This is a genomic window from Pelagerythrobacter sp. (genome assembly GCF_041912895.1).
Taxonomy (GTDB): domain Bacteria; phylum Pseudomonadota; class Alphaproteobacteria; order Sphingomonadales; family Sphingomonadaceae; genus Pelagerythrobacter.
The window spans coordinates 110,171-223,245 of record NZ_JAYSGI010000003.1; the positions used below are offsets into that span (position 1 = coordinate 110,171).

At 66.0% G+C, this 113,075-nt stretch carries 98 protein-coding genes and 2 tRNA genes (2 of these 100 running past the window's edge); 54 read left to right on the forward strand and 46 right to left on the reverse strand.

Annotated features, from left to right (window positions below):
* Positions 1 to 1,007, forward strand: the 3' portion of a protein-coding gene (locus ACE3QC_RS11270; protein WP_374408271.1) for an energy transducer TonB. It extends 127 nt beyond the left edge of the window; the window shows 1,007 of its 1,134 coding nt (coding positions 128–1,134); its start codon lies beyond the left edge, outside the window; its stop codon occupies positions 1,005 to 1,007.
* On the opposite strand, the gene ACE3QC_RS11275 is transcribed toward ACE3QC_RS11270, so the two are convergent.
* The 4 genes from ACE3QC_RS11275 to ACE3QC_RS11290 form a co-directional block, all read right to left on the reverse strand.
* A complete protein-coding gene (locus ACE3QC_RS11275) occupies positions 1,001 to 1,903 on the reverse strand; it encodes a RimK family alpha-L-glutamate ligase (protein WP_374408272.1) in 903 nt (300 codons plus the stop codon). The two genes, ACE3QC_RS11270 and ACE3QC_RS11275, sit on opposite strands and share 7 nt — an antisense overlap.
* 5 nt (positions 1,904 to 1,908) lie before the next feature.
* Positions 1,909 to 3,228 carry a cystathionine gamma-synthase family protein gene (locus tag ACE3QC_RS11280; protein WP_374408274.1) on the reverse strand — a complete coding sequence of 440 codons (1,320 nt, stop codon included), beginning with the start codon at positions 3,226 to 3,228 and terminating at the stop codon, positions 1,909 to 1,911.
* Positions 3,229 to 3,382: 154 nt separating this feature from the next.
* Positions 3,383 to 4,867: an SLC13 family permease gene (locus ACE3QC_RS11285; RefSeq protein WP_374408276.1), complete on the reverse strand. Its 1,485-nt coding sequence runs from the start codon at positions 4,865 to 4,867 to the stop codon at positions 3,383 to 3,385.
* 94 nt (positions 4,868 to 4,961) lie between these two features.
* The gene (locus ACE3QC_RS11290) at positions 4,962 to 5,528 is read right to left on the reverse strand and encodes a hypothetical protein (RefSeq protein WP_374408277.1); all 567 of its coding nucleotides are present in this window, start codon (positions 5,526 to 5,528) and stop codon (positions 4,962 to 4,964) included.
* Positions 5,529 to 5,679: 151 nt separating this feature from the next.
* On the opposite strand from ACE3QC_RS11290, the gene ACE3QC_RS11295 reads away from it, so the two are divergent.
* Complete coding sequence (locus ACE3QC_RS11295; RefSeq protein WP_374408279.1) at positions 5,680 to 6,348, forward strand: hypothetical protein; 669 nt, start codon at positions 5,680 to 5,682, stop codon at positions 6,346 to 6,348.
* A 20-nt stretch (positions 6,349 to 6,368) separates the two neighbouring features.
* Here the strand turns inward: ACE3QC_RS11295 and infC are convergent, their stop codons facing one another.
* Together infC and pdeM are read right to left on the reverse strand one after the other, a co-directional pair.
* Positions 6,369 to 6,848 carry a translation initiation factor IF-3 gene (infC, locus tag ACE3QC_RS11300; protein WP_374408281.1) on the reverse strand — a complete coding sequence of 160 codons (480 nt, stop codon included), beginning with the start codon at positions 6,846 to 6,848 and terminating at the stop codon, positions 6,369 to 6,371.
* A 140-nt stretch (positions 6,849 to 6,988) separates the two neighbouring features.
* Positions 6,989 to 7,681: a ligase-associated DNA damage response endonuclease PdeM gene (gene pdeM / locus ACE3QC_RS11305; protein WP_374408283.1), complete on the reverse strand. Its 693-nt coding sequence runs from the start codon at positions 7,679 to 7,681 to the stop codon at positions 6,989 to 6,991.
* A 46-nt stretch (positions 7,682 to 7,727) separates the two neighbouring features.
* On the opposite strand from pdeM, the gene hemF reads away from it, so the two are divergent.
* Entirely contained in the window at positions 7,728 to 8,594 is an 867-nt protein-coding gene (hemF, locus tag ACE3QC_RS11310) for an oxygen-dependent coproporphyrinogen oxidase (RefSeq protein ID WP_374408285.1), read from the forward strand.
* Between the two features lie 94 nt (positions 8,595 to 8,688).
* Complete coding sequence (locus tag ACE3QC_RS11315) at positions 8,689 to 10,593, forward strand: M1 family metallopeptidase (RefSeq protein WP_374408287.1); 1,905 nt, start codon at positions 8,689 to 8,691, stop codon at positions 10,591 to 10,593.
* A 234-nt stretch (positions 10,594 to 10,827) separates the two neighbouring features.
* On the opposite strand, the gene ACE3QC_RS11320 is transcribed toward ACE3QC_RS11315, so the two are convergent.
* From ACE3QC_RS11320 to ACE3QC_RS11340, 5 genes are all read right to left on the reverse strand, one after another.
* Entirely contained in the window at positions 10,828 to 10,959 is a 132-nt protein-coding gene (locus tag ACE3QC_RS11320; RefSeq protein WP_374408289.1) for a DUF2474 domain-containing protein, read from the reverse strand.
* On the reverse strand, positions 10,959 to 11,960 hold the full coding sequence (cydB, locus tag ACE3QC_RS11325; protein WP_374408290.1) for a cytochrome d ubiquinol oxidase subunit II: 1,002 nt from the start codon (positions 11,958 to 11,960) through the stop codon (positions 10,959 to 10,961). Before cydB ends, ACE3QC_RS11320 begins: the two co-directional genes overlap by 1 nt.
* Positions 11,960 to 13,405 (reverse strand): cytochrome ubiquinol oxidase subunit I, encoded by a 1,446-nt coding sequence (locus ACE3QC_RS11330; RefSeq protein ID WP_374408292.1) that lies wholly within the window; start codon positions 13,403 to 13,405, stop codon positions 11,960 to 11,962. The genes cydB and ACE3QC_RS11330 overlap by 1 nt, the downstream gene beginning before the upstream one ends.
* 99 nt (positions 13,406 to 13,504) lie before the next feature.
* On the reverse strand, positions 13,505 to 13,897 hold the full coding sequence (locus ACE3QC_RS11335) for a type II toxin-antitoxin system death-on-curing family toxin (RefSeq protein WP_374408294.1): 393 nt from the start codon (positions 13,895 to 13,897) through the stop codon (positions 13,505 to 13,507).
* Positions 13,898 to 13,905: 8 nt separating this feature from the next.
* Positions 13,906 to 14,133: an AbrB/MazE/SpoVT family DNA-binding domain-containing protein gene (locus tag ACE3QC_RS11340; protein ID WP_374408295.1), complete on the reverse strand. Its 228-nt coding sequence runs from the start codon at positions 14,131 to 14,133 to the stop codon at positions 13,906 to 13,908.
* A gap of 98 nt (positions 14,134 to 14,231) precedes the next feature.
* Between ACE3QC_RS11340 and ACE3QC_RS11345 the strand changes: the two genes are divergently transcribed.
* The gene (locus ACE3QC_RS11345; protein WP_374408297.1) at positions 14,232 to 16,322 is read left to right on the forward strand and encodes a bifunctional (p)ppGpp synthetase/guanosine-3',5'-bis(diphosphate) 3'-pyrophosphohydrolase; all 2,091 of its coding nucleotides are present in this window, start codon (positions 14,232 to 14,234) and stop codon (positions 16,320 to 16,322) included.
* Complete coding sequence (locus tag ACE3QC_RS11350; protein ID WP_374408299.1) at positions 16,322 to 16,690, forward strand: VOC family protein; 369 nt, start codon at positions 16,322 to 16,324, stop codon at positions 16,688 to 16,690. Before ACE3QC_RS11345 ends, ACE3QC_RS11350 begins: the two co-directional genes overlap by 1 nt.
* Here the strand turns inward: ACE3QC_RS11350 and ACE3QC_RS11355 are convergent.
* Entirely contained in the window at positions 16,599 to 17,231 is a 633-nt protein-coding gene (locus ACE3QC_RS11355; protein WP_374408301.1) for a GNAT family N-acetyltransferase, read from the reverse strand. The genes ACE3QC_RS11350 and ACE3QC_RS11355 overlap by 92 nt on opposite strands.
* Entirely contained in the window at positions 17,228 to 18,208 is a 981-nt protein-coding gene (locus ACE3QC_RS11360; protein WP_374408303.1) for a peptidylprolyl isomerase, read from the reverse strand. The genes ACE3QC_RS11355 and ACE3QC_RS11360 overlap by 4 nt, the downstream gene beginning before the upstream one ends.
* 254 nt (positions 18,209 to 18,462) lie before the next feature.
* Here ACE3QC_RS11360 and ACE3QC_RS11365 point away from each other — a divergent pair.
* Positions 18,463 to 18,553 (forward strand) — tRNA-Ser (locus ACE3QC_RS11365).
* Between the two features lie 70 nt (positions 18,554 to 18,623).
* On the opposite strand, the gene ACE3QC_RS11370 is transcribed toward ACE3QC_RS11365, so the two are convergent.
* Entirely contained in the window at positions 18,624 to 20,099 is a 1,476-nt protein-coding gene (locus ACE3QC_RS11370) for a carboxylesterase/lipase family protein (RefSeq protein WP_374408305.1), read from the reverse strand.
* On the opposite strand from ACE3QC_RS11370, the gene ACE3QC_RS11375 reads away from it, so the two are divergent.
* From ACE3QC_RS11375 to ACE3QC_RS11410, 8 genes are all read left to right on the forward strand, one after another.
* Positions 20,098 to 21,129 carry a DUF5672 family protein gene (locus ACE3QC_RS11375; RefSeq protein ID WP_374408307.1) on the forward strand — a complete coding sequence of 344 codons (1,032 nt, stop codon included), beginning with the start codon at positions 20,098 to 20,100 and terminating at the stop codon, positions 21,127 to 21,129. The two genes, ACE3QC_RS11370 and ACE3QC_RS11375, sit on opposite strands and share 2 nt — an antisense overlap.
* A gap of 149 nt (positions 21,130 to 21,278) precedes the next feature.
* Complete coding sequence (locus tag ACE3QC_RS11380) at positions 21,279 to 22,442, forward strand: capsule biosynthesis protein (protein ID WP_374408309.1); 1,164 nt, start codon at positions 21,279 to 21,281, stop codon at positions 22,440 to 22,442.
* 4 nt (positions 22,443 to 22,446) lie between these two features.
* Positions 22,447 to 23,229 (forward strand): ABC transporter permease, encoded by a 783-nt coding sequence (locus tag ACE3QC_RS11385; protein ID WP_374408311.1) that lies wholly within the window; start codon positions 22,447 to 22,449, stop codon positions 23,227 to 23,229.
* Positions 23,226 to 23,873, forward strand: coding sequence for an ABC transporter ATP-binding protein (locus tag ACE3QC_RS11390; RefSeq protein WP_374408313.1), 648 nt, complete (start codon positions 23,226 to 23,228; stop codon positions 23,871 to 23,873). Before ACE3QC_RS11385 ends, ACE3QC_RS11390 begins: the two co-directional genes overlap by 4 nt.
* Positions 23,874 to 23,901: 28 nt before the next feature.
* Positions 23,902 to 24,438, forward strand: coding sequence for a hypothetical protein (locus ACE3QC_RS11395; protein ID WP_374408315.1), 537 nt, complete (start codon positions 23,902 to 23,904; stop codon positions 24,436 to 24,438).
* Positions 24,348 to 24,851: a phytanoyl-CoA dioxygenase family protein gene (locus ACE3QC_RS11400; RefSeq protein ID WP_374408317.1), complete on the forward strand. Its 504-nt coding sequence runs from the start codon at positions 24,348 to 24,350 to the stop codon at positions 24,849 to 24,851. The genes ACE3QC_RS11395 and ACE3QC_RS11400 overlap by 91 nt, the downstream gene beginning before the upstream one ends.
* Before the next feature lie 91 nt (positions 24,852 to 24,942).
* Entirely contained in the window at positions 24,943 to 25,359 is a 417-nt protein-coding gene (locus ACE3QC_RS11405; protein ID WP_374408319.1) for a hypothetical protein, read from the forward strand.
* A gap of 15 nt (positions 25,360 to 25,374) precedes the next feature.
* Positions 25,375 to 28,110: a glycosyltransferase gene (locus tag ACE3QC_RS11410; RefSeq protein ID WP_374408321.1), complete on the forward strand. Its 2,736-nt coding sequence runs from the start codon at positions 25,375 to 25,377 to the stop codon at positions 28,108 to 28,110.
* Positions 28,111 to 28,144: 34 nt separating this feature from the next.
* Here ACE3QC_RS11410 and ACE3QC_RS11415 read toward each other — a convergent pair whose 3' ends face one another.
* The 4 genes from ACE3QC_RS11415 to ACE3QC_RS11430 form a co-directional block, all read right to left on the reverse strand.
* A complete protein-coding gene (locus ACE3QC_RS11415) occupies positions 28,145 to 29,803 on the reverse strand; it encodes a hypothetical protein (RefSeq protein WP_374408323.1) in 1,659 nt (552 codons plus the stop codon).
* Positions 29,804 to 29,979: 176 nt separating this feature from the next.
* Complete coding sequence (locus tag ACE3QC_RS11420; protein WP_374408325.1) at positions 29,980 to 32,223, reverse strand: heparinase II/III family protein; 2,244 nt, start codon at positions 32,221 to 32,223, stop codon at positions 29,980 to 29,982.
* Positions 32,224 to 32,388: 165 nt separating this feature from the next.
* The gene (locus ACE3QC_RS11425) at positions 32,389 to 37,239 is read right to left on the reverse strand and encodes a glycosyltransferase (protein WP_374408327.1); all 4,851 of its coding nucleotides are present in this window, start codon (positions 37,237 to 37,239) and stop codon (positions 32,389 to 32,391) included.
* Between the two features lie 127 nt (positions 37,240 to 37,366).
* On the reverse strand, positions 37,367 to 38,980 hold the full coding sequence (locus tag ACE3QC_RS11430; protein WP_374408329.1) for a glycosyltransferase family 4 protein: 1,614 nt from the start codon (positions 38,978 to 38,980) through the stop codon (positions 37,367 to 37,369).
* Positions 38,981 to 39,188: 208 nt separating this feature from the next.
* On the opposite strand from ACE3QC_RS11430, the gene wecB reads away from it, so the two are divergent.
* Together wecB and wecC are read left to right on the forward strand one after the other, a co-directional pair.
* A complete protein-coding gene (wecB, locus tag ACE3QC_RS11435) occupies positions 39,189 to 40,334 on the forward strand; it encodes a non-hydrolyzing UDP-N-acetylglucosamine 2-epimerase (protein WP_374408331.1) in 1,146 nt (381 codons plus the stop codon).
* The gene (gene wecC / locus ACE3QC_RS11440) at positions 40,327 to 41,583 is read left to right on the forward strand and encodes a UDP-N-acetyl-D-mannosamine dehydrogenase (RefSeq protein ID WP_374408333.1); all 1,257 of its coding nucleotides are present in this window, start codon (positions 40,327 to 40,329) and stop codon (positions 41,581 to 41,583) included. Before wecB ends, wecC begins: the two co-directional genes overlap by 8 nt.
* Before the next feature lie 30 nt (positions 41,584 to 41,613).
* Here wecC and ACE3QC_RS11445 read toward each other — a convergent pair whose 3' ends face one another.
* Positions 41,614 to 43,425 carry a glycosyltransferase family 2 protein gene (locus tag ACE3QC_RS11445; protein ID WP_374408335.1) on the reverse strand — a complete coding sequence of 604 codons (1,812 nt, stop codon included), beginning with the start codon at positions 43,423 to 43,425 and terminating at the stop codon, positions 41,614 to 41,616.
* A gap of 165 nt (positions 43,426 to 43,590) precedes the next feature.
* On the opposite strand from ACE3QC_RS11445, the gene ACE3QC_RS11450 reads away from it, so the two are divergent.
* Genes ACE3QC_RS11450 through ACE3QC_RS11475 form a run of 6 tightly spaced genes read left to right on the forward strand, consistent with a single transcriptional unit; the run spans position 43,591 to position 48,533 of the window.
* Positions 43,591 to 44,709 (forward strand): polysaccharide biosynthesis/export family protein, encoded by a 1,119-nt coding sequence (locus ACE3QC_RS11450; RefSeq protein ID WP_374408337.1) that lies wholly within the window; start codon positions 43,591 to 43,593, stop codon positions 44,707 to 44,709.
* A 38-nt stretch (positions 44,710 to 44,747) separates the two neighbouring features.
* Positions 44,748 to 45,314 (forward strand): dTDP-4-dehydrorhamnose 3,5-epimerase, encoded by a 567-nt coding sequence (gene rfbC, locus ACE3QC_RS11455; RefSeq protein ID WP_374408338.1) that lies wholly within the window; start codon positions 44,748 to 44,750, stop codon positions 45,312 to 45,314.
* A 4-nt stretch (positions 45,315 to 45,318) separates the two neighbouring features.
* Positions 45,319 to 46,389, forward strand: a complete 1,071-nt coding sequence (rfbB, locus tag ACE3QC_RS11460) for a dTDP-glucose 4,6-dehydratase (RefSeq protein WP_374408340.1) — start codon at positions 45,319 to 45,321, stop codon at positions 46,387 to 46,389.
* Complete coding sequence (rfbD, locus tag ACE3QC_RS11465) at positions 46,386 to 47,276, forward strand: dTDP-4-dehydrorhamnose reductase (protein WP_374408342.1); 891 nt, start codon at positions 46,386 to 46,388, stop codon at positions 47,274 to 47,276. The genes rfbB and rfbD overlap by 4 nt, the downstream gene beginning before the upstream one ends.
* 36 nt (positions 47,277 to 47,312) lie before the next feature.
* The gene (rfbA, locus tag ACE3QC_RS11470; RefSeq protein WP_374408344.1) at positions 47,313 to 48,176 is read left to right on the forward strand and encodes a glucose-1-phosphate thymidylyltransferase RfbA; all 864 of its coding nucleotides are present in this window, start codon (positions 47,313 to 47,315) and stop codon (positions 48,174 to 48,176) included.
* Positions 48,177 to 48,230: 54 nt separating this feature from the next.
* The gene (locus ACE3QC_RS11475) at positions 48,231 to 48,533 is read left to right on the forward strand and encodes a hypothetical protein (RefSeq protein WP_374408346.1); all 303 of its coding nucleotides are present in this window, start codon (positions 48,231 to 48,233) and stop codon (positions 48,531 to 48,533) included.
* A 7-nt stretch (positions 48,534 to 48,540) separates the two neighbouring features.
* Here the strand turns inward: ACE3QC_RS11475 and ACE3QC_RS11480 are convergent, their stop codons facing one another.
* Together ACE3QC_RS11480 and kdsA are read right to left on the reverse strand one after the other, a co-directional pair.
* Positions 48,541 to 49,581, reverse strand: a complete 1,041-nt coding sequence (locus ACE3QC_RS11480; RefSeq protein WP_374408348.1) for a phytanoyl-CoA dioxygenase family protein — start codon at positions 49,579 to 49,581, stop codon at positions 48,541 to 48,543.
* Entirely contained in the window at positions 49,578 to 50,411 is an 834-nt protein-coding gene (gene kdsA / locus ACE3QC_RS11485; protein ID WP_374408350.1) for a 3-deoxy-8-phosphooctulonate synthase, read from the reverse strand. Before kdsA ends, ACE3QC_RS11480 begins: the two co-directional genes overlap by 4 nt.
* Before the next feature lie 194 nt (positions 50,412 to 50,605).
* Between kdsA and ACE3QC_RS11490 the strand changes: the two genes are divergently transcribed.
* The 5 genes from ACE3QC_RS11490 to ACE3QC_RS11510 all read left to right on the forward strand — a co-directional run bounded on the left by ACE3QC_RS11490 (position 50,606) and on the right by ACE3QC_RS11510 (position 55,955).
* Positions 50,606 to 51,592: an SIS domain-containing protein gene (locus tag ACE3QC_RS11490; protein WP_374408541.1), complete on the forward strand. Its 987-nt coding sequence runs from the start codon at positions 50,606 to 50,608 to the stop codon at positions 51,590 to 51,592.
* Positions 51,585 to 52,424, forward strand: a complete 840-nt coding sequence (locus ACE3QC_RS11495) for a manno-octulosonate cytidylyltransferase (protein WP_374408352.1) — start codon at positions 51,585 to 51,587, stop codon at positions 52,422 to 52,424. The genes ACE3QC_RS11490 and ACE3QC_RS11495 overlap by 8 nt, the downstream gene beginning before the upstream one ends.
* Positions 52,425 to 52,495: 71 nt before the next feature.
* A complete protein-coding gene (locus ACE3QC_RS11500; RefSeq protein WP_374408354.1) occupies positions 52,496 to 53,110 on the forward strand; it encodes a histidine phosphatase family protein in 615 nt (204 codons plus the stop codon).
* Between the two features lie 98 nt (positions 53,111 to 53,208).
* Positions 53,209 to 54,744, forward strand: coding sequence for a beta-3-deoxy-D-manno-oct-2-ulosonic acid transferase (locus ACE3QC_RS11505; RefSeq protein ID WP_374408543.1), 1,536 nt, complete (start codon positions 53,209 to 53,211; stop codon positions 54,742 to 54,744).
* Complete coding sequence (locus tag ACE3QC_RS11510) at positions 54,741 to 55,955, forward strand: glycosyltransferase family 4 protein (RefSeq protein WP_374408356.1); 1,215 nt, start codon at positions 54,741 to 54,743, stop codon at positions 55,953 to 55,955. The genes ACE3QC_RS11505 and ACE3QC_RS11510 overlap by 4 nt, the downstream gene beginning before the upstream one ends.
* Here ACE3QC_RS11510 and ACE3QC_RS11515 read toward each other — a convergent pair.
* Complete coding sequence (locus ACE3QC_RS11515) at positions 55,945 to 56,580, reverse strand: sterol desaturase family protein (RefSeq protein ID WP_374408358.1); 636 nt, start codon at positions 56,578 to 56,580, stop codon at positions 55,945 to 55,947. The genes ACE3QC_RS11510 and ACE3QC_RS11515 overlap by 11 nt on opposite strands.
* A gap of 92 nt (positions 56,581 to 56,672) precedes the next feature.
* On the opposite strand from ACE3QC_RS11515, the gene ACE3QC_RS11520 reads away from it, so the two are divergent.
* Positions 56,673 to 57,461, forward strand: a complete 789-nt coding sequence (locus ACE3QC_RS11520; RefSeq protein WP_374408545.1) for an SDR family NAD(P)-dependent oxidoreductase — start codon at positions 56,673 to 56,675, stop codon at positions 57,459 to 57,461.
* Here ACE3QC_RS11520 and ACE3QC_RS11525 read toward each other — a convergent pair.
* Positions 57,458 to 58,930, reverse strand: a complete 1,473-nt coding sequence (locus tag ACE3QC_RS11525; RefSeq protein WP_374408360.1) for an LTA synthase family protein — start codon at positions 58,928 to 58,930, stop codon at positions 57,458 to 57,460. The two genes, ACE3QC_RS11520 and ACE3QC_RS11525, sit on opposite strands and share 4 nt — an antisense overlap.
* Before the next feature lie 181 nt (positions 58,931 to 59,111).
* Between ACE3QC_RS11525 and ACE3QC_RS11530 the strand changes: the two genes are divergently transcribed.
* Together ACE3QC_RS11530 and ACE3QC_RS11535 are read left to right on the forward strand one after the other, a co-directional pair.
* The gene (locus tag ACE3QC_RS11530; RefSeq protein WP_374408362.1) at positions 59,112 to 60,422 is read left to right on the forward strand and encodes a capsule biosynthesis protein; all 1,311 of its coding nucleotides are present in this window, start codon (positions 59,112 to 59,114) and stop codon (positions 60,420 to 60,422) included.
* Positions 60,423 to 60,432: 10 nt separating this feature from the next.
* Positions 60,433 to 60,684 (forward strand): hypothetical protein, encoded by a 252-nt coding sequence (locus ACE3QC_RS11535; RefSeq protein WP_374408363.1) that lies wholly within the window; start codon positions 60,433 to 60,435, stop codon positions 60,682 to 60,684.
* A 6-nt stretch (positions 60,685 to 60,690) separates the two neighbouring features.
* Here the strand turns inward: ACE3QC_RS11535 and ACE3QC_RS11540 are convergent, their stop codons facing one another.
* Together ACE3QC_RS11540 and ACE3QC_RS11545 are read right to left on the reverse strand one after the other, a co-directional pair.
* Positions 60,691 to 61,236, reverse strand: coding sequence for a PilZ domain-containing protein (locus tag ACE3QC_RS11540; RefSeq protein ID WP_374408365.1), 546 nt, complete (start codon positions 61,234 to 61,236; stop codon positions 60,691 to 60,693).
* A 68-nt stretch (positions 61,237 to 61,304) separates the two neighbouring features.
* Positions 61,305 to 61,985 (reverse strand): queuosine precursor transporter, encoded by a 681-nt coding sequence (locus tag ACE3QC_RS11545; protein WP_374408367.1) that lies wholly within the window; start codon positions 61,983 to 61,985, stop codon positions 61,305 to 61,307.
* A 128-nt stretch (positions 61,986 to 62,113) separates the two neighbouring features.
* On the opposite strand from ACE3QC_RS11545, the gene ACE3QC_RS11550 reads away from it, so the two are divergent.
* From ACE3QC_RS11550 to ACE3QC_RS11575, 6 genes are all read left to right on the forward strand, one after another.
* Positions 62,114 to 63,424, forward strand: a complete 1,311-nt coding sequence (locus ACE3QC_RS11550) for a NupC/NupG family nucleoside CNT transporter (RefSeq protein WP_374408369.1) — start codon at positions 62,114 to 62,116, stop codon at positions 63,422 to 63,424.
* 25 nt (positions 63,425 to 63,449) lie between these two features.
* On the forward strand, positions 63,450 to 64,379 hold the full coding sequence (locus ACE3QC_RS11555; protein WP_374408371.1) for an isopenicillin N synthase family dioxygenase: 930 nt from the start codon (positions 63,450 to 63,452) through the stop codon (positions 64,377 to 64,379).
* Positions 64,380 to 64,613: 234 nt separating this feature from the next.
* Positions 64,614 to 67,091: a TonB-dependent receptor gene (locus ACE3QC_RS11560; RefSeq protein ID WP_374408372.1), complete on the forward strand. Its 2,478-nt coding sequence runs from the start codon at positions 64,614 to 64,616 to the stop codon at positions 67,089 to 67,091.
* 94 nt (positions 67,092 to 67,185) lie between these two features.
* On the forward strand, positions 67,186 to 67,914 hold the full coding sequence (locus tag ACE3QC_RS11565; RefSeq protein ID WP_374408374.1) for a TonB family protein: 729 nt from the start codon (positions 67,186 to 67,188) through the stop codon (positions 67,912 to 67,914).
* 38 nt (positions 67,915 to 67,952) lie between these two features.
* Positions 67,953 to 68,981, forward strand: coding sequence for a mannose-1-phosphate guanylyltransferase (locus ACE3QC_RS11570; RefSeq protein ID WP_374408376.1), 1,029 nt, complete (start codon positions 67,953 to 67,955; stop codon positions 68,979 to 68,981).
* On the forward strand, positions 68,978 to 69,778 hold the full coding sequence (locus tag ACE3QC_RS11575) for a class I mannose-6-phosphate isomerase (RefSeq protein ID WP_374408377.1): 801 nt from the start codon (positions 68,978 to 68,980) through the stop codon (positions 69,776 to 69,778). Before ACE3QC_RS11570 ends, ACE3QC_RS11575 begins: the two co-directional genes overlap by 4 nt.
* Here ACE3QC_RS11575 and ACE3QC_RS11580 read toward each other — a convergent pair.
* From ACE3QC_RS11580 to ACE3QC_RS11600, 5 genes are all read right to left on the reverse strand, one after another.
* Positions 69,775 to 72,336 (reverse strand): HWE histidine kinase domain-containing protein, encoded by a 2,562-nt coding sequence (locus ACE3QC_RS11580; RefSeq protein ID WP_374408379.1) that lies wholly within the window; start codon positions 72,334 to 72,336, stop codon positions 69,775 to 69,777. The two genes, ACE3QC_RS11575 and ACE3QC_RS11580, sit on opposite strands and share 4 nt — an antisense overlap.
* Positions 72,333 to 72,854, reverse strand: a complete 522-nt coding sequence (locus ACE3QC_RS11585; RefSeq protein WP_374408381.1) for a biliverdin-producing heme oxygenase — start codon at positions 72,852 to 72,854, stop codon at positions 72,333 to 72,335. The genes ACE3QC_RS11580 and ACE3QC_RS11585 overlap by 4 nt, the downstream gene beginning before the upstream one ends.
* Before the next feature lie 153 nt (positions 72,855 to 73,007).
* The gene (locus tag ACE3QC_RS11590) at positions 73,008 to 73,310 is read right to left on the reverse strand and encodes a polyhydroxyalkanoic acid system family protein (protein ID WP_374408383.1); all 303 of its coding nucleotides are present in this window, start codon (positions 73,308 to 73,310) and stop codon (positions 73,008 to 73,010) included.
* Positions 73,310 to 74,050, reverse strand: coding sequence for a hypothetical protein (locus tag ACE3QC_RS11595; RefSeq protein ID WP_374408384.1), 741 nt, complete (start codon positions 74,048 to 74,050; stop codon positions 73,310 to 73,312). Before ACE3QC_RS11595 ends, ACE3QC_RS11590 begins: the two co-directional genes overlap by 1 nt.
* Entirely contained in the window at positions 74,050 to 75,261 is a 1,212-nt protein-coding gene (locus tag ACE3QC_RS11600) for a toxic anion resistance protein (protein WP_374408386.1), read from the reverse strand. Before ACE3QC_RS11600 ends, ACE3QC_RS11595 begins: the two co-directional genes overlap by 1 nt.
* A 147-nt stretch (positions 75,262 to 75,408) precedes the next feature.
* Here ACE3QC_RS11600 and ACE3QC_RS11605 point away from each other — a divergent pair, with 147 nt between their 5' ends.
* Positions 75,409 to 76,932, forward strand: a complete 1,524-nt coding sequence (locus ACE3QC_RS11605; protein ID WP_374408388.1) for a TIGR00341 family protein — start codon at positions 75,409 to 75,411, stop codon at positions 76,930 to 76,932.
* A 3-nt stretch (positions 76,933 to 76,935) separates the two neighbouring features.
* Here ACE3QC_RS11605 and ACE3QC_RS11610 read toward each other — a convergent pair whose 3' ends face one another.
* Positions 76,936 to 78,693 carry a fatty acyl-AMP ligase gene (locus tag ACE3QC_RS11610; protein WP_374408390.1) on the reverse strand — a complete coding sequence of 586 codons (1,758 nt, stop codon included), beginning with the start codon at positions 78,691 to 78,693 and terminating at the stop codon, positions 76,936 to 76,938.
* A 129-nt stretch (positions 78,694 to 78,822) separates the two neighbouring features.
* Here ACE3QC_RS11610 and ACE3QC_RS11615 point away from each other — a divergent pair, with 129 nt between their 5' ends.
* Genes ACE3QC_RS11615 through ACE3QC_RS11630 form a run of 4 tightly spaced genes read left to right on the forward strand, consistent with a single transcriptional unit; the run spans position 78,823 to position 80,853 of the window.
* The gene (locus tag ACE3QC_RS11615; RefSeq protein WP_374408391.1) at positions 78,823 to 79,395 is read left to right on the forward strand and encodes a regulatory protein RecX; all 573 of its coding nucleotides are present in this window, start codon (positions 78,823 to 78,825) and stop codon (positions 79,393 to 79,395) included.
* Positions 79,396 to 79,887, forward strand: coding sequence for a DUF192 domain-containing protein (locus tag ACE3QC_RS11620; RefSeq protein ID WP_374408392.1), 492 nt, complete (start codon positions 79,396 to 79,398; stop codon positions 79,885 to 79,887).
* Between the two features lie 49 nt (positions 79,888 to 79,936).
* The gene (locus ACE3QC_RS11625) at positions 79,937 to 80,335 is read left to right on the forward strand and encodes an NADH:ubiquinone oxidoreductase subunit NDUFA12 (protein ID WP_374408393.1); all 399 of its coding nucleotides are present in this window, start codon (positions 79,937 to 79,939) and stop codon (positions 80,333 to 80,335) included.
* A 2-nt stretch (positions 80,336 to 80,337) separates the two neighbouring features.
* Positions 80,338 to 80,853, forward strand: a complete 516-nt coding sequence (locus tag ACE3QC_RS11630) for a DUF2155 domain-containing protein (protein ID WP_374408395.1) — start codon at positions 80,338 to 80,340, stop codon at positions 80,851 to 80,853.
* Here the strand turns inward: ACE3QC_RS11630 and aat are convergent.
* Entirely contained in the window at positions 80,769 to 81,467 is a 699-nt protein-coding gene (gene aat, locus ACE3QC_RS11635) for a leucyl/phenylalanyl-tRNA--protein transferase (protein ID WP_374408396.1), read from the reverse strand. The genes ACE3QC_RS11630 and aat overlap by 85 nt on opposite strands.
* Before the next feature lie 112 nt (positions 81,468 to 81,579).
* On the opposite strand from aat, the gene ACE3QC_RS11640 reads away from it, so the two are divergent.
* Together ACE3QC_RS11640 and ACE3QC_RS11645 are read left to right on the forward strand one after the other, a co-directional pair.
* A tRNA-Trp gene (locus ACE3QC_RS11640) sits at positions 81,580 to 81,655 on the forward strand.
* Positions 81,656 to 81,852: 197 nt separating this feature from the next.
* The gene (locus ACE3QC_RS11645; RefSeq protein ID WP_374408398.1) at positions 81,853 to 82,002 is read left to right on the forward strand and encodes a hypothetical protein; all 150 of its coding nucleotides are present in this window, start codon (positions 81,853 to 81,855) and stop codon (positions 82,000 to 82,002) included.
* 73 nt (positions 82,003 to 82,075) lie between these two features.
* On the opposite strand, the gene ACE3QC_RS11650 is transcribed toward ACE3QC_RS11645, so the two are convergent.
* A complete protein-coding gene (locus tag ACE3QC_RS11650; RefSeq protein ID WP_374408400.1) occupies positions 82,076 to 83,617 on the reverse strand; it encodes an alanine/glycine:cation symporter family protein in 1,542 nt (513 codons plus the stop codon).
* Between the two features lie 263 nt (positions 83,618 to 83,880).
* Between ACE3QC_RS11650 and secE the strand changes: the two genes are divergently transcribed.
* The 4 genes from secE to rplA all read left to right on the forward strand — a co-directional run bounded on the left by secE (position 83,881) and on the right by rplA (position 85,919).
* Positions 83,881 to 84,075 (forward strand): preprotein translocase subunit SecE, encoded by a 195-nt coding sequence (gene secE / locus ACE3QC_RS11655; RefSeq protein WP_374408402.1) that lies wholly within the window; start codon positions 83,881 to 83,883, stop codon positions 84,073 to 84,075.
* Positions 84,076 to 84,107: 32 nt separating this feature from the next.
* Complete coding sequence (nusG, locus tag ACE3QC_RS11660; protein WP_374408404.1) at positions 84,108 to 84,644, forward strand: transcription termination/antitermination protein NusG; 537 nt, start codon at positions 84,108 to 84,110, stop codon at positions 84,642 to 84,644.
* A 146-nt stretch (positions 84,645 to 84,790) separates the two neighbouring features.
* Positions 84,791 to 85,222, forward strand: a complete 432-nt coding sequence (gene rplK, locus ACE3QC_RS11665) for a 50S ribosomal protein L11 (RefSeq protein ID WP_374408406.1) — start codon at positions 84,791 to 84,793, stop codon at positions 85,220 to 85,222.
* Between the two features lie 4 nt (positions 85,223 to 85,226).
* Positions 85,227 to 85,919, forward strand: a complete 693-nt coding sequence (rplA, locus tag ACE3QC_RS11670; protein WP_374408407.1) for a 50S ribosomal protein L1 — start codon at positions 85,227 to 85,229, stop codon at positions 85,917 to 85,919.
* A gap of 75 nt (positions 85,920 to 85,994) precedes the next feature.
* On the opposite strand, the gene ACE3QC_RS11675 is transcribed toward rplA, so the two are convergent.
* From ACE3QC_RS11675 to ACE3QC_RS11690, 4 genes are read right to left on the reverse strand one after another with little or no spacing between them, the layout of a single operon-like run.
* Positions 85,995 to 86,906, reverse strand: coding sequence for a GNAT family N-acetyltransferase (locus ACE3QC_RS11675; protein ID WP_374408409.1), 912 nt, complete (start codon positions 86,904 to 86,906; stop codon positions 85,995 to 85,997).
* Positions 86,906 to 87,868, reverse strand: a complete 963-nt coding sequence (locus ACE3QC_RS11680) for a polysaccharide deacetylase family protein (RefSeq protein WP_374408411.1) — start codon at positions 87,866 to 87,868, stop codon at positions 86,906 to 86,908. Before ACE3QC_RS11680 ends, ACE3QC_RS11675 begins: the two co-directional genes overlap by 1 nt.
* Positions 87,869 to 87,903: 35 nt before the next feature.
* Entirely contained in the window at positions 87,904 to 88,659 is a 756-nt protein-coding gene (locus ACE3QC_RS11685) for a competence/damage-inducible protein A (protein ID WP_374408413.1), read from the reverse strand.
* Positions 88,660 to 88,699: 40 nt separating this feature from the next.
* Positions 88,700 to 90,202, reverse strand: coding sequence for a flavin-containing monooxygenase (locus tag ACE3QC_RS11690; protein WP_374408415.1), 1,503 nt, complete (start codon positions 90,200 to 90,202; stop codon positions 88,700 to 88,702).
* 106 nt (positions 90,203 to 90,308) lie between these two features.
* On the opposite strand from ACE3QC_RS11690, the gene ACE3QC_RS11695 reads away from it, so the two are divergent.
* Positions 90,309 to 92,318, forward strand: a complete 2,010-nt coding sequence (locus ACE3QC_RS11695) for a TonB-dependent receptor (protein ID WP_374408417.1) — start codon at positions 90,309 to 90,311, stop codon at positions 92,316 to 92,318.
* Here the strand turns inward: ACE3QC_RS11695 and ACE3QC_RS11700 are convergent.
* Positions 92,312 to 93,352, reverse strand: a complete 1,041-nt coding sequence (locus ACE3QC_RS11700; RefSeq protein WP_374408419.1) for an ACP S-malonyltransferase — start codon at positions 93,350 to 93,352, stop codon at positions 92,312 to 92,314. The genes ACE3QC_RS11695 and ACE3QC_RS11700 overlap by 7 nt on opposite strands.
* Positions 93,349 to 95,538 carry a thiamine pyrophosphate-dependent enzyme gene (locus ACE3QC_RS11705; RefSeq protein WP_374408421.1) on the reverse strand — a complete coding sequence of 730 codons (2,190 nt, stop codon included), beginning with the start codon at positions 95,536 to 95,538 and terminating at the stop codon, positions 93,349 to 93,351. The genes ACE3QC_RS11700 and ACE3QC_RS11705 overlap by 4 nt, the downstream gene beginning before the upstream one ends.
* A 110-nt stretch (positions 95,539 to 95,648) precedes the next feature.
* Here ACE3QC_RS11705 and ACE3QC_RS11710 point away from each other — a divergent pair, with 110 nt between their 5' ends.
* Complete coding sequence (locus tag ACE3QC_RS11710; RefSeq protein WP_374408423.1) at positions 95,649 to 98,978, forward strand: amidohydrolase family protein; 3,330 nt, start codon at positions 95,649 to 95,651, stop codon at positions 98,976 to 98,978.
* A 102-nt stretch (positions 98,979 to 99,080) separates the two neighbouring features.
* On the opposite strand, the gene ACE3QC_RS11715 is transcribed toward ACE3QC_RS11710, so the two are convergent.
* From ACE3QC_RS11715 to ACE3QC_RS11735, 5 genes are all read right to left on the reverse strand, one after another.
* The gene (locus tag ACE3QC_RS11715; RefSeq protein ID WP_374408425.1) at positions 99,081 to 102,326 is read right to left on the reverse strand and encodes an autotransporter domain-containing protein; all 3,246 of its coding nucleotides are present in this window, start codon (positions 102,324 to 102,326) and stop codon (positions 99,081 to 99,083) included.
* 75 nt (positions 102,327 to 102,401) lie between these two features.
* Positions 102,402 to 104,759 carry a TonB-dependent receptor gene (locus ACE3QC_RS11720; protein WP_374408427.1) on the reverse strand — a complete coding sequence of 786 codons (2,358 nt, stop codon included), beginning with the start codon at positions 104,757 to 104,759 and terminating at the stop codon, positions 102,402 to 102,404.
* A gap of 2 nt (positions 104,760 to 104,761) precedes the next feature.
* Positions 104,762 to 105,679, reverse strand: coding sequence for a FecR domain-containing protein (locus ACE3QC_RS11725; protein ID WP_374408429.1), 918 nt, complete (start codon positions 105,677 to 105,679; stop codon positions 104,762 to 104,764).
* 38 nt (positions 105,680 to 105,717) lie between these two features.
* A complete protein-coding gene (locus ACE3QC_RS11730; protein WP_374408431.1) occupies positions 105,718 to 106,245 on the reverse strand; it encodes an RNA polymerase sigma factor in 528 nt (175 codons plus the stop codon).
* A gap of 106 nt (positions 106,246 to 106,351) precedes the next feature.
* On the reverse strand, positions 106,352 to 106,579 hold the full coding sequence (locus tag ACE3QC_RS11735; RefSeq protein ID WP_374408432.1) for a response regulator transcription factor: 228 nt from the start codon (positions 106,577 to 106,579) through the stop codon (positions 106,352 to 106,354).
* A 344-nt stretch (positions 106,580 to 106,923) separates the two neighbouring features.
* Here ACE3QC_RS11735 and ACE3QC_RS11740 point away from each other — a divergent pair, with 344 nt between their 5' ends.
* The 4 genes from ACE3QC_RS11740 to ACE3QC_RS11755 all read left to right on the forward strand — a co-directional run bounded on the left by ACE3QC_RS11740 (position 106,924) and on the right by ACE3QC_RS11755 (position 111,880).
* The gene (locus tag ACE3QC_RS11740) at positions 106,924 to 107,451 is read left to right on the forward strand and encodes a hypothetical protein (protein ID WP_374408434.1); all 528 of its coding nucleotides are present in this window, start codon (positions 106,924 to 106,926) and stop codon (positions 107,449 to 107,451) included.
* A gap of 98 nt (positions 107,452 to 107,549) precedes the next feature.
* Positions 107,550 to 108,311 carry a molecular chaperone gene (locus ACE3QC_RS11745; protein WP_374408437.1) on the forward strand — a complete coding sequence of 254 codons (762 nt, stop codon included), beginning with the start codon at positions 107,550 to 107,552 and terminating at the stop codon, positions 108,309 to 108,311.
* A 48-nt stretch (positions 108,312 to 108,359) separates the two neighbouring features.
* On the forward strand, positions 108,360 to 110,945 hold the full coding sequence (locus ACE3QC_RS11750) for a hypothetical protein (RefSeq protein WP_374408439.1): 2,586 nt from the start codon (positions 108,360 to 108,362) through the stop codon (positions 110,943 to 110,945).
* Positions 110,945 to 111,880 (forward strand): hypothetical protein, encoded by a 936-nt coding sequence (locus ACE3QC_RS11755; RefSeq protein ID WP_374408442.1) that lies wholly within the window; start codon positions 110,945 to 110,947, stop codon positions 111,878 to 111,880. Before ACE3QC_RS11750 ends, ACE3QC_RS11755 begins: the two co-directional genes overlap by 1 nt.
* A gap of 117 nt (positions 111,881 to 111,997) precedes the next feature.
* On the opposite strand, the gene ACE3QC_RS11760 is transcribed toward ACE3QC_RS11755, so the two are convergent.
* Positions 111,998 to 112,408: a hypothetical protein gene (locus tag ACE3QC_RS11760; RefSeq protein ID WP_374408444.1), complete on the reverse strand. Its 411-nt coding sequence runs from the start codon at positions 112,406 to 112,408 to the stop codon at positions 111,998 to 112,000.
* A gap of 19 nt (positions 112,409 to 112,427) precedes the next feature.
* Positions 112,428 to 113,075: the 3' portion of a PP2C family serine/threonine-protein phosphatase gene (locus tag ACE3QC_RS11765; RefSeq protein ID WP_374408446.1), read on the reverse strand. The gene runs 123 nt beyond the window's last position; the window shows 648 of its 771 coding nt (coding positions 124–771); its start codon lies beyond the right edge, outside the window; its stop codon occupies positions 112,428 to 112,430.

The following is a 113,075-nucleotide window of genomic DNA, read 5'->3' on the forward strand; positions in this document are numbered from 1 at the left end:
CATGGCGCGCCGGCGAGGCCCGCTGCAACGACGGCGTCGCCCAACCCGAAGCGCTCCGTCGCCCGCTCAACCGACTGGTGCTGGAAGGGGGACTGAAGCCGGAGGCCGTCACCTACGGTTTCGAGATCGATTCGCGCGGCCGCACCCGGTCGATCGCGAAGATCGGTGAGGGCAATGATCGCATGGTCGATGATGTCGCGCCCGCGCTGGCGGCCAGCCGGTTTGCCCTCGGACGCGCGCGCGCCGGGTGCATCGTCACCTTCACGCCCGAAACCGCCAGTCTGTCCGCCGCGCCGGTGCCCGAACTCGTGTCCTACACCATGAACCCGGGCGCACAGCGGCTGCCGCGCGAAGCGTCCGAGCGGATCGGGGGCGACGGGAATTGCATCGAACGTCCATTCCCCGCGCCGCTGCTGCGGGCCTATCCCGATTTCGAGGCGATCCGCAGAACCCCGGGCGCGCGAGACTGGGCGATGGTGGGCTACGATCTCGACGCCGCGGGCGCGCCGATCGCCACGCGGATCGTCACCGGCACGGGCAACGCGGCGCTCGACCAAGCGGCGCTGGAGGCAGTCGGCGATTCCCGGTTCACGGAAGGTTCGCGCACCGGGTGCCGATACCCTTATTGGCTGGCCCCGGCCGTGCTGGAGGCGCCTGCGATGCCGTCGCGCGATGCGCCGGAGATGGCGGAAAGCGCAGCATGCTCCGATAGGGCGGGATTTACCCAACCGCCGAGGCTGATCCTTCCCGACGCCTATCGCCGCCGGGCGATCGAGGGCTGGGCGATCGTGCGCTACGACGTCGCCACGTGGGGCGACATCGGGAACGTGGAAGTGATCGACGCGCAACCGAGCGAAGACTTCGGCAAACAGGCGGTGCAGATGCTGGCGATGGCGAAGTTGCCGGCCTCGACCAGCGGCATGACGGGATGCGTCGACCGCGTCCTCTTCCAGATGCCCACGCGCGGGCGGAGCGCCGAGAACGAGGAAACGATCGCCGCCTACTGAAGGCGCGCCAGTTCCAACCGCTCCACCAGCGCTTCGGCCAGTCGTTCGCCCAGTTCGGGACCTTGGTCGGGATAGAGATACGGCTCGATCAGTTCGCATTCCATCACCGCCGGTTCGTCCGAGGGCAGGCGGGCCATGTCGACGCGGGCGTAGAGCAGGTCGGCGAAGGGGAGCGCAGCGATCACGGCTTGCGCGGTGGCGAGGTCTTGCTCGCTCGGGTAATGGGCCGCTTCGGCGCCGCCGAACAGCGACTGGACCCTGTATTCGCCGGTCGCCGGGCGCTTTTGGACCGCGTGCGAGAACTGCCCGCCGATGAAGACGAAGGTGAATTCGCCCTCGCTTTCGATCGCGGGCAGGAACGGCTGGATCATCGCCGCGCGGCCCATGCGCCAGCCTTCATCCGGCAAGGCGTCGCGCGTGAAGCTGTGCTGGCCGAGGCCACCCGCGCCGACCTGCCGCTTCACCACCACGCGGTCGACGGCGAACGCATCCATCGCGGCTACGATCTCGGCGCGGCCCGGATCATCGTGCCATTTCGTCGGGATCACGGTCACACCGGCATCGGCGAGCGCGCGCAGGTAGCGCTTGTCGAGGTTCCAGCGCACGACCTCGGGCGGGTTGCACGCCGCCACGCCGCGCGCCGCCAGCGCATCGAGCCGGGCGACGAATTCCGCCGCGCTATCCTGATAGTCCCACGCCGTGCCGAGCAGCACCGCGGCCAGCCCGTCGAAATCGGCCAGCGGCGCGCGCCAGTCGATCTCCACCAGGTCCATGCCCCGATCGGCGAAGGCGGGCCGCAGCGCGGCGACCTCGAGATCGTGCTCGAAAGCGTCGCCGCGCCGCGGGGCCGAACCGGGCAGCGTTTCCGCGCAGGCGAGGAAGCCGACCCGGCGCACGGCTGTCAGACCGCTTCCAGCGCCTGTTCGAAATCGGCGATCAGGTCGTCCGCGTCCTCGATCCCGATCGAGATGCGCACGAGGTTGTCCGAAATGCCCAGCTCCGCCCGGCGCCCCTGCGGCACCGAGAGATGCGTCATCGAGGCGGGGTGGCTGGCGAGCGTCTCCGTGCCGCCGAGGCTGACCGCGAGCTTGGCGACCTTCAGCGCGTCGAGGAAGCGGAAGCATTCGGCCTCGCCGCCGCGGATGAACAGCGAGAAGGTCGACCCCGCGCCCGAGCAGTGCCGCTCGTAGATGTCCTGCTGGCGCGCGTCCTTGATCGTGCCGAGGTAGCCGAGCCCTTCGACCTTGGCGTGCCCGGCGAGGTATTCGCAGACCTTCGCCGCATTCTCGCCCGCGCGCTGCATCCTGAGTTCGACCGTCTCGAGCGAACGCAGCAGCATCCACGCGGTGTTGGGATCGGCGATGCCGCCCATCGTGTTGCGCAGCGCGCGCACCGGGTCCATCCATGTCTTTGCGCCCGCGACGCTGCCCGCGACGAGATCGGAATGGCCGCCGACGTACTTGGTCAGCGAATAGCAGACGATGTCCGCCCCGTTGTCGAGCGGGCGCTGCCACAGCGGGCCGAGGAAGGTGTTGTCGATCGCGATCGGGGTTATCGCCGGGTCGAGCGCCGCGTCGCGGGCGTCGCGCACGGCCTCCACGTCGACCAGCGCATTGGTCGGGTTGCCGGGGCTCTCCAAGTAGATCATCGCGACCTTGCCGCCGTTTTCGTCGGCCTGCGCCTTCGCCCTGGCGAGCACCGCGTCAAGCCGTTCGCGCGTCGCGCCCGCCGGGAAATCGATGTAGGTCACGCCGAACTTCGACAGCACCTTGGCGACGAAGCCTTCGCTCGCGGCGTAGAGCGGGCCCGAATGGACGATCACGTCGCCCGCCGAGCAATAGGCCAGCATCAGCACGCAAATCGCGGTCATGCCGCTGGAGAACGACAGCGCATCCTCCGCCCCGTCCCAGATGGCGAGACGATCTTCGAGGATTTCCTGGTTCGGCCCGTTGAAGCGCGAATAGACGAGGCCTTCGGCGCCGCCGGGGCGCAGGCCGGTGATGCCTTCGAAGTGGCGCTTGCCCGCCGCCGCGCTCTCGAACGCGAACGTGCTGGTGAGGAAGATCGGGGGCTTCAATGAACCTTCGGACAGTGTCGGCTCGTAGCCGTGGCCCATCATCAGTGTGCTGGGCTTCAACTGACGGCCGTCGATCTTGGTGACCTCCGGCTTCGGGTTGCGGCGCGGAGTGGGCTTGTCGATGGAATCGATCGCGTCGGGCATGGGATGTCCTTCCTTGCGTCACGCTCCCAGGAAGGCAGGAGCCGAATGGCGGGCCACGCGGCGCCCGCTCCTAACCTCCGCAGGAACGCCTCTCCGCATGGATGCCGTAACGGCGATGGCGAATATCGCCGGGCGGGGCGATTTTCAACACGCGTCAGCCGACGAGCGCGGCCATCCCCCAGACGCATGCGACGATCAGGAATATTCCGGCGATATCGAGCAGCACGCCCGCCCCGACCATGCGCTCGATTCGGATATGTCCGGTCGACCAGGCGATCGCGTTGGGCCCGGTCCCCGCCGGCAGCATGAAGCCCCAGCTCGCCGCGAGCGCGGCGGGCATCGCGAGCAGGACCGGATCGGCCCCGAGCGCGACGACGAGGCTGGCGACGACCGGGATGATCGCGCTGGCGGTGGCGACGTTGCTGGCGAATTCGGTGATCAGCACGACCATCGCCACCATCGCCAGCGCGACGACCACCAGCGGCAGCGCCTCGAGCGGGAGCAGTGCCTGCCCCAGCCAGTCGGCGAGGCCGGAGGCCTGCATCCCCGCGGCCAGCGCCAGCCCGCCGCCGAACATCATGATTACGCCCCACGGCGCACGGTCGGCTTCCTTCCAGAGCAGCAGCGGGCGACCGGTGCCGTCGGGCAGCACGAACAGCGTGAGCGCGGCGATGATCGCGATCGTCCCGTCGGTCCACGAGTTCGCGGGCAGCAGCGGTGCGACGAGAAGCTGGGTGAGCCAGAGCGCGAAGGTGATCGCGATCACCGGCACGAGCCGCTTTTCCGCGCTGGTCCACGGCAAGTGGTCGTCGATCGCGGCACGCGCGGCGTCGATGTCGAACGGGTGTTCGGCCACCCGCTGCACGCGCGCGATGATCCATGCGGCGAGCGGGATGCCGAGGATCACAACCGGAACGCCGTAGATCATCCACTGGGCGAAGGTGATCTGCGTTCCGGTCATGTTGGCGACCAGCGCGACCGCGATCCCGTTGGTCGGCGAACCGACGATCGTGCCGAGCCCGCCGATGCTGGCGGCAAACGCGATGCCCATCGGCAGCGCGCCCGCGAGACCTTCGGTGTTAGCCGTTTCCCCTATTGCTTCGCTGCTCGAGGACGAAGCTCCAGTTGGTCCTATCGCTTCGCTGTTCGAGAACCTGATACCCCCACCCGCGAGCACCGCCAGCGCCATCGGCATCATGATGAGCGCGGTCGAGGTGTTCGAGATCAGCATCGAGAGCAGTGCTGCGCTGACCATGAAGGCGAGCAGCAGCCGCGCCGAGCTGCTCTTGCCGCCGCCGCCGACCGAGCGCAGAATCGCGAGGCTCAACCGCCGGTGGAGCCCGGTGCGCTCGATGGCGAGCGCGATGAACGCGCCGCCCAGCAGCAGGAACAGGATCGGTTCGTAGTAGGCGCTGGCGGCGTCCGCGGCGCCCATCACCCCGGCCAGCGGCATGACCACGAAGGGCATCAGCGCGGTGGCGGTGAGCGGGATCGCCTCCGTCATCCACCACGCCGCCATCAGCAGCACGAGCCCGGCCATGACGAACGCCTCGCGCGGCATGCCCGCGGGCGGAGGGAGGACAATACTCGCGGCAAGCGCCGCCACGCCGATGGCCAGCCCGATCCGCCTTGCGCTCAAATGCCCGGCTCCCCTAGCGCCTCCGCTTGCCGGAGGTCGTCCCCGCGGCACAGTGAAACGCACGCGCGGGGCGCGCAACCGTTATCTTGCGCGGTCAGCCGGGCGCGACGTCGAAGCGGTCGAGGTGCCAGCGCAGTTGCTCGGCGGTCGCGCCGGGGACATCGTTCACGCGGCGCAGCACGGTGGTGCCGGTGAGCGTCTGGCCGTTGCTGCCGGTGATCGTGGTCGGCACTTCGTAATAGATCGAGCCGGCCGCGCCTTCGCTCGTTCCGCCTGGAACCGCGACGGTGATCTCGCCGAAGCCGTCGAACATGCGCGCGAACTCGGCGCGGGTCGTGTTCTGGCGTTGCGCGTCGCTGAGCATGGCGTAGGCTTGGCCGAATTCCTTCAATTCGATCGCGCGGGCGAAGCTCAACAGCACGTTGCGCGCGCCGGCTTCGCCTTTCTCGGCCTCGGGGACCAGTTCGGCCGGAGTCAGGTCGGGACTGCCGTCGTCGGGCATGTCCGCCGAAGGTGCCGGCGCCGGTGTTTCCGGCAAAGGTGCAGGCGCTTCGGGCGCAGTATCGGGCGCGGCCTCGGAGGAGGGGCCGGGGTCGCCGCAAGCGGCGAGCAACAGGGGAACGGCCAGGAGGGAAATGGCGGGGGCCGGGAGGTATTTCATGGCAAATCCTGCGATATTGGGAATGCCCGACCAACCGTCCGGCCAGCCGTGCGGTTCCGCCACCGCCGGGCGGTTCGCGGGCGTTCCGCCGCGAAATCCTGTCGGAGCGCCGAACCGGCGGTTAAGCGAAGGATAAACCGGGCAGTGGCAGATGCGCTGCATGTTGCGCTTCCTCGCCCTTGCCACCTCGCTCGCCGCGCTGCTGATGGCGGCGGTGCCCGTGCCTGCACCCGCCCATGCCGCACCCGCCGAGGCGGCCGCATGGGAAATCGGACCGATCGTGCGCGGGCGAAGCCTGTCGCCGGGCATGCCCGCCAGCGCGCGCCACGAAGGCGGGGCCGCGGTGTTCGACATCCCTTCGCCCAGCCCGCGCGAAGGGCACGTGCATTACGTAACGCGCGCGACCGGGCCGCTCACCGGGGCGGAGCGCATCGTCCTGCGCTATCGCATCGACGGCGAGCCCGGCGTGCGCGTGCTGTCGCAGCAGGACCGCCGGCTGGCAGGCGAGCTGACGCTCTATTTCCAGCGCCGCGGCGACGACTGGAGCGCGCGGGGCCGCTACGGCACCTATCGCTGGTACGCTCCGGCCGCGACGATGGCACCGCTAACGCCGGGGACGCACGAGGTCTCGGTGCCGCTCGATGCCGAATGGAAATCGGTCCACAGCGCCACGCGGACGCAGGCGCCCGAAGACTTCGCCGCATCGCTCGCGAACGCCTCGCGCGTCGGCTTCGTGCTGGGATCGCGCGGCGGGCGCGGGCACGGCGTGTTCGCCACCGCGCCCGCGCGCTTCACGATCCTCGATTTCCGGGTGGAGTGAACGCCGGTCGGCGGTGCGGCTCAGCGCGGTGAAAGCACCATCAGCATCTGGCGCCCTTCGAGGCGGGGAAATGCCTCGACCTTGGCGATTTCCTCGACATCGTCCTGCACGCGCTTGAGCAGGTTCATGCCGAGCTGCTGGTGCGCCATCTCACGCCCGCGGAAACGCAGCGTGACCTTCACCTTGTCGCCCTGTTCGATGAACTTGTTCACGTTGCGCATCTTCACGTCGTAATCGTGTGTGTCGATGTTGGGACGCATCTTGACCTCTTTGATATCCTGGGTCTTCTGCGTCTTGCGCGCGGCGTTCGCTTTCTTCTGCGCCTCGTAGCGGTACTTGCCTACGTCGAGGAACTTGCACACCGGCGGATCGGCGTTGGGCGACACCTCGACCAGGTTAAGGCCGACCTCGGCCGCCTGTTCGATCGCCTCGCGCGTGTACATCACGCCCAGATTCTCGCCCTCGTGGTCGATCACGCGAACCTTGTCGGATTGAATCATGTTGTCGAAGCGCGGGCCGCTTTTCACGGGCGGTTGCAGCGAGCGCCGAGGGGGACGGGCTATGGGGCAGTCTCCTGAGTGTTGCCGTTATTCCAGCCGCCCATGTAGGCGGATCGGCGAAGATTCGCTAGGGGGGACGGCTATGCGGCGCTGCGCCAGAGCGGGAATTGCGCCAGCCTGCCGCGCACGGGCAACACCGCGTCGATCCGCTGGGCAGGCTGCATGGCGCTGCGGATCGCCGGATCGGCGGCGTCCATCCCGCCGGTCAGCGCGCCGAACGCGGGCAGAATCATGCGCCCGCCGGTGCCCGCGCCCTGCGCCACCACCGCGCAGGGGCGGCGGATGCGCCGCTCGCGCACGGTGAGCTGGAGGCGCGGGTGGTAATGGCCCGACAGCTCGGGCCGCGTCTCGCCGCCCAGCGCGCGGTGACGCAGGATCAGCCCGGCGATCTCCAGTTCCTCCGCGATCGTGCCGCCGCTGCGCGCCTCCATCGCCGGGTCGTGGTTGCCGGTGATCCACACCCAGTCGGTCGCGCGCGTCAGCGCCGCAAGCATTCCGGCCGCGTGTTCCTCCAGCCGCGTGCTGCCGTGGCTGTCGTGGAAATTGTCGCCCAGCGTATAGACGCGGCGCGCGCCCGTCTCGCGGATCGCCAGCGCCACGCGCTCCAGCGTCTCGCGGCTGTCGTAGGGCGGCAGCATCTGGCCGTGGCGGGCGTAGAAGCTCGCCTTCTCCAGATGCAGGTCCGCCACCAGCAGCGCCTGCTCGCGCGGCCAGTAGAGCGCGTTGCCGCCGGTCAGGGCGAACTCCTCGCCTGCGAACGAAAGGGGAACCATGCCGCGCTCTTGCCGTGTCCCCGGCGCTTTGGCAAGGGTTCGCACGATGACCGACTGGCAACCCCACACCGCCCGCGCGAAGGACTGGTTCGAGACCCTGCGCGACCAGGTCTGCGCCGAATTCGAGGCGATCGAGCGCGAAGCCGGCTCGGACGCCGCGTTCGAATACATTCCCTGGGCGCGCGAGGAAGAGGGCAACGCGAACCCCGGCGGCGGGGTGCGCGGGGTGATGAAGGGGCAGGTGTTCGAGAAAGTCGGCGTCAACGTCTCGACCGTCCACGGCGCCTTCGCGCCCGAATTCGCGCGCACGATCCACGGGGCGGAGGATAGCCCCGAGTTCACCGCCACCGGCATCAGCCTGGTCGCGCACATGGCCAACCCGCACGTGCCCGCCGTCCACATGAACACCCGGTTCCTGACCACCGCAAAGGCGTGGTTCGGCGGCGGCGCGGACCTCAACCCGCCGATCCCCTACGACGAGGACACGCAGGAATTCCACGCCGCCTTCCGCGCCGCCTGCGCGGGGCACAACCCGACCTATTACGATCGCTTCAGTAAGTGGGCGGAGGATTACTTCTTCATCCCTCACCGCGGCGTGCATCGCGGCGTGGGCGGGATCTTCTACGATCACCTCGAATGCGACGGCGATGATGGGGGCGCGGCGGCGTGGGAGCGCCACTTCGCGTTCACGCAGGACGTCGGCCGCGCCTTCCTCGCGGTGTTCCCGAAGCTGGTGCGCCGCCGGATGGGTGCCGAATTCACGCCGGAGGACAAGCGCGCCCAGCTCGAATGGCGCGGCCGCTACGCCGAATTCAACCTCGTCTACGATCGCGGCACGCTGTTCGGCCTCAAGACCGGCGGCAATATCGATGCGATCCTGATGAGCCTGCCGCCGCAGGCGGAGTGGAACTGACCGCCGCGCCGAACTATACGAAAACCTTTCGTGCCCCGGCACTTCCGCCGGTCACCGCCGTTTGGAGGGGCACATGCCAACGGGGAGAATTTCCATGCGTCCTGTCGCCGCCGCACTTTCGCTGCTGCTCGCCACCACCGCCTGCACCACGATGGGCACGCAGCCGCCCGCAGCCTCGGGCGAGCGGATGGTCGCGCCGATCCTGACGACGCCCGATGCGCTCGACACCTCCACCTTCGCGCAGCCGCAGGTGGCGCGGGTGACGCATGTCGATCTCGACCTCGCGCTCGATTTCGAGCGCAAGAGCGTGGGCGGCATGGCGACGCTCGATATTCTCGCGCGCGACGACGCCTCGCAGATCGTGCTCGACAGTGACGGGTTGCAGGTCAGCCGGGTGGTCGACGCGCGCGGCAACGAGCTCGATTTCGATATCGGCGAGACGGTGGAGGGCAAGGGCGCCCCGCTGACGGTGACGATCGGCAACGCGCGCAAGATCACCATCTACTACACCGCCAACCCGCAAGCCGACGCGCTGCAATGGCTGAGCCCGGAGCAGACCGCGGGCGGCCAATATCCGTACCTGTTCAGCCAGGGGCAGGCGATCCTCAACCGCAGCTGGATCCCGACGCAGGACAGCCCCGGCATCCGCCAGACGTGGGAAGCGCGGATCACCGCGCCCGAACCGCTCGACGTGGTGATGTCGGGCGTGCGGCAGGGCGAGCCGGAAGATCTCGGCAACGGGCGGCGTGCGTTCACGTTCGTCATGGATAAGCCGGTGCCACCCTATCTGATTGCGATCGCCGCGGGCGACATCGATTTCCGCGCCATCGGCCGGCGCACCGGCGTGTGGGCCGAGCCGGCGATCCTCAATCGCGCGCACTGGGAGGTCGCCGATACCGAGGACATGGTGGAAGAGGCGGAGACGCTCTACGGGCCCTATCGCTGGGGCCGCTACGACATGATCGTGCTGCCGCCCGCCTTCCCTTACGGCGGGATGGAAAACCCGGTCATGACCTTCCTCACGCCGACCTTCATCGCGGGCGACCGCAGCCTCACCGGCCTGGTCGCGCACGAACTGGCGCACTCGTGGTCGGGCAACCTCGTGACCAACGCCGTCTGGGCCGACAGCTGGCTGAACGAAGGCGTCACCAGCTATTTCGAGAACCGCATCATCGAGGAAATCTACGGCGAGAAGCGCGCCGAGCAGGAAGCCGCGCTCAGCTTCGCTGCGATCGAGGATACGCTGGCCGAAGTAGGCGCCGATGCGCCGGGCACCGCGCTGCACCAGCCCGACGGCACCGAGGGCGCGGGCAGCGCGATCGTCTACGACAAAGGCGCGGCCTTCCTGCGCACGCTGGAGCACGAGGTCGGGCGCGAGCGGCTCGACGCCTGGCTGCGCCAGTGGTTCGACAACCACGCGTTCGAGCCTGCGACCTCGAACATGATCTACGAGGACATGCGCGCCAACCTCGCGCGCGACGAGGCCGAGGCGCAGCGCCTGCGCCTGCGCGAATGGATCTTCGCGCCGGGCCTGCCCGCCAATGTCGCCCGGCCTGATCCGGCGGCGTTCGCCACGGTCGATGCCGCCTCGCGCGGCTATGCGGGTTCGGGCGCGGTTCCGTCCGCCGCCGACTGGCGCAAGTGGAGTTCCGCGGAGCGCCAGCGCTTCCTGCAGAACCTGCCGCGCGAGCGCACATCCGAGCAGCTCGCCGCGCTCGACCGCCAACTCGCGTTGTCGAGCACGGGCAACAACGAGGAACTGTTCCTGTGGCTCGATCTGGCGCTGGCCAATCGCTATCAGCCCGCAGTGCCGCAGGCCGAGACGTTCCTCGCCGAAGTCGGCCGCGCGAAGTTCGTCCGCCCGCTGTTCGCCACTCTGATGGGCGAAGGCGACTGGGGCCAGCCGATCGCCAAGCGCATCTACGCCGAGACGCGCCCCGGCTATCACGCGGTTACGCGCGCCGGGGTCGATCGGGTGGTCGGCTGGGAGGGGGGCTGAAACCGCGAACGTCGCGTCAGTGGTGGGGTAGCGGATTTTTGGTTCACGCGGAGACGCGGAGACGCAGAGGAATAGCGCCAAGCGCCGCAGGCATTCTCAAGCCGGCGCAGTTCGTCTGCTACCACCCTTAATGGTGGAGTGCGGCTGCGCCGCTGGCACTCGATCTCCGCGCCTCTGCGTCTCCGCGTGAACCAGAAAAAATCCCGCCGCCGAACAACGCTGCCCACTAACAGGTCAGGCGATCCACAACCTGAGCAGCCAGGCCACCACGCCGAGCACGGTCACGCTGGCGAGCCAGATCGCGGCCATCCACGCGAGCCGGCGCCACAGCGGCGTGCTCTCGGCCGCCCGCCCCGGCTCGGCCATCAATGGTAACCTTCGTGCCCCACCTTCCCGCGAAAGACCCAGTAGGTCCACGCGGTGTAGGCGAGGATCAGCGGCATGGTGAGCGCCACGCCGATCAGCATGAACGACTGGCTGCGTTCGGGCGCGGCGGCGTCCCAGATGGTGATCTCGTCGGGCACGATGAAGGGGAACATCGACACGCCGAGCCCCGCCATGCCGAGCAGGAACAGCCCGAGGCTGAGCCAGAACGGCGCGGCTTCCCATTTTCGCGCCAGCCCGAGGAACAGCAGCACCGCGATGATCGCGGTCAGCAGCGGCACGTTGGCTGCGAACAGCACGCTGGGCATCGAGAACCAGCGGTCGAAATACTGCGCTTCGAGGAACGGCGTATAGAGGCTGACCGCGCCGAGCAGCAGCAGCGTGGCGATCGCGGCGGGCACGGCCATGCGCCGCGCATGGGCCTGCGCCGGCCCTTCCAGCTTCCACACCAGCCACGTGCTGCCGAGCAGCGCATAGCCCGCGACGGTGCCGAGCCCGGTGAGCAGGGTGTAGGGCGTCAGCCAGTTCCACCAGCTGCCGTCGTAGGCGCGCCCGTCCACCTCGATGCCTTGCAGCAGCGCGCCAAGCACCATGCCCTGCGTCATCGCGGCGACGATCGAGCCGCCGCTGAACGCCAGGTCCCAGAACGCGCGGTGCGCCGGATCGCGCCAGCGGAATTCGAACGCGACCCCGCGGAACACGAGGCCGAGCAGCATCGCGATGATGAGCGGATAGGTCGCGGGCAGCACGATCGCGTAGGCGAGCGGGAAGGCGGCGAACAGCCCGCCGCCGCCGAGCACGAGCCATGTCTCGTTCCCGTCCCACACGGGCGCGACCGAGTTCATCGCGCTGTCGCGCTCCGCGCCGACGGCGAAGCTGGGGAACAGCACCCCGATGCCGAGGTCGAACCCGTCCATCACGACGTAGGCGAAGACGGCGAAAGCGATGATGAAGGCCCAGATCACCGGAAGGTCGATTTCCATCACTCGGCCTCCTCGCGATTGCGCGGCAGCGCGTCCGGGTCTCCGGGGTTCTGCGTCGGGCCCGGGGTGATTCCGGCGGTGCGGATCGGACCGGGCTCGCCCGTCTTGACCCCGCGCTCGCCGCGATGGGGGGACTTGCTCATCAGTTTGAGGATGTACCAGGCGCCCGCGCCGAAGACTGCGAAATAGACGATGACGAACGCCACCAGCGAGGTCGCCACGGCAGGCGCGGCGAGCGGGCTGGCGCTGTCCACCGTACGCAACAGGCCGTAGACCGTCCATGGCTGACGCCCGACTTCGGTGGTGATCCACCCGGCGAGCACGGCGACGAAGCCCGACGGCGCCATCACCAGCGCGGCGCGGTGCAGCCAGCGCCATTCGAACAGCTTGCCGCGAAAGCGCGCGAGCAGGCTCCATAGACCGAGCAGGACCATCAGCGTGCCGATCCCGACCATTATGCGGAACGACCAGAAGACGATGCCCACCGGCGGGCGGTCTTCCTCCGCGATCGTGTCCAGCCCCGCGAGCGGCGCGTTCGGATCGTGCTTGAGGATCAGCGAGGAGGCCTTGGGGATCTCGACCGCGTAGTCGACCCGCTGTTCCGCGCTGTTGGGGATGCCGAACAGGATCAGCGGCGCGCCGTCGGGATGGCTCTGGTAGTGTCCCTCCATCGCCATGACCTTGGCCGGCTGGTGCTCCAGCGTGTTGAGCCCGTGCAGGTCGCCCACCACGACCTGGATCGGCGCGACGATCGCGGCCATCCACATCGCCATCGAGAACATCGTGCGCGCGTGCTTGTTCGTGCTGTCCTTCAGCAGGTGCCACGCGCCCACGCCGCCGACCGCGAAGGCCGTGGTGAGGTAGGCGGCGGTCAGCGTGTGTGCGAGGCGGAAGGGAAAGCTGGGATTGAACACGATGTCCCACCAGCTTTCGCCCGGCAGGAACTGGCCGTTCGCGCCCATTTCGAACCCGGTGGGCGTGTGCATCCACGAATTGACGCTCAGGATCCAGAACGCGGAAATGAACGTGCCGACCGCGACCATGCAGGTTGCGGCGAAATGCAGCTTGCGCCCGACCTTCTCCATCCCGAACAGCATCACGCCGAGGAAGCCGGCCTCGAGGAAGAACGCGGTCAGCACCTCGTAGGCCATCAGCGGCCCGATGACCGGCCCGGCCTTGTCGGAGAACACCGCCCAGTTGGTCCCGAACTGGTAGGACATGACGATGCCCGAGACGACGCCCATCGCGAAGGCGACGGCGAAGATCTTGATCCAGTACTTGAACAGGTCGAGGTAGCGCTGCTTGCCCGTCTTCAGCCACAGCGCCTCGAGCACCGCGAGATAGCTGGCCAGCCCGATCGAGAAGGCGGGAAAGATGAAATGGAAGCTGACGGTGAACGCGAACTGGATTCGCGCGAGGAGAATGGCGTCGAGGTCCTGCAACATCGCGGGCGCGAGCCCTAGCGCAGATGCGCGCCCGCGTGAATTGGAATTAGGGGCACAGGTGTTGCGGTAGATGCAACGATATCGGTGCTGCCGGGCCGTTCAGGTGATGTGCTGACGAAACCAGTCGGCGAGTTCGTTCTCGCCCAATTCGCCTGCTGCCAAAGCGAGAACGGTGGTTATCGCATTGCTGGGGGCAAATGCGACTTTCGCGCCGTTCAATTGAAGAAACAGTCGCGCGATGACCCAGGCCGTGCGCTTGTTGCCATCTGCAAACAGATGATTGCGCGCGATGCCGAAAGCGTAAGCGGCTGCGAGCGCGCACAGATCATCCTCGCCGTAGGACCAGCGATTGATTGGGCGAGCGAGCGCCGATTCCAACGCACCGCCATCGCGCAGGCCGCTCCCTCCGCCATGCTCGGCGAGTTGCCGATCGTGCACGGCAAGTGCGATGTCGTTCCCCAGCCAAATCGGCTCGGTTCGATCTCCCGCCATCGGATTACCTACTTTGCAAGAACCCGCAGGATATCACGATCTTCGCGCATGATGGCCTCGGCTGCCTCCATCTTGGCGGCGAAATCCGGGTCGACCGAGCTGAGCCGAACGCCATCGGGCGCTTCAGACAGAAACAGCGCATCGCCCACGCCCGCGCGCAGGCGTGCCAGAACCTCCTTCGGCAGGATGATTCCGGCGGAGTTGCCGATGCGGGTGATTTTGAGCGTGGCGTTCATGCGAGTGTTATAACGTTCGTTATACCATCATGCAATCGCTTTCGCCGTGCACGAAAACACTTGCGGCGGGCCCGGCAATCCTCACATCGTCGCCAGCGATGTTGCGGCAATACGAACTTGTGGAGCGGGTCAAGGATTACGACCCGGACGCCGACGAGGCGCTGCTGAATCGCGCCTATGTCTATACCGTGCACAAGCATGGTACGCAGAAGCGCGCCTCGGGCGATCCCTATTTCAGCCATCCGGTCGAGGTGGCCGGGCTGATGACCGATCTCCAGCTCGATCAGGAGACGATCATCACCGCGCTGCTCCACGACACGGTCGAGGATACGCTGGCGACGATCGAGGACGTCGAGGAGCATTTCGGGGCCGACGTGGCGCGACTGGTCGACGGAGTGACCAAGCTTTCCAAGATCGAGGCGATGCCCGAAAACGAGCGTGCGGCGGAAAACCTGCGCAAGTTCCTGCTCGCGATGAGCGAGGATATCCGCGTGCTGCTCGTCAAGCTGGGCGACCGGCTGCACAACATGCGTACGCTGCATTTCATCAAGAGCCCCGAAAAGCGCCGCCGCATCGCGCGCGAGACGATGGACATCTACGCCCCGCTGGCCGAACGGGTGGGAATGTACGAATACATGCGCGAGATGCAGCTGCTCGCGTTCGAACAGCTCGAGCCCGAAGCGTACAAGACGATCACCGGCCGGCTGGAGCAGATCCGGCGGCAGGGCGGCGGGCAGGTCGATGCGATCGCGCTCGCGATCAAGCAGTCGCTCGCCGAAGCGGGTCTCAAGGTCGAAGTGACGGGGCGCGAGAAACACCCCTATTCGATCTGGAAGAAGATGGCCGAGCGCCACATGCCGTTCGAGCAGGTGAGCGATATCATGGCCTTCCGCGTGATCTGCGAAAGCGAGGCCGACTGTTACGCCGCGATGGGCCTGCTGCACACGACCTGGCAGTTCATCCCGGGCAAGTTCAAGGATTACATCTCCACTCCCAAGACCAACGGCTACCGCTCGCTCCACACCTCGCTGATCTACGAGAATTCGATGCGGGTGGAGGTGCAGATTCGCACGCGCGAGATGCATCGCACCAACGAATACGGGCTGGCCGCGCACTGGGCTTACAAACAGGGCGACCGGCCCGACGGGCAGGTCGGCTGGCTGCGCGACCTGATCGAGATCGTCGACGCCAGCCACGACGCCGAGGAACTGCTCGAGCACACGCGCATGGCGATCTACCAGGATCGCATCTTCGCCTTCACGCCGAAGGGCGCGCTGTTCCAGTTGCCGATCGGCGCGACCCCGGTGGACTTCGCCTTCGCCGTCCACACCGATCTGGGCGCGCAGACCGTGGGCGCGAAGATCAACGGGCGCCACATGCCGCTGCGCACACGGCTGGAAAACGGCGACGTGGTGGAGATCATCAAGGGCAAGAGCGCCGAACCGCAACTGTCGTGGCTCGGCTTCGTCGTCACCGGCAAGGCGCGGGCCGCGGTGCGCCGCGCGGTGCGGCTGAAGGAACGTGCCGAAGTGGCCGAGATCGGCCGCAAGCTGTTCGACGAGATCGCCGCGCGCGTGCCCGCCAAGATCGGCAAGAAGGCGATCCGCGACGCGGTCGGCCGGCTCGAACTGGAAGACGAGGAAGACCTGATGTACGCGATCGGCACGGCCAAGCTGGCCGATCGCGAGGTGATGGAGGCTCTCGTCCCCGGCTGCACGGCGGAGATGGCGAGCGAAGCTGAATGGGCGCGGCGCGATCACGCGATCTCGATCCGCGGTCTGACCCCGGGCGTCGGCTTCCAACTTGCGACCTGTTGCCACCCGGTGCCGGGCGACCGGATCGTCGGCCTGCGCAAGCCGGGCGAGGGCGTCGAGGTGCACGCCATCGACTGCTTCGAGCTTGCAAGCGGGATCGACGCTGACTGGCTCGACCTGTCGTGGGGGCAGCGCTCGCAGGGCGCGGTCGGGCGGCTGCGCGTGATCCTCTACGACCGGCCGGGCACGCTCGCCGAGATGGCGGCGATCTTCGCGCAGAACCACGCCAACGTCGTCGCGCTCGACCAGACCCAGCGCGACAATCCGTTCCAGACCTACGAACTCGATCTCGAGGTGCAGGATCTGGCGCACCTCACCCGCATCCTCAGCGCCTTGCGCGCGAGCGATGCGGTCGCCCAGGCCGAGCGAATCTGATGGGAGCCGTTATCGGCCTCGATCACGTGCAACTGGCGATGCCGGAGGGCGGGGAAGATGCCGCGCGCGCGTTCTACCGCGATGCGCTGGGCCTCGCCGAAGTGCCCAAGCCGTCGCATCTCGCGGCGCGCGGAGGGTGCTGGTTCGAGGGCGGCGGGGCGCATATCCACCTCGGCGTGGAGCGGGATTTCCGCCCGGCGCGCAAGGCGCATCCCGCGCTGCTGGTCGACGATCTGGGTGCGCTCGTCGCGCAGCTGGAGGAGGCGGATGTCGTGTTCACAGAAGGCAAGCCGCTTGACGGCTACGCGCGTGGCGACGTGGCCGATCCGTTCGGCAACCGCATCGAGCTGATGGAGCGGTTGCGCTAGGGTCGGGCTCTGCGGCGAGCCGTGCCGCGTCCGGCCAGTGGCACCGCAGGCGCATTTCGCCGCGGGCAATGTCCCAGTCCGACACCACCTGCTCGACGATCCGGGCGCCGAGCGCTTCGTAGAATCCGCGCGCCGGCGAGTTCTTCTCGAACACCCACAGCCATAGCCCGGCGTCAGCATCGCGCGCCGCGATCCGGCGCGCGGCTTCGCGCAGCAGGGCCGTGCCCACACCGCGCCCCCGAACGGCGGCGGCCGAGTGCAGATTGTCGACGAACCCGCCCCAGACGGGGTGCTCGCGGTGATAGAGGCAGACGAAACCGGCCAGCGCGTCGCCTTCGTCTTCGGCCAGCACGACCTCTTGCGTGGCGGGCGGATCGCTCAGCCGCTTCGACCACACCGCCAGCCGGTCGGCATCGATCGGCCCGGCGAGATAGGCGGGATCGAGCACGTTCGCATAGGCGCCGCGCCAGTTCGCGGCGTGGAGCGCGGCGATCGCCGGGGCATCGCCAGGCGCGGCCTCGCGCAGGCGGATGCCGGTCATCCGCCCGCTTCGTCCGCCCGCCGCACCGGCACCGTGATATTGCAGATGTCGGCGCCGCCCGCGGGCACGATGAAGAACGGATCGCGCCGGTTCGCGCGCGCCTCGGCATAGCGGGCGAAGCTGTCGCTTGCCGTAGAGAGGTATTCGAACCGTGGCTGTTCGGCTGCGGGCAGGTCGGCGGCGACCCGGACCGAACCGATCGGCGTGCGCTTGCCCGCTTCCTCGGCGGTGTAGAAGCCGAGATCGCCCGAACCACGCGGCAGGCTGGAGAGGTGCTCGATCCCCTCGATCACCCGACCCACGACCGCGATGTTGCGGTCGAGATGGCGCGGCGCGTGGCCGATTACCGTGTAGAGTTCCGCGCCCGAGCCGGTGTCGGGCGACATGCCGCGGCCCACGCCGACCGTGCCGTAGCAATGGACCGGCCAATTGCGTTCGGTATCAGGCGTGCCGACGCCGGCGACGGGAAATCCTTCATGAAAACTGGTCCAGCGATGGATATCGTTGGGTGGCCAGAACAGTGGGTCGAGCGCGCGTGGGCGGTCGATGGATCGCGGGTAGACGTAGGCCGCTTCGTCCATCGTCCGCAAACCTCCGGGCAGCGGCTTGGCTTCGCCGGTCGCTTCGGGATTGTCGTAGTTCGGATCGCCCCATTGGGCGACGTAGTTATCCTGCACGCGATTTACGCTGATCCCGTCGTACCACCCGGCGCGGGCGAGCGTGCGGATGTTCTCGACCCACCCTTGGGAAAACGGCGCGGGCATGAGCTGGATCACCACCGTGCGCTCGATGCCGTCGGGCGCGGGGGCCAGCATCATCACCAGCAGGTCCTCGGGCGCGATCGCGGTCCAGTCCGTGGCGGGCGCGGCGGCGGCGATCTCGCCGGGGCTGGGCGGCGCGGGCGCATCGTCCTGCGCGGTTGCGGGAAGGGCGAGTGCGAGCGCGGCGGCGCCGGCTGCCAGGGCGAAGGTCCTCATACTGGCGAACCTGCCACCGCAAGCACGCAAGCAAAAGCCCCTTTCCACGCGTTTTCGGGGGCGGAAAGGGGCTCTGAAGGCAGCGTTCGCAGGGAATGCCGATCCGCGCAGCACTGCCACCAGGGCAACGGTTACCATGATTCCGAACGGCTGTGGACTCTCCGAACGCATCGCGGCGCAGCGCACGCACCGTCCGGCGCTTGCGCCCCGCGCGATCCGCAGCTAGGTGCGCGCCTCTGCCCGATCAGGCATGCGGAGCGGTGGCCGAGTGGTCGAAGGCGCACGCCTGGAAAGTGTGTATACGGTAACCCCGTATCGTGGGTTCGAATCCCACCCGCTCCGCCAGTTTTCGAATTCCTGTGAGACGTTGCGAGCGGCGGGGTTTATGCGGTCGTGTGCGAGCCGCGCGATCGTCTCAGTCCGCGGCAGGCGCGGCCCATTGCGCGATCGCCTTCTCCATCGCTGCGGCTTTCGCTTTTTCCTGCACGGAGCCGAGATGCTCGGCGCGGGTTTCCGCGCCGATGTGGAGATAGACGGTCGGCGGGGTGCCGACCGCCGGCCAGCGCGGGGCGCCGGCGCCATTGGGATCGCCGGTCGTGGCGAAGCGGACCCAGTAATCGCCCATCAGATCGGATACGGAACGGTCCTGCGCATCCCAATCGTGCTCGGCGGCCTTGGTGTCGAACAGGTATTCCAACTCGCCGCCATGCTCGGTGCCGGGCAACGTGCCGCGGCCATCGACATGGACCTGATCGAAGTAATAGGCGTAAGCGCGATTGCCCGCCTTGGCATGCTGGTCGGCGAGCGCGAGCGAAGGCAGGACGAACCCGAGATCCTCGGCGAGATCCACGGTGGCGTCATCGGGGCTCTTCCCGGTCAGCTCGACGTAGCCATCGCGCAGCGCATCGAACCGGTCGCCGAGCACGCCGCGCGCCGCCGCCTCGTCCATCCCCCCGAGCGTCGCTTCGTTCGAATTCGAGCCGATGATCAGCGGGACGGGGGCCTGCTTGCCCTGGTAGAAGGCCTCGCCGGGGCTGCGCACCACCACCTTGCCGTCGATGAACGGGAAAGCCCGTCCCTTGATGACCTCTTCGACCGGAATCGCGCGCAGTTGCGCCGCGGTGGCATTTTCCAGGCCAAGCTGATCGGTCCACATCTTGCCCAGCAGTTCGGCGTTGACCGGCCCGCCGCGTATCGGCGCCAGCACGCTGCTGCCCGAGCCCGAATGGGAAGCGGCCTTGTGGAACAGACCGCTCGCGAGGGGCGTGCCCATCAGCAACTGGACCATCCCGGCGCCCGCCGATTCGCCGACGATCGTGACGTTGTCGGGATCGCCCGCGAACTGCGCGATGTTGCGCTTCACCCATTGCAGCGAGGCGATGGCGTCCATCATCGCATAGTTGCCGAGCAGACCGTCGGGGTCTTCGGCGGTGAGCGCGGGGTGCGCGAAGAAGCCGAGGCGGCCGAGCCGGTAGTTAACCGTCACCACCACCGCACCGCGCGCGGCCAGCGCAGTACCGTCGTAGAGCGGGACGCCCGCGGCGCCGAAGGTGAAGCCGCCTCCGTGAAGAAACACGATGACCGGATATTTGCCGGAGCGAGCGGGGCGCCAGACGTTGAGGAACAGGCAATCCTCGCTCTGCGCCCCCACTTGGGCCCACGCTTCCTCGCGCAGCGGCTGGGGGCAGGCGTTGCCGAAGGCCGTGGCGTCGCGGACGTCGTCCCACGGCGTCGGCGGTTGCGGCGCCTTCCAGCGCAGCGGGCCGACCGGCGGTGCTGCATAGGGCACGCCGTGGAAGGCCTGCACGTCGCCTTCGGCGGTGCCGGAAATCGCACCCGTGTCAATCCTGGCGGTCGGCTCCGCCGTTTGAGCCGCCGCCGATGCCGCCATGGCAAGCAAACCCGATATCGCAATGGCGAGCATCGTGCGCGTGCGTTTCATTTTTCTCTCCTGCTTCCTCGCCTTCTTTGGCCGACGAAGAAGGCGTTGTCAGAAGTCTGCGTCGGCCGGCCCATTGTTTCAACCAGATATCTCGTCTGCCGCGCGATGTTCGGGATGCCGGACATTGCCAGCCAGGACCGACCGGCCTAAGCGCGGCGCGATGTCCGAAGACGGCTTTTCGCTTTCTCCGCCGCGCGAACGTCTGTCGCTGCCGAACGTGACGCTTTGTGCTGTCAGTTCATCGAATGTGGCAGCCACGATCGAAGCGATGGAAGCCAGCCTGGCGCAGGCTTCTTTCGGTGAGGCTATCCTGTTCACCGATGCCGACACCCGTGCCATCCGCGCCGTCATGCATCCCGATCTTCGCGTCGTGCGGATCGACAGGATCGGTTCGTCCGCAGCCTATTCGCAATTCGTGCTCACCCAAATGGTCGATCACGTCCGCACCAGCCACTGCCTGATCGTGCAGTGGGACGGCCATGTGATCGACGGCGGGCGATGGCAGCAGGAATTTCTCGATTACGACTACATCGGCGCGCGGTGGCCCCAGTTCGACGATGGACGCGATGTGGGAAACGGCGGTTTCTCGCTCCGCAGCCGCCGGTTGATGGAAGCCTGCCGTGCCCCCGAATTCGCGCCGCATCATCCCGAAGACCTCGCGATCTGCCGCACCAACAGGGGCTTGCTGGAAGGCATGGGCCTACGTTTCGCCCCGGCCGCGCTGGCCGACCGGTTCTCCGCAGAACGCGCCGGCGATCCCGCGACGAGCTTCGGATATCATGGCGTGTTCCTGATGCCCCGCGTCCTCGGTGCAGACCGGTTCTGGCGCATCTATCGCACGCTCGACGAACGCTCGAGCCTGTGGCGCGATTTTTCCGATATCGTCAAAGCCCTGCGAAGCGGCCCAAGTCCGGCCTTGCGTTCGCTGCGGATGGCCGCAAATCGTGTCATCGATTTCGCATTCAGCCACACCCGATGACAATGGGTGAATGCGAGCCAAACGAAAATCCTTTGGGCTTTGCCAGCCAATGGCGCTAGACGCGGGCGGCAAGGTTGGGCGCATGCGAGCAGCGCACGGAATTCACCAGCCTTTTTGCCTCCGGGACTGACAGGTCTAGAAGACTGATTATGCAATATGAATCCACACTCTCGCGATTGGCCGAGCGAACCGACAGGCTGGCGCGGGTGAAGGACTGGCTCGGGCGCTGGCGTTGGTTCGCACTGTTCGTTATCCTGCCATCGCTGTTGGCGACGGTCTATTACGGGCTGATCGCGTCGGACGTTTACGTGTCCGAATCTCGCTTCGTCATCAAGGCGCCGGACTCGCGTTCGCAGTCGCCTTCCGCGCTGAGCAGCCTGATCCAGAGCACCGGTCTCGGCAGCGGAGCGCAGCAGAACAACGAGATTCTCGGTTACATCCGCTCGCGAGATGGATTGCGCGACCTATCCCGCCGGGTCGATGTGGCTGCGGCTTATTCGGTGCCGGAAGCGGATATCTTCAGCCAATATCCTCAACCTTTCGAAGCCAGAACATTTGAAAATCTTTACCAGTATTACGGTGATCGGGTCGCCGCCGAACCCGATGCTCAGACGGGATTGACCGTCCTTACGGTCGAGGCGTTCCGGCCAGAGGATGCGCAGGCGCTGAACGCAGGTCTGCTCGCTTTGAGCGAACAACTCGTCAACCGGTTGAACGAGCGGATCAATTCCGAGGCCATTACCGATGCGGAAGAGCGCGTTAAGGTGGCGCAGGATCGCGTGCGAGATGCGCGCATCCAGTTGAGCGACTATCGCAACAGGTTCGAGATTCTCGACCCACAGCAGCAGGGAATGGGCGTCCTCAGCGTTTCCAATGAGTTAATTTCGCAAGAAGCTGCGTTGCGGGCGAAACTCGTGGAAGTCGAGCGTACAGCGCCGAACCACCCGTCGCTTCCCGCATTGCGTGAACGGGCTAGCGCGTTGGCGCGGCAGGTGGCCGAACAGACCGGGCGCGCCGTCGGCACGCCCAGCGGTTTGGCCTCGCGGATGAGCGGATACGAAGGCTTGCTCGCCGAACAGGAGTTCGCCTCCCAGATGCTGATGGCAGCGAATGCCACGCTGGAACAGGCTCGCAACGAAGCACTACAGCAGCAATATTACCTTGCGCGCGTGGTCGAACCCAACCGTCCCGACGATGCCATTCTGCCTGCGCGCCTGACGAATATCCTCGCGGTCGTGTTCGTCTGCCTTTGTCTGTACCTGGTCGGCTGGATGCTGGTCGTCGGCATACTCGAGCACGCGCCGGACGACTGAGCCGATGGCGAATTTCAGCGATGGATTGCGGGTTCAAGTCAAGGTCGTGAAGGCCTTGATGATTCGCGAGCTGGTCACCCGGTTCGGCCGCGAGAACATCGGGTTTTTGTGGGTCATGGTCGAGCCGCTGCTGTTCGCGGGGCTCGTAGGGATCGTCTGGACCTTCATGAAGGGGCCCGTGAGCCATGGCATCAGCGTTGTCGCGTTCGTGGTGAGCGGCTACATTCCGCTGACGTTCCTGCGCCATTCCTTCGGCCGGTCGTCGAGCATCTTCGTCGCTAACAGCGCGCTGCTCTATCACCGTCAAGTGAAGGTGATGGACTTCATCTTCGTACGCGTGCTGATCGAGGCGATCGGAGCGATGATGGCCTATATCTTCGCCGGTATCGTGCTGTCGTTCTTCGGATACTTTCCGATGCCGGCTAACCTTGGATCGCTGGTCGCCGGCTGGGGGATCTACGTATTCTTCGTCTTTTCGATCTGTACCGTGCTCGCCCCGCTGTCGGAGGTTTCGGAAGTGGTCGAGAAGCTGGTGCCGATCAGCGTTTATATCTCCATTCCGTTTTCAGGCGTTTTCAACATGGCTTCGTGGCTGTCGCCGGAAGTGCGCGAAGCGCTTATGTGGTCTCCGCTCGTCAGCGGGATGGAACTGATGCGATACGGATTGTTCGGTGACGCCGTGACACCTTATTACGATGTCTCCAAAGCGCTGGGCGTATCGCTTTGCTGCCTGCTTGCCGGGCTCATCCTGTGCCGTCGTGTCCGTCGTACGCTGTCCGTCTCATGATTCATTGCCGCGACGTCCATAAGCATTACCGCACCGGTCACGTGACCAAGGCGGTGCTCAAGGGCGTGGATTTCACCATCAACCCTCGTGATCGGATCGGCGTGCTCGGCCGCAACGGAGCGGGAAAATCCACGCTGATCCGGCTCATCGGCGGGGTCGAAATGCCCAGTTCCGGCAAGATCGTGCGGCGCATGACTTGCTCCTGGCCGCTCGGCTTCAACGGTGCATTTCAGGGTAGCCTTACGGGTTACGACAATGCCCGCTTCATCGCTCGGATATATGACAAATCCTACAGCGAGATGCGCGAGTTCATCGAAGAATTCACTGAACTAGGCAGCCAACTGCGCATGCCGGTGAAGATCTATTCGTCGGGTATGCGGGCGCGGCTTGCTTTCGCGCTCTCGCTAGCGATCGAGTTCGAATGCTATCTGATCGACGAGGTGATCATGGTCGGCGACAAGAACTTCCAGGACAAGTGCAAGGCCGAATTTTTCGAGAAGCGAAAGGATCGGTCGTTGCTACTCGCGTCGCACAGTCTTTCGGCAGTCCGGCAATACTGCAACCGGGCGGTTGTACTCCATAATGGTGTCGCGACGATGTACGAGGACGTCGGCAAAGCGATCGCTGTCTACGAAGGTCTTTAGGATAACGCTACAGGCAGGGGATTTACGGATGAACGAAGCGATTTTCCCAGGCGTACCGCGCATCGAATCGCCGATCTTCGTCTCCGATAAGATGGAGGACCTTTCCGAGGCGGAGCGCACCACGGCCCGGGATCTCAACGAAAATGGCTATGCGATAATCGATTTCCCCGATTCCGAACTCGATGCGCGAATAGCACGTATCAAAGCGAATCTGACGCCGCGTTTCGATATCCCCTTTGATGATCCTACAGCGGACAAGACCCGCGGGGAGCGACGCATTCAGGACGCCTGGAGTTTCGACGAAGACGTGCGTGCGATCGCCTCGAATCAGGCGATCCTGGATTTGTTGGGTAAGCTATACGGACGCACGGCATTCCCCTTCCAGACGCTGAATTTCCCCGTAGAAACGCAGCAACGTGCGCATTCAGACTCCGTGCATTTTTCCAGCCTCCCAGAGCGGTTCATGTGCGGAGTGTGGCTCGCGATGGAGGATGTGCCGCAGAGGCCGGGCCGCTTGTCTACGTTCGCGGATCGCATCGCTGGCCTATCATCAGCAATGCCATGATCGGACGTCGGGGATTTGGCAGCGAGGAAGCGTCGGCGCAAACACCGTTTGCTAACGCTTGGAGCGCGATCTGCGAGGCGGAAAACGCGGTCGAGAAACCATTTCTCGCTCGAAAAGGCCAGGCATTGATCTGGTGTGCGAACCTCCTGCATGGGGGAAGCACACAGGCCGATCTCACGCTCACGCGCTGGTCGCAAGTTACGCATTATTTTTTCGAGGACTGCATTTATTATACCCCCGCCTTTTCGGATGAGGCGCTTGGTCGGCTGGCTACACGCAACTTAATTGCCGTAAATGACCGGGCACCAAGGCCCAATCTATACTTGAGGGAAGCGTTGCAGGACCCTGCTGGCCGTCCATCCAAAGGCGATCTCGTGCGGAGATGGCTGCGTCGTTTGCGTGGATCGGTCTGAGCAGGACGGGGTCGGCTATGACGATCGAAGTCTTGTTTCGTGTCGAGAAGAGAACGACGGTGCGCGAGGTGATTTCGCAGAGGTTCCGGAAATGACGATGGATGCCAAGCAGAGCGATTTGGAAATCCAGGCGATCCTTCGCGCCGAAATCAGAGATTTGCAGAAGCGGCATGATCTGGAAATCGCTCTGCTTCACGCAACTTACGCGATGGCTTGGAACGGTCCTGGAGAGGGCATGCCGACAGTCGAAGATCAGTTGAATATCATAGCGCGAAGTCCTCTCTTCGACGAGGGATGGTATCTGGCCGCTTATCCCGATGTTGCCGAGAGCGGTATGCCCGCCGACGAGCATTACGTCCGGGCAGGTGCGTTCGAAGGGCGCAACCCGGGGCCGGATTTCGACACGATGGCCTATTATCTCGCCAATCCGGACGTGGCCCGGGCGGGCTGGCCAGCCCTCATCCATCACGCGCATTTCGGACAGGTCGAAGGACGACCTTTGGGCTGACGGAGACACGTCTAGATGTCGCGATTCAAATCAGAGCCTAGCCACTTCACGCAGGATGATTCCTTCGAATGGTTGCGGCCCGTTCCAGATTCCCACGTGGGAAGCGCGGTCGCAGTACATGCGCTGGAATTGGATCCCTGGCTATGGCGCGGCCATCAGGAGCGAATCGTAGGCCGGCTTCGGAGGCTCATCGAACATGGGCCCGCCATTGAGAAGGCTTCGGCGGGCTGGGTGCTCGCCCGCTGGGAAATGGACCGGCAGAATTATCAAGCCGCACATCAGGCGATCATGACGTTTCATGCGCATCCGGAGGGAATGCACGCTGTTCAACATCAAGGACCTTACTTGCTGGCGGTGCAGTCGAGTCTGGCGTGTGGCGATTTAGAGGGCGCGCGCGAAATCCTTCGGAAGGGTGTCGAGAGGTTTGGCGAGCTACCGGATTTCGTCTTGGCGCGGATCCTGTTGGCAAATGAGGAAGGCTCGCAGATTCCGGATTTGTCGTCTATCTTGCCACGCGTCCACGCCGCGTCGGGGTTGATGGAAGTGACGTTGTCAGGTGGGGGAGGCCACCTGTTCGACCAGTTGCAAACCGATCAGGCACCTGCCCCCAAAGACCCGGCAGGACTACCACTGGTTAGCGTGATTGTGCCGGCGCATAACGCTGCTAATGAACTTCCCACGGCCTTGCGCAGTCTGAGAGCGCAAAGCTGGCCGAGGTTGGAAATCCTCATAGTGGATGACGGATCATCGGATGACACGCTGTCCATCGCGCGCGCCGCGGCCGCGGAAGACCCGCGTATCGACGTGATCGCCCTGAATGACAACGAAGGAGCCTATCCCGCTCGCAATGCAGGTTTCGAGCGAGCGAAGGGTGTATTCGTGACCGTGCACGACGCCGACGACTGGTCTCACCCTCAGAAAATCGAAAGCCAGGCGCGGGTGCTCATGGAAAATGCGGCATTAAAGGCCTCGGTGTCCCATTGGGTTCGTGCAAGCAACGGCTTGGAAATGACACGCTGGCGGCTGGAAAACAGCTGGATTTACCGGAACGTTTCCTCGTTGATGATCCGCAGGGAACTGCGTGACGAAATCGGTTATTGGGATCGCGCCAGAGCCAATGCGGATACGGAGTATTATTACCGTATACTGCGCGCTTACGGCGCTAGTGCGATCGAGGAAGTATGTCCGGGCGTGCCGTTGGCGTTCGGCCGAACGCTACCTGTATCACTGACCAATAGAAGCGTGACGCACATGCGCACCCAGTATCACGGTGTGCGACATGACTATCTCGAGGCGGCGCATGACTGGCATCGACGGGCAGCCGACAAGGGCGATCTCTATCTGCCTCGGCAGCCCGCGCAACGCCCGTTTCGCGTGCCGGCGGAGATCTCCCTCGGCGATCTCGAAGGCCCGCCGAGCGATTACGATCTCGTGGTCGGCTCGGATTTGCTGGACGCCGATTGGTATTTACAGGCCAATCCGGACGTTGTGGCTACGGAGATGGGGGCGGCACGACATTACCTCACAGCAGGGGCGAGTGAGAACCGTGATCCCGGGCCCTTGTTCAGTACAGGCGGTTACCGGAGAGTGCACGGACTGAAGCCTGAAGATAATCCGCTGATCCATTATTTGCGCAAAGGGCGCGCCGATGGAGCGGATTGTCTGCAGGAATTCGAAGGAAAACTGCCCGGAACGATATCGGATGTCCCGCGCGTCCTGATTTTCGCCCATACATCGGGAGAAACCCTGTTCGGCGCCGAGCGTAGCCTGCTGGATGTAGTCGAGCGCACAGCCCGTGACGGGTTTTGCCCGATCGTCGTCCTGCCGGCCTTGCGGAATGCCGTCTATCTGGAGCGCCTGATCGAAATCAGCGCTGCGGTGGAGGTGCTGCCACAGATCTGGCGCAGTGGCTTACATCCGCCAAGTGACAGCACGATTGATGCCACTCGGGCGCTGGTACGAAAATATCGTCCCTGCGAAGTTCATGTGAACACCGTTGTTCAGGAAACACCTTTGATCGCAGCGCGGGCGGAAAATGTGCCGAGCGTCGTTTACGTGCGGGAAATGCCTGCTGAAGATCCGGCGCTATGCCGCGCCTTGGGCATGAATGCCGCAACCTTGCGTCGCCGGTTGCTGGATCAGGCGGACCGCTTCGTCATGCCATCTCAGGCCGTAGCCGACTGGCTTGAATGCCCCGGTCGCTGCACGGTACGGCCCAATGCGGTCGAGGAGGCGCTGTTCGATCTGCAGTTCGCGCCGGAACGATACCTGAAGGTGGCTTTGATCAGCAGCAACATCGCCAAAAAGGGTATCGGGGATTACGTCGCTGCCGCGCGAATGGTCGCGGCGACCGGGCGGCCCGTACGATTCCTGCTGATCGGACCATGGACAGACGATTTGCATCGGTTGCAGCCCGTCCCGCCGAACGTGCAGTTTCGCGACTATGCATCTAGCCCCGTCGAGGCAATCAGACAGGCCGATATCGTTCTGAACTTGTCGCACTTTGCCGAAAGCTTCGGTCGGACCGTGGTCGAAGCGATGGCGGCGGGCCGCCCCGTCATCTGTTACGATCGGGGTGCCCCCCCGTCGCTGGTGATCAGCGGCCGAACCGGATTGGTGGTGCCGCCAGATTCGGCTGGCGGTGTCGCTGCTGCCGTGCTGGCCCTGGACGCAGCGCGGCTGCAACTTGGCAAGATGAGCCTTGCAGCCCGCCGCCGCGCGCGTGAGATACAGAATCAGGCCCTGGCGTAATATTCCTGGCGAGTTTTTCGGTGCAAACCTTGCGTTAGCTGCCCTCTCCGACCGGGAACGTCCGTCGGCCCTCGCTTTTCCCATTGCGTGCGTAGTGTATTAGCGCGGCGACCCCTCCTGCCGTCACATCCGGGTAGAACTTGTGATATTCGAACGAATCGAAGTCGGGCCCCGGGTTGCGTAGTTCGTAAGCGCCCTGGGTCGCGAAATGCCGAACGGGTTCGATCCCACTATCCTCTACGTCGGGATAGGATGCACAATACCACTCCGCGTCGAACAGGCCCGAAGAATCGACGAGACGGATTTCATCGGCAACCTTTTCCTTGGCACGCCTGTTCGCGCGAAAGCGGTGGGGCTGGTTGAGCACCGTGTGGAGATGTAAATGCGTTTCGCCCAACTTGGCGAGGATATAGCGCTGCATCACATCGTCGTCATGCTGGAGCTTCAGGCGCTGCAATTCATCGTCTTTGCGCGCGATGCTGTGTCCCAATTCCGCAATATCGGCTAATCGCATTTGATACTGCGATTTTAACAGGGCCAACTCTTCGGCATCTTTGGCTTCAGCCTGGTGGTCCTTGACGGAGAGCTGCGTTTCGAGATCTGCGTGCTTTTCCGCAGCCTCTGTCAGTTTCAGTTCGGCCTCCGTCAGCGCCTGTTCGGTCGTTGACAGTCTGGCTTCCGTATCGGCGAGTGCGGACTTGACCTTCTGGATTTCGGCCGCCGACCGTTCAGCGTCGGCAAGCTTAGCTTGAACTTCCTCGTACTCGGTCTGAAAATCGAAATTCTTGGCCCGTGCGGCTGCCAGCTGTTGAAGCGCATCTTCTTCCGAACTTCGCGCATTGGCCAGTTCTTGGCGCTTCTTGTCGAGCTCGTCGCGCGCGCCGGTAAGTGATTCACTGTCGGCTTGGCGTGTGTCCTCGAGGTCGCCGACCCTGGCCTGCGCGACGATGCCGTCGCCCAGCGATCTGAAAACCTGCCGAGACTCGCGATAGCCCGCCACGCCGAGCTCGAGATCGGCAAGCCGCTTTACCCGACTATTCTGATCGTCGCCTATGAGGAGCGTCACGAGGCCCTCGCCCTGGTCGAGTTCGATCCCTGGATGTGCGGCAAGCAGCGGATCAAGCCAACTCGTTGCGCCGCTCTCGGTCATTCTGACCGTGCTGTCGAGAATGACGACGAGCCCGCGGTCGGACAGAAGTCCCTCCCAGTTACTTTTGAGCAGGTTGGCAGTCTCGTCATCCAGCGGCGCATTGATGATGAGCAAATCGATGCCGGCATTACGGAAATGCCGATGCGCAGTCGCCATTTTCTCGATCTTCACTATCGAGAAATCGTCATAGAGTCTTTTATTGCTTTCGAGCGCGGCGGAGGTTGCCTCCGTGTCGCTTCCTGGCGGCGAAATGCCCCAACAGGCTGCGTCGAGGCGCAGCTTGTCAATCGCCTGGCAAACCGCAAGGTAAGCCACCCCGTCGCCTATCCCGAGTTGCACTACCCGCAACGGCGCGTGGTTTTCGACCAGCCAGAACAAATAGGGCAGGTGTACGAGCGTGGACGATGCGGCGAGATAGCGCGGCTTCCAGAACAGCGCCCAGTTCGACACCGGATTGAGTATCTCGCGACCGAGGACATCAAGGTCCTGGCGAGCGGTATCTTCCTGGTTCGATTGCAATTCCTGCGCTGGACGCTGCGCCATGGTGATCCTATTTCAAAAGGTGGCTGTGGTGACAGGGCGCTTTCTATCTTTGATCCGCCGTTCGATTACAACCGGCGAAGTCGCGGCATCTCGCCGTTTCACTGACAGCGGCTCTGCCGTGGACGATGCTACGTCACCTTTCCTTACTAGGCCGGCGGCAGATCCTTTCGGCAGCGCTATGGATCTTCACCCAGAAAAAACTGCTCGATCAGTAATCCCACCTCCTGCTGCGAATATGCGCCGGGCTTTATCAGGAATTCAGCCATTCGCCCTACCGTCTTGACTGGCTTGGCCGCCCGTTCGATGAGTTGGAAGTGCTCGCCATAATCGTCGAACAGGACCTTCACCGGACGGTTGGTGCGCAAGATGACCGATGCCAAGCAAGCGGTGCGAAATCGGCCATTGATGAGCACAATATCCGGTTGGCGGAACCAAGGCTGGTCCCACACCGAATTGGCATAGCCATGAGAGTTTCGCCAGGATCTGTCCGTCAGGGGGCGCCCAGAAGGCGCCACCTCGCCGATATCGACATGTTGAAGAATAACTGGTGAAGCTGCGCCTGCCAGATCGCGCCGCAATTGACGCGCCCTATCAAGATCGGATTCGACGCTCATGACGAGTTTGCCATGCATATGTGCCGCGACCCGCGTCGATCCTCCGGACCCGTATTCGAGGATAACGTCCGCGTTTTGATAATTGCATGTCACATAGGTGACCTCATCTTCCTGCATGCGAGGTGTGCCATCAGCCTTCAGGCTCTGCTGAGCTCGCTGAATTCTGCGAGATTCCGATGGGTCGGCGATCGATAAATTGAACTGTGTCAGAACGCTCAGTTCACGGCGCTTTCTAAACGCTGCCCTCACCACTTGACTGGATTCGAGATGGTTGACTTTGTATGAAATGCAGCTGCGAATATCGTCCAATTTTCGACCTCGCTCGACCGATAAGTTGTCTGGTACATCTCCTTTAAATTCAATAACCATCCTATTATTTTTAGAGCTAGCAATTATAACTTTATGCCCACTGATCTGTATTAGCTTGTTTTTTGGAAAATGCCATTGCAGGATTATATCTCGATCTTTATTATCATCAGCAGAAATACTATCGAAAACATTTACGATTTTCTTCGCTGCGTCGAAGTCGACTCGACGTTCATGATTGATTGGCTGTAGAATATTCAGCTTCATAGTTAAATACGGATTTAACTCATCGGTTGAATATTCTGTTACCTTCCAAGCGCTTAATCGGTGCTCGAATTCTTTGCCATAGCTTGCGTGAGAGACAATCGGCACATTGTGTCCGCGGCGTCCGCGCATGTACTTGCGCACCGCGTCTGTATTATCATAGTTGTAGAGGCCGGAATCGATTAACCAGTCTTCACCCCCGGCGTAGAGGCTGATGTGCCCCTCATCCTGCTGATGGTGGTATCGGCTAGAGCATCCGACCTTGACGATCAGGTGGCATGCTTGTCGATAGGCTTTCCTAGAGTGCCATCTATCACGAAAAATAGCGTAGCCGGAGCGCGGATATATTTGATTTACATCACTCGGGACTGAGCCATCTCTGCCTTGGGTCAATGCATAAAGTAAGTGCTGATATTCCAACTTATCACCGAACACGCCCCCATATACGTCGGTAGTAGGAAGTTGTTCTGTATCTCCGATGGGCGGTAATGCCCCATCTGGTCTTAGAATATGCGTTATGAAGATCAGCGCCTTAGACGATAGTGAATCGAAGTTTTCGATAAAATCATCAGAAATAACGTTCCTGTAGTCGTTAATTATACTGAGAAAGACCTTGAAAACGAAGATGTGGTAGGCAGGACTATTTTCGACGTGGACACCTTCGGTCGTGAACGAGAATCTAAGCTCGCTAGCAATCCGGCGAATAGCTACGCCTTGCCATTGAAGAGCTTGGTCATGCTCCAAGACAGTGCCAAGCAAAAGCAGCACCCGAGATTGTTCCAATCCGTGATTAGTATGTGCTGAGTAAAAATTTTCTCTGGCAAGTATTTTGGCATGAACTAATAAGGCATTCTTCAAATGAACTAAAAATCCATCATCTGTCAAGTCAGAATTTTTTTTGCTTTGAATGTAATAATATGCGAAAAATACCAATTGTTCGGCACGCAGCGCGGTGGCGTGGTCATGCCAAATAAACTCGAACGGATGATCTGTGTCGGTCTTCAGGTAGGCGTCAGTCCAGGACCGTATTGCTTCGCAAGCCGTGTCGAGAGCGGCTGGTTCGCCGGACGACCGGTGATAAGCCATAAGGTTTGGTAGAAAAGAAAGCCAATTCAGGCGCCATTGCCAGGTTCGATTTTTAAATGGATTTTGTTCCCAGTCATTCCATTCAGAAATCGTGACTGCATCAAAGGGCGCGAGCTCAAGCTCGCGGTTTCGGACCAGTCTTTCGCCCATTTTACATCTGATCGGATCGTCAATCAATTGCTGAAGTTTCGCGATTACACAGTTGCTCAAGTCCGGACTGGATGATGTCTTTATAGACACTTTTGCCATTTAAGAACTCTCACCATTTGAGAATTTTGTCGCTCGATGAGCTTAAGGGTGCCGCTCGGGAAGAAGCTAAACGTCTAGCAGAAGGTTGGATATTTTTTTAGATATTAACTGATTATGGAAGTTCTCTTTTGAAAACATCGCTATTTTTTCTTTTTTTGTAGGACCCGCCATTATTCTTTCGACTGCAGCCCTGGGATTATCGATCACCCAGTCATGCGGATATATCTCATCAGCGCCCTCCCACGGCAAGACGATTGGCGTACAGCCGGCGGCTGAACCGTCGGCGACGGTCAGGTGGAAACTTTCGAAATCACTGGTGGAAAGCACGAAATCAACTCCGGCATACCAATCCGGCATGTCGTCTCCGTGGGGGTCGAAAAAGACCGCGCCTCGCAACAACGGGTCGTTTTCGAGGCGATGATATTGGCTTTCGTACCAAGCCATTTCATCGGGCCGGTTGGCCATCCAGCCATACTCTTCCGGGCGCCTGCCTTTTATCCGCAATATATATTCTGCGTCGGTTCTTCGTAGATCCCTGAGAATATCGAGCGCGACATCGAAGCGCTTCATTTGCGGAACAATGCCAACCATTCCCAGAACTTTGCCGCACGGTGTCTTTCGTGGAACCGATTGCAGACCGTCGATATCCACGCCATTATGAATCACACACCCGTTATCCTTGAGTGCTGGGTTCTTGGCCACGGCGCGGCGAAGCACGTGCGGCCCCACGAAGATGACGGCATCGAACGTTTCGAAGGGGACCTCTGGAAAAAGCCGGTGATTAATTTCCTGTTGATGGAAGCGACCTACCAGCCTTTGCCCATCGATTTGATGTCTCGCGTACCAAATGGCATTGCCTAGCATCCATTCGCAAAACACGATGTCTGCCTGTCGTATCAGCCGTTCGCTTGCGGCCTTGTCATGCTGGTTGTGTCCGGTCCAGAAATCCAGAAGGACACGCATGCCGGCTGCCGTGAAGTGCGGATAAAACGGCTTGATAAATTTTAAATCATGGCCGGCGATGAGCAATGTCTTCTTCGGTGCGGCCACGGGGGAGAGCTCGTGGTCTGACGATGGCTTTCGAATCGCCAGCGTGACTTGCCCACTAGCCCAGTTGCTCAAGTCTTTCAGCCTGTGGTCCCCGATGGGGCGCACGAGTTGCAATCCCGGGGCAATTGCATCAGTCTCGTATGCGACGCCCGGCCAGTCGTTCGGGTTGGGCTCCGCATCACGGCAAAAGCCGATGCGGTGATGTTTCGCGTAACATGTCGGCCAAGCAAGGTCTTCGAGATCATGCTCTTCCAGGCATTCGAGCGCGCCCGTATCGGCCAGGAACCATAGGCTGCCGGCTTCGGCATTCTGCTCCTCGAAACTGCCGCATTCGATGCCAGCCGCCTGCAGTTTGTCCTGCGCTTCGGTCTGCCATCTTTTGGCAAGGACGCGAACGGGGCGCAAGGTCTGGGCCAGCAGCCGGTTTGCCGCGGCGGTAGTGACTTCGGTCGTCACCAAATGGCAGGACGGCGGCTGTGGGGCACATATAACCATGCCTGCCGTTCGCAGCATTTGCACCAAGCGCAGTTCGGCGGTGTGGGCACGCATCACGGCCCTTGCCGCCTTCAAGGCCGTGCGCCAGCGATAGGCTGGATGATGCATCACATCTTCCAGTGTCTTCGCAGCCTCGCTTTCCGTGTGCACTATGTGAACAGTGTCGTCGAGACAGCGGTTCATGCCGGCTGCAGGGCCGGAAATGATGGGCGAACCGCAGGCAGCGGCTTCGACTACGCGGCGGGAAAACATCGTCGGCGAATCCAGCACGGAATTCACATTGATCTGTACCGGATGCGCCTTGTAGGCCTGAATCATTTCCTGATAAGTCAAACCGCCCGCGACGTAGCTGCCCAGTCCGGACGGATACTTATATGGCGAGTCCGGATCATCGTGCTGACGGTCGTAGATGGTGAGGCCGAGCGGCGCGGCAGCGCTCATAATCTTGTCCATATACTCGGTGCGCTCAGGATACCGCTTGCCGTAATGCGTGCCACCATAGGCTGCCGTAGCCTGCCAATCTCTCCTAGACGGAAGGAGGTTGTGAATCTTCGGCGACGCATAAAACGGGGCACTGCTTGCAGACTGCGTCAGGGCGCCGGGGTTAGCCAGATAGGGAACGATGCGTCGGCTGTCGGTGGTAAACACGTGATCGCATAGCGACGCAGCCTTGCGGAAGCGCTCGAAGTGAACCGGGTCTTCCTTGTTCCAGAACAGCGAGGGAATCCCCTCCGTCCGGCAATGCGTCAAAAGTCCTCTCAGCAGAGCGAATTCCTCTTCGCTGTAGGAGCCAACCTTGCGGAACCATTTCCCGTCGTTTCCCTTCCAGGCCGATTCCAAAAACAGCGCATCGATCGGCGTCGCGGCCAGTTCCTCGCGCCAGTTCTCCGGCGAGAGAGGAACGATCTTTACTTCGGCAGCCAGCGTGTCCGTCGTGAATTGGTCGCCGATCAGGCCCAGGGTAATGCGATCGAGGGATTTGGCAGTGGAGCGAGTGTCGGTCGCGACTAGATGCGATTCGCTGCAAGTGTGTTGCAAGGCGTCTGCGTAGCGACGTGCCACATCGCTCCAGGTGCGTTCCTGCTCGATCCATTTTCGGGCGGACTGGCCGAGACGGTGGCGCTCGTCAGGACAATCGATCAACGATTGAAGTCCTTCCTTGAGCGCCTCGACGTTGTCTTTCGCAAACAGGCGTGCGCGCTGCCGTTCGGGACCAGCCATCGTGATGTGGGGTGAAACGTCCGAAAGGAGGAGCGCCTTGCCCATGGCCATCGCCTCCAGCGGTTTGAGCGCGGAAACCATTTCCGTGACATCCGATGACAAGCGGGGAATCGGCAGAATATCCATGCAGGAGAGGTAGCGAGGCACCTGCTCGAAAGGGACTCGCCCTGCAAAACGGCACTCGTCCGCAATCCCAAGCGTGCCCGCTTTCGCCTTCACGGTATCGATCGCCTTGCCGTCACCCACGAGCACGAAGTGAAAGGGCTGACCGTCTTGTTTGAGTTGGGCCAAGGCTTCCATCAGCAGTTCCAAGCCTTCGTAAGCCACGGCACTGCCTGCATAGCCGATGACGGGCACTCCCGGCCGCAGGTCGAGCATTTCGGCTATCGAGGCGTCGGGTGCCATGGGCTTGAACCGCTTTTCATCAACTGCGTTCGGCACGATCTGAATCCGCTCGTGCGAAACGCCCCACGCAGCCAGCTCTGCCGCCAGTTCCTCCGTGAGCGTGACGACCAGATCGGCTTCAAGTGCGGCCTGCCGCTCCAGTGTTCGTGCGATCCGATAGCGGTCGGAATCGGACCATTCGGGTTGTATCGAAGCCTGGGTTACTTCCCAAAGGCCGCGCACTTCGTATACGAACGGGAGGCCGAGGCGACGCGCTGCCATCAAGGCGGGCAATGCGACAATATGGTTGGAGGCTGCGACGATAATCTCGGCACCGCACGCCTGTGCTTCGCGCAAAAAATGGTCTGCGGCTTCGGCAAAGTATCGATCCAGCGGCGTTTTGTTCAGGTTCGCGCCCGAGCAAGCGACGTAGGTGATCCCTTCGACTTCGGTATCGTAATAGCCCGTCCCGAGGCCATGTGCCCCGGCGTCCCAGGGAAAGCCGGGCCGTGTCGTAGCGCGAACCCGGTAGCCTGCATGCTGCAGGCCTACCGCCACGCCATGCGAACGCGTGGCATAGCCATTGCTAGCGTGCGGCATCGACTGGTTTAGGCAGTATAGTACGTGCCGACGCTGCGTAAGAAGGCCCGGATCGGGTTGGCGTGGCGGCAGTGACCAGCCGTTGCGCAGCCTTTCAACACCGGCGACGAAGGATTCGAAGTCGCGTTCGGTCTTGTCGAAAGGCCTGCCCCGCGACCGCAGGCTTTCCAACATTTCTAGCGTTTCGGTGACTTTGCCTTCGCGATAGAACGCCTGACGCGCGATAGCGTCGCGCCGGTGCGTTTCTCGAGCTTTCTTGCTCGCGGTTTTCGAAGAGGCTAGCAGTGCGGTGTTTGCTGCCGGTGCCCTGGGCAAGAGATCGATAAGCGCCGAAAATATCGACTTGGCGCTTCCCCTTGGCGCGGAACGCTTCATCGAACTTTGTATAGCGTACGCTAGGTCAGCAGTGCTGCCCGCCTCGAAGTTAACCGATCCCGCATTTTTCCCTACGAGATCGGTCGTCAACGACTTGTCGCCTACGATGAGCTGTTTGCCATAAATGCCGGCCTCGGCGGCGGCAAGGCGCGTCGCGAGCTCATATCCCTGAAGGGTCTTACCGGAGACAATCAACGCATCTAGCACCGCATAATAATCCGCAACGCGTGCTGGAGAGCCGGGGTCGACATGGATCAGCCAAGCTGGCTCTTGCGCGAGCGCGCGCCTGCCGATCTCCGACGCCAATAGGCCGTGCAATGCCGGCTGATCGCCGATCAAGACCAGTTTGAGCTTTTCATCCTTTCCTGCCAAGTCGGCGCATGCCTCGACCACCTTTTCCATGGGTTGATTTGTCCATGACGGCTCAATCAATCCAACGAGAAAATCATCACTATCGAACCCGAGTTCGGATCGAAGAGCGGCATCCGCTAAATCCAGACCGTCGAACCAATCGACGGAATTTGTTTGCAAACGCGTCAATGATGTCCGGAGGAATTGCGCTTTTCTCGCGTCATTCTTTTCCAGACCGGAATACGACACCAACGAGCGGAGAGCGACATCGTACTTCCGCATTTCAAACGCGGCATCGAAAAGGGCGCCAAAGAAATCGGGGCCGCCCGTAGCGCTGGACGCAATTTCGAGAAGCGTCTCTGCGGAATGCGACCGTCCGGAAATTTGAAGCGCCCGGGCTGCGCGCAACAGACCGATATTTCTGCCTGAACCTAATTTCAAAACCTTGCATTCCTCGGCTTGTTCGACGAGCGACCTTGGGTCGACCGCACTCGTCGGCGGGATTTAAAGAACGGCTATCAGCGGATCAATACGGCAAGCGTGAGATCCGGTTGGTGCGCCAATTCCTTCATCGAACCAACGGTCGTACCGCGCCCAGAATTTCGTCGGCGGCGTGCCGCCAGCTTCTCTGCTCGACGATCCATGCACGCCCGGCCGCACCGAGCCTCCGGCGCATGGCTTGGTCCAACAGCATCATGCGAAGCGTATCGGTAAGGGCTTCGACGCTATCCTTTTTGAAGACCAGCCCCGTTTCGCCATCGCGCACCATGCCGAGTATTCCGCCTGTCGACGAAACGATCACGGCCTTTGCCATCGCCAGCGCCTCCAACGGTTTGAGCGGAGATACCAATTCGGTCAGCGGTAGCGCCCTGCGGGGGAAGGGGGCAATGTCGATGAGCGAGTACCAGTTAGACACTTCGTCATGTGATACGCGACCCGGCATAACGAGCCGATCTCCCAACCGCTCTTTCGCAGCGGCCAGCTGGATCTCCTGCGTAACGGGGAATTGCCCGGCCTCGTCGGCAGGCTCGCTTCCGACGAGCAGAAGGCGAAAATCGAACCCTTCTTTTTGCAGCGTGCCGCAAGCGTGAACGAGGTCGGACAGTCCTTCGTATTGGTTGAACGAGCCGACATAGCCGATGATCGGTATATCGGATGGTAGATTGAACCGCTGCGTTAAATTGGCGTCACGCGAGGCGGGCGAAAAGCGTTCGGGATCGCAAGCGTTGGGGGCCAGTGTAATCCGCTCCGGAGCGACGCCCCTTGCAACCAGTTCGTCACGCATAGGGGCAGTCAGCGTGATAACATGCGCCGCCGCTCGAGCTGTAGCGGCTTCGAGAAACCGTTCCTGACGGCCCGTGATCGTCAACGGATAGGACGGATCGCGCGCTGCACGTGTCAAGTCCCAAAAGCCGCGTACCTCGTAGACGAAGGGCAGCCCCAACTCGTGCGCCGCAAGACAGGCCGGCAGGGCGGTTGCGAAATTCGACGCGGCCACGACACATGCCGGCCGATGCTGTCGCATCAACTGGGCGAGGCGGGCGGTGGCGCCCTCAAGATATGCCAGCGACCCATAGGTCATGTACTCGTAAGCGGCGGCGGGCGCGTCGCCACGCATGGGGGATGTCATCCGATGATAATGCACGCCGTCGACGATCTCGGCATGATCAAGCTGATATCCACTGGGCTTGCCGGCGGCGAGATCGCTCGGAAATCCGGGCCGTGTCGCGCAGACGACATCGGCACCCTGCGCCAAAAGCCCCTGCGCTATCCCGTGGCTTCGCATAGCGTAGCCATCGTTTGCCTCGGGGAGCGATTTGTGAAGGACATAGAGAATCCGCCCGGGAACGGGCTGCAACGCCAGTGGTCGTCGCTGTAAAAGTCTGTCCGCAAGCGTCTGCACGGCGAATGGGCCTGACCGTATATCGGCGAGCAAAGACTCCAACGCGCCGCTTGCGCCCGCGACCGCTTCGATCGCCGCCACGCTCTCTTTCAGACTGTCAATATCATACAGGTTGAGCGAAACCTTGCAGCGCGCAGCAAGTATGGCAGGGGACCGGTCCAAGGCGGCTGCTTCCTGCGCGATATCGATGGCAGACATGCGCCCCTTCGCCGCAAGATGGAGCGCGGCTGTCGACAGGCCGCTCGCGATATCCTGTTTGCGGTGCTTTTCCCTGATCATTTTGCCAAAATGGTCCTGTCACGCGGTTGATCGCAGGTGCCCAGTGCCCCGATGGCGTCATATGTTGCCTGGACAGACGGGCCTTTGCCAAGCGTCGGATTAGGCTTCGACACCGGCTGCGGCTCTCTGGTTCCGCTGGGGGTTGTATGTTGCCCGAATTTTAGCATAGCGCGTCGGCCCGAGTAGCGAGGTGCCTAGAGGAGTTGGTGTGAGATTACTTGTTGTATTCGGTACACGCCCGGAAGCAATCAAGATGGCGCCCGTCATTCACCGGCTCCGGGACAATTCAGCGTTCGAGGTGGAAGTTTGCGTTACGGCTCAGCATCGGGAGATGCTGGATCAGGTGCTTTCGCTTTTCGATATCGTTCCAGACGTCGATCTGAATGTGATGAAACCGGGACAGGATCTGACCGACATTACGGCCAGTATCGTTCTCGCGCTGCGCGATGTGTTGAAGCAACGCAGCTATGATCGGCTGCTTGTCCATGGGGATACAACGACCACGATGGCCGGGGCACTGGCAGCGTTCTATGCACAGGTGCCGGTCGGCCATGTCGAGGCCGGATTGCGGACCGGAAACCTCTACGCGCCATGGCCGGAGGAGGCGAACCGGATGATCGTCGGCCGGCTGGCGGACATGCATTTCGCACCCACGGAAACCTCGCGCCAGAGCCTGCTTGCCGAAGGTGTCGCCGACCGGAGCATCTTCGTGACCGGTAACACGGTCATCGATGCGCTGCATGAAATCGTGGCCCGCCTCGACGCCGATGCGGAACTCGATGCACAGATGCGGGCGCGCTTTCCGTTTCTGGAAGAAGGTCGCCGCCTGATTCTCGTCACCGGGCATCGCCGGGAAAATTTCGGCGAGGGATTCGAGAACATCTGCCGGGCCTTGCGCGATATCAGCGAGCAGGGCGATGCACAGATTGTCTATCCCGTGCATCTCAACCCGAACGTGCAGGGCCCGGTGAAGCGTATTCTGGGGAACACCGATGGCGTTCATCTGATCGAGCCGCAGGAGTATCTGCCGTTCGTGTGGCTGATGCGGCGGTCGTACTTCATCATTACCGACTCGGGCGGGGTGCAGGAGGAAGCGCCCTCGCTCGGTAAACCTGTGTTGGTGATGCGCGAGACTACGGAGCGGCCCGAAGCGGTCGATGCAGGCACGGTGCGGCTGGTGGGAACCGATGCCGAGCGCATTCGCGATGCCGCGCTTTCCCTGCTGAACGATCGGGACGCGTACGATGCGATGGCTCGTGCGACGAACCCCTACGGCGATGGAAAGGCGGCCGAGCGGATCGCCGCCGCGCTGGCAGCGCAAGCCGACGAGATTGAAGGACGAATTGATGTTTGATCGCATTTCGATGGTGGGTCTCGGTTATATCGGCCTTCCGACTGCCGCGCTGTTCGCCGCTCACGGAACCAGGGTGATCGGCTTGGACGTTTCCAGCCATGTGGTCGAAACGATCAACGCCGGGAAGATCCATCTGGTGGAACCCGATCTGGACGGCGTGGTGCACAAGGTCGTCAGCGAAGGTCGCCTGCACGCGACGCTCGAGCCGGAGCCGGCCGACGCCTTCATCATCGCGGTGCCGACGCCTTTCAACGAGGGGTACGAGCCCGATCTCAGCTATATCGCTTCGGCCGCGCGCATGATCGCTCCGGTCCTTGAGGCCGGCAACCTGGTGGTGCTGGAAAGCACGTCCCCGATCGGCGCGACGGACAAGATGGCCGAATGGCTGGCCGAAGCCCGCCCCGACCTCAGCTTTCCGCAAGACGCCGGCAACGATGCCGACATCCAGATCGCGCATTGCCCGGAGCGGGTTTTGCCCGGTCATGTTCTCAGCGAACTGATCGAGAATGACCGGATCATCGGCGGGATGACCGAACGCGCCAGCGAGATGGCGGTCGCAATGTACAAGAAGGTCGTGCGCGGAGACTGCGTCGTCACCGACGCCCGCACCGCCGAGATGTGCAAGCTGACCGAGAACAGCTCGCGCGACGTGCAGATCGCCTTCGCCAACGAGCTCAGTGTCATCTGCGACAAGTTCGGGATCGACGTGTGGGAGCTGATCTCGCTCGCCAACCGGCATCCGCGCGTGAACATCCTGCAACCCGGCGCAGGTGTCGGCGGCCATTGCATCGCCGTGGACCCGTGGTTCATCGTGTCCTCCGCGCCCGACCAGGCGCGGCTGATCCGCACCGCACGCGAGGTTAACGATGCGAAACCGGATTGGGTGCTGCAAAAGGGTAAGGATGCCATCATGGCCGCGCTGGCGGCCAATCCTTCGCGGACGATGTCGGACATCAAGGTCGCCTGTCTCGGCCTGGCGTTCAAGCCGGATATCGACGACTTGCGCGAAAGCCCAGCGCTTCGCATCACGCGCGATTTCGGCGCGCTGGGATGCCGGGTCCTCGCGGTCGAACCGCATATCGACGAACTGCCGGAGAGCTTTTCGGACTTGCCGATATCGCTCACGCCGGTGGACGAGGCGCTGGCGCAAGCCGACGTCGTCTGCGTTCTCGTCAGGCACTCCGCTTTCGCTGGTCTGGCCGAGAAGCTTCACGGCAAGGCCTCGCTGATCGACGTCGTCGGTCTCTAGCGCGGAGCCATCAGCCGCGGTCCGCCGCGATCATCGGGCAAAGCGGTAGGTTTCGCTGTTGCGATCCAACAGCGGGTGGTGCCACGGATCGATCGCCCGCTTCGTATCCCATCGCGCCTGAAACACGGCGAGTTCGCGCATGTAACGCGCTCGGTGTTCGGGAGCGAAATCCAGTCCGCGTGACTTGCTTTCGTGATGGATCAGCGTGGCGGCGGGCGTGTAGATGTTGGACAGGCCGCGTTCGCGCAGCTTTAGGCACAGATCGACATCGTTGTAGGCGACCGCCAGGCTCTCCTCGTCCAGCCCGTCGACCGCGTCGAAATGCTGCCTTTCCACCAGCAGGCACGCTCCGGTGACGGCGGTGGCGCCGCGTGCGACGAGCGCCTGGGCGAAGTAGCCGGGCTCGCCTTCGGGTAGCCCCCGGTGGGCATGGCCCGCGGCGTCGCCGATGCCGATCGCGACCCCGGCGTGCTGGATCGAGCGATCTGGATAGAGCAGGCGCGCGCCCACCGCGCCGACGCCGGGGCGTACCGCTTCGCGCATCATTTCGCTCAGCCAATCGGGATCGATGATCTCGATGTCGTTGTTGAGCAGGCAGAGGAATTGGCCGCGCGCATGACCCGCGGCGAAGTTGTTGATTGCGGAATAGTTGAACGGGTGCGGCCAGCGCACGACGCGCACCCGTGGATCGGCTGCGACTGAGTTCATGTAAGCCAAGGTTTCCGCTTCGCGACTATCGTTGTCGGCGATAATGACTTCGAAGTCGGGATAGTCGGTTTCATGCAGCAGCCCATCGACGCATTTCCGCAGCAGTTCTACCCGATCGCGCGTGGCGACTAATATGCTGACCACGGGGGCGGGTGCAGGCATGGGCCAGCGCAGGGCGACAGTACCGAACGGTCCATCACTGGCTTGCGCCGAGGGAGCGACCAGCCGCGAGATCGCCGCGGCCCGCTGCTGAGATGGCTTGCGCCATTCCCCATGAGCTGTGCTTGTCGTGACTCTGGGCACGTGGCGGACGGATATGGGGCTGGCACCGCACAGGAGATGCAAAACGAGTTCGTGCAGCGTTTCCGGCGCGAGGCCGTCGCGGCTATCGAGGCGGGCGAGTGTGGATTCTACCGGCAAGGCGCATGCGGCGGTGACATAGTCCTGCGAAAGGAACATCCGCGAATCCCAATTGGGCTTGAACCATGCGGCGCCTTCGGCTCCGCGGCGTCCGATCTCGTCCTGATCGCCGTAAAGCACAGTTTGCTCGTCACTGGAAATGTCGGCACGCGCACGATCCGCGGCGTAGGCGGCCAGCGCATGGCGCGGCAAGACGGCGTCCGAGGCCAGCGGGATGAGGAGCGACGCGCCTACCTTCTTGGCGATTCCCAGAGCGGCATGCAGTGCCGCGATCCTGCTTGCGTACGGCGCGGCGACATGCTCGATCCTGTCGGATTCAATGGGCAGCGATGCGTCATTTTCGGTGGTAACGATCACACGCAGCGGTGCGATGCTTTGCCGCAGCGCGGATTTCGCTGCCTGCTGGGCAGCGGAGCGATCGGAGTCGCTCGACAGATGGATATGGATGCAGATTTCGGTTCCTGAGAAATTGCCTTTCCCAATAGTTCCGTTCGCTGCCGAAATCGTATCGAGATCTCGCCGGCCATGGGCTGTCATGCGCCGCTGATAAGCGAAAGGCAGCGCGGCGATCGCTGCCTCAAGGCGATATCGTGCGCGCAGTCGCTTGCCGCACAGGCACCACCAGCCGATCGCGGCGAGTCGATCGGGTCGGCAGACCATGAGCAGCAAGATGTCGCTTAGCGTGGGTTTCAGTCCATCGGCCGGCGGGTTCATCGAAGAAGATAGTCTTTCGCGCCACGCAGGCATGGCAGATAATCGGGTGGGTGCGATGCTAACAGAACGCTGGGAGAAGCGTACAGGTTTTCTTAGGGCTAGGCCTGTCCGGCGAATTTCGTTAGTGGGCGCTGATCCTCGAACGAAGATTATGCAAACTCATCCATGCACGTGAAAAATTTGATCATGGTGGCGCTGCTCGTGCTGCTGGGCGCATGTTCCACGCTGCCGTCGAGCGGTCCGACCGGGTCGCGTATCAAGGATACGGCAGCGTCGGCCGACCTCGATATCGAAATCGTGGAGGTCGACAGTGTCGCAGCGGTCCCGCCGCGGCTTGCGCCCGTTGCGTGGAATCTGCCGGATCGTGAGCCGCCGCCGACGGATATGATCGGCCCCGGTGACGTATTGACGATCAACGTGTTCGAAGCAGGCGTTTCGCTGTTCGGTGGCAACGGCGCCAGCGGTAATCTGACGGACAGCGGTTTCGATCCCTCGGTTCGCATGAGTGCGCTTCCTCCAGTCCGTGTAAACGACGAGGGCGACATCAACATCCCCTACGCCGGGCGCATTCGCGTGCTTGGCAATACCGTGGGAGAGGTGCAGGAAAAGATTCGCGTCGCCCTACGCTTCCTGTCGCAAGACCCGCAGGTCACGGTCAATCGCGAGGAAGTGGTCAGCAGCTCGGTCATAGTGGGCGGCGAAGTCGTGCGACCGGGTCGGCTCGTGCTCCAGACCAATCGCGAAACCATAGGCGATGTGATCGCCCTGTCGGGCGGATACCGCGGGGCGGCCAAGGATCTCGTATTACGTATAGAGCGCGGATCGGACGAGGCGAACATCCGGCTGAGCAGTATTCTGGCAGGCGATTACGAGAACGCGGTCGCCTATCCCGGCGACCGCCTGACTGTCCTCGCCGATCCCCACACTTTTTCCGTACTCGGCGCGTCAGGCCGCGTGCAGCAGATGCCATTCGCGCGCGACACGATGACCGTGGTCGAGGCGATCTCGGCGGCGGGTGGACCCAACGCCGGTTCGGGCGATCCCGAGGCGGTGTTCCTGTTCCGTTATCTGGGTCCGGGCAACACCCGCCCGGTGGTCTATCACTTCAACATGATGAACACCGCGACCTATTTCCTCGCGCAGCAATTCGCGCTGCGCGACGGTGATATTCTCTATTTCGGCAATGCCGCCGCCAATCAGCCGCGCGCCCTGATCCAGGCGATCAGCCAGTTGTTCGCGCCCGTCGTCACGGCGACCGCAGTGGCCGAGAATTTCGGCAACTGACCGAATGCCCGGCTTCCCCCTGCAAACAGAAGCGGATCATGCAGGTTGAGCTCTTTGACATACCCGATGTGGCGCTGTTCACGCCCAGGAAGATCGCCGACGACAGGGGCTACTTCGCCGAGACGTTCCGCGCCGACGTCTTCGCGCAGCACTGCGGCGAACACGTTTTCGTGCAGGACAACGAATCGCTGAGCGCCGCGCGCGGGACGATCCGCGGGCTTCATTTCCAGATCCCGCCACACGTGCAGGGCAAGCTGGTGCGCTGCACCGCAGGGGCGTTGTTCGACGTGGCGGTGGACATTCGCGCCGGTTCGCCGACCTACGGCCAATGGGTGGGCGAAACGCTGACGCCGGGGAACGGCCGCCAGCTGTGGGTGCCGCCCGGCTTCGCGCACGGGTTCTGTGCGCTCGAGCCCGATACCGTGATCTGCTACAAGGTCACCGGTTACTACAGCGCTGAATGCGACATGGGGCTCGCGTTCGACGATCCGCGGATCGCGATCGACTGGCCCGAAGCGGCCGATCCCGCCACCCTGTCGGCGAAGGACCGCAACCAGCCGAAGCTGGCCGATCTGCCCGACCATTTCCGCTACGAAGGGGCGTGATCCGATGCGCGTGATCGTCACCGGCGGCGCCGGGTTCATCGGATCGGCGCTCGTGCGCCATCTCGTGCTGGACAAGGGATACGACGTCCTCACCGTGGACGCATTGACCTATGCGGGCTGCGAGGCTTCGCTGAAGGCGGTCGAGGGCGAACGCACCCATCGTTTCGTGAAAGCCGACATTCGCGACCGCGCGGCGATGGACGCGGCGCTCGCCGGTTTCGCGCCCGACCGGATCATGCACCTTGCCGCCGAGAGCCATGTGGACCGCTCGATCACCGGCGCGGCGGATTTCATCGATACCAACGTGATGGGCACCTTCACGCTGCTCGAGGCCGCGCGCGGATACTGGGAAGGGCTGGAGGGGGATGCGAAGGCGTCGTTCCGCTTCCTCCACGTCTCGACCGACGAGGTTTACGGCTCGCTCGGCGATGAGGGGCTGTTCGAGGAAACCACGCCCTACGATCCCAGCTCCCCCTATTCGGCATCGAAGGCCGCGTCGGACCATCTCGCGAAGGCGTGGCAGCGCACTTACGGCCTGCCGGTCGTCGTCTCGAACTGTTCGAACAACTACGGCCCCTACCACTTCCCCGAGAAGCTGATCCCGCTCGCGATCCTTAACGCGCTCGCGGGACGGACGCTGCCGGTCTACGGCCAAGGGGAGAACGTGCGCGACTGGCTCTATGTCGACGATCATGCCCGCGCGCTCGACCTGATCGCCGAACGGGGCCGTGTGGGCGAGACATACAACGTCGGCGGGCGCAACGAGCGGCGCAATATCGACGTCGTGCGGCGGGTCTGCACCGTGCTCGACGAACTGGCCCCTGCCAATGACCCGCGCGAAAGCCTGATCGAATTCGTCGCCGACCGCCCGGGCCACGATGCGCGCTACGCGATCGACGCGAGCAAGCTGGAAGGCGAACTGGGCTGGCGCCCGCAAGAAACGTTCGACACCGGGATCGAGAAGACGGTGCGCTGGTATCTGGACAACGAATGGTGGTGGCGCCCGCTGCGCGACCGTTACGACGGCGAGCGGCTCGGCCTCGCTGCGGCGAACGGGGACAAGGCCCCGGAATGAGGATCGCGGTCACCGGGACATCGGGGCAGGTCGTCACCAGCCTGATCGAGCGCGGCAAGCTCGCCGGTGACGAGATCGTCGCCATCGGGCGGCCCCAGCTGGACCTCGCCGATCCCGCCTCGGTCGCCACGCCTCTCGCCGCCGCGCGGCCAGACGCCATCGTGTCGGCGGCCGCCTATACCGCGGTTGACAAGGCCGAGAGCGAGCGCGATCTCGCGCTTGCCGTCAATGCAGTTGGCGCCGGCGCGGTGGCGGCGGTAGCGGCCGATATGGGCGTGCCGCTGATTCACCTTTCGACCGACTACGTCTTCGACGGCAGCGGCGTGCAGCCATGGACAGAAAGCGACCTGACAGGGCCTACCGGGGTCTATGGCGAGACCAAACTGGCCGGGGAGCAGGCGGTGCTCGCGGCGCATCCGGGCGGCAGCGCGATCCTGCGCACCGCCTGGGTCTACAGCCCGTTCGGAGCCAATTTCGTGCGCACCATGTTGCGACTCGCGGCCGAACGCGACGAGGTTTCGGTGGTCGCCGATCAGATCGGCAATCCGACCAGCGCGCTCGATATCGCCGACGGGGTTTTTGCGGTGGCACGTAACCTCGCGGCCGACAGCGATCCCGCGCTGCGCGGGGTGTTCCATATGAGCGGTGCTGGCGAGGCGAGCTGGGCCGATTTCGCACGCGCCGTCTTCGCCGCCTCGGCCGAGCGGGGCGGGCCATCGGCAGAGGTGAACGCCATCACCACCGCCGACTATCCCACGCCCGCGCGGCGTCCCGCCAACTCGCGGCTCGATTGCGCCAGACTGGCCGAGGCGCATGGCGTCGCTTTGCCCGACTGGCGAGATTCGTTGCCCCCGGTCGTCGAACGGCTGCTGGCCGAGACGGCCTGAGCCATTGCCGCCAACCATCTTGAGGAGGACCACCAGATGAAGGGGATCATCCTGGCCGGAGGCAGCGGCACGCGCCTCTATCCGATGACGCTCGCCTCGTCGAAGCAGATCATGCCGGTCTACGACAAGCCGATGATCTACTATCCACTCAGCACACTGATGCTGGCCGGAATCCGCGAGGTGCTGATCATCTCGACCCCGCGCGACCTGCCCGCCTTCCGCGAGCTGCTGGGCGATGGGTCGCAGTGGGGTATGGCGCTCGAATATGCCGAACAGCCGAGCCCGGACGGGCTGGCGCAGGCCTATGTCATCGGGGCGGATTTCGTGGCCGGCGGACCCTCGGCGCTGATCCTGGGGGACAATATCTTCTACGGGCACGGCTTGCCCGAACTGATGCGTGGGGCCCGCGTGAAGACGAGCGGGGCAAGCGTGTTCGCCTATCACGTCACCGATCCGGAACGGTATGGCGTGGTCGATTTCGATGTCGAAATGACGGCGCTCTCGATCGAGGAAAAGCCCGCCAGCCCGAAATCGAATTGGGCGGTGACGGGGCTCTATTTCTACGATGAACAGGTGGTGGACATCGCGGCGAACCTCGCCCCGTCCCCGCGCGGCGAACTGGAGATCACCGACGTCAACCGCGCCTATCTCAAGCGCGGGCAGTTGAGCGTCGAGATAATGGGCCGGGGCTTCGCCTGGCTCGACACCGGAACGCCGGACAGCCTGCTCAATGCGGCCGAATTCGTGCGCGTGATCGAGAAGCGGCAGGGCTTCAAGATCGCCAGCCCCGAAGAGATCGCCTTCCACAACGGCTTTATCGACGCGGCGGGGCTGGAGCAGGCGGTCGCGCGCCTCGGCAAGTCCGAATACGGCAGCTATCTCGCGCGCCTGCTCGATTGATCCCGCGCGTTCGCGGGCGCAGGATGGCGCAGCAATTGCTGGAGGACCTGCCGCATGCCGTTCATCGAACACGCGCTCGCCGCGCTGGCGATCCAGATCGCGGTCGGCCTCCTGACGCGCAACTGGTGGGCAGGCGCGGCGCTCGCCTGCGGCTATTTCATCGGGCGTGAAATTTCGCAGGCCGAATATCGCTGGATCGAGCATCTGGGCGAAGGGCTGCGCGGCAACATGCCGTGGTGGGGCGCGTTCGACCCGCGCGCCTGGCCGCGGGCGGACCAGGTGGCCGATCTCGTCGGCCCGATGATGGTGACGGTTCCGCTGGCATTCATGATGGAACGCCGCCGACACCGCCGATAGCGCGCCGTCAATCCTCGCTTTCGCTCATCGGACGGCGATTACCCGCAGGCTGCCAAGGCTGACCGATGCGCTTCTCGAACCGGTCGCGGACGGCCCAGAGCCAGCCGACGCGCCGCTCGGCGAGGCCCGGCAGGCTGAGCACGTCGCCGCCGAGCCACGGCAAGAACGGGTTGCGCCGGGCGTAGGACCAGATTTCGACCCGCTCGCTCGGTTCGGCGGCAGCGCCGCGCGCGTGAAATCCGCCGGTATCGGCGACCACTAGTGTGTTCGCGGGAACCGCCAGCCCTTCGGCCGGGGGCAAGTTCATCGCAGCGAGGTCGTCGTCGCCGACCCGTGGCGATCCACGCCCCGAGAGCCGGTCGATGGCCGCGGGATCGGCGAGGCTGCGCCGGTGTTCCCACGCCAGCCGCTCGGGTGTGAACCGATGCGATCCGCGCACATAGGTGAACGGCCCATCTTCCGGTGTCACCGGGTTGAGGAACAGCCAGGCCTTCATCGAGGCGTGGAAGCTGTCTGCGTGGAGCGCCTGCTGCGGGTCGGGCTCGGTACCGCCCGCGTTGCTCGTGATGGTCTGCACGTAATGCAGCGGTGCGATGCGGAAGCTGGCGACGTAGTGGAACAATGCGGTGACATCGCGCCGCGCGAGGAACCGCCGCAGTTCCGGGATGGCATCGAGCATCAGGGGATCGATCGCCATGCGCCGGGTAATCGCATCGCCCTGCCGCATCTCGCGCGCCGGACCGACATAGCTCAGGATCGCGCGGCGAAGCGCCGCGAATTCTTCCGGGGGCACGGCATTCTCGATCGCCACGAAGCCGTCGCGGTCGAACGCTTCTCGCCATTCGCGCGGCACGTGGCGGGCGAGGCGGCGGCGGCGCCAGCGGCATAGCGCATCGGCGACCGCAGTGCGCGTCCGATGCAGCCCCATGCGGTTGAGCCGCTGCGAACCGATCAGCGGATGGTCGAGAAAGCTCTTGGCCGAAGTGGCGAGCTGCGCCACCCGGATCGGCAGCAGGGCGATATCTCTGGCCCGGGTTGCGATCGTCATTCGCTGCTCTTGACCAGCGCGTCGATCGCCTGGAGCCGGGCCACCAGCGGTTCGAACCGGTCGAGCGGAAGCGCGTTCGGCCCGTCCGACAGCGCGTTCGCCGGATCGGGATGCGTTTCCATGAACACGCCCGACACACCGGCAGCCACCGCCGCGCGTGCGAGCAGCGGCACGTATTCGCTCTGCCCGCCCGATTTCGCGCCCAGCCCGCCCGGCTGCTGCACCGAATGGGTCGCGTCGAACACCACCGGGCACCCGGTTTCCGCCATGATGGACAGCCCGCGCATGTCGGAGACGAGCGTGTTGTAGCCGAACGATGTGCCACGGTCGCAGAGCAGGAAATTATCCTGTTCATGCCCGGCGGCGGCGGCGGCGTTGCGCGCCTTGGCGACCACGTGCTGCATGTCGGCAGGCGCCATGAACTGCGCCTTCTTGATGTTTACCGGCTTGCCCGTAGCGGCGACCGCGGCGATGAAATCGGTCTGGCGCGCGAGGAAAGCGGGGGTCTGGAGCACGTCGACCACTTCGGCGACCGGCGCGGCCTGCGCCGGCTCGTGCACGTCGGTCAACACCGGCAGCCCGGTTTCGGCGCGGACTTTTTCGAGGATGCGTAGTCCTTCTTCGATGCCCGGGCCGCGAAAGGACGCGTCCGAACTGCGGTTGGCCTTGTCGAACGAGCTCTTGAAGATGACGAGCAGGCCTAGCCTGTCGGCGACCCCGGCAAGCGCCTCGGCCACGCCGAGTGCATGGCTCTCGCTCTCGATTACGCACGGACCTGCGATGACGAACAGTGGGCTGGTGGCTGAAATATCGTGTCCGCAGAGTATCATGCGTGCTTTCTTCTGTCGTTGCGCCACCCCGTAAGATATTGGTCGCAATTGCAATTTGCCATGCCTTTAGCCTAAGGCAATGCGTTGCAACATGAAATCCGCCCTGCTCATGGCCGGAAACGTGTCGCCGCAGGTTTCACCCGGCTCGCAGAACCGCGATGGAAGCCGGACAATTTGAAGAGTTGAAGCACGCCATGAATGTCGAGGTCGCACAGCATAATTACGCGAAATCCGCGTTGCAAACGCTGGATATCGAACTCGAAGGCCTCATGGCGCTCAGGCGCGCGCTCGAGGATTCGGGACTGAGCCGCGAGCTTGGGAAAGCCATTCGCCTCTTCGCCGCGACCAAGGGGCGGATCATCGTCACGGGAATCGGCAAGAGCGGCCACGTCGCGCGCAAGATCGCGGCGACGATGTGCTCTACCGGCAGCTCGGCGCTCTACCTCCATCCTGCCGAGGCCAGCCATGGCGATCTGGGCATCATCGCGAAGAACGATGTCGTGCTGGCGATCACCTGGTCGGGCGAAACGAGCGAACTGGGTGATATCTTCAGCTTCTGCCAGCGCTACGGCATGCCCCTCGTGGTGGCGACCGCCAACGAGAACAGCACGGCCGCGCGGGCCGCCGATGTCTGCCTCAAACTTCCCGAAGTACGCGAGGCGTGCCCCAATGCGCTGGCGCCGACCACTTCGACCACCTTGCAGCTCGTTATCGGCGATGCGCTGGCGGTCGCCCTCATCGAAGCGCGGGGCTTTTCGTCCGGCGATTTCCGGGTTTTCCACCCCGGCGGCCGCCTCGGTGCGCAGTTGAGCACGGTGGCGCATGTCATGGGGACGGGCGAGGCGGTGCCGCAAGTCCTCGACGACGCCACGCTGATGAGCGCGACGATCGAGATGAACCGCAAACGCTACGGCTGTACGGCGGTGGTCGACGATGGCGGAAAGCTCGTCGGCGCCTTCACCGACGGCGATCTGCGCCGCTGCATCGCGGTCTACGACCTGAACGATCCGATCGAGCCGCACATGTCGCGCAGTCCGATGGCCGTCGATGGCGCGATGCTGTGCAGCGAGGCGCTCGCGATCATGAACGAGAACGCCGTTTCGGTGCTTTTCGTCACCGAGGCGGAGAAGCTGCTCGGCATCGTCCACATGCACGACATCGTCAGGCTGGGCCTTGAATAGCACGCGTGACGCGGCCGCTGCGGCGGCCGATCTGATCGTCATTCCCGCGCGATACGGCTCCACCCGGCTGCCGGGAAAGCCGCTCGTTCCCATCGCGGGCCGGACGTTGCTCGAGCGCGTGCTGGCCAATGCCGTGGAGGCCGCGCGTCTGGCGGGCGAGTGCGCGGTGATCGTCGCGACCGACGATACGCGCATCGCCGATCATGCCGAGGCGCTTGGCGCACAGACCGTGCTGACCGATCCAACGCTGGATTCAGGCTCCGCCCGAGCCCGCGCGGCTGCGCATCGGCAGGCCAGCCTGCCCGAACGCGTCGTCTGCCTGCAGGGCGATGCGCCGTTCATCGCGCCGCAGGTCGTAGCGCGAATGATCGAAACGCTGCGGCAGGGCGACGCCGATGTCGCGACGCCGGTCTATCCGCTCGACTGGGATCGGCTGGACCGGTTGCGTGCGCACAAGCGGACGACGCCGTTCAGCGGCACGACCTGCCTGCGCGCCGCGGACGGCCGTGCGCTGTGGTTTTCCAAGCGTATCCTTCCCGCGATCCGTGACGAAGCTGTCTTGCGCGAACGGCAGGCGATGTCGCCCGTGTGGCAGCACCTGGGGCTCTATGCCTATACGATGCAAGCGCTCGACTGGTTCGCAGCGGCATCACCGGGTACCTACGAGGTGCTGGAAGGACTCGAGCAGTTGCGCTTTCTCGAAAACGGTCGCGCGATCGCTACCGTGCCGGTCGATCCGCCCGAACATGCCCTGTCGGGTATCGACACGCCTGCCGATGTCGCCTTGGCCGAGGAAGCCATCGCGCGGTTAGGCGATCCGTTTCCGGGGTGAGGTCCGGAAGAAGGCCCTCAGGAAAGCGGCGTCTTTGCGGCTGGAGCGGCAGCCGCTAGGGCTGGCAGCGCATGTTCGTCGTCGTCCGCCATAGCAACACTTTCGAGGCCGGAGAGCCGCCGCGCAGGATCGGCGCGCGCACCGACCTGCCGCTGACCGCGAAGGGGACCGAGCAAGCCCGCGCGCTTGGCCGCCATTTCGCGGACGAGGGCTGGCGGTTCACCCGAGTGTTGGCGTCTCCGCTGCGCCGTACGCGCGAGACCGCGGCAGGGATCCTCGCCGCGCAGCCCGATCCGGCGCCAGCGCCGCAGGACGCCGAATTCCTGCGCGAGATCGACCATGGACCCGACGAGAACGCGCGCGAGGACGCGGTGCTGGCGCGTATCGGCCAAGCGGCGCTGGCGGCGTGGGACGACCGTGCCGAGCCGCCGCCGGGCTGGATCGTCGATGCCGAGGCGCGCCTTGCCGCATGGCGCGTGCTGTTTGCCGGGATGGACGCGGAGACAGGCCCGGTGCTTCTCGTCACCAGCAACGGCGCGGCGCGCTTCGCGCTGATGGCCGATCCGGCATTGCAGCGCGCCGCCGCCGCGCTGCCGTCGCTGAAGCTGGCGACCGGCAGCTACGGCGTGATCGCGCGCGATCGGGCTGGAGAACTGGCGATCCACACCTGGGGTGCGGTGCCGTGACCGAACGTGCCGTGCCGCCGCTCCTGCGCGCGCCGCCGTTTCCGGAATGGCGTGACGAAGATGGTTCCGCACCCCCGATCGAAGATGCTTTCGAGGGCATGGAGCGCGCCGCGCTGTTCGAAGCCGCGCGCCGCGCGCGGGTCGGCGGGCGGTTCTGGGGCGAGCCCGCGTCACTCGCGCAGCCGCCCCGCATCGTCGTGCGCGCGGATAACGCGCCCGAGCCGACGCGCGAGGGCGATGCTGAACCCGCCTCGTGGATCGGGCGAGACGACACCGACCCGTGGTCGGTTCTGCCCGGCGCGGGCCGTCTCGTCGCACACGGCGATGACGAATGGGTGGCGATCGCGCGGATCGCGGGCGTTCCGGTGCGGGTGGTTTCCTCCGGAGCGTTCGGCTCGCCGGAAGACGACGACACGGACCTCGACGCGCGCGCAGCGGCCGCGCTGTGCAGGCCGCTGCGCGATCCTTTCGGCGACGGCTGGCTGGCGCCGCTCGACGCGATCGCGCTGTTGGCCGAATGGCGCACGGTCATCGACGCCAACCGCGGCGCGCCGGGCGAAGCCATCGTCGCCGTGTTGGGCATGGCGTGGTGGAAGAAGGCCGAGATCCGGCGGTTCCTCTGGGTGCCGGGCATATCGCTGGCGTTCGTTTCCGACGCGCGCCGGGCGCTCGATATCGCCCGCGACAAGGGCGGGGCGCTGGCGGTCTGGCCCTCGCGCGTGTCGCCCGCACTGATCGCCGAGGCGAAGCAGCGCGGTGTTCCGCTCGTGCGGGTCGAGGACGGGTTCGTCCGCTCGGTCGGCCTCGGGAGTGATCTGGTGCCGCCCGCCTCGATCGTGGTCGACCGCCACGGCATCCATTTCGACCCGCGCGAACCGAGCGATCTCGAAGCGATCCTCGCGCAGACCCGCTTCGCGCCAGACCTGCTGACGCGCGCCCGCCGGCTGGCGGAAAGCATCGTGGCAGGCGGGATCAGCAAATATTCTGCGGGGACAGGCGCGACCGGCGACCTGCCGGACCGCGCCGACGGCGTGCGGCGCGTGCTGGTGCCGGGGCAGGTGGAGGACGACATGTCGGTGCTCGCGGGGGGCGGCGGCCTGACCTCGAACCTCGAATTGCTGCGCCGCGTCCGCGAACTCGAACCCGACGCCGAAATCTGGTGGCGGCCGCATCCGGACGTCGATGCCGGGCACCGCAACGGCGCGGTGGCCGACGAGGCCGCGCTCGAATACGCCGACCGGATCGTGCGCGGGGGCAGCATCGCGCACCTGCTCGACCGGGTGGACGGGCTCCATGTGCTCACTTCGCTTACCGGGTTCGAGGCGCTGCTGCGCGGGCGCGACGTCACCTGCCACGGCACGCCGTTCTACGCCGGATGGGGCCTGACGCGCGATCTCGGCACGGTGCCCGAGGGGCGCGGGCGCAAGCTGTCGCTCGACGAGCTCGTGGCGGGCGTGCTGATCCTCTACCCGCGCTATCTCGACCCGGTCAGCGGGCTGCCGTGCCCGCCCGAGGTGCTGGTGCGGCGCATGGCGGAGAATCGGATGGTGAACCGGCAGGGCTGGATCGGGCCGGTGCGCCGGTTCCAAGGGCGCGTGATGGCGCGTCTGCGGCGGCGGGGTGCAGTGCGATGACCGGGCCGATCCTCGACATCTCGCGGCTCATCTCGCGCGTGCGCTATTCGACGCCGAGCGGGGTCGACCGGGTGGAGATGGCCTATGCCCGCGGCCTCTCGCGCATCTATGGCGAGGCGCTGGCGTTCGCGGCGGTGCATCCCTCGGGCATATACGGCAGGCTCCCGCGCGCAGCCGCGCTCGCCTATCTCGACGAACTGGAGCGCCGCTGGTCGCACGAGGGCCAGGCGGAGCGGCGGATGCTGTCGCCATCGGTCGCGCGCTGGATGGCGCGGCTTGCGCCAGTGCGCAGCGGGATCGGATCGGGCGGCGTCTACGTGCAGGTCTCGCCGCATCACCTCACCCGCGAGCGGCAGGTGCGCCACATCCTCGCGCGCGAGAAGGCACGTTTCGTGTGCATGGTCCACGATCTGGTGCCGATCGAATATCCCGAATACGCGCGTCCCGGCGGCGCGGCGCTGCACGAGCGCCGGATGGAGACGGTGGCGCGGCTGGCCGATACGGTGATCGTCAATTCGGCGGCGACCGGCGATTCTTTCGCACGCTGGGCCGAGGGCTGCGGCATGGCGCCGCCGCCGATCCACGTCGCGCTGCTGGGGACCGAGCCGGTGGCCGAGGCCGCGCCTGCGCCTTCGCCCGACGGGCGGCCGTATTTCCTCTGTCTCGGTACGATCGAGCCGCGCAAGAACCACTTGCTGCTGCTGCACCTCTGGCGGCGCATGGCGGAAAGCCTGCCGGCCGAGGCGGTGCCGCGCCTCGTGGTGGTCGGCCGCCGGGGGTGGGAAAACGAGCAGATCGTCGACCTGCTCGACCGGTGCCCGGCATTGTCGCCGCACGTCGCCGAGGTGAACACGTGCCCCGACCGCGAACTGGCCGGGCTGATCCGCGGCGCACGCGCGCTGGTGATGCCGTCGTTCGCGGAAGGCTACGGGATGCCGGTGGCGGAGGCGCTCTCGGTGGGAACGCCGGTGATCGCCAGCGACCTGCCCGCGCATCGCGAGGTTGGGGGACCGGTGCCCGATTTCCTCGATCCGCTGGACGGGCCGGGCTGGCAGGCGGCGATCCTCGACCATGCCGCGCGCGGACCGCTCCACGCCGCGCAGGTGGCGCGCGTTCCGCAACGCCCCGCGCTCGATTGGGATACGCACATGGCGATTGCGGCGAAGGTGATCGACGGCGCGATGCCCGGATCGGCCGATCTCAACGTTTGAGCGAGGTGATCCTGCTGCCGAACACGCGATCCCAGGGCAGCCCGGTGATCGCGTAGTGGCTGTCGTGATCGACGTAGTGATGGCGCATGTGGTGGCGCTTCAGCACGCGTCCGATCGGCCCGCGCATCGGCCACTGGTGGCACGCGTAATGCACGGTGTCGTACACGACGTAGCCGATCATGAAGCCGAGGAAGAGCCAAGTGCCCGCGGCCGCGAACGCGCCGGCCATCGCGGCCCAGATGCACGCCCCGATCGGCACGCTCAGGATCGGCGGCATGAGGTTGCGCAGCGGATCGCGCGGTTCGTCGTGATGGTTGCCGTGCAGCACGAAGATCAGCCAGTTGACCACGCGCGACTGAGACTTCCAGTGAAACAGGTAGCGGTGCACCGCATATTCGAACAGCGACCATGCCACCCATCCGGCGAGGATCAGTCCGACGCCCGCGAGCGGAGAAACGGTGCCCCAGCCAGCCAGCGCGATCAGCGGAAGCAGCACGCTCCACAGCACCGCGAACCAGCGGAACGAGATGACGGTAAGTCCCTCGAGCCAGGCAGTGCCGAACAGGCTCAGCCGTCTGAAAGATGCATTGCGACCGGTCATGTCCATCAGTTCTCGACAGAACATGCGGATTTCTGTCAAGCGATGAAGGCCCGATGGCGCGACAAAATAACTTCGATTATCGGTCAGTCGACGAGGACTGTGACACGGTGACCACAATGTATTCCTCGCGAAATCAAGAACGCATCATCGTAACCGGCGCCTCGGGCGCGCTGGGCGGCGCGCTGGCGCGCCTGCTCGCTCGGCCGGGGGTGGAGCTGAGCCTGTGGGGCCGCGATGCCGCCCGGCTCGATGTCGTGGCGGGGCAGGTCCGCGCCGCGGGAGCGGAGGCCTCGACCCGCCGCCTCGACCTGACCGACGGACCGGGCGCGGTCGATGCCGTGCTGGCCGACGATGCCGCCGCGCCCTTCGCGCAATCCTATCTCGTCGCGGGCCTCGGCGACGTGCGCGCGCCGGGCGACGTGGTGGAAGACCCGGCGCTCGTCCTGCGGCTGGCGCAGGTCAATTTCGCCGCGCCCGCCGCGATGGCCGCGGCGCTGGCCGGGCGCATGGCCGCGCGCGGGCACGGGCGGATCATCCTGATCGGATCGGCGGCGGGCCACCACGCACTGCCGTTCGCCGCCGCCTATTCGGGCAGCAAGGCGGGGCTCGCGCGGTTCGCGGACGCGCTGCGCATCGCAGTGAAGCCGCACGGGGTTACCGTCACGCTCGCCGCGCCGGGCTTCCTCGATGCGCCGGGCGGGCGCGGCACCCCGGGGGGGCAGCGGCTGCTACTGTCGTCGGAGGAAGCCGCGCGGCGGATCGTCCGCGCCGCGCGCGCGGGCAAGGCGCATTACGTGACACCGTGGCCGTTCGCGGCATTGCACTTGGTCGATGCGCTGCTGCCGCGCGCGCTGCGCGATCGGGTGCTGGCCGCGCTGCCCCTGCCCGACGCCGAGGGTGGCTAGGGCGCGTATTCGAGGATGGCGTGGTGCAGTTCGGCCGGAGTCAGGTCTCGCCGCGCATTCTCGCCCGGCACGATCCGCCCGCGTTCGTCGAAGCGCAGCATGACATAGGGCGTGTGCCGTGCGGAGCCCGGTTCGCTCGCGCCGGGGATGCTGGGGCGATGATCGCCGAAGAACACCAGCAGCGCGGGGCGCTTCAGCGCGGCGAGCCCGTCGGCGAGGCCGGACAGCATCACGTCCCCGGCGCCGACGAGCTGGTTGTAGTTGCGCACGAGGTCGCCGACCGAGCGGCCTCCGCTCGACGACCAGGGGCCGTGGTTCTCGATCGTCACCGCGTAGAGCAACGTAGGCGAGCGCGCTTGTTCGGCCAGCATCATCACCTTGCGCGCGATCGCCGCGTCGGTGACGTAGATTCCCTCGTCCCTCGTGGGCGGATCGAAGCTTTCCGGCCCGACCAGTTCGGCGAAGCCGGCGGCGGGAAGGCTCCGGTCGCGGCCGTAGAAGCGCATGTCATGCGGGTGGACGAACACGCTGCGCCAGCTCTCCGTGCCCAGCCTGTTCGGCAGTCCGTACGACGCCTCGCCCCGCGCGGTGAGGAAGGGGTCGAAGCGGCGGAAGCCCAGTTCGTCCTCGCTGCGCCCGAACAGCACCCCGTATTCGGTGCGCATCGTATATGCACCGAAGCCGCTGACGAGCAGGTTGCCCCACCGCACCGCGTTCGCCTGTGCGCGCGCCAGCCCCGACAGCGCGAATTGCCGATCGCCGAACAACTCGGCCGGGTCGGCGAACGATTCGCACTGGATCGCCACGATCAGCGGAGCGGCGGCTTGCGAATCCTTAAGCGGAGCAGGCGTTGCGGAGGCGGGGCACGAGGGCGGGTCCACGCTCTCGCGCCACCGCAGCCAGTACAGCAGCAGCGTGGGAAGCAGCCCCAGGCGAACGAGGTCGGCCTCGGCGCGCGGCTCGCGCGCCAATGCGCGGAACGGCGCAAGACGAAGGCTGAGCACCAGAAGCACCAAGCCGATCGCGAAAATCGTCGCTCCGGCGATGTGCGGCGCGGGCGCGGGCACGAACAGCCAGGCCAGCGCGGCCAGGAGGCCGAGCGCCGCGACGATCGCGCAGGCGAGTTGCCAGCCCTTGAGGGCGGAGAGATAGAACTGCGGATGGCGGAAAACCGCGCCGATCAACGCGAGATCCGAAAACACGAGCGATTCGCCGAGCATCGCGCGCTTGGCGTTCGAAGCCTGCGCCAGCAGCACTTGCAGCGCCAGCGCCAGCAGGACAGCCACCACGGGGCTTCCGCAAAGCGCGAGGAAACCTCCGAAGAGGATGCAATTCATCAGCAGCAGGAGCCACGAGCCCGGCAGGCTGCGCCACGGCCTTGAAGGGCGTGCGCGACGCGGTAGCGCCGTGCTGTCGATCAGGAACGCAGCGGCCAGCCCCGCGAGGGCGATCAAGGCGGCGTCCGTCACCTCGGCGCCGTTCTCTGGCTCGGGGGCCGTTTCATGAGAGCGGCTCGTTGGTCCCCGGAACACAATAGGTCAAGTTCGTTACAGTGCCGATCGCTTGGTCGGCTCCGGATGCACCATCGGGCGGTTCCGGCGGTTACAAGGGGTTGCTCTATCGCAGCGCATGCACGATTGGCAGGTTCGCATGCCTGCTTCTCGCCAAACACGCGCAGTCGATCCGGGCCGGGACGATGACTCGGCACCGCTCGATCCCGCGCGCGCCAGCGGCAGCGACGTTCCCTCCAAGCGGGTTGTCCTGCTGCTACAGGGCCTGATGGGGCGGCTGTTCCGCCGCTTGGGGCAGGAACTGATCCGCTCCGGGCACCGCGTCTACAAGGTCAACTTCAACGGGGGCGACCGCCTGTTCTGGCGCCTGCCCGGCGGCATCGAATACCGCGGATCGCTGGAGGAATGGCCCGACAGTCTCGCCGAGATCATCCGCGAACGCGGCGTGACCGACGTCGTCCTGTTCGGCGATTGCCGCGCGCATCATCTGGTCGCCACCAAGGTATGCCGCGAGCTGAACGTGCCGGTCCATGTGTTCGAGGAAGGCTATGTCCGGCCCGACTGGGTGACGCTGGAACTGGGCGGGGTGAACGGCCATTCCTCGCTGCCGCGCGATCCCGAGTGGTATCGCCGCACCGCCGCCGCGCTCCCGCCGGTGCCGAAGCACGCGCAGGTGCCCTCGTCCTTTCGTCGCCGCGCCCTGGAGGGGCTGGCGTACAACGTCGCCGATGTGTTCACCCGGGGCGGCTATCCGCACTGGACGACCCATCGCCCGTGGCACCCGCTGGTCGAGGGCATGGGTTGGGTCCGCAAACTCGCGCGGGGCAAGCGCAAGCGGCAGAGCGCTGCGGAGCTGATCGCGCGGCTCGAAACCTCGGAGCAGCCGTATTTCCTGTTTCCGCTCCAGCTCGCATCGGATGCGCAGATCCGCCTGCATTCCCCGTTTGCCGGGGTCGGCGACGCGCTGCGGCTGATCCTCGAATCCTTCGCGCGCAACGCGCCGAAGAACGCGCGCCTCGTCGTCAAAGAGCACCCGCTGGACAACGGGGTGGTCGACTGGCGGCGCGAGACCGAGAGCATGGCCAAGCTGTTCGAGGTGGCCGATCGGGTCGACTATCTGCCGTGGGGCGACATCGTGCCGGTGGCGGCGCGCGCGCGCGGCACGGTGACGATCAACAGCACCAGCGGCACGCTGGCGCTGGCGATGGGCGTTCCCGTCGTCGCGCTGGGGCAGGCGGTCTACGATATCGCGGACATCACGCACCAGACCGGCCTCGACAGGTTCTGGACCGACCCTCAAGCGCCCGATCCCGAGACGTTCGCGGCCTTCCGGCGCGTGCTGGTCGAACGCTGCCTGATTCCGGGCGGATTCTTTTCCGACGAGGCGCTGGACAAGGTGGTGCGCCACGCGGTCGCGCGCTTCGAGGGCCGCGGGCTCCTGCCGGAATGAGATAGCGGCGATGGAATTCGACGATCTTCTGCGCCGCTATTTCGGCACCGGCGACTTCGCATCGGTCGCGCCCGCCGCGCTGGCTGCGGGTGTCGAGCGCTGCCAGGTCGATCTCGGCCTCGAGACCGACCAGGGCAAGCGATTCGCGCTGTGGGCCATGCTCTACATGCTCGGAGCGGCGCCCGAACTGAGCGAGGTGTTCGACGATCCGGCCGCGCGCGAGGCCGCGCGCGATTTCATGGATATGATCGACGCCGCCTAGTGGCGATCAACGGTCGAGATCGGCCACCTTGCGCAGCGCCTGACCGGCCATGTCGAGCGCCTGGAGCTTGGTCCCGTAGCGCGCCACCACCGCCGGATCGTCGGCCAGTTCGTCCGCCAGCGCATCGATCGCGCGCGCCAGCCGGCGGAATTCGAGCGCGGACGGCATCTGCGATTGCAGCGGCGCGGTGCTGGCGGAGGGCGGCGAACCCGGTGCCGCGTGCTTGATCCGCTGAAACGTCTCGTCGACGTGCTGCTGCCCCGACTGGCCGGCCGGAAGCCATCGCGCGACGTGGATCTTGGCCTCGAACCGCAGGCCGGCCTTGCCGCCTTCGTTCCACACCACTTCGCCGCTGATCGCATCCTCGCCACGGCGGAGCATCACCCGCTCGCCCGGCTTGGGCAGTGCGCCGGCTTCGATCAGCGCGCCGCCGGGCGAGAGGTTGCGAATCCTGACCGCCCCCGATGCCGTCGGCCCGGATATCGTCGCCATGACGAACATGTTGGTGCGCGGCTCGCTCCGAGCGCAGCTTGACTGGGCGACCACGTCCACTTCCTTCCCCCTGTGTCAGGGTTGTGGCAGCGGCATGGTTACGAAATGCTTGCGCCGCGCCCGCCGATTTACCGGATAGGCCGGCGATCGAGCCACCGCGCGAACCGCACCACGAGTGCGATCAGGAACGGCACGAGCACGAACGACAGCACGATCTTGGCGAGCGCCTGGCCCGCGATCAGCGTGCCGATCTCGCGCTCTCCGCCGAACGCCAGCGTGATGAAGATCACCGAATCGATTGCCTGGCTGAGCGCCGAGGCGATCGCGCCACGGATCATCAGGCCGACGCTGCCCGAGCCCTCGCCGCTGCCGCGCAGTTTGGAGAAGATCCACACGTTGAGCAGCAGCGAGACGAGGTAGGCCACCGGCCCGGCGGCCATGATCCGCGGCGTGGTGGCGTGGATCAGCTGGAACGCCTCCAGCCCCTGCGGCCACATCTCGGGATCGGCAGGCAGGCGCAGCACCAGCAGGATCAGCACGATCGACATCGCCAGCGGCAGGAAACCCCAGACCACCAGCCGGTTCGCGGTGGAAGCGCCGTGGAGCTGCGCGGTCGCGCTCGACAGCACGACGAGCACGAGAAAGGCGAAGATGCCCGCCTCGACGCCCAGACCCGTCGGCCCGAGCATCACCTGCTTGACCGCGAGGAACCCGGCGAGGACGGTCATCCCGCCATAGACCAGCGCGAATACGAACAGCGATCGGGCGATCGGGAATGCGGCGGCGGGCTGGGCGGGGGCGTCGTTCATGACCACCGCCTATTGGTTGGCGGGGGAAAAGGGAAGCGTGGCTAAGCCGCCTCCCGCGTTTGACTGTGGATGCGAGGCAGGCGAGAGAGCGCCTTTGCCATTCCAGCGCGAACGGACTCTTTCGCCCGATGCATCCAATTCTCACCAGCCTGATCGGGATCGTCGCGATCCTGGCGCTCGCCTTCCTGCTTTCGACCGGCAAGCGGCGTATCCGCCTGCGCGTGGTCGCCTCGGCTTTCGCGTTGCAGGCGCTGATCGCATTCATCGTCCTGCGCACGCCATGGGGCGTCGCTGGCATCAGGGGCATGTCGAACGGGGTCTCGGCGCTCCTTTCCTACGCCAACGAAGGGACGGAATTCCTGTTCGGGGCGGACAATCCGCTGGCGAACACCTTTGCGCTCGGCGCGCTGCCGGTGATCGTGTTCTTCGCCGCGCTCGTCTCGATCCTCTATTATCTCGGGATCATGCAGCGTGTCGTGCGTTGGGTCGGCGGGGCGATCGGCTGGGTGACGGGCATCAGCCGGGTCGAATCGCTGGGCGCGGCGGCGAATATCTTCGTCGGCCAGTCCGAAAGCCCGCTGGTGGTGCGCCCCTATCTCGCCGCGCTCGCGCCCAGCCGGCTGTTCACGCTGATGACGGTCGGCATGGCGGGCGTCGCGGGCACGATCCTCGCTGCCTATGCCGGGCTGCTGGGGCAGGATTACCTGCCGTTCCTGCTCGCCGCCGCGTTCATGTCCGCGCCGGGCGGCATCCTGATGGCTAAGATCGTCATGCCCGACGAAGCCGAAGCCTCGCCCGAGGCGGAAGGGCAGATCGCGCTGCCCCAGAGCCGCATCAGTTCCGAAGGCCCGGCTTCGCTGGTCGAAGGTGGCAAGGCGCACGAAGTCGCCGTGGCGGAGACGTTCGAGGACGGGCAGCGCCCGGCCAACGTGATCGAGGCGGCGGCGCAGGGCGCGCAGACCGGCGTGAAGCTGGCGGTGGCGGTGGGCGCGATGGTGCTGGCCTTCGTCGCGCTGGTGGCGCTGGCGAACGGCCTGCTCGGCTGGCTCGGCGGGCTGTTCGCCTATCCCGAGCTGTCGTTCCAGCAGATCCTCGGCTGGGTTTTCGCGCCGATCATGTATCTGATCGGCATCGCCGACTGGAGCCAGGCACAGATCGCCGGCGGCCTGTTCGGCACCAAGATCGTGCTCAACGAATTCGTCGCCTTCATCGAACTGGGGCAACTGGCGGGGCTGGAGGATCGCAGCCGTGCGATCGTGACCTTCGCGCTGTGCGGCTTCGCCAATTTTTCCTCGATTGCGATCCAGATGGCGGTTACGGGTGGCCTTGCCCCGAACCAGCGACCGGTCATCGCGAAGCTCGGCCTGCGCGCACTCGCCGCAGGCAGCCTCGCCAACCTGATGAGCGCGGCGCTCGCGGGCCTGTTCCTGCCTTACTGAGTCGCAAGCCCAAGAGTCGCCAGATATGTCAGACATCGCCTCCGTTTCCATCGCCCGCCCGCTGAGCGAAGTCGCCGACGAGATCGGCCGGAGCTTCGAGGAATACGGCTTCGCGGTGATCCGCGACCACGGCATCCCCGCAGAGCTGATCGCACAGGCGGAGGGGCTCTCGAAGGCGTTCTTCGCGCTGCCCGACGCGGCCAAGCGCGCCTATCACATCCCCGGCGGCGGCGGTGCGCGCGGCTACACGCCGTTCGGCACCGAGAAGGCCAAGGACGCGGCGATCCACGATCTCAAGGAATTCTGGCATGTCGGCCGCTCGCTGCCCGAAGGCCACGCGCTGGCGGAATACATGGCGCCCAACCTCTGGCCCGCCGAGATCGAGGATTTCGAGGAAACGTTCGAAGCGCTCTACGCCGCATTCGAGAAGGCCGGCGCGCGCGTTCTGGAGGCGGTCGCGCTCCACCTCGGCCTGCCGCGCGAATGGTTCGCGCGCACGGTGGAAGACGGCAACTCGATCATGCGCCTGCTCCACTACCCGCCGCTCGACAGCGCCGATGCCGAAGGCGCGATCCGCGCCGCCGCGCACGGCGACATCAACACCATCACCTTGTTGCTCGGTGCCGAGGAGGCAGGGCTCGAGCTGCTGACCGCGAGCGGCGAGTGGAAAGCTGTCGAGGTGCCCGAAGGTGCGCTGGTGGTGAACATCGGCGACATGCTCGACCGGCTGACCAACGGCAAGCTGCCCTCGACCCAGCACCGCGTGGTCAATCCCCGCGGCGCAGCTGCCTATCGTTCACGCTATTCGATGCCGTTCTTCCTGCACTTCCGGCCCGACTTCACGATCGAGACGCTGGAAAGCTGCATCGATCCCGGCTCGCCCGAGTCGCATCCGGCGCCGATTTCGAGCCACGATTTCCTGATGCAGCGGCTGCGCGAGATAAATCTCGCGTGATCGAACGGCGGTTGTCCCCAAGCCGCAGATAATCTCGTGATATGTTGCATTGCAGCAACAGCTGGAAACGCCAAGGTTTCCGGGCTTTTTGACCCGTGCGCTTCAACGCGTGTTCACATTCCGCCGCACTGTCACATTCCTGCAACAAAAGCGCCTTCCTAGCGTCGCCGTTCGTGCCTAACGGGCGCGCATCGAATTCGTTCCTCCCAGAGCCTCATCAAAGGGATCGTAATCATGAAGCTCAAGTATCTCCTGGCTGCCAGCGTGGCCGGTCTTTCCGTTACCACCCTGATGCCGACCGCAGCCCAAGCCCAGTCCACCGGTTCGGTCGATTTCGAAAACAACGAGATCATCGTGACGGGCGAGCGTGCCACCGACGTCGGCGGTATCGACATTCCCGCCGAGCCCAAGGCCAAGCAGGTGCTGACCGAAGAAGCGATCCGGCGCCAGCGCCCCGGACAGGCAATCAACGACACCATCAATCTGGTCCCCGGCGTCAGCTTCCAGAACAACGATCCGTGGGGCGCGTCGGGCGGTTCGTTCACCATTCGCGGCTTTGCCGACGATCGCATTTCGCAGACGCTCGACGGTCTTCCGCTGAACGATTCGGGCAACTACGCGCTCTACACCAGCCAGCAGGTCGACCCCGAGATCCTCGAATCGGTCAACGTGAACCTCGGCTCGACCGATGTCGACAGTCCGACCGCTTCGGCCGTGGGCGGCACGATCAACCTGCGGACCAAGGAACCGCTCGACTATTTCCACCTCACCACCTCGCTGTCCTACGGCAATATCCTTGCGGACGGCGCGGGCGATCGCCCCTACATGCGTGGTTTTGCGATGGTCGACACCGGCGATCTCACCGGCATCGGAACGAAAGCGTTCTTCTCGGCCAGCTACCTGCGGTACGACAATCCGTTCAACAACTACGGCGTGGTCGAGAAGCAGCAGTACAACGGCCGCATCTTCCAGGAACTGGGCAGCAACGGCGATTTCGTCGCCGTAGCCGGCCACTACAATGAAGCCCGTAACAACTTCTTCGGCTCGTTCAGCATCACCGAGTTGCAGGCGTTCGACAAGGGCGACCGCTTTTACGACATCAACTATCCCTGCACCGTCGACAGCGTAAACGGCGTGTTCGAGACACCGGAGCAGGTAGCTGCCGATGGCTACGTCGACCCCGACGGCGTAAACGGATGCGGCGCGGAATTCGATCGCCGCTACAACCCGTCGAACACCGGAAACATCCGCGGCTCGTCGCGCTTCAGCCTCGGCGACAGCCTGACGCTGACGGTCGATCCCAGCTATCAATATGTCAAGGCCAACGGCGGCGGCAACGAAGAGCTGCTCGAAGGCACGCGTAGCTACAACGGCGTCGAGTACACCGGTTTCCTGCGCGGTGGCTATTACTTTGGGCGCGACCTCAACGGCGACGGCGACATGCTGGATGAGATCAGCGGTTTCGACCCCAGCCAGACGCAGACGCACCGCTACGGCGTGATCAGCAACCTGATCTACGACATCAGCGACGATCACCGCGTCCGCCTCGCGTATACTTATGACCGTGCACGTCACCGCCAGACCGGTCAGACCTCGATGGCGCTGCTCAACGGCGAGATTCCCGATGTCTTCCCGGTGAATGATCCGCTGTTGACCGCCGACGGGTTCGAACTGAACAAGCGCGACCGCCGTTCGTACGCCATCCTGCACCAGGTTTCGGGCGAATATCGCGGCAATTTCGGCCCGTTGACCGCAGTTGTCGGTCTGCGCGCGCCGTTCTTCAAGCGCGAGCTCAACCAGAACTGCTTCACCACGAGCGCCTCGGGCTTCGTCGACTGTCTCGGCGATCAGGACGCGACCGCCTATGCCGCAGCCAATCCGAATGCGGTGGCGCCGGTCTCGGTCGAATACGACTACGACAAGCTTCTTCCCAACGTGGGCTTCACCTACGATCTGGGTCAGGCTTCGGTGTTCGCCAACTATGCCAAGGGACTGTCCGTCCCGGGCACGGACGAGCTTTACGATTCGCTGTTCTTCTTCGGCAAGCAGGACGATTTCCAGCCAGTGCCGGAGACGACCGACAGCTTCGATCTCGGCATGCGCTACCAGATGGGCAGGCTTCAGGCGCAGGTCGCGGGTTGGTATACCCGATATCAGAACCGCCGCGCGATCGCTTATGATCCCGTGCTCGATGAATCGATTGCTCGTAACCTGGGCACCGTCGACAAGTACGGCATCGACGTTTCGGTCGCCTATCAGCCGACGCCCAGCACGCTGTTCTACGTCTTCGGTTCGTACAACGACTCGGAAATCAAGGACGATGTGCAGGTCGGCGAGGACGATGCCGGGGCGCCGATCTTCATCGACACCTCGGGCAACCGCGAGAGCGGCGTGCCGAAGTTCTCGGTCGGCGGGCGGGCGCAGTTCGAGTTCGGCCCGGTCGAATTCGGTATCCAGGCCAAGCATACCGGCGAGCGCTTCGTGAACGACATCAACTCGCTTGAGGTCGATGGTTACACGCTGGTTGATGCGGACATTCGCATCAGGCTCGGCGAGTATATCAATGGCCGCGATGCGGCGATCCAGATCAACCTCACCAACATCCTCGATGAATTCTACATTGGCGGGTTCGGCGGCGATCTGGACGGCGTCGGCTTCGCGCAGATCGGCCCGCCGCGCGCGGCAAGCATTTCGCTTCTGCTCGGCTACTAACTCGCAGGCATAAGCCTGGCTCAAACGGCGGCGGCACCCCATCCGGGTGCCGCCGCTTTTTCTTTGTCTGCCGGTTTGCGCTATGATGCCGCCGATGTCCGGGACGACGCGATTTTCGAGCAGGCGGGGCAAGCCTCGCCTCGGCACGCTGGTGCTGATCGCGCTGCTGCACCTGCTCGCGATCTACGGGCTGGCGCGGGCGTTCGCGCCCGATCTCATCAGTTCGGTCGAACGGAGCGTGGTCGAGGCGATCACCGTCACGGTGACCGCGCCGCCCGAGCAGCCGCCGGCACCTAAACCCGAACCCGAACCCGACGCCGGCGATTCGGGCGAGGAGGGGCGCGAGGCGACCGCGCGTGAGGTTACCGCGCCCGATCCGCCCATCGCGCTACCGCTTCCGACCCCGGCGCCGCGCGTGTCCTCGACCGGCACCGCCGACAGCTCGGGCGCGAGCGAGGCTGGCGCCGGCACCGGCGCGGGCGGCGAGGGCGAGGGTACGGGCAGCGGGCAAGCCGGAAGCGGGCCGGGCGGCGGCGCAGTCAACCGGCCGGTCCACGTCTCCGGCTCGATCGACGACGCGCGCGACTATCCGGTGCCCGCAGGCGGCCGCGCGGCGCGGCGCGGCACCGACGTGATCGTCCGCGTGACCGTGGGTATCGACGGGCGCGCCTCGAACTGCACGATCTACCGCGCGAGCCCCGATCCGGAAGCCGACCGCCTGACGTGCCGCCTGGTGGTCGAGCGGCTGCGCTTCCGCCCGGCGACCGATGCCGCAGGGAACCCGGTCGCCGCGCCGTTCTACTGGCAGCAGCGCTGGTTCTAGGTTGCCCTCGCGTCCAAGCTGGCCGATGACGGCGGAGCATGACGGGCCTTATCCATCCGGTGATCCTGTGCGGCGGCAGCGGCACGCGACTATGGCCGCGCAGCCGGCCGGAGCGGCCCAAGCCGTTCCTGTCGCTGCTCGGCGAACGCTCGCTGTTCGAGGCGACGCTGGCGCGTTGCACCGGCGCGCGCTTCGCGCCGCCGGTGGTGGTCGCGGGCGCACACCACCTCGATCTGGCGGAGGACCAGGGGCCGCCGGACATGCGGATCGTCGTCGAGCCCGAAGGGCGCAACACCGCGCCCGCGATCGCGCTCGCCGCCGCGCGCTTGCCGGCTGACGCGATCATGCTGGTGTGCCCGAGCGACCATCATATCGCCGACACCGCCGCATTCCACGCCGCGGCCGAAGCCGCCGCGGCGCTGGCGAGCGAAGGCCATCTGGTGGCGTTCGCCATCACCCCCGACCGGCCTGAGACCGGCTACGGCTATATCGAGCGCGGCGAGCCGATCGACGGCGGCTATAGGGTCGCACGATTCGTCGAGAAGCCCGATGCGGCGCGCGCGCGCGAATTCCTCGCCGCGGGCACGTTCGCCTGGAACGGCGGCATCTTCGCGTTCGGCGCGGGCGCGTTCCTCGCCGAACTGGAGCACCACCGCCCGGCCATGGCGCACGCGATACGCGAGAGCGTGGCGCAGGGGAGCGAAGAGGGGCGGCGGTTCCAGCCCGAGGCAACGGCCTTCGCAGCGATCAAGGCGGAATCGGTCGATTACGCGGTGATGGAAAACACCCGCCGCGCCGCGATGGTGCCGGTCGAGATGGGCTGGTCGGACATCGGCACCTGGGCAGCGCTGCGCGCGGCGCGGCAGGCCGATGCGGCTGGCAACGTCGTGCGCGGCAAGGCGGAATTGATCGAATGCCGCAACGTCATGGTCGACAGCGACGGGCCCCGCGTTTCGTGTATCGGGCTCGACGACGTGATCGTGGTGGTCGACGGCGACGAGGTGCTCGTGGCGCGTGCGGACGGGGCGCAGATGGTGGGCAAACTCGGCGGAGCAAGTGGCCGATGAGCGGGCGCGGGCTGCCGATGAAGATGGTCGAGAAGGTCTGGGGCCGCACCCACCTGCCGCCGCCTTTCGCCGCGCCTGAGGGCCAGCGCATCGGCGAGATCTGGTTCGAACCGCCGCCCGAGCTGCCGGGGATCCTCGCCAAGTATCTGTTCACCAGTGAGAAGCTCTCGGTTCAGGTCCATCCATCCGATGCGCAGGCGCCTGCTGGCAGCCGCGGGAAGGAAGAGTGCTGGCTGGTGCTCGATGCGGAGCCGGGGGCGACGCTCGCGATCGGGTTCGAACGTTCGGTCGGTGCCGACGAGATGCGCGCCGCCGCGCTCGACGGTTCGATCGAGCGGCTGCTCGCCTGGCATCCGGTGCAGGCGGGCGATTTCTTCTATCTGCCGGCGGGCACCGTCCACGCGATCGGACCGGGCCTGTCGCTGGTGGAAATCCAGCAGAACAGCGACGTGACCTACCGCCTCTACGATTACGGGCGCCCGCGCGACCTGCATCTGGACGAGGGGATCGCCGTCGCCAGCGGCGCGCCGTGCGATCCGGCGAACATGAGGCCGGTCGGCGAAAGCGGCGCGGCGACGCTGGTCGAAGGGCCGCACTTTCGGCTGGACCGCGTTGCGGGCGCTCCGGCGGAAGCGGTGGCTGCGCGCTATGCCGGGCCGCTGCTCGTGATGCCGCTGGCGGGCGCCGCGGACATCGGCGGCGAACGCATCGAGGCCGGCGGTTGTGGCTTGGCGGCGGACATCGCAGCGGTCGATCTCGGCGCTTGCCGCAGCGCGCTGCTGACGCAGCCCGCCTAGCCCTGTTCGCCCGCGAAGGCCGACAGCGCACCCTCGATCTCGTCCTTGCCGTAAGGCTTCTTGAGGATGCCGAGCGCGCCGGCTTGTGTGAGCGCGTCATTCGCCTCGCCGTAGCCGGTGGCGAAGTAGAACGGAATCTCCAGCTCGCGCAGTTTCTGCGCCACCGGCTCGCTCGATTCGTTGCCGAGGTTGTAGTCGAGGATGGCGAATTCGGGACGATCGTCGGCGATGGTGTCCAGCGCGGCGGCGACGTTGCCGCTGATGCTGACGGTCTTGATGCCGAGCTGGCGGAGGCAATCCTCGGTATCCATCGCGATGATCATGCTGTCTTCCACCACCAGCACGTGCCGCGGCATCTGGCCTGCAGGCCCGGCATCCGGCTTCGCGTCGGCTTTCTTCGCAGGTGACGCCCTGCCGCCTGCGGGCTGTGCCGCGACGTAGCGCGCGGGAACGGTGAAATCCGCTTCCACCCCTTGCAGACGATAGCGGATGTCGGCCCCGCCTTTCAGTTCGAAGGGAATCGATTTCTCGATGATCATCGTGCCGAAGCCGCGCCTCTCTGGCGGCTTGACCGGCGGCCCGCCGCGCTCGCGCCAGCTGATCTCGAGATTGCCGCCGTTGCGCTCCAGCCCGATCGACAGCGTGCCGCTGCTGTCGCACAGCGCGCCGTACTTGGCCGAATTGGTCATCATCTCATGGAAGACCAGCGCCAGCACCGTGTAGGCTTCGGGCGCGATCAGCACGTCGTCACCCTCGATCGTCAGGCGGTCGACTTTGCCCGAGAGATAGGCCTGCGCTTCGGCCTCGATCAGCTCGTGCACCGAAGCGGGCGACCAGTTCTCGCGCGTGATGTTGTCGTGCGCCGCGGCGAGCGCGCCGATCCGTCCGCCGATCAGGTCGGCAAAGGCGCCCACGTCGTGCGCTTCGTGGCGCGACTGGTTGATGAGGCTGCGGATCAGGTTGAGGATGTTGCGCACGCGATGATTGAGTTCCGCGATCAGCAGTTCCTGCTGCTCCTGCGCGCGGGCGCGATCCTGGATCGCCTCGTCGGTCAGGCGCAGGATCACCTCGAGCAGAGTGACGCGCAGCGATTCGGCGATCTGCATCTCGGCTTCGGTCCACGGCGCGCTTTCGCCGCTGACCGATTCCTGCCACGCCTCGAAGCTCTTGCGCGGAGTCAGCCGCGCGCCATGCGAGCTGTGCTCGACCGGCTTTTCGGGATTGCCCGCCCAGGTCACGACCTGCGGCAGCTCGCGCCGCCAGAGCACGAAATAGTCGCGCGGGCGGCGCGAGAGGGGGATCACCAGCGCGCCCGCCGCGCGATCGGTGAACTTGTGCGCGGCCGGGATCTGCTCGGCGAGCGCGCGGCTGGCGAACACCCGGCTGGTCGATCCGCTGTTGAGCAGCGGCAGCAGCGCGCGGAACTCGTCTTCTGCCGGGGCCTTGCCGCGCGCCTGATAGACGCCTTCGACCATCGCGCTCGATCCGTCGTGCGGAATGACCTCGCGGATCACCGATTCGATCGTGGTCAGGTTCTCGACCAGCGGCGCGCCGCCCGCCATGCGCGCCATCAGCCGATCGTGCATCGCGCGGCCCTTGCGCGCCTGTTCGTTGCGCGCATCGGTAAGCGCGCGGTCGATCAGCAGCGAAAACAGCTGCGAGAACAGCTCGGCCACGGTGCGCAGCGAATAGGGCAGGACACGCGGCGAATAGTGGTGGCAAGCGAACAGGCCCCACAGCTCGCCGCGCACCACGATGGAAATCGACATTGAGGCGTCGACACCCATGTTCTTCAGATATTCGATGTGGATCGGCGAGACCGAGCGCAGCGTCGACAGGCTGAGGTCGAGCGGGACGCCTTCGAGCGAAACCGCGGGCTCGATCGGGACCGGGGCGGCGTTCACGTCGCTGATGATGCGCAGCAGGTTGCGCAGGTACAGGGCGCGCGCCTGCGCGGGAATGTCGGTCTTGGGATAGCGCAAGCCCTGGAACGCCTCGAGTTCGGGCTCGCGCGCTTCGGCGATCACTTCGCCGCTCTGGTCCTCGTGGAACTTGTAGACCATCACCCGGTCGAACCCAAGCAGGCGCTTCATCTGCTCGGCGGCGCGCTGACACAGCGCCTCGACATCGCCCTGCTTCTCGATATCGGCCATCATCGGCCGCAAAGAGCCGATGTGGCTGGCGAATGCCTCGCCCGCGTGCGGTTCTATTTCGATCACGGTCAGCGCGCCCGATACGTGGAGCGCCACGTCGAACCGGTTGCCGTCGCCGACGAGGTCGATGCCGAACAGCCGCTCTATCCCGTCGCTGTCGCGGATCGCGGAGAGCGCGTCGCGCATTTGTTCGGCCGCTTCGGCGGCGAACAGGTCGCGCACCGGCACGCCCGGCTCTACCGGTGCGCGCGGGGAAAGAACCTCGCCCACGTTGACCGAATGGTGCACCACCATCCAGTCGGCATTGACCGCCAGCAGCGCGCCGAAATCCTGGATCTGGCCCAGCTTGTGGATCGGCTCGCGATCGCAGTTGGTCAGGTCGACCGTGTGTCCCGCGCCGCTCATGCCGCGGCCTGCCGTTCGTGCGCGGCGAGCGCGGCTGCGAAGCGGGCGAAGACCGCGAGCGCCGCATGCGTGGCAGCTTCGGCAGTCGCGGCATCGGCTGGCCCTTCGAGCGTGGGGCGCAACGTCTTCCAGTAGGCAGGCATCGCCTCGTCGGCCAGGAAACGCACCGGCCAGTCGTTACCCACGCGCTTTTTCAGATGCGCGAGCATGGCGCGGTTGCCGAGCGACGATCCGCCCAGCGCCCAGGCGACGCCGAGCGGTTCGCCGAAGTCGGCCTCGCTTGCGGGCGCATCGGCAGGTGTATCGAAAGCAAGATCGGCGAGATCTGCGCGGATCAGCGCGGATTGCGCGGGCGGGGTCAGCCCGTCCGGCGCATGCGCGGCGCACCATTCCTCGATCGGTTCGCGCGCGGCAAGCTGGATCGAGAGGAACGCCGCGTAGTCGCGCGGAGAAGCGAGATCGAACCGCTCCATGCCGCCATCAAGCCGATCGTGGGCGTCGGCGGTCGCGCTGCGCAAATGTGCCCGAAGATTTTCCGTGTGGGGTGAACTGTCCAAGAATGCGTCCCTAAGAATCCCGTATCCGGGCCTTGCCTGAATTGCCCCACCGCAACCGAAACGCAAGGCCTCCATGTCCCGTCATGCAAGAACCGACGAGATCGGTGCGCGTTCCTAGCTCTTGGCGATCAGCTTCTGCCCCTGCTGGCGGACCGCGCCGGCGATCATCGGCTCGACGAAGGCGAGCGCGGGCGGCAGGTCGATCTCGAATACCAACTGCCCCTCCTCGATATCGACGTAGCCGTCGAGGTTCTGGCCCATCGCACTCACCCGCATCGCCATGCGGTCTTCACTGGGCCACGAGGTGTCGACTTTGGCCATCCCGCCGGGAATGTGGTCGGCCATTTCGTGGCTGCGGTTGCGCAGCCGCTCGCGCACCTTTTCGCGCGGGAGATCGTGGGGGATGGCGACGCGCATCAGGTTTCGTCCTTTCCGGCGCCTTCGCCGTAACGGTAATCGAGGTAGCGGTGGCGCACGGCGAGATCGTCGAGCGCGCCGTCGGCGAGTTGCCGCGTCACGCTGTCGATCTCGCGGCTGATCCGGCCGAGGCCTTCGGTGATCTGTTCGTCGGGCGAGGCGCCCGCGCGCCTCTCGCCGCGCAGGTGTGCGGGCACCTTGCGGTAGGAATCGATCATTTCGGGCAAGTGTTCGCCGACCAGCTGGCGCACCTCGCGCACTGCCGGATGCGCCTGATCGACCGTCTCCAGTTGAAGGCCGAGCGCGTCGAGCTGAACGCCGAGATCGTCCACGATGCGCGCCGCGGGCGGGGGCAGGGCGGGGCGCTGATGTTCCAGCCACAGCTCGGTGCGGCCGACCATCTGGCGCGCATCGCCGGTGTTGAGTTCCGCGCGCTGCGGCACCTTGATCTTGGGGAATGCGGTGAATACCCCGATCGCGACGACGATCGCGAGCAGGGTCAACATCACGCCGACGAAGCCGATCCCGTCCACGATCATGCCCGCCACCGCCGCCGCGACCACGACCGCGCCGACCGCGAGCACCACGCGCTTGAGCTTGCCCATCAGGTGCCGTGTCTTGAGCGCCGCCGCCTCGCGCCCGATCGAGGCGCGGCGGTGATAGCCGCCCGCGCGGTTGTCGGCCAGCGAGCGGCGCGCGCCCGAGAGGATCGCGTCGCTTTCGTGCGTGGTGTCCGGCATCAGCCCTCCAGCGACAGCAGCGAGGGTTCGGACGAGCCGATCTTGGCCCGCGCCTGCGCCTGACCCTCGGCGCGGGCGATGTAGCCTTTCGACTTCTCGACCTCCTGCCCCAGCGTGGTGACAGTCTGTTTCATCGAATCGAGCGCGCGCAGCTTGAACTGATCGACCTCGTCCATCGTGTCGTAGATGTTCTGGAACGCGCGCTGGAGCGTCTCGAGCGGGATCGTGCTCGACGCCGCCTGCTCGTGGATCTTGCCGGTCTGGTCGCGCAGCATGGTGCTGGTCGAATCGATGATCCCTGCGGTGGTCGTGTTGAGCGCGGTGATCTGCTGGAGCACGAGCCGCTGGTTGGTCATGGCCTCGCTGACGGTGACGGCGGTGCGCAGCGCACCCACCGTGGTGGTACTCGCGCGGTCGACGCCCTTCACCAGCTCGACGTTGTTCTTCTTCACCAGGTCCAGCGCGAGATAGCCCTGAACCGAAACCGCCATCTGCGTCAGCAGATCCTGCGTGCGCTGGCGGACGTAGAACAGCGCGGTCTCGCGGATCGCCTTGGCCTTGGCCGGATCGGTCGCGTCGAGTTCGGCCGCCTTGTCCTCCAGCCGCGCATCGAGCGTGTTGGAGATATGGATCATCTGTTCGAGGTTGCCCATCGCCTCCCACAGCTTGGCGCGCTCGACGTCGATCGCGGCGTTGTCCATCAGCAGCTCGTCCTTGCCGTTGCCGAGCTTGGCGAGGATCTGCTGGATGTGCGTCTGCGCGCTCTGGTAGCTGCGGAAATAGTCGTTGAGCTTGTTGCCGAAGGGGATGATGCCGAGAAACTTCTTGGGGCCGGTCAACTTGCCGCGGCGCGAGGGGTCGAGTTCCTCCACCGTACGGCGCAGCTCGGCCAGGTTCGCTCCCACGCCTTCGTCCTTGTCCATTGCGCGGATCGGGCGGTCGAGGAAGCGGTTCGAATGCTGCGAGGCCGCCATGATTTCCTTGCGGCCCATGTTGGTGAGCTGATCCACCTTCTGGCCGAATTCGGGCGAGTTGGCGTCGACCGAAACGAGATCGGCGACGAAGCTGTCGACCTTCTCGTCCAGTTTCGATTTCTTCTCCTCGCTCACCGGCACCAGCCCGGCGGCCTTCTCCGCGGAAACGGTGGGCACCGGGTCGGGCGGCGTCAGCTCCAGATCGGTCGCCGTGGCGGTCTTGGTTTCGGTTGCCATGCCTGCTGTCAGCTCCTCGCACGGGGCAAATCCCCGGTTCGCTTACTGTATTAAGGGCGTAAGACACGGAATTCAACGACCGCGCCTCTCGCCCGCGTCCGGAATGTCGGCTTTTTTCCGCCCATGGCAAGCGCTAAGGCCGTTTTCATGAACAGCACCACCTCGCCCGAACCCGCTTCCGCCGACAGGCAGCCCCACTGGTCGTTCCTGCGCGTGTGGGTGAGCCTGCGCCGCTGGTGGGCCGGTGCGATGGTGAACACCGTCGAGCAGGATGCGGTGATCGCCAGGCGGCGCGAGGAATGCGCGTTGTCCTCGCGCTATCTGTTCATGACCGCGATGTCTGCGGGCATCGCGGTGCTCGGCCTGCTGCTGTCGTCGCCGGCGGTGGTGATCGGGGCGATGCTTCTCTCGCCGCTGATGGACCCGATCATGGGGCTGGGCTTCGCGCTGGCCATCGGCGACTATCGCTGGATGCGCCAGTCGGCCAAGTCGCTGGCGTGGGGCACGGCGATCGCCGTGGGGCTGTGCGCGACGATCGTATTCCTGTCGCCGTTGCAGGACATCACCTCCGAAATCGCCGCGCGCACCCGGCCCAACCTGTTTGACCTGCTGATCGCGCTGTTTTCCGCGCTGGCAGGCGCCTATGCGATGATCCGCGGGCGCGAGGGCACGATCGTCGGCGTCGCCATCGCCACCGCGTTGATGCCGCCGCTGGCGGTGGTCGGCTTCGGGCTCGCGACGTTCAACTGGACGGTGTTTTCGGGTGCGTTGCTGCTCTATGTGACCAACTTCGTCACCATCGCGCTCACCGTGTGGGCGATGGCGCGGCTCTATGGCTTCAGTGCGATGCAGACGGGCAAGCAGACCCGCTGGCAGAACTTCGCGATCGTGGTGGTTTTCGTCGCGCTCGCCGTTCCGCTCGCCTTTTCGCTGCGCCAGTTCGCTTGGGAGGCGAGCGCCGCACGGCAGGTGAAGAGCGAACTGGCCGCGCAGTTCGGCAGCGCCTCGCGCCTGTCGCAGCCCGAAATCGAATTCGATACCGAGCCGCTGCGCGTTTCCGCCTTCGTGTGGACCACCAGCATCAAGGCGGATGCGGAAACGCGCGCGGAAGACAACCTCGCCCGCGCGCTCGGCACCCCCGTGGACATCCAGCTCAAGCAGTTCCTCGTGCGCGACGAGCAGAGTGCGGAAGAGGCGCAACTCGCTTCGGCCAAGGCGGCGGAAGAACAGGCGGCGCTGGATCGGTTGAACGAGCTTTCGGCGCGCCTGTCCATCGCCGCCGGTGTGTCGGAGGACGACGTGCTGCTCGATCGCCAGCGCCGCCGGGCGCTGGTGCGCGCGCAGAGCCTGCCCGGCGCGACGCTTTCCACTTATGCCGCGCTCGAACGGCGCATCGCGGCGACCGAGCCCGATTGGCGGATCGAGCTCGTCCCGCCCACCGCCACGCTGCCGCAGATTGCCTACGAGGGCGAGGAACCCGACGATGCCGCGCGCGAGGCGATCGCGCTGGCAGGCTGGGCGGCGCAGCGCCTGGGCCGCCCGGTAGCGGTGTCCGGCCCGGCCGAACAGGCGGCGGCGGTGCGCGACATGCTCGCCGGGCAGGGGGCGCAGGCGAGCATCGGCGAAGACGGTGGCGAACTGCGGCTCACATGGGCCGACGCCGAAAGCTGAGGGTTACGCCGCTTCCATCAATTGCAGCGGCTGGATCTCGCCCGCGAGGTAGAGCCGCTTGGCCTTCGCCCGGCTGAGCTTGCCCGAGCTGGTGCGCGGCAGCGTGCGCGGGGGTACGAGTTCCACCACGCAGTTCATGCCGGTGACCGAGCGGACCTTGTCGCGGATCTGTTCGTGCAGGCGCACGCGCTCTTCCGGGTCGGATACGCGGCAGTGGACGAGCACGGCAGGCGCTTCCTCGCCGTCCTCGGTTTCGACCGAGAACGCGGCGATATCGCCGTGGTTGAAGCCGGGAAGCTGCTCCACCGCCCACTCGATATCCTGCGGCCAGTGGTTCTTGCCGTTGATGATGATCATGTCCTTCGCCCGGCCGACGATGAACAGGTAGCCGCCGGCCATGTAGCCCATGTCGCCGGTGTCGAGCCAGGCCCCCTTGCCATCTTCGTTCGGGACGAGGCAGTCGTTCGTCGCTTCCTCGTTGCGGAAGTACGAATGCATCACGCTCTTGCCGCGGCACCAGACCTTGCCGATCTTGTGATCGCCCTTCGGCCGGTCATTCTCGCCGCGGATTTCGACGTCCATGCCGGGCAGCGGCTTGCCGCAGTTGACGATGGCGCGATAGCGTGCTGGGCGGCTGAAATCGGCGCGCGTGCCCGACAGGCGCTCTTCCTCCACCAGTTCCACGCGGATGCCTTCGCCCGGCGGCATCACTGTCACCGCCAGCGTCGCTTCGGCGAGGCCGTAGCTGGGCGTGAACGCGCTCGCGCGGAAGCCGGCGTCGGCAAAGGCGTTGACGAAGCTCTGCATGACGTCCGGGCGGATCATGTCCGCCCCGTTGCCCGCGGTGCGCCAGCGCGACAGGTCGAACCGCTCGGCGACGCTCGATTGGCTGGAAATGCGCCGCGCGCAGATGTCGTAGCCGAAGGTGGGCGAGTAGCTGAGGCTGTTGCCCTCGTTGCGACTGATGAGGTCGAGCCAGGCGAGCGGGCGGCGCGCGAAATGCTCGGTCTTCAGGTAGTCGCAGCTGACCTGGTTGGCGATCGGCGACAGGAAGCAGCCGACCAGCCCCATGTCGTGATACCACGGCAACCAACTCACCACGCGGTCGTTCTCGCCCAGATCGACCATCGTCGCGTGGCCGAACAGATTGTGCAGCAGCGCCTCGTGCGTCACTGCGACGCCGGTGGGGAAGCGCGTGGAGCCGGAGGAGTACTGGAGATAGCAGATGTCTTCCGGCTGCGCTTCGGGGAGGTCGCATTCGGGCGCCTCGCGCTCGGCGAAGGCGTCCCAGTCGATCCCTTCGCAGCCTTGTCGGTCGGCGGCGGCCTGCGCCATCTCCGCGATTTCGGGCGGATAGATGAACAGCTTGGGGTCCGAGCTTTCGAGCTGGATCACGAGCTGCTCGATATAGCCGTCTTTCCCGCCGAAGCTGGTCGGCAGGGGCAGCGGCACCGGCCATGCGCCGGCATAGGCGCAGGCGCAGAACAGCGCGGCGAATTCCGGCCCCGTCTCGGCGACCAGCGCCACACGGTCTTCCTTGCCGATCCCGGCGGCCACCAGCCGACGCGCCATCGCCAGCGCGTCCTCGCGCATTTCGCGATAGCTGTAGGCCCACTCAAGCGTGCCGCGCATATCGTGGAAGTTCAGGCCCTTTTCGCTCCGCGCGGCATAGTCGATCGCCTCGTTGAAGGTCGCGAAGTCCGACCGGCGGCGCGGCAGGGCGCAGTCGTTCGGCGTCGGAAGCTGGTTCGAATCGGTCATGCTGGAGGCGTTACCCGTCACTAGAGCGCAACATTGCGCATTCATTATTGCTTGTAGGCGCCCTTATCCCGTGGCCGGCGTCGTTTCAAACTTTCCCATTTCCTAACGACTGTGGCACCAATAAGGCCGATGGTTCGCAAGGAAACGCATGAAGGGCGCAAACGGCGCCCGCCGAAGCCGCTCGATGCGGCCCGGCTGGAAGAACTTGCGCTGGCCTACGTCGCGCGGTTCGCGACCAGTGCAGCCAAGCTGGAAGGCTATCTGGCGCGCAAGTTGCGGGAGCGCGGGTGGGAAGGGGAGCGCGCGGCCGATCCGGCCGCGATCGCCGCGCGTTTTGTCGATCTCGGCTATATCGACGACGAGGCTTACGCCCGTTCGCGCGCTGGCGGGCTGCTGCGGCGCGGTTACGGGGCACGGCGGGTGGAGCAGTCGCTGCGGGGCGCGGGGATCGGCGAAGAGGTGCGCGCCGAAGTCGAGCCCGGCGAACACGCGCGGCGCGCGGCGGCGCTGACCCTCGCCCGCAAGCGGCGCTTCGGCCCGTTCGCCGCCGAAGCGCCCGACCGCGAGCGGCGCGAGAAGCAGATGGCCGCGATGGTTCGCGCAGGGCATGGATTTGACGAAGCGCGCGCGGTATTGGATGCAGCGAGCGTGGACGAGGCCGAAGGCTGGGTTGCCGAGGCATCCGCGCACGAGGAGCGATAGATGCGCCTGTTGCCAGCCCTTTCGACAGCTCTGCTGATCGCTGCCTGTTCGCCGCAGGCCGGCGCCGGAACCGCCGCGCCCGCCACGGCCGAGAGCGCCGCGCCCGCGCAGCACCCCATATCAGGCCTCGACATCGCCCCGCTGGCGGTGGTCAGTGACGGCACGCGGCACGAATTCGCGGTCGAGATGGCGCGCACTCCACAGGAGCAGGCGAAAGGCCTGATGTTCCGTACCGAGCTCGGCCCGAACGAGGGGATGCTGTTCCCGCGCACTCCGCCCGACGTCGCCAGCTTCTGGATGAAGAATACCCCGCTGCCGCTCGACATCATTTTCATCGGGCGCGACCGGAAGATATTGAACATCGCCGCCAATACCGAGCCGTATTCGCTCGAATCGGTTTCCGCCGCCGGTCTGACCGCAGCGGTGCTGGAGCTTGCGGGCGGCCGTGCGGCCGAACTCGGCATCGAACCGGGCGATACCGTGGAATGGTGAGCGATTGCCCGCTTGGCCGCGGGGATCGAATCGGCTAACCGGCCAGCCCATGAACTTCCTGGCCAAGATCTTCACCTGGTGGAACGGCGCCACGATCGGCACCTTGCTCGATTCGTGGCGGCATGGCGAACAGGTCGGCATCGATGCGCAAGGCAACCGCTATTTCCGCGCGCGCAAGAAATCGCCGGACGGGCGCGAGCGCCGCTGGGTGATCTACGACGGCGCCAACGATGCCAGCCGCGTGCCGTCCGAATGGCACGGCTGGCTGCACGGCGCGTTCGACGACGTGCCAGAAAGCCGCCTGCCGCCCGCCCGCGTGTGGGAAGTCGATTATTCGCCCAACGCCACCGGCACGCAATCGGCATACCTGCCGCAGGGCGCGCTTCAGCGTGGCGGACGCCGTGCCGTGGCGACCGGCGACTACGAAGCGTGGTCGCCGGACAGTTGAGCATGCGCGCCCTTGCCGCCGCGCTGACGCTCGCGATCGCGCTCGCCGGATGCACCGAGCAGGCCCCCACGCCGCAGCCCGAGGAAACCGAGATTCCCGAGGCGCTACGCCAGGCCGCGCCGCCGCAAGTCGTGGGCGAGGGCGGGGCAGGCACGCCGATGGAAGACCGGGTCGGCACGATCGGGCTACTCAACAAGCGCAACAACCTGTCGCAGGATTTCGAACTGTCGCCCGGCGAGGCGCAGCGCGCGGGCGATGTCATCGTGCGCATGGCCGCGTGCGAGCGCACCGCACCGTGGGAGGTGCCGCGCGAAACCGGTGCTTTCGTGCAGGTCTTCATTCGCAGCCCAGGCGACGAGGGCGAATGGTCGAAGATCTTCTCGGGCTGGCTGTTCAAGAATTCGCCCAGCCTGAACGTTGTCGAGCACCCGATCTACGATGTCTGGGTCAAGGACTGCGCGATGAGCTTTCCTGGCGAGGACGAGGACGATTCGGCTTCGGACAGCAGCGAGGCATAGGCTTCGGGCAGGCTCAGCCGGGGCGCGCCGCCAGCGTCCGCCAGCAGCGCGCAGTAGTGCGCCTGCGAAGTCTCCACCGCGCCGAGCGAGGCGAGGTGCGACGTCATGAACTGGCAGTCGAGCAGCACGAATCCGGCCCGCCGCAACAGCGCGACGAGCCACGCCAGCGCGACTTTTGAGGCGTTGTCGGCCCGGCTGAACATGCTTTCGCCGCAGAACGCGCGGTCGATCGCCAGTCCGTAAAGCCCGCCGACCAGTTCTCCATCGCGCCAGCATTCGAGCGAGTGGGCGTGGCCCTCGCGATGGAGGGCAGCGAAGCTCGCCTCGATCCGCCGATTGATCCAGGTGCCTTCCCTGTCGCCGCGCGGCGCGGCGCAGGCGCGAAGCACGTCGCCGAACGCCCGGTTGCAGGTGACGAAGAACGCGCTGCGGCGCAGCACCTTGCGCAAGCTGTGCGAAGCGGCGAATCCATCCAGCGGAATGATCGCGCGCTCGCGCGGCTCGACCCAAAACACCTCGGGATCGTCGCGCGCGTCGGCCATCGGGAAGATTCCGTTGCGATAGGCGAGCAGCAGGAGGTCGCTGGGAATCGGGCCGGTGGCGGGGGCGTGCATCGCGATCTGCCCCTAGCGCGCGGCGCGGCAAGTTCATAGCGCGCAGGCCGATGTTGCGCGCGCGCCGCCTTGCGTTCGGCGGTGCTTGGTTCTAGAGGGCGCTTCCGCCTGCAGGGGTGTAGCTCAGTTGGTAGAGCATCGGTCTCCAAAACCGAGGGCCACGGGTTCGAATCCTGTCACCCCTGCCAGGCGATCGGGCGCGATGGACACGCGCGCCACGCCTTCGCGAAATTTACGACATCGGGGAACCACCTAGGAAAAGCTGGCTTCGGCTGCATTTCTTGCACGCCGCGTGAATCGGCGTTTTGAAGCGCGGGAACGGCGCGGCGAACCGGGCATTGTCAGCGTCGAACGGTGGGTTCGTAACCGATCGATGGAGGTAGCCATGTCGAGTCCGACTTTCCGCAGCAGCAACCCCGACGGGTGGAGTCACCCCCGCCCGCATCGCGACGCGTCGCTTCGTTACATGACGCACGGGCCGATCCAGCCGATGGAGCAGCCTGGCTTCTTCGCGCGCCTGTTCGGGGCGCGCTGAACCCGATTCGCCACGTGAAAAGGGGCCGGCCGATCGCTCGGCCGGCCCCCTGTTCGTCGGCGCCCGACGAGCGTCAGTACTCTTCGGGTTCTTCCGGCGTTTCCTGGTGGAAGTCGCGCCCGGCGGTGCGGTCGCCCCGCGCGAGCTTGAACACCACGCCGGAGAGCAGCGCGAGCGCGAGCAGGTTGGGCAGCGCCATCGTCGCGTTCGAGATGTCGCCGAAGCGCCAGACGAGCTGTGAGGGCAGCGTCGCGCCGACGAAGATCGCGATGCACCAGATCACGCGCCAGATGATGTGCAGCACCTTCTCGCCGCCGCGGGTGGAGCCCGGCACGCGGTCGTAGATGAAGGTGATCGCGCGCTCGCCGTAATACGACCAGGTCAGCAGCGTGGTGAACACGAACAGGATCAGCGCGATGCTGGCGATCAGCGTGCCCAGCGGGATCGAGGCGATCTCGAACGGGAAGGCCGCCGCGAACGCGCCCGAGGTGGTCACGAAGCCCGACATCGCAGTGGTGCCGAGATCGGACTGCCAGACGTGGTCGACCGGCTGGCCCTGATAGGTGAAGTCGCCCTGCACGGTCAGAATCACCAGCGCGGTCATGGTACAGATCACGATTGTATCGATAAAGGTGCCGAGCATCGCCATGCGGCCCTGCTGTTCCGGATCGTCGGTCTGCGCTACGGCGTGCGCGATCGGGGTCGAGCCCTGACCGGCCTCGTTCGAGAACAGCCCGCGCGCGACGCCGGCGCGAATTGCGAGGATGATCGCCGCCCCCACGAAACCTCCACTCGCACTCTGCGCGTTGAACGCGCCGCCGAAGATGCGGCCGAAGGTCTCGGGCAGATCGCCGAAGTTGAGCACGAGCGCGGTCAGCGCCATGACGATGTAGGTCGCGGCCATGAACGGGACTACCTTTTCCGCCACGTTGCCGATCGACTTGATGCCGCCGATGATGACGACGAACACCGCCACCGCGACGATCAGCCCGCCGAGCCAGCGTTCGAAGCCGAACAGTTCGTTGAGCCCGCTCGCGACCTCGTTCGCCTGGATGGAGTTGCCCGTCACCAGCGCGGAGAACAGCGTGCCGAGGCAGAAGACGATGGCGAGCCAGGTCCATTTCGGCCCGAGCCCCATCATGATGTAGCTCATCGGCCCGCCGCGCGAGACACCGTCCGAGGTCGTCTCGCGATAGCGGATCGCGAGGCTGCCTTCGGCGAAGGCCAGCGCCATGCCGAACAGCGCGGTGATCCACATCCAGAACACCGCGCCCGGCCCGCCCAGTGCGATCGCGGTCGCGACGCCCGCCAGGTTACCCGTGCCGACTTGGCCGGACAGCGCGGTCGAGAGTGCGGCGAAGGGGCTGATCTCGCCCTTGCCAGAACCCTTGCGGCTGGCGAACAGGCCGCGCACCGCCGCGCCGAACTTGACGATCGGGTAGAACCGCAGCCCGATCATGATCCACAGGCCGACGCCTAGCAGGATCACCGCCAGCGGCGGTATCGGGATCAGCTGCTCGCCGTTCCATGTGCCGCCCCAGATGAAATCGGATACGTTGGTGACTGGTTGCACCAGTCTGTCACCCAGCGTGGCGGGTGCTTGGCTCGTCGCCATTCGGTTGTCCCCTCGATGCGTCCCTGTGTTCGAAGCGCGGCAGGCTAGTGCCCACAGCGCGGCATGGCCAGCCCCACGCGGAAAGAAACGCCGCGGCGCGGCCCGTTCGCCACACTGCCTTGCTTTTGCGCGCCGCGCCGCCTAAATGCGGCTCCGTCTTCCGACATCGGAGCATCGAAAAGCCCCTCCCGATCTTGCATCGGGGCGGCGATGACCCCATCCCGGAAGGCACGATACGAATTCAGGCAAGAGCGAGAGAGCACATGGCCAAGACCAGCCCCGGGGAATTCCTTCGCCAGGTCCGCGCCGAGGGCAGTAAGGTGGTCTGGCCGACCCGCGAGGAGACGGTCCGCACCGCGATCTTCGTCGGCATCATGATGGTGATCCTCTCGCTGTTCTTCCTCGGCATCGATTCGGCCTTCGGCGCGGTGGTGCGCTGGCTGCTGACGATCGCCTGATCGACACGCAACAGGACACGACAGGGATCACAATGGCTCGCTGGTACATCATCCACGCCTATTCCGGCTTCGAGAACAAGGTTCGCGACGCGATCATTTCGGAAGCCGAACGGCTCGGCCTGTCCGAAGCCGTGGAGGAGGTCGAGGTGCCGACCGAAACCGTCACCGAGATCAAGCGCGGCAAGAAGGTCCAGGTCGAACGCAAGTTCATGCCCGGCTACGTGCTGGCCAAGCTGCGGCTGACCGACGACGTCTACCACCTCGTCAAGAACACCCCTAAGGTCACCGGCTTCCTCGGCTCGGGCAACAAGCCGCAGCCGATCTCCGAGAAAGAGGCCGCACGCTATTTCGGCGGTGTGGAAGAGGCCAAGTCCGCGCCCAAGCGCGACATCAGCGTCGACTACGAGATCGGCGATCAGGTCAAGGTGCTCGACGGGCCCTTCGCCAGCTTCAACGGCGTGGTGGAAGAGCTCGATTTCGACAAGGCCAAGGTCAAGGTCAGCGTCTCGATCTTCGGCCGTGCGACCCCGGTGGAGCTCGACTTCGAGCAGGTCGAACTGGTCAAGTAATCGCATTGCTTTCGGCGCCCCTTTGGACTAGAGGCGCCGCTTCCCGAAAGGGAACCCCGTGCGGGAGGCGGAGCGATCCGCTGCTTGACCGCTTACCATGAGGCTCCGCTTGCGGCGGGGCCGACAGTGAGAAAAGGAGGCCAATCGTGGCCAAGAAGATCGACGGCTATATCAAGCTGCAGGTGCCGGCCGGGGTTGCGAACCCCAGCCCGCCGATCGGCCCCGCGCTGGGCCAGCGCGGCGTCAACATCATGGAATTCTGCAAGGCGTTCAACGCCGCCACGCAGGACATGGAAAAGTCCATGCCGATCCCGACCATCATCACGGTCTACGCGGATCGTTCGTTCAGCTTCGTCACCAAGACCCCGCCCGCCAGCTTCCTGATCAAGCGCGCGGCCAAGCTGAAGTCGGGCTCGAAGGAGCCGGGCAAGGTGAAGGCCGGCTCGATCAAGCGCTCGCAGCTTGCCGAGATCGCCGAAACCAAGATGGCCGATCTCAACGCGAACGATATCGATCAGGCGACGAAGATCATCGAAGGCTCCGCGCGTTCGATGGGCCTCGAAGTGGTGGAGGGCTGAACCGATGGCCAAGCAGACCAAGAAGCAGAAGACGCTCGCCGAACTCGACCGCGAGAAGCTCTACACCGTGAACGAGGCGATCGCCACGCTGCGCGAGCACAAGAGCAAGTTCGACGAGACGGTCGAAGTCGCGCTGAACCTCGGCGTCGATCCGCGCCATGCCGACCAGATGGTGCGCGGCATGGTCTCGCTGCCTTCGGGCACGGGCAAGGACGTCAAGGTCGCGGTGTTCGCCAAGGGCGACAACGCCGAGAAGGCGCTTGCCGCCGGTGCCGACAAGGTCGGCGCGGAAGACCTGATGGAAGACATGCAGAACGGCAACCTCGACTATGACCGCGTGATCGCCACGCCGGACATGATGGGTGTCGTCGGCCGTCTGGGCAAGGTGCTCGGCCCCAAGGGCCTGATGCCGAACCCCAAGCTCGGCACTGTGACGCCGAACGTGGAGCAGGCCGTGAAGGACGCCAAGGGCGGCCAGGTCGAATTCCGCGTGGAGAAACAGGGCATCATCCACTCGGGCATCGGCAAGCTGTCGTTCAAGGACGAAGACCTGAAGACGAACTTCAAGGCGCTGACCGACGCGGTGGTGAAGGCCAAGCCGAGCGGTGCCAAGGGCAAGTACGTGCGCAAGGTCACACTGACCAGCTCGATGGGTCCGGGCCTCAAGCTCGACCTCGCCGAGGTGGAGGGCGCCTGACGCCTTCCCGCTGCGGCGGACTGTGAAATCGAAAAGGGGAGGGTTGGCCAGGCGCCGGCTCTCCCCTTTCGCGTTTCAGCCCCGCAGCATGCGCCGCGCGCCCGCCAGCGCGCCGCTGCCCTCGGCGATCCGCCTAGCCGCAGCGACCGATCCGTCGAACGCGGCAAGCGCGCCTACGAGCAGGCGGTTGGCGGCGCGGCCGCGCAACAGGAAGAAGCTCGCGGCTTCGACCGACGCGGTGCCGAACAGCGCCTTGTGCGCGCCTTCGCCCTCGGTGAAATCGAAGAACCGGAAGCGCCGCTCGGCGTAGAGCGTTTCGAGCGCGGCGAGCTGGAGCACGGTGCCGGGCGAGAGGTGCGACAGTGCGGGGGCGTAACCGAGCCAGGCATAGACCAGCGTCTCGCCCTCGACCGGCAGGCACAGGTAGCTGGCGGGCTTGCCGTCCAGCCACAGGATGAAGGCGCGCAACCGGTCGTCCGCGGCCGCCTCGCGCAACGCCGCCTGCGCCTCGAGCGCTTCGGGTAGCCCGGCATCGAGCAGGCGCCCCTGATAGGTTTCGCGCGAAAGCGGCAGCGCGGCGGCGAGGAATTCGTCGAACCCGCGCGCGCCGCGATATTCGCGCAGGTCCAGCGTGCCCTCGGCCGCTTCGGCAAACTTGCGCTGCTTGCGCCGCAGCGTCGAACGGGTCTTGCTCGAGAATCCGGCCATATAAGCGTCGAAGCCGCCGTCCATCGCGATGTAGTGGCGGCGGTAACGCTGGAAGCCGCCGGGGATCATGTCCGGATTGTCCGCGATCAGCGCTTCGGCGGTCTCCAACGGTGCGGAGAGAACGCGGTAGCCGTCGGCCTCGGCTGCGAGATCGGGCAAGGCGCGCGATGCGCCCGCGACCAGGTCCTCCAGCGAATGGCGCACCGTCACCAGCTTGCGCGGCACCGCGAACAGTTCGCGCGAACCGGCGACGAAGCGGATCGGCGTCGCCGCACCCATCAGCGCGCGCCGTAGAGTCCGTTCGCGATGATCTGCTCGGCGATTCGCAGCCCTTCGCGGATCGAGCTGACCGGCAGCACCGGGCGCGGCGCGTCCATCGCGTCGGCAACGGGCGGGCGGCTGGCGTAAGTCGCGCTCTCGACCCCCGGCATCGAGGCCAACCCTTCGCACAGCGCCGCGAACCTGCGGCGCACGATCGCGTTTGCGCGCCGGCGCTCGCGACAGAGCAGCTCGAAGCTGTGCGAAACGATGGTGAAGCTCGCCAGATCGTGATCGCGCGCGTGGCGGATCGCAGCGAGCATCTCGCGCGAGGAGATCGCGGTGACCTGCGCATGGCGCAGCCGTCCGCCGAGCGTGCGGATGCACCCGGTCGGCACCTCGATCACGCCGCAATGCCGGAGCGGTCGGCGATGCCGCCGCGCGAGCGAGATGCGGCACGCGCCGCCCTCGATTCCCGGTGTGTGGCTCGTATCGTAGCGCAGCCCGATCGCCGCGAGCGCGCGCAGTGTGTCGTCGTTCGCGCCGTAGTTGCCCGCGCGGAAAGCGACCGGCGCGGGCGCGCCTGCCGCGACCAGCGCACCGCGCGCCCAGTCGAGGATCGCCTGCTGATCCTCCAGCGTGAAATCGGCGAGGTTGCGGCCGCTCCGCCCGCGCACCGGGCTTGCCGCACCCGCCAGCGCGAGCCATTCGGTGTGGCAGTGCAATTGCACGTCGTGCCCGCGCTCGACGATCGGCCCGACGACGTCGGCGATCGCCTCGCGCCCGTAGAGCAGCGCGGGCATGGGATCGACGAAGAACACCCCGCGAATGCCGTGCCGCTCCATCACGTCCATTTTATGGAACACGCCGACCGCGCCGCTCGGCGTCTCGCAGGCGATCGAGCGCGCGAAGTTCTCCGCCCGGCCAAGCCCGGCGAAATCCGCCGCGTATTCGGTGTCGATCGTGATGTAGACCGCGGTCATGCCGCGGTTCGTAGCGCGACGAGGTTAAAGCCCGGTTAGATGCCGCCCGGCGTGAAATCGAAGCCGAGTTCGCCAAGCCCCTCGCAGAGCGTGTGCATGCAGCTTTGCAGCGCGTCGGCGTCGGTCGAGCGGATCACGAAGTTCGCGCCCACCTTCCCCTCGCGGAAGAAGGGGTAGCTGCCGATCTGGCAGTTCTCGTGCGCCTTTTCCACCTCGCGCAGCAAGGTGGCGACCTCGCTTTCGGGGATGAACCCGCCGACCGTCTCGCTCAGCAGCGGCGCGCCGCCTTCGAGCGTGCCAGTCAGCGCGTCGAGCATCTGCGCGGCGATGTGCGGCACGCCCGCCATCATGTGGACGTTGCCGATCCTGATCCCCGGCGCGCCCGACATGCGATTGGGTATGAGGTCCGCGCCTTCGGGCACGCGGGCCATGCGCAACCGCCCTTCGTTCACTCCACCTTTGTCGGCGTAGTACCGTTCCAGGATCGCGCGCGCCTGCGGGTGGATCACCACCGGCACGTCGAGCGCGGCGGCGACCGCATCGACCGTGATGTCGTCGTGCGTCGGGCCGATCCCACCGGTGGTGAAGAGATAGTCGTTCGCTTGGCGCAGCGCGTTCACCGCCTCCACGATCCGGCCCTGCACATCGGGCACCACACGCACTTCGGCGAGGCGAATGCCCTGCACCTGAAGCCAGCTCGCGATCTGCGCGATGTTCCTGTCGTGCGTGCGGCCCGAGAGGATTTCGTCGCCGATCACCACGAGGCCGGCGGTGTAGATGCGCTCGCTCATGCGGAAGGGTTAGGCGAGGGCGGCGATGCGGGGAAGGGTCTTATTCCGCCGCTTCGAGCTGCGGTTCGGCGGCGGCATCCGCGCGGCGCAGTGCCAAGATGCCGTCCTCGATGGGGTCGGTCGCCATGCGCTTGCGATCGAGCACGTATTCCTGATTGAGCCGCCACGGGAAGGCGACCGCGTTCTTCGGCATGATGTGGCGCGAGCGCTGGATATAGCCGGAGGAGAAATCGAAGATGTCGTCCTCCTCCAGCTTCGCTTCGTCGGCTTCGGTCAGCACCGGCACCGCTATGTCCGCGCGCTTCGCCGCCATCTCGTTGAGCAGGCGGCAAATGTAGTCCGAGTTGATGTCCGCACGCAGCGTCCAACTCGCGTTGAGATAGCCGAACACCACCGCGAGGTTGGGCAGGTTCGAGAACATGCAGCCCTTGTAGTAATAGCGCTGCGCGAAATCGACCGGCGCACCATCCTGGCTGATCGCGATCTTGCCCGCGACCGCGAGCTTGAGGCCGGTGGCGGTGACGATCACGTCGGCGGGCAGCACCTTGCCGCCTTCGAGTTCGATACCCTCTTTCACGAAGCCAGCGATGCGCCCGGTTTCGATAGTCGCCCGGTCGCCGCGGATCGCTTCGAACAGGTCGTTGTCGGGTACGAGGCACAGCCGCTGGTCCCACGGGTTGTAGGGCGGGGTGAACGCGGCGACGTCGTAGCCCGTGCCGCCGAACGCCCTGTCGATGCGCTTGTGGAGGAATTCCTTGACCTTCTCCGGCTTCTCCCGCGCGCGTTTGAAGCCGATGTCCTGCATCTTGATGTTCTTCCACCGGGTGATCCGGTAGGCGAGCCTTTCGGGCAGCACGCGGCGCAGGAAGTTGGCGATGCGATCCTTCGCCGGACGCGAGAACATCCATGTCGGGGTGCGCTGGAGCATCGTGACGTGCCCGGCCTTGCGCGCCATCGCGGGCACGATGGTCACGGCAGTCGCGCCCGATCCGATCACTACCACGCGCTTGCCGGCGTAATCGAAATCCTCGGGCCAGAATTGCGGATGGACGACCTGCCCGGAAAATTCGCCGAAATCGAAGCCGGGGTCGAACGGCTCGTCGTAGTCGTAATAGCCCGAGCCGAGGTAGAGGAAGTTCGCGGTCAGCCGCGTCACGCTGCCGTCGGCCAGCTCGATCTCGACATGCCAGCGTGCCTCGTCGCCGCGCCAGTCTGCGCTCAGCACCTTGTGCCCGAAGCGGATGTGCTCGCGGATGCCGCGCTCGTCCACGATGCGGTGGAGATAGTCGAGGATCGCGGGCGCATCGGCGATCGATTTCTCGTGCCGCCACGGTTCGAAATTGAAGCCGAGCGTGTGCATGTCGCTGTCGGACCGGACGCCGGGATAGCGGAACAGATCCCACGTGCCGCCCAGGTTCTCGCGCCGCTCGACGAGGGCGTAGCTGCGGCCGGGGCACAGCGTTTCCATGTGCGCGGCCATGCCGATGCCGGAAATGCCCGCGCCTACGATCAGGACGTCGAAGTCGGGATTCGTCGCCAGCATGCCTCTCTCCTCTTGACGCGAACGTAAATCATCGCGCCGGGCTTGGCGAGTCCCCGATGGCAAATTGCAACTGACTGGCGCCGCGCGATCGGATAGGGCGCGGGGCATGCCTGCACGCCTTGCCCTTGCCGCCAGCGTCCCCTTCGCGATCACCGTGCCCGCCGCGGCGGAAGAAAGCGTGGGGCCGGTCATCGTCGTCACCGGCCAAGGCCTGGAGGAGACGCCCGCCGCCCCGGCTTACGACGCGGTGGAGATCGCGCGCGAGCAGATCGTCGCCGCGCCTTCGGGGCGGATCGAGGAGGTGCTCGGCGCGGTGGCGGGCTTCCAGCAGTTCCGCCGCTCCGACAGCCGCTCGTCGAACCCGAGCGCGCAGGGGGTGACGCTGCGCGCATTGGGCGGCAACGCGACCAGCCGCGCGCTGGTGCTGCTCGACGGAGTGCCGATGGCCGATCCGTTCTTCGGCTATATCCCGCTGAGCGCGCTCGCGCCCGAACGGCTCGGCGCGGTCCGGGTGACGCGCGGAGGCGGCTCAGGCCCGTTCGGCGCGGGCGCGCTGGCCGGGCGGATCGAACTGGAGAGCGCGGGCCCGGGCCAACTCGCGCCGCGATCGGCCTCGCTGCTTGCCAACGATCGCGGGGAAACCGAGGCGAGCCTCGGCGTGGCGCAGGAACTGGGCGCAGGCTTTGCCACGATCGACGGGCGCTGGGACCGCGGCAAGGGCTTCTTCACCACGCCGGAGGACCAGCGCGTTCCCGCGACCGCGAGGGCGGCATTCGATAGCTGGTCGGTCGGCGTGCGCAGCGGCGCGCCGCTGGGTGAGAGTATCGAATTGCAGACACGCGCGCTGGCCTTCCGCGACGATCGCACGCTGCGTTTCGCAGGCGCGGATTCGGCGAGCGAGGGGCAGGATGCGAGCTTGCGGGTGGTCGGGCGCGGGCTTTGGCAATTCGAGGCGCTGGGATACGTGCAGGCGCGCAATTTCTCCAACGTCGTCGTCAGTTCGAGCAGCTTCACCCGCGTGCTCGACCAGCGCAACACGCCCTCGACCGGGCTCGGCGGCAAGCTGGAACTGCGCCCGCCGCTGGGCGCGGATCATGTGCTGCGCGTCGGCGTCGATTACCGCCGCGCCTCGGGCGAGTTGCAGGAGGAAGCCTATAGCGCGATGTCTGGTGCGCTGACCGAACGGCGGCGCGCGGGCGGCACCAACGGCGATCTCGGGCTGTTTGCGGAGCACGACTGGTCGCTCGGCGAGCGGCTGGTGCTGAGCGGCGGACTGCGGCTCGATCGCACGACGATTTCGGACGGATTTTACCGCGCGGTCGATGCGGGCGGCGTGCTGGTCGAGGAAACCATCGCGCCGGATCGTTCGGACTGGACGCTCGGCTGGCGCGCGGGCGCCGCGTTCGATGTGGCGGACAGCGTGCGGTTGCGCGCGGCGGCCTATACCGCGCTGCGCCAGCCCACGCTCAACGAGCTTTACCGGCCCTTCGTGGTCTTCCCGGTGGTGACGCAGGCCAACGCTGCGCTCGCCAACGAGCGGCTGGAAGGGTTCGAGGCGGGGGTCGATTTCGCGCCGGTCGAGGGGATGGAATTCACCCTGACCGCGTTCGATAATCGGGTGGAGGATGCGGTGGCCAACGTCACGCTCTCGCCCAACCTGCGCCAGCGGCGCAACCTGCCCGCGATCGAATCGCGCGGGCTCGAAGGCGGGGTCGGGTTAACGCGTGGCACCCTGCGTTTCGACGGGACGCTCGCCTACACCGATGCCGAGGTAAAGGGCGAGGGGCCGTCCGCCGATCTCGACGGCAACCGCCCCGCGCAGACACCACGCTGGGCGGCGGGCGCTTCGCTGGCATGGACGCCGGCGGAAGGCTGGCTGCTCTCGGCCTCGCTGCGCCACGTCGGCGCGCAGTTCGAGGACGATCTGGAGGCTGACGTGCTGCCCGCCGCGACCACGCTCGGCGCTTATGCGCAGGCCCCGATCGGCGGCAGGCTGTCGCTGGTGCTGCGGGGCGAGAACCTGACCGGCGAAACGGTGGTGACGCGCAATTCCGGCGGCTCGATCGACCTCGGCGCCCCTCGTACCGTGTGGGCGGGGCTGCGCTGGGGTTACTGACCCGTCGCCAGCCCGCGCTGTTCGGCCATGCCCATCGAGACCAGCAGCGGCTCCGCCTCCTGCCGCGCCTTGAAGCCCGCCTTGTCGCCCATGCCGCGCCAGTCGGCGAGCACCAGCGACTGCGCGACCGCGCCGCCCAATGTGGTGCCCGGGCCGGTGACGATGAACAGGTCGGGCGCGAACTCGCGCGCGGCGACCGCGATGGCGCGGGTGAAATCGTAGCTTTCGGTCACTTGATGGCCGAGTGTGTAGTCCCACAGCGCCTGGTTGTCGGTTGCATGGGGCCACCAGACCGCGCCGCGCCCGTCGATCAGCGGTAGCGCGGGCTGGCCGAACAGGTCGGCGGGCAAGGCGGCGCGGCCCTGCTCTGCCACGGGGGCTTGCAAGTGGGTGTGGAACGCCGCGTGGTTGCCGAGCCGCATCGGGAAACGCCCGTCGACCGGTTCGACCGCGCCTTCGAACGCCTTCAGCCCGGCCTCGTCGCCTGCGAGCACGAGCATTCCGCCGAGATCGATCGACAGCGCCAGCGTGTGATCGGGCCGCGCGTCGATCTCCGCCACCACGCCGAGCAGCCCGGTCTTGCGCGCGGGATCGGGCCGCCAGTCGTCGCCGAGAAAGGGGTGGACGAGCTGGCCGCCGATCAGCGCCGCCTGCATCAGCGTGCCCATCGTGTTGGCGACGCGGAAGCCCTCTTCCGGCGCGAGGGCCCCGGCGCAGGCGAGCGCGGAATACCAGCCCATCGAGTTGCCGGTGACCGCGACGACCTCGATGTCCTCGCGGTCGATCGAAAGAAAATCGCCCAGCGTCGCGGCGAAGATCAGGCCCGAGGCGTTGTCGCCACGGGTGTGGGTGGCCATCGAGAACCGCTCGGCCCCGTCGAGCGCGGAGAGTGTGTCCTGCCCTGCCGCGTCGCGCTGGCGGTCGAACGCGGCGAGCATGCCGGCGTCGGGGAAATGGCGCCCGAGGTAGCCGAGTTCGGCTTTGTTGTAGGTGCCCCGACCCGGGCAGACGACGACTGCGGTTTTCTTGCTCATGCCGCGTCCCCCACGAGAGTTCGGGCGGCATCGACGATTCCGTTGACGCTCGGCATCGTCGCGGCGTAGGCCGGGCCGGTGGGGATAAAGCTGTCCTCCGCGACGTAGCGCGCGTGCGGTGCATCGGTGCGTTCGGTCAGCAGCGTCATCAGCGCTTCGGCGAGGCCGCCGGTGCGGCGCGTCTCGTCGACGATCAGGACACGTTTCGCATCGCCGATAGCTTTGAGCAGCGCTTCTTCGGGGAGCGGGTTCAGCCAGTGGAGGTCGATCACCCGGCTTGTCACCCCTGCTTCGGCCAGCCGCTTCTGCGCCTGGAGCGAGAGATGCAGCCCGTTGGCGTAGCTGACGATCGCAAGGTCGCTGCCGTCGCCGTGGGTAGTCACTTCGCCGAACCCGATCCGTTCGCCCGGCGGCGGATAGTGCCGCAGCCATGCCCCGTCGCCCGGCTCGTGCAGGTCGCGCATCGGGTAGAGCGCGATCGGCTCGAGGAAGATCACCAGCCGCTGCTCTTCACGTGCGAGCCGCACGCATTCGCGCAGCAGCTTCGCGGCGTCGGCGCCGTTCGAGGGGCAGCATAGGATCACACCCGGCACGTCGCGCAGCGCGGCGAAAGAGTTGTCGTTGTGGAAGTGCCCGCCGAAGCCCTTCTGATAGCCGAGCCCGGCGATCCGCAGCACCATCGGGTTGGTGAACTGGCCGTTCGAAAAGAACGGCAGCGTCGCGCCTTCGCCGCGAATCTGGTCCTCGGCGTTGTGGTAATAGGCGAGGAACTGGATCTCGGGGATCGGCAACAGCCCGTTCTGCGCCATTCCGAGCCCGAGGCCGAGGATCGACTGTTCGTCGAGCAGGGTGTCGATCACCCGCGCCCGCCCGAACCGTGCGCCGAGCTTCTGGGTGACGCCGTAGACCCCGCCCTTGTTGCACACGTCTTCCCCCATCAGCGCGATCTCGCGGTGTTCGAGCATCAGGTCGGTGAGCGCCCAGTTGATGCAGCGGCTCATGATCTGCGGGCTTTCCATCGCCTTGAGATCGCCGCCGAACGCGGCCGCGCGCGCCTCGGCGGAAGGGCCGTTGCTCGGCGCGTTGTCGCGGCGGGGGGGGACGAGGCTCGCCATCACCTCGCTCGCGGTTTTCAAACGCGGCCGAGTGACGGCCTCGACGCGCACGCGCTCGGCCCGGTCGAGCGTCTCGCGGTAGATCGCCAGCGCTTGCTCGGCCTTCAGCGCCCCGGCCTCGCCGAGCAGGCGGACGGTGTGGAGCAACGGATCGTTCGCTTCCTCCGCCTCGACCTCGGCCTTCGCCATGTAGGTCGTCGGCATGTCGGCCCCGGCATGCCCGTAGAGCCGCACCGTGCGCACGTGCAGGAACGCGGGCTTGCGCCGGGTTCGGACGAATTCGGCCGCCGCGCGCGCCGTGGCGTAGGTATCGTAGATATCCAGCCCGTCGCAGGCGAAGTAGCCGAGACCGGGGCGGTGCGCGAAGTTGGCCGCGATCCAGCCGCTGGGCGTTTTCGTGGAGATGCCGATCCCGTTGTCCTCGCATACCCACAGCACCGGCATCGGCACCTTCTGGTAGGCCGTCCAACAGCTGGTGTTGATCGCTCCTTGCGCGGTTGCGTGGTTGGCGCTGGCGTCGCCGAAGCTGCACATCACGATGGCGTCGTCCGGCATCGCGCGGTGCTCGGGGTTCACCCGCTTCGCCAGTCCGATCGAATACGCCGCGCCGACCGCTTTGGGCAGGTGGCTGGCGATGGTCGAGGTCTGCGGCGGGATATTCAATGCCTTCGAGCCGAGCACCTTATGCCGCCCGCCCGAGATCGGATCGTCGCTCGAACAGGCGAAGCTCAGCAGCATGTCCCACAGGATCGACTGGCCGGGCACCTGATTGGCCCGCTCGATCTGGAACGCGGCGTCGCGGTAATGGAGGAAGGCCATGTCGGTCGGGCGCAGCGCGGCGGCGACTGCGGCCATCCCCTCGTGGCCCGAGGAGCCGATCGTGTAGAACCCTTCCCCCGCCGCCTGCATCCGCCGGCTGGCGAGATCGAGCGCGCGCGTCAGGCAGCCCGAGCGGTAGAGCCGCACCGCCGCCGCGCGCCCCAGCACGCCACTCGGCGCGGCGCCTTGTGGAAAATCGCCCGCGCCCACCCGGCGCAGGAAGTTCTCGTGCACGATCGTCGCCCGGTCCATGCGGCGCTTGCTAGCCGTTCGCGCGCAAAAGGGAAGGGGATCGACGGACGGCATGGACCTTGGCCCCCAGCTTGCTAGAACGCGCGCTTTCCCAGGGGAGACAGATCATAATGAAAGCCAGCGTCGCATCGGTCATCGCCACTTTGCTGTTCAGCGCCGCGCTCAGCGCGCAGGAAGCCGAGCTGCAGCCTTCGCCCAACCCGGTCGAGGAGCAGGAGGTCGACGCCTCGCAGGGCGACGCGCTGCCGCCTGAAGGCAGCGGTGAGCCGGTCGCGACCAGCCCGGTCGATCCGGTTGAAAGCGATGCGGGCGAGGCAAAGTGGGATGTGACCGCGCCGCGTGGCGCGACGGTCCGGCAGGTGCCGATTCGCACCAGCGAGGGCACGTGGATGGACGTCGACGTCTCGCCCGACGGTGGCATGCTCGCCTTCGCGCTGCTGGGCGACATCTATACGATGCCGATCGCGGGCGGCACGCCGACGCGGATCGCCGAGGGGCTGGCGTGGGAGGTGCAGCCGCGCTTCTCGCCCGACGGCACGCGGATCGCGTTCACCTCCGATCGTGGCGGCGGCGACAACATCTGGCTGATGAACGCCAACGGTTCGGACAAGCGTCAGGTGACGAAAGAAGACTTCCGCCTGCTCAACCAGCCGACCTGGAGCCCCGACGGGCGCTACATCGCAGCGAAGAAGCATTTCACCACCGGGCGCTCGGCGGGCACCGGCGAGGTCTGGCTCTACCACGTCTCGGGCGGCAGCGGGGTCGCCTTGGTCGAGCGCGCGAGCGAACAATTGCAGAAGGAACTGGGCGAGCCGATCTACGCGCCCGACGGCAGCGCGATCTACTACACCCGCAACGTCAGCCCCGGGCCCGTGTTCGAGTACGCGCAGGATTCGACGCAGAGCCTGTTCGAGATCGAACGCTACGACCTCAAGACCGGCGAAGTGACCACCGCGGTTTCCGGCTACGGCGGCTCGGTCCGCCCGACGCCTTCGCCCGACGGCGAGATGCTGGCCTTCGTGCGGCGCAACAAGGACCAGTCGCAGCTGTGGGTCAAGGATATCGCCAGCGGCGCGGAGCGGATGATCTACGGCGACCTCGACCTCGACCTGCAGGAGACCTGGGCGGTCTACGGGGTTTATCCGAACATGGACTGGACGCCCGGCAGCGATGCGATCGTGTTCTGGGCGGGCGGCAAGCTGCGCCGGGTGAACGCGGACGGCAGCGGGCTCGCCGAAATCCCCTTCGCGATCGACGATACGCGCGGCGTGGCCGGTGCGCCGCACCCAGCGATCGCGGTCGCGCCAGACACGTTCGAGGCGAAGATGCCCAAGTTCGCCACGCTTTCGCCCGACGGCGCGCGAGTGGTGTTCGAAAGCCTCGGCAAACTCTGGGTCAAGAACGTCGACGGCGGCGAGCCGCGCCGGCTGACCCGGCAGGACGAGGCGCTCGAGCTGTGGCCGACGTGGTCGCGCGATGGGCGGCGGCTGGCGTGGGTCCGTTGGACCGACGCCGGGCTGGGCGAGATCGTGGTCGCCGATGCCAACGGCGGCAATGCGCGCGTGGTAACGACCGCGCCGGGCCACTACGCGGTGCCCCAGTTCTCTCCCGATGGAAGCACGCTGGTGTTCGAGAAGCGTGCGGGCGGCGACATGACCGCGCCCGAATATTCGGAAAACCCCGGCGTCTATCGCATGCCCGTGGCGGGCGGCGAGGCCGAGCTGATCGTGCGCGATCTGGCCGCGCCGCAATTCGGCGCGGCGGATGATCGGGTGTTCATGATGGCGCAGGCCGACGGCAAGCTCCAGCTCGTCTCCACCGACATGAACGGCGAGGCCCGGCGGGTGCATGCGCAGGGCGAGCTGGTGAACGATTACCGCGTCTCGCCCGATGGCCAGTTCTTCGCCTTCCGCCAGAACTACGAGGTGTTCGCGATGCCGCTGATGCCCGGCGGGCAGGCGGTCGCGGTGGACGAGCAGGCCAAGGCGCTGCCGACCGTCGAGGCCAGCCGCAGCGGGGCCGACTACATCGGCTGGTCGGGCGGCGGCGACACGCTCTACTGGTCGATGGGGCCGACGGTCTACCGCGCGAGCACCGCAGCGCTGTTCCCGCGCGCGCCGCAGGCCGAGGGTGCGCCCGCTTTCACGCCGCCTGAAAGCGGCATCTCGATCGCGCGCACGATCCGCGCCGCCGCGCCCGAAGGCACGGTCGCGCTCACCGGCGCGCGCATCCTGACGATGACCGGCGACGACGCCGGAGCGATCGAGAACGGCACGGTGGTGATCGAAGGCGACCGGATCGTCGCGGTCGGCCCGGCCGCCTCGGTGCAGGTGCCGGGCGGGGCGACGGTGATCGACGCCGCGGGCAAGACGATCATGCCGGGCCTGGTCGACGCGCACGCGCACGGGCCGCAGGGCACCGGCGATCTCGTGCCGCAGCAGAACTGGTCGCTGGTCCAGAACCTCGCGATGGGGGTGACCACGATCCACGATCCCTCGTCGAGCGCGAGCATGATCTTCGCCGCCGCCGAGCGTCAGCGCGCCGGCATGCTGCTGGGTCCGCGCATCTTCTCGACCGGCGAGATCGTCTACGGCGCGAAGGCGGCCGGGGTCTATGCCCGGATCGACAGCTACGAGGATGCGCTGGCGCACGTCCGCCGGATCAAGGCGCAGGGCGGGATTTCGATCAAGAACTACAACCAGCCGCGCCGCGAACAGCGCCAGCAGGTGGTCGCCGCAAGCCGGGCGGAGGACATGCTGGTGGTGGCCGAGGGCGGATCGCTGTTCGGGATGGACATGACGATCATCGCCGACGGCAATTCGACGCTGGAACACAACGTGCCGGTCGACGTGATGTACGACGACGTGCTCCAGCTCTTCGGGCAGAGCCAGACGAACTACACTCCGACGCTGGTGGTGACCTACGGTGGGCTCGCGGGCGATCCCTACTGGCGCCAGGCGACCGACGTGTTCGCCAATCCGCTGATGGTCCACACTCCGCCGCGCGCGCTGCTCGCGGCGACCGGGCGGCGGGTAAAGGCGCCCGAGTGGGCCTTCGTCGACGACAACAACGCGCGCGAGGCGGCCAAGGTCGCCGAGCGCGGGGTGAAGGTCGCGATCGGTGCGCATGGGCAGCAGGCGGGCGTGGGCGCGCACTGGGAACTGTGGAGCTTCGTGCGCGGCGGGATGAGCCCGGTCGAGGCGCTGCGCGCGGGTACGATCGTCTCCGCGCAGTCGCTCGGGATGGACCGCGACATCGGCAGCATCGAGCCGGGCAAGCTGGCCGACCTGGTCATCCTCTCGGCGGACCCGTCGCAGGACATCATGGCGAGCGACGACATCGAGCGGGTGATGCTGGGCGGCCGCCTCTACGACGCGCGCACGATGAACGAGGTCGAGACCGGCGACGCGCAGCGACTGCCGTACTGGTGGGAGGACTGACACGCAAAAAGGGCCCGGACCGGTCGGGGGCGACCGGGCCGGGCCCAGGATGCACGCTGCCGGATGCGGGGGGCATAGTCCGGCAGGCGTGCGAGGAGGGGGTCAGAACCCGAAGCGCAGCGTCGCGCGCAGCGCGTAGCCGATCTCCTCGTTGCGCTCCTCGGCCGACAGCTCGCCGCCGATCGAATAGAACTCGTCGCCGCCCATGCCGCGCAGGCGGGCGAACCAGCCGCTCGCGCGCTGTTCGGGCAGCAAGGTGAAGCTGTCGCCGTCGGCGAAGCTGGCGGTGGTGCCGCCGAGCTCGCCCGCGACGATCTCGCGCCAGCCGCCCTCGGCCTCGAGCCGCAGCCAGGTGTCGTCGCGGCGGCCCATGCCGAACAGGTCCGCACCCGCCGCGAGCGCGAGGTTGAGCCCGGTCTCGTCGCTGGTACGGTCCGACACGGTGAGGTCGAGCGCCTCGCCGCCGCCGGTTTCGGTATAGCCGTCCTCGCTCAGCCGGATGTAATCGAGCATGACCGATGGGCGCACGAACAGGTACTGCGAGCCGGTTTCGAACGACGCGCCGCCGATGAACGAGACGACGTTGCCCGACCAGTCGCGGTCGATCAGGCGTTCGAGCGTTTCCTCGCCGTCCTCGCCGGTGAAGAACCGGGAGCCCTCGAAATCTACGAACCCGTACGATCCGCGCGCGAAGCCCGACAGGCCGCCCCAGGTGCCGCGCCAGTAGGCGGCGGCCTCGTAGGTGTTGGAGATGACGGTGTTCTCGTAGCCGCTGTCGTGCCGGCTCCATAGCCAGCTGCCGGTGACGCCGAAATCGCCGACCCCGGTGGTCGTCTCGAGCCCGCCCGAGAAACCGAGGCCGTCGAGATCGTAGGACGCGGTTTCGCCCGCATCCTTCTGCGAATCCCAGCCCGCGAAATCGAGCACGACGCGCAGCTTGTCCTCGGGTTTGAACGGGCCTTGCGGATCGGCGAGCCGGCGGGCGAAAGTGCGCACGCCCAGGCTCACGCCTTCGAACGAGCCGCCCGCATGGTCGGGCAGGATCTGCGCGACGTACTGCCCGAACTGCTCGCCATCGGTGACGCCGAGGAAGACGTTCGCGACATCGTCGTCGTTCGCCAGCGCGGCGTAGAATGCGTCGAACGCCGAGGCCTGCGAGCGGTTGAGGCCGAGATCTTCGGTCGCCTTGCGGGTGATGTCGACCGCGATCTCACCAGCAGCATCGTCGATCGCCAACGAGGCGTCGTAGAGGAACGGCACCAGCGTGCTGTCGGTATCGAGCCCGTCGGCGCCGACGAGATCGCCCGCGGTGAGCACGAGGTAGCTGCCCTCGGCGCTGGCGATGTCGGTGACGCGCAGACGGAATTTTGCGCCTTCCTCGAAGCTGGCCGTGCCGCCAACGTCGATGGCGGTGCCGGCATCGCCCGACTGGTCGAGCGTCGCCACGATCACCCCGTCCGCGCCGACATCAAGCGAGCCGATCGTCGTCGAACCCCGCAGATCGAGCACGCCGCCCGACAGGTCGACCACGAGGTTGTCGCTGCCGGTCAGCGCGCCGGAGAACACCGCGGTGTCGCCCAGCGAGAGCGAGCCCGCGCCGCCGCCGAAATCGGCCTCGCCCGAGAAGCGCGAGGCCCCGGTGAGCGCCAGCTCGTCGGCCTGCCCGCCGAAATCCACGTCGCCCTGGTAGCTGCCGTCGCCCGACAGCTCGAGCCGGTCGGTTCCGGCGCCGAACGTCACGTCGCCCTTCACGGTGCCATCGGCGATGGAGAACATGTCGGCGCCCGAACCGAAGCGAACGTCGCCCACGATCGAGGGCGCGTCGATACCTTCGGCGACCTGGGTCTGCCGCACCGTCGCGCCCGAGGTGACCGCGGTCACGTCGAGGGCAACATTGCGCCCCGATCCCTCGGTCGCGCCCGAGGCGACGATCTCGCCGGCATTCTCAATGGTGGTGAGCGTGCCGCTTTCGTCCACGATCGCCACGGCGGTGCCGCGCGCGCCGGTCTTGGCGGAGATCGTGCCGGTGTTGCGCAGCAGCGGCATGTCCGCGCCGGCATCGACCGCCACCGCAGTGGCGAGCGCGTCGTCGTCGTTGCCGGAGGTCGCGGCGATCGTGCCAGAATTGCGCAGTTCGGGCACATCGGCCCCGGTACCCAGCCGGATCGCGGTCGCCGCCGAATCGCGCGAGGCGGCGGTAACCTTGCCCGACACGCCGATGCCGTTCGCGATGGCGACGGCGCCGCCTTGGCCGCCGACGACCAGGCCGTTGCCGTCGACGCCAGCGTAGACGCCGCTTCCGGCGATCTCGCCTTGGACGATCACGCCAAACCCGGTGCCCGTGGCGGGCACCGCGCCGACCGCGATATCCTCCGCGCCGCCGATCACGACGGCGGGCGCCGCGCCGGCGGAGACGACCCGGCCGGTGCCTGCGCCGGGGACGTCATCGCCACCCTCGCCGTCTTCACCGCCATCGCCGTCTTCGTCGCCCTCTTCACCTTCGTCGCCATCGGCATCATCGTCTTCGTCGTCGCTCGGGGGGGCGGCAGCGAATACGATGCCCTCGGCCACATCGCCCTCGACGATCAGCGCGCTGCCGCCCTGCAGGAGATCGTCGGCATCGAGCTTGGAAGCGTCGGACGGTGCAGTGGCTGAGCGGTATCCGGTTGCGCTGATTCCGCCCTGCACGGTGAGCGTGCCGCCGATATCTCCCGACAGCCGCGCGCCGACCGCGTCCTCGCCCTGCACGCCGATCGTACCTGCGAGGCGGACATCGCCGGTCACGTCGTCCAGCGCGACGCCGGTGCTGCCATCGCCGACCACCGTAGTCTTGCCGTCGTGCGTGAATTTGCCGGTCAGCCGGTCCTCGACCACGATTCCGGCCGAGTCGTTGCCCTCGACCGCGATCGTGCCCGAATTGACGATGTTGCCGGTCAGCGCGCCGCGCACGCGGATGCCGGCGCGGTCGCTGCCGACCGCGAACGGCCCGTCGAGATCGCCGTCCTTGTCGGCATCCTCGGGCGTATAGGTCTCGTTGATCGTGATCGTGCCCGAGTTGACGATATCGGCGGTGCGGTCGCCGTCGACCGCGATGCCGCTCGCGCCATCGGCGTTGGAGATCGCGATCGCGCCCTCGTTGGTGACGTCGTGGTTCGAATCGACCGTCACCGCCGCGCCGCCGCCGACCTTGATCGAGCCGTCCTCGTCGATGCGGATTGCACCGGGCGCGCCGTCGTTCACCGTGGACGTGCGCACGGGCGTGGTGCGGTCGTCGTCGATCACGGTCTGCGCGGCGAGCGGGGTGGCCAGCGCCGCGAGCGCGGTGCCGGCATACAGGGTGCGAAGCATGGGTCCTCCTTGTCCGTTTCGAGACACAGGACGGAGGCATCGCCGCGCAGCCTTGGCGCGGGCGGAAAAATATTCCTAGAATCTCGCGTCGAGGCCGAGGCGGATCGTGCGCGGCTGGAGCGGCGTCACCTGATCGCGGCCCATCGCGAACGGCGTTCCGAGCGCGAAGCGGTTGCCCTTCACGTCCGCGAGATTGACGAGCGAGAGCGTGACGCCCATGCGCTCGCCGCCGAGGCGCACGACCATCCCGCTGTCGAGATAGTCGCCCTGGAGGTCGCCCAGTTCGGGCCCGATGCCGAGCCGCGACTTGCCGACGTAGCTCGCCCAGCCGGTCGCGCGAAGCTCCAGCCCGCTGTCCAGCCAGGTCCGGTAATCGGCCCCGAGCCGCGCGGCGACCCCGGCGATATTGGGGACGTGGGTGGCGCGGGCGAGAAGGAGGAAGCGCGGCTCGTCGACCCGGCTGTCGTTGTAGGTCAGCCCGCCGTTCAGCCGGAAATGGGGCAGGACCTCGACCCCGCCCGACACGCTGGCGGTCCATACGCGTCCGTCGCCGATATTGGCGGTGCTGGGCAGGCCGAGATCGTCGATGAAGTCGGCCTGGATGTCGCTCCAGCGCGTGTGCGAGAGGCTGGCGGACAGATCGAACGGGCCGAAGCCCGGCGTGCCGTGGCGCGCGCCGAATTCGAACGTGGTCGCATGATCGCTGCGGAAACGGCGGACGAATTCGCCTTCGATCGCCAGCCCGCCGGGGCGGAAGCCTTCCTGATAGCGCAAGTAGAGCGCGGTATCGGGCGCGACTTGCGCGAGCAGCGAGGCGGAAGGGAGGAACGCGGTCTCGGTTCGGCTGGCGGTGATTTCCGCGCGCGCGGCGGCGAGCGCCAGCGGCACGTCTTCCCCCGCGCCGCCCAATCGCGAGCGGGTGTAGCGCGCGCCTGCGGTCGCCACGAGGTGTTCCGCCACGCGCAGGCTCGCCTCGCCGTAGGCGGTCGCTTCGGTCACGGTATTGCGCACGCCGGTCGCGCTCATCTGCGAGTCCGGGGTGCCGAGCGAGCGGGTCAGGCGGGTGTCGTTGTCGGTGAAGCTGATCCCGGCGAGCCAGCCGAAACGCTCGCCCAGCGGTTGCCACAGACGGGTCTCGTTGGCGATCATCCGCGTGTCGTTGTCCTGCACGAACAGGCGGTCGGGGCCGCCCGGCGGCGTCGCATCGTAGCGTTCCTGCAAGTCCTGCGAGGCCACGCCGGTTGTCGAACGCAGGCGGACGTCGCCGATCCGGCCTGAGACGACGAACTGGCCGTGGAGGTAATCGGCGCGCGAACCCTCGCGCACGCTGGCCGAGCTGGTCAGCGGATCGCCGCCGCGGTCGGCGTACTGGCTGTCGACCGATCGGGTCGACTGGCCGAGCCCGACGAGATCGACGGTCCATTCGGGCGCCACCTCGACGCGGACCATCGCCCGCCCGCCGAGGATATCGGTGCGGTTGACGTCGGTCCGGTCGAGCGCCGGCTTGTCGATGTAGCCGCCGCGGCTGGCGGCATCGATGGTGACGCGGAGCGCGGCACCGTCGGGGGCGAGCGGCACGTTGAACGTAGCGTTGGCGTCCGCGCCCGGTTCGCCGTGCTGCACCAGTTCGCCGCCGATCGCGCCCGACACGCTGGTGACGCCCGGCTGCGGCGCGTTGGGGACGAGGCGGATGATTCCGCCCAACGAGCCCGCGCCGTAGAGCGTGCCCTGCGGCCCCTCCAGCACCTCGACCCGTTCGAGATCGGACAGGCGCAGGTCGGGATCGGGCGCATTGTAGCTGAGCCGCAAGTCGCCCAGATACTGGCCCACCGTGGCCTGGGTCGGCCCGGTGAAGCTCGAATCGGCGATGCCGCGGATGAACAGCTTGTTGCGCCCGCTGCCGAGGTAGGTCGAGGAGACGGTGGCGACGCGCTGGACGATCTTCTCGGTGCCGCCGATCCCGCCGAATTCCAGCGTTTCGCCGTCGATCATCGAGACCTGTCCGGGAAATTCGCCGCGCGGCGTGTCGCGCTTGCTCGCGATCACCACGATCGGCGGCGCGGGTAGCGCGGGCGCGGCGAGCGTCGGCGGCCGGGCGGTCGGGGGCGGGGCGGCACGCGGCGCGCGGCGCGCCTGCCGGGGCTCGGCCACGATCCGCCAGGCCGAGGGCCCCGCCGGTACCGCCCGCCCGCCAGCCGCGCGTGCCAGCCGCCGGACCGCCTGCGCCGCATCCATGGTTCCGCGAAGCCGCGGGACGTTTCGGCGGGCGGTCCGCGCGTCGGCGATCACGATGCTGGTGCCGGTCTGGCGCGCGATCGCGATCGCCGCGTCGCCCGCTGCACCCGCAGGCGCGTCGATCGCGACCCGCTGGGCGTGCGCGGCCGCCGGAGCCACGGCGGCGACGGCTATTGCGAGACAGGCGAGGGGGCGCATCGTTATGGCGCTTCTACCATCCAGTCCTCGCCCGCCTTGCGCACCGATACGCCGAGCAGCGGGCCGAGCGCGGCTGGGTTCCCGCGCAACGGGGCGACCACCACGCTACCGCTGACCGGCTGCACGGCGCTGCCGGGCGCGACCCGATAGGGCACGCCGGTCGCCCGCGCGAGATCGGCGACGACGTCGGCAAGATCGGCATCGGCGAAAGTGAGGCGGCCCTCTCGCCATTCGCCGACTTGCGCGAGCGGCACTTCGGACAGAACGTAGTCGGCAGAGTCGCGCGCGCTTGTCAGCCGGTCGCCCGGTTCGAGCCGCACGTTCTGTTGGGCGGGATTGAACAGTACCACGCCTTCGGACACCGCCACCGCGAGATTTTCGGCGTCGAGGCGGACGTCGAAGACCGTGCCTACATCGACCAGCGTGTCGTCCCCCGCTTCGAGGCGGAACGGGTGTGCATCGTCGTGGCGGATATCGAACAGCGCCTGGCCGGATTCGAGGCGGGCGAACCGCGGATCGTCTTCGTCGACGGTGATCCGCGAGCCCCCGGCGAGTTCGATCGTGCTGCCGTCTCCCAGCGCGATGCTGCGCGTCTCGCCCGGCGCGGTCTCGTAGACCCGACCGTCGCCGCCCATCTGCCACACGCCGACCGCGGCCAGCCCGGCGAGGCACGCCGCCAGTGCCGCGCCGAACCAGCGCCGGTTGCCGCGCGGCGCGGCGATCGCGGCGTCGTTCGCCGGGGCCGAAGCGAGGGCTTCCGCCGCCTCGGCCACCGCGAGGCTCGCGCGGTCGTAGGCCTCGGCATGGGCGGCATCCCGCTCCAGCCAGGCGGTAAACCCGTCCCAATCCTCGAACGCGGGATCGCCGGTGCGCACGGCCCAGGCGGCCGCCTCGTCGCGAATCGAATCGTCATGCGGCATGGGCCGAACCTCCTGCACGCAAGACGGAGTCGATCGGGTCAGGCCTCATCCATGCGCTCCTTCAGTTCGGCGAGCGCGCGGTAGGCGATGCGCAAGTCGCTTTCGACGGTGCTCAGGCTCACGCCCAGTTCCTGCGCCACCTGCCGCTGGCCGATGCCGTCCACCCGATGCCGGCGGAAAGCCGTGGCGGCGCGCGGTTCGAGCGTCGCCAGCGTCTCGTCGACCAGGCGGGCGAACTGCCGCGCGGCGACAACCCGCTCCGCCGAAGGGCTGTCCGTCATGCCGGGCACCGCGCCGGTATTCGCTTCGCTCCAGTCGTGATCGCGCCGGGCGGCCTGCACCTGCGAGCGGTAGCGGTCGATCATCAGGCTGTTCGCCGCGCGGAAGAGATAGGGCAGCGGCGCGGCGATCGGGCCGCTGCCGCCGGCGGAAACCTTCAGCCACAGTTCCTGCAGCAAATCCTCCGCCGCGTCGCCCGCTCCGCGCGCGGCAAAGAACCGCAGCAGCCGCTCGCGGCTGTCGAGAAAGGCCTGCTCGAGGCCGCTCGGTTGGGTTCTGTCGGACATTGCGTGGCGCCTGCCCGATTATCCGCGGGGGGCGGGTTCCTGCAAGGGGTGAACTGGCCTTTCGCGCTGTCCGCCCCTAAGCTCCGACAGGTATGAAATCGGCCAGTTAGCTGTTGCTGGCGTGCAGGAAGCCTTGCTCGGCGCACTTGTAGACCAAGTGGACCCGGTTGCGCGCGCGAAGTTTCATTCGCGAATTGTCGAGGTGGCGTTCCACCGTGCGCGGGGCGATATGCAGCTGGCTGGCCGCTTCCTTCGCCGAATAGCCTGCGGCCGTGAGCTGGATTACCGCCAGCTCCCTCTCCGTCAAACGATAGTCGTCGGTTATCAGTTTCATCGCTCGGTACCGCCTTGGCATGAAAAAGCCTGGTTTATAGTCGTTTTAAGGCGACACCGATTCGCTATTGATGCCTAACTACGCCTAACTTCATGCGCCAGGCAAGATGTCTTCGTGTCCTTGCCCATTCCTGAACAATTTTTAGGGTTCTCCCCGTCTTTCGGGACTCGGACGGCAGCAATCACGAAGTGTAGTGGCTAAAAATACGTACCGATTCCCCCTGCCAATTCATACGAATAGCGGCGCGTTAGTCTCCGGTTAATCTTCAAGGCGAGGTTGGGAGGGTGCTGGATCGGCCTTTCCTCTGCGACCTCGATCAACCGTTGCAAACGAAGGGGAATATCATGTCCAAGATCACCAAACTGCTCGCCGCCGCATCCGTTCCGGCCCTGCTCGCCGCCGTGCCTGCCGCAGCGCAGGATTCGGAGCAATTCGTCCTCGGCCTGTCGGGCTCGGTCGACAGCAATTGCGAGCTCGTTCCCGAAGGAAGCGGCAGCTATGCCGTCGACATGCTCGATCAGGGCAACCAGGGCGTGCTGACGATCGTCTATTCGTGCAATTCGCCCTACACGGTCTCGCTGCAGTCGCTGAACGGCGGCATGGAGCATCAGGAAAGCGGCGGCGCGGTCAACATCGACTACGACGTCGAAGCCAGCTTCCTCGGCCTTGGCATTGGCGCCACGTCGACCAATTCCGCATCGATGCAGGCTGCGCCGGTCGTGATCGTCACCGACAACGACTGGACCAACATCCTGCTCAACGGCGGCACCCGCACCGGCAACCTCGACCTGTCGTTCGACAGCATCGCGGAATACGCCGTGGCCGGTACCTACGAGGATGAACTGACCATCACGCTTGCCGCAGATTACTGAGCTCCCCCCGCTGGGTATTTGTGGCAGGACCGGGGGGGAGGCGCTTCTCCCCCGGTCCATTCCTTTCCGTAATACGCAGGAACCTGGGGGGTCCGATCATGAAAAGGTTTTTGAAGCTGTGTCTGGCTGCGGCCGTGTGGAGCGCGGTAGCGATACCTCCTCCCGCCCTGGCCTATAATCTCCAGCCGATCGTGGTTCAGTTGAGCCCGGCCGGCGCCGGGTCGAGCCAGATGCTGACCCTGACCAACACGCACGAGGTTCCGATCGCGATCGAGGTCAAGGCCTACCGGCGCGAACAGCAGCCCGATGGCACCGACCGGCTCGTGCCGGAGGAGGAGGATCTGATCATCTATCCTCCGCAGATGGTCATCCCCGCGCAGCAGAGCCAGACGTTCAAGGTGCAGTGGGTCGGCGAGCCGAACCCCGAACGCGAGCTCGCCTATCGCATCGTGACCGAACAGCTGCCGATCAAGTTCGAGAGCCAGGAAGTGGACGGCCGCAAGGCCGACCTGACCATGCGCTATCGCTACGAAGCGGCGCTGTACATCATGCCGAATGGCGCCACGCCGCTTGCCGAACTTGTCTCGGCCACGTCCGTCGCGGCGGAGGACGGCACGCGGATGCTGGAACTGCACATCGCCTCGAAAGGCACCATGCGTGCGATCCTGGACGATCCGACGCTGGTGCTCAGCCCCGCGTCCGGCGCGCCGATCACGCTGTCGGGCGACGACACCAAACCGCTCGTCGGGCTCAATATCCTGCCCGGCGTGGAACGCGTCGTGCGCATTCCGGCGCCGTCCGGCATCGGCGATGGGCCCGTTCCGGCACAGTTGCAGGCAAGCTATATCGAGCTGCGATAGCGGGCCCGGGCCGTGACTTCCTCGATCCATCGCCGGGCCCTGAGATGCGTGGTGTGTCACTTCGCGCTGGCGGTGGCCTGGCACGCGGCAGCGCACGCGGGCGGCGTTCAGCCGGACGATGCCTCGCCGCAACCGGCCGATCCGCCGGCGGCGCCCGCCGCCACGGCCTCCACGACCGAAGACGCGCAGCAGCCCGCCGCCCGGCCGCAGCCGCGCTCGACCGATCCCGACGTCCTATTCAGGGAATTGTTCGGGAAGGACCGGCCGCCGGTGATCGCGGACGATTACGTCGTGCTGGTCGACGGAGTGAACGTCGGCGAATTCGCGGTCGACCCGGCCAATGGGGCGGCAGGAACGGTCGAGGCGAGGCTGGTCCGTGCCGTCCTGCTGCCGGTGGCCGAAGCGGAAATGGTGACGCGCCTGCAGCCGCTGGTGGAACGGGACAGGGTGACCTTCGAACAACTGCGCGCGGCGGGGCTGGAGGTGAACTTCGATGCCTATCGCCTCGCTTTGCAGATCGGATTCCCCATCGATCTGCGGCAGGCGCAGGAGCTTCGCTTGCGCAGCGCGCGCCGCCGGGCGGATATCGCGTTCGCCGAGCAGGCAGGCGTTTCGGCCTATGCCTCGTTTCGGGCCGGGGTCGATCTGGTCGAGCATTCGACGACCGATGAGACGGGCTTCAGCGGGCTGGCGAGCGTGTTCGATTTCGGGGCCAATGTCGGCGGCGTCGCGGCGCAGGCGCGGTTCCGCTACGACGAGCGGCGGGGAAACCGCTGGTCGCGCGGCGATGTCCGGCTGACCTACGACGACATCGACAATCTGATCCGCTACGAAGCGGGCGACCTGAGCGTGGGGCGCCGGCCCTATCAGATCGCGCCGCGGATCGCGGGCGTGGCGGCGTTCCGCGAATTCCCGATCGATCCCTACCGGAACGTGCGGCCCAAGTCGGAACAGGGCTTCGCGCTCGAACAGCCGGCGCGGGTCGAGGTCCTCATCAACGGCGCGCCCGTGCGGACCTACGACCTGCCGGCAGGGCGCTTCAACCTGCAGGATTTCCCGCTGGTCCCCTCGGCGGCCAACGATGTCGAACTGCGGATAACCTATGCCACCGGCGAAGTGACGGTGATCGTCTTTCCCGCGTTCTACGACATCGAACTGCTGGAACCGGGTCTGCTCGATTTCGCGATCAACGTCGGGGTGCCGTTCACCGACGACGATCGCGGACGCGTGTACGACACCGGCGATTACAACGTGCTCGGCTATGCACGCTACGGGATCTCGCCGATCCTGACCGCGGGCGTGAACTGGGAGGGCAACAGCGACTTCAATCTCGTCGGCGGCGAAGTGGTTTGGGCCTCGCCGATCGGGTCGTTCGCGTTCAACGCGGGCATGAATATCAACGATCCCGGCTGGCGCAGCGGGCGCGCCGCAGTGCGCTACGCCTGGCGCGACACCGAACTGACACGCGGACGCTCGATCGATGCGCAGGTGTTCCTGACCGGCGCCGACTACCGCACGCTCAATCAGGTCTTCGGCGGCAACCTGACCCGCGTTTCCGCCACCGCCCGCGCCGGGCAAATGCTGGGGCCGCGCATGCGCGCGCAGGTCTTCGGCGGCTACGAGGATGTTCGCGGTTTCGGAGAGAATTATTACCTCGGCGCGGGCCTGTCGCGGCAGTTTCCGTGGGGCTCGGTATCGTTCAACGCAGACTATCGCTGGAACCCGGAAGATAGCGGCCCGAGCGTGCAGCTTTCGGCGACCATCCCGCTGGGCCGCGGCACGCTCAGCTCGAGCTATGCCAGCGAGCGCAATGCCGCGCGGCTCGAATACAACCGGCTGGCCGCGCTCGGCGTGGGATCGTTCGGTTACGGCGCCGGGATCGAGCGGCGCGACGATTTCGACCGCCAGTTCGCGCGCATGACCTATATCGGCAATCGCTTCGAAGGGACGGTCGACCAGGTGCGGCAGGCCGGGCGAGGGCAGAGCGACATCCGCACCGGCTTCTCGCTCGGCTCGGCGCTGGTGATGGCCGACGGCACGTTCGCAATCTCGCGGCCGATCACCAACAGCTTCGCGATCTTCGAAGTCGACGCGGGCGCGGCGGATTATCATATCGCGGTGGAGCCGCGCACGGGCTTCGGATCGTCGGAAACGCGCTATACCGCGCTCAGCGACGGGCTCGGTCCGGCGGTGGTGCCCAACCTGCCCGCCTATTTCGAGCGCACGATCGAAGTGGCCGCCCCCGGCGCGCCGGTGGGCACGTCGCTCGGCGGGCAGGTGTTCTCGCTCAAGCCCGGGTTCCGCTCGGGCTATCGCGTGAAGGTGGGCAACGCGCAGAACGTTTCGATCCTGGCCACGCTGGTCGATCCGGCGGGCAATCCGCTCTCGCTCGCCACGGGCGAGGCGCGCCGGGTCGGCGCCGGGGCGGACGAGCCGCCCTTGCCGGCCTTCACCAACGGCGCCGGCCGGTTCTTCCTCGAAGGAGTCGCGGCCGGCTCGACATACGAAATATCGGTTCCCGTCGACGGCGCGCAGCTCACGGCCACGATCGTGGTGCCGGATGATGTCGTCGGGCTTTACCGGCTCGAAACCCCCGTTTCGCTTTCGGCCGAACCGCGCACAGGAGAAAAGTGATGATGGCCTTCAAATCGTTCGCCCGTACAGGCTCTCTGATCGCATCAATCGCTGTCGCGCAGCCGGCCCTCGCCCAGGAACTGGTCGATCTCGAAGTGTGCCGGCTCAGCGTGTCGGCCGACAACGCGATCGACTGGCGCGGGTTGTATGGCCGCGGCTACGAAGTCTTCGAACCTGCCGAGAACTATGAAGTGGTGGCGGTGCAGGTGCGGCACGAAGGGCCGGCATGCAATTTCTTCCTGTCTGCCGCGCCGCTGGGCGGCAGCGGCAGCCCGGCGCTCGAAGGGCCGCAGGAACAGCTGCTCTACGATCTGCGGCGAATGCCCGACGGCCCTTCTATCCTGTCGCCCGATTATTTCGGCAGCGAGTTTTCGCGCATCGATGGCCAGTTCGGGCCGGGCGCGCAGAGCCAGACGTACCAGCTCTATCTCGCGGTGCCGTCGAGCCAGCTCGTCGGCGGGGGGACCTATACCGGCCAGGCGGTGCTGAGGGTGTTTCGTGACGACAGCGACGGGCCGGCGCTGGCCGACGAGGCCGGCGTGGCGATTTCGGTGCCGGTCGAATCGGTGCTGAACGTCGAACTCGCCGACGCCGCGCCCGGCGTTCGCACGATGGACGTGGACCTCGGTTCGCTGTCGAGGTCGATGGAACGCTCCGTCCTGTTCGAAATCCGCAGCAACGCTTCGGTAAGAGCGCGGATCGCCTCGCAAAATCGCGGTACGCTGACCCATTTCGCCGGTGCGCCGGGGATTCCCTATCGAATGATGGTCGGCGAAGTGCCGGTCGATCTTTCGAGCTCTAACGCCGAGATCGACGTCACGCCCGCCAAGACCCAGCAGAGCGCACTACCGATGACGATCGCGGTCGACGGAGCGGAAATCGCCGCGGCCGGTCAATATTCGGATTTGGTGACGATAACCTTCATCGCCGATTGAAGTATCGCAGTCTCCAGCATCGCTACGCTGGCGCTAGGGGAGCGATGTGGTCCGTCGCTGAATCCGAGGCGCGCGCCGACGCCGAGATCGGCGCGCGCCCGGTTGGTTTCGCGATTGCTATCCGGTTACTGCGAACTTGCCCGGCGTGTCACCGAAAGACCATACACTGTCGCGTGGCAAGGCCTTTGCCCGCCGCACTGCTGCTCGCCATGCGGGAATCAATGCGAGCGCACTGACTAACGCCAGCACATCGACCAGCCAGACCTTCGCCGGGAAGTTCGCGCCGAACAACAGCGTCGCGATGGGAACGAGCGTGAATGCCGCGCCGGTCATCGGTATGAGTTCGATCGCCGCGCGCGGCGCGCCGCGCAGCAAGGCCCAGGCGGTAAACGCGAGGAACACTGCATAGTAGATCGCGCTGTGGATCCCGGTGGTCGCGTCGATACCGAGCGGCTTGGCGGCGGCGACCATCGCGGAAATTCCCGCGATGCAGCTGAGTGGAACGCCCACGGTGAGCGCTGCGAGCACGCGCGTTGCCCTGGTCTGCTCAACCGCGCCGGCCCTGCGTTCGCGCTTGCGGCGCGATTCCACCCCGAAGCTCCACGAGGGCCAGGGAGATGTTGTCGCTGCCGTCGCGTTGCAGGGCGTTCGTCAGCAGCCTGTCGGCCTGTGCGGCGAGCGGCTCGACAAAGGTGAAGTCGCGATCGGATAGCGAGCGGGAAAGGCCGTCGGAGCACAATAGCAGCCGGTCTCCCGGCAGAAGGTGGCAAGACGTACGATCGATCGTCAACGTCTCCCCGACACCCAGCGCATTGGTGATGACGTTGGCCTGCGGATGATGCGCCGCCTCGTCAGGGGTGAGCGCTCCAGCGTCGATCAGTTGCTGCACCACGCTATGATCATGGGTCAACAAATGAAGTGCGCCTTCGCGGATGAGGTAGGCGCGGCTGTCCCCGGCCCAGTAGAGGAATGCTGTGGGACCTTCGGTGTGCAACACGATCGCCGTGGTTCCGCTCTGGCCGCTGCTCGCGTCGAGGATTGCCGCATTGGCAGCGGCCAGCGCCTGATCGATCGCGCTCATCGAGATCGGAGAGGGGATCCGCGTCAGATGTGCGATGAGCGTCTCTGCGGCTTCGCCCCCGCCGCTATGTCCGCCCATTCCATCGGCAACCGCCCATAGCCCGACATCGGGCCG

Excerpts from the sequence above, each read along its gene's own strand:
- ACE3QC_RS11280 (WP_374408274.1), bottom strand. The coding sequence starts at position 3,228 with ATGCCCGACGCGATCGATTCCATCGACAAGCCCACTCCGCGCCGCAAC.
- ACE3QC_RS11290 (WP_374408277.1), bottom strand. The coding sequence starts at position 5,528 with ATGAAATACCTCCCGGCCCCCGCCATTTCCCTCCTGGCCGTTCCCCTG.
- ACE3QC_RS11295 (WP_374408279.1), top strand. The coding sequence starts at position 5,680 with ATGCGCTGCATGTTGCGCTTCCTCGCCCTTGCCACCTCGCTCGCCGCG.
- infC (WP_374408281.1), bottom strand. The coding sequence starts at position 6,848 with ATGATTCAATCCGACAAGGTTCGCGTGATCGACCACGAGGGCGAGAAT.
- pdeM (WP_374408283.1), bottom strand. The coding sequence starts at position 7,681 with ATGGTTCCCCTTTCGTTCGCAGGCGAGGAGTTCGCCCTGACCGGCGGC.
- hemF (WP_374408285.1), top strand. The coding sequence starts at position 7,728 with ATGACCGACTGGCAACCCCACACCGCCCGCGCGAAGGACTGGTTCGAG.
- ACE3QC_RS11315 (WP_374408287.1), top strand. The coding sequence starts at position 8,689 with ATGCGTCCTGTCGCCGCCGCACTTTCGCTGCTGCTCGCCACCACCGCC.
- ACE3QC_RS11320 (WP_374408289.1), bottom strand. The coding sequence starts at position 10,959 with ATGGCCGAGCCGGGGCGGGCGGCCGAGAGCACGCCGCTGTGGCGCCGG.
- cydB (WP_374408290.1), bottom strand. The coding sequence starts at position 11,960 with ATGGAAATCGACCTTCCGGTGATCTGGGCCTTCATCATCGCTTTCGCC.
- ACE3QC_RS11330 (WP_374408292.1), bottom strand. The coding sequence starts at position 13,405 with ATGTTGCAGGACCTCGACGCCATTCTCCTCGCGCGAATCCAGTTCGCG.
- ACE3QC_RS11335 (WP_374408294.1), bottom strand. The coding sequence starts at position 13,897 with ATGGCGGGAGATCGAACCGAGCCGATTTGGCTGGGGAACGACATCGCA.
- ACE3QC_RS11340 (WP_374408295.1), bottom strand. The coding sequence starts at position 14,133 with ATGAACGCCACGCTCAAAATCACCCGCATCGGCAACTCCGCCGGAATC.
- ACE3QC_RS11345 (WP_374408297.1), top strand. The coding sequence starts at position 14,232 with ATGTTGCGGCAATACGAACTTGTGGAGCGGGTCAAGGATTACGACCCG.
- ACE3QC_RS11350 (WP_374408299.1), top strand. The coding sequence starts at position 16,322 with ATGGGAGCCGTTATCGGCCTCGATCACGTGCAACTGGCGATGCCGGAG.
- ACE3QC_RS11355 (WP_374408301.1), bottom strand. The coding sequence starts at position 17,231 with ATGACCGGCATCCGCCTGCGCGAGGCCGCGCCTGGCGATGCCCCGGCG.
- ACE3QC_RS11360 (WP_374408303.1), bottom strand. The coding sequence starts at position 18,208 with ATGAGGACCTTCGCCCTGGCAGCCGGCGCCGCCGCGCTCGCACTCGCC.
- ACE3QC_RS11375 (WP_374408307.1), top strand. The coding sequence starts at position 20,098 with ATGGCAAGCAAACCCGATATCGCAATGGCGAGCATCGTGCGCGTGCGT.
- ACE3QC_RS11370 (WP_374408305.1), bottom strand. The coding sequence starts at position 20,099 with ATGGCGGCATCGGCGGCGGCTCAAACGGCGGAGCCGACCGCCAGGATT.
- ACE3QC_RS11380 (WP_374408309.1), top strand. The coding sequence starts at position 21,279 with ATGCAATATGAATCCACACTCTCGCGATTGGCCGAGCGAACCGACAGG.
- ACE3QC_RS11385 (WP_374408311.1), top strand. The coding sequence starts at position 22,447 with ATGGCGAATTTCAGCGATGGATTGCGGGTTCAAGTCAAGGTCGTGAAG.
- ACE3QC_RS11390 (WP_374408313.1), top strand. The coding sequence starts at position 23,226 with ATGATTCATTGCCGCGACGTCCATAAGCATTACCGCACCGGTCACGTG.
- ACE3QC_RS11395 (WP_374408315.1), top strand. The coding sequence starts at position 23,902 with ATGAACGAAGCGATTTTCCCAGGCGTACCGCGCATCGAATCGCCGATC.
- ACE3QC_RS11405 (WP_374408319.1), top strand. The coding sequence starts at position 24,943 with ATGACGATGGATGCCAAGCAGAGCGATTTGGAAATCCAGGCGATCCTT.
- ACE3QC_RS11410 (WP_374408321.1), top strand. The coding sequence starts at position 25,375 with ATGTCGCGATTCAAATCAGAGCCTAGCCACTTCACGCAGGATGATTCC.
- ACE3QC_RS11415 (WP_374408323.1), bottom strand. The coding sequence starts at position 29,803 with ATGGCGCAGCGTCCAGCGCAGGAATTGCAATCGAACCAGGAAGATACC.
- ACE3QC_RS11420 (WP_374408325.1), bottom strand. The coding sequence starts at position 32,223 with ATGGGCGAAAGACTGGTCCGAAACCGCGAGCTTGAGCTCGCGCCCTTT.
- ACE3QC_RS11430 (WP_374408329.1), bottom strand. The coding sequence starts at position 38,980 with ATGATCAGGGAAAAGCACCGCAAACAGGATATCGCGAGCGGCCTGTCG.
- wecC (WP_374408333.1), top strand. The coding sequence starts at position 40,327 with ATGTTTGATCGCATTTCGATGGTGGGTCTCGGTTATATCGGCCTTCCG.
- ACE3QC_RS11445 (WP_374408335.1), bottom strand. The coding sequence starts at position 43,425 with ATGAACCCGCCGGCCGATGGACTGAAACCCACGCTAAGCGACATCTTG.
- ACE3QC_RS11450 (WP_374408337.1), top strand. The coding sequence starts at position 43,591 with ATGCACGTGAAAAATTTGATCATGGTGGCGCTGCTCGTGCTGCTGGGC.
- rfbC (WP_374408338.1), top strand. The coding sequence starts at position 44,748 with ATGCAGGTTGAGCTCTTTGACATACCCGATGTGGCGCTGTTCACGCCC.
- rfbB (WP_374408340.1), top strand. The coding sequence starts at position 45,319 with ATGCGCGTGATCGTCACCGGCGGCGCCGGGTTCATCGGATCGGCGCTC.
- rfbD (WP_374408342.1), top strand. The coding sequence starts at position 46,386 with ATGAGGATCGCGGTCACCGGGACATCGGGGCAGGTCGTCACCAGCCTG.
- rfbA (WP_374408344.1), top strand. The coding sequence starts at position 47,313 with ATGAAGGGGATCATCCTGGCCGGAGGCAGCGGCACGCGCCTCTATCCG.
- ACE3QC_RS11475 (WP_374408346.1), top strand. The coding sequence starts at position 48,231 with ATGCCGTTCATCGAACACGCGCTCGCCGCGCTGGCGATCCAGATCGCG.
- ACE3QC_RS11480 (WP_374408348.1), bottom strand. The coding sequence starts at position 49,581 with ATGACGATCGCAACCCGGGCCAGAGATATCGCCCTGCTGCCGATCCGG.
- kdsA (WP_374408350.1), bottom strand. The coding sequence starts at position 50,411 with ATGATACTCTGCGGACACGATATTTCAGCCACCAGCCCACTGTTCGTC.
- ACE3QC_RS11490 (WP_374408541.1), top strand. The coding sequence starts at position 50,606 with ATGAATGTCGAGGTCGCACAGCATAATTACGCGAAATCCGCGTTGCAA.
- ACE3QC_RS11500 (WP_374408354.1), top strand. The coding sequence starts at position 52,496 with ATGTTCGTCGTCGTCCGCCATAGCAACACTTTCGAGGCCGGAGAGCCG.
- ACE3QC_RS11505 (WP_374408543.1), top strand. The coding sequence starts at position 53,209 with ATGGAGCGCGCCGCGCTGTTCGAAGCCGCGCGCCGCGCGCGGGTCGGC.
- ACE3QC_RS11510 (WP_374408356.1), top strand. The coding sequence starts at position 54,741 with ATGACCGGGCCGATCCTCGACATCTCGCGGCTCATCTCGCGCGTGCGC.
- ACE3QC_RS11515 (WP_374408358.1), bottom strand. The coding sequence starts at position 56,580 with ATGTTCTGTCGAGAACTGATGGACATGACCGGTCGCAATGCATCTTTC.
- ACE3QC_RS11520 (WP_374408545.1), top strand. The coding sequence starts at position 56,673 with ATGTATTCCTCGCGAAATCAAGAACGCATCATCGTAACCGGCGCCTCG.
- ACE3QC_RS11530 (WP_374408362.1), top strand. The coding sequence starts at position 59,112 with ATGCCTGCTTCTCGCCAAACACGCGCAGTCGATCCGGGCCGGGACGAT.
- ACE3QC_RS11535 (WP_374408363.1), top strand. The coding sequence starts at position 60,433 with ATGGAATTCGACGATCTTCTGCGCCGCTATTTCGGCACCGGCGACTTC.
- ACE3QC_RS11545 (WP_374408367.1), bottom strand. The coding sequence starts at position 61,985 with ATGAACGACGCCCCCGCCCAGCCCGCCGCCGCATTCCCGATCGCCCGA.
- ACE3QC_RS11550 (WP_374408369.1), top strand. The coding sequence starts at position 62,114 with ATGCATCCAATTCTCACCAGCCTGATCGGGATCGTCGCGATCCTGGCG.
- ACE3QC_RS11555 (WP_374408371.1), top strand. The coding sequence starts at position 63,450 with ATGTCAGACATCGCCTCCGTTTCCATCGCCCGCCCGCTGAGCGAAGTC.
- ACE3QC_RS11560 (WP_374408372.1), top strand. The coding sequence starts at position 64,614 with ATGAAGCTCAAGTATCTCCTGGCTGCCAGCGTGGCCGGTCTTTCCGTT.
- ACE3QC_RS11565 (WP_374408374.1), top strand. The coding sequence starts at position 67,186 with ATGTCCGGGACGACGCGATTTTCGAGCAGGCGGGGCAAGCCTCGCCTC.
- ACE3QC_RS11570 (WP_374408376.1), top strand. The coding sequence starts at position 67,953 with ATGACGGGCCTTATCCATCCGGTGATCCTGTGCGGCGGCAGCGGCACG.
- ACE3QC_RS11575 (WP_374408377.1), top strand. The coding sequence starts at position 68,978 with ATGAGCGGGCGCGGGCTGCCGATGAAGATGGTCGAGAAGGTCTGGGGC.
- ACE3QC_RS11580 (WP_374408379.1), bottom strand. The coding sequence starts at position 72,336 with ATGAGCGGCGCGGGACACACGGTCGACCTGACCAACTGCGATCGCGAG.
- ACE3QC_RS11590 (WP_374408383.1), bottom strand. The coding sequence starts at position 73,310 with ATGCGCGTCGCCATCCCCCACGATCTCCCGCGCGAAAAGGTGCGCGAG.
- ACE3QC_RS11595 (WP_374408384.1), bottom strand. The coding sequence starts at position 74,050 with ATGCCGGACACCACGCACGAAAGCGACGCGATCCTCTCGGGCGCGCGC.
- ACE3QC_RS11600 (WP_374408386.1), bottom strand. The coding sequence starts at position 75,261 with ATGGCAACCGAAACCAAGACCGCCACGGCGACCGATCTGGAGCTGACG.
- ACE3QC_RS11605 (WP_374408388.1), top strand. The coding sequence starts at position 75,409 with ATGAACAGCACCACCTCGCCCGAACCCGCTTCCGCCGACAGGCAGCCC.
- ACE3QC_RS11610 (WP_374408390.1), bottom strand. The coding sequence starts at position 78,693 with ATGACCGATTCGAACCAGCTTCCGACGCCGAACGACTGCGCCCTGCCG.
- ACE3QC_RS11615 (WP_374408391.1), top strand. The coding sequence starts at position 78,823 with ATGGTTCGCAAGGAAACGCATGAAGGGCGCAAACGGCGCCCGCCGAAG.
- ACE3QC_RS11620 (WP_374408392.1), top strand. The coding sequence starts at position 79,396 with ATGCGCCTGTTGCCAGCCCTTTCGACAGCTCTGCTGATCGCTGCCTGT.
- ACE3QC_RS11625 (WP_374408393.1), top strand. The coding sequence starts at position 79,937 with ATGAACTTCCTGGCCAAGATCTTCACCTGGTGGAACGGCGCCACGATC.
- ACE3QC_RS11630 (WP_374408395.1), top strand. The coding sequence starts at position 80,338 with ATGCGCGCCCTTGCCGCCGCGCTGACGCTCGCGATCGCGCTCGCCGGA.
- aat (WP_374408396.1), bottom strand. The coding sequence starts at position 81,467 with ATGCACGCCCCCGCCACCGGCCCGATTCCCAGCGACCTCCTGCTGCTC.
- ACE3QC_RS11645 (WP_374408398.1), top strand. The coding sequence starts at position 81,853 with ATGTCGAGTCCGACTTTCCGCAGCAGCAACCCCGACGGGTGGAGTCAC.
- ACE3QC_RS11650 (WP_374408400.1), bottom strand. The coding sequence starts at position 83,617 with ATGGCGACGAGCCAAGCACCCGCCACGCTGGGTGACAGACTGGTGCAA.
- secE (WP_374408402.1), top strand. The coding sequence starts at position 83,881 with ATGGCCAAGACCAGCCCCGGGGAATTCCTTCGCCAGGTCCGCGCCGAG.
- nusG (WP_374408404.1), top strand. The coding sequence starts at position 84,108 with ATGGCTCGCTGGTACATCATCCACGCCTATTCCGGCTTCGAGAACAAG.
- rplA (WP_374408407.1), top strand. The coding sequence starts at position 85,227 with ATGGCCAAGCAGACCAAGAAGCAGAAGACGCTCGCCGAACTCGACCGC.
- ACE3QC_RS11675 (WP_374408409.1), bottom strand. The coding sequence starts at position 86,906 with ATGGGTGCGGCGACGCCGATCCGCTTCGTCGCCGGTTCGCGCGAACTG.
- ACE3QC_RS11680 (WP_374408411.1), bottom strand. The coding sequence starts at position 87,868 with ATGACCGCGGTCTACATCACGATCGACACCGAATACGCGGCGGATTTC.
- ACE3QC_RS11685 (WP_374408413.1), bottom strand. The coding sequence starts at position 88,659 with ATGAGCGAGCGCATCTACACCGCCGGCCTCGTGGTGATCGGCGACGAA.
- ACE3QC_RS11690 (WP_374408415.1), bottom strand. The coding sequence starts at position 90,202 with ATGCTGGCGACGAATCCCGACTTCGACGTCCTGATCGTAGGCGCGGGC.
- ACE3QC_RS11695 (WP_374408417.1), top strand. The coding sequence starts at position 90,309 with ATGCCTGCACGCCTTGCCCTTGCCGCCAGCGTCCCCTTCGCGATCACC.
- ACE3QC_RS11700 (WP_374408419.1), bottom strand. The coding sequence starts at position 93,352 with ATGAGCAAGAAAACCGCAGTCGTCGTCTGCCCGGGTCGGGGCACCTAC.
- ACE3QC_RS11705 (WP_374408421.1), bottom strand. The coding sequence starts at position 95,538 with ATGGACCGGGCGACGATCGTGCACGAGAACTTCCTGCGCCGGGTGGGC.
- ACE3QC_RS11710 (WP_374408423.1), top strand. The coding sequence starts at position 95,649 with ATGAAAGCCAGCGTCGCATCGGTCATCGCCACTTTGCTGTTCAGCGCC.
- ACE3QC_RS11715 (WP_374408425.1), bottom strand. The coding sequence starts at position 102,326 with ATGCTTCGCACCCTGTATGCCGGCACCGCGCTCGCGGCGCTGGCCACC.
- ACE3QC_RS11720 (WP_374408427.1), bottom strand. The coding sequence starts at position 104,759 with ATGCGCCCCCTCGCCTGTCTCGCAATAGCCGTCGCCGCCGTGGCTCCG.
- ACE3QC_RS11725 (WP_374408429.1), bottom strand. The coding sequence starts at position 105,679 with ATGCCGCATGACGATTCGATTCGCGACGAGGCGGCCGCCTGGGCCGTG.
- ACE3QC_RS11730 (WP_374408431.1), bottom strand. The coding sequence starts at position 106,245 with ATGTCCGACAGAACCCAACCGAGCGGCCTCGAGCAGGCCTTTCTCGAC.
- ACE3QC_RS11735 (WP_374408432.1), bottom strand. The coding sequence starts at position 106,579 with ATGAAACTGATAACCGACGACTATCGTTTGACGGAGAGGGAGCTGGCG.
- ACE3QC_RS11740 (WP_374408434.1), top strand. The coding sequence starts at position 106,924 with ATGTCCAAGATCACCAAACTGCTCGCCGCCGCATCCGTTCCGGCCCTG.
- ACE3QC_RS11745 (WP_374408437.1), top strand. The coding sequence starts at position 107,550 with ATGAAAAGGTTTTTGAAGCTGTGTCTGGCTGCGGCCGTGTGGAGCGCG.
- ACE3QC_RS11755 (WP_374408442.1), top strand. The coding sequence starts at position 110,945 with ATGATGGCCTTCAAATCGTTCGCCCGTACAGGCTCTCTGATCGCATCA.